Source organism: Peribacillus sp. NPDC096622 (assembly GCF_044762665.1).
Classification (GTDB): domain Bacteria; phylum Bacillota; class Bacilli; order Bacillales; family DSM-1321; genus Peribacillus; species Peribacillus frigoritolerans_B.
In genome coordinates this window covers 520125-618132 of sequence record NZ_JBIWES010000001.1, presented here as the reverse complement: position 1 = coordinate 618132, position 98008 = coordinate 520125, and the positions used below count along the sequence as shown (strand labels likewise).

The window sequence follows — 98008 nt, the reverse complement described above, 5'->3', positions numbered from 1 at the left end:
CGGAAGGTATGAGACTCCTGCGGGAAAAGCGTGGCAAGGGAGACCCCGCAGGCGTGCCGAGGAGGCTCTCGCCCGCCCGCGGAAAGCGAGTGCCTGAAGTGGAAATCAACGTTGTGATGAATGTGCTGCTATGGGTCAATTGATTCAAGAACATTTAGTCCGGCAGTTATTGATTTCCCGAAGGTGATCGCCAAAATTAGACTTGTTAAAACGTTCTTCATTCCAAATGCATTTGGCATTCACCGGCCCCCCTTTTGTCTACAAACTGAAAAACGGGAACTATACTACTGTATAGTTCCCGTTTTTTTCTTGCTTTTAAGAAAGAATCAAATGTGTGCCGGTCTCTTTAAACGAAGAGATGAAATCTTTATGCAGATGATCGTCAGTTATGATGTAATCGATTTTATCCAGTGACGATATCCCGATTGTCACATCTTTCCCGAACTTGGTGCTGTCAGCGGCAACATAGACTTCTTGGGATAAATCAATGATTTTTTTTCGTGTGTTCGCTTCTTCTAAATTATAGTCGGATATGCCTTTTTCAACGGTTATGCCACTCGCACAAATGAATGCTTTTGAAATATTCAATTCACTAAAGTTGAATAAGTAGTCAAATGCAACGATGGATTGTTCATTTCTCCTGACTTTCCCCCCTATGATCAATATCTCGATATCGCTATGAATGAGCTCATTTACAACAGGGATCGAACTGGTTATCACAGTCAGTTTCTTTTTCTGTTTTATATATTTAGCGATTTGATAGGTTGTCGAACCACTATCGATATAAATGCAATCACCATCGTCGATATACTCACTGCATTTTTGGGCGATGGTTTCCTTTTCTTCTAATTGACTGAACATCCGTTCATCTATCGTCGATTCTCCAAACTTCGATTGAACCAGCTTAACGCCGCCATAGATCTTTTCTATTTTTCCTTGTCTTGTAAGAAGGTTTATATCCCTTCTGATGGTTTCGATGGAAACTTGCATTTCTTCAGTAAGCTCGGCAATCTTCATAACTTTTCTAATCGTTAATAACTCGATGATCTTCTTTTGCCTTTCAAGAGGAAGCATAAGTTACACCCGCCTATTCTTCATATCTATCTTCCTGATATTCATTTTAAGTGTACTGTTTACCGTGAACATATTCAACATATAGATGATAAAAATATCATTAGTTGGTCAAAAGTTAGTATGAAATTAGTAATAAAGTGTTCAACATTTACAGATTATTTACAAAAATCTCAAATTCGGTTTACAAAGTGCTTTTATACTAAGGGTGTATTAAAGGAGGTGAACGGTTTGCTAAAACTACAAAATATTAGCAAGCAATTCGATGGAAAATCAGTTTTGGATAATATAAATCTTGAAATTAAAACGGGGGAGATCGTTTCACTATTAGGACCAAGTGGAAGCGGCAAAACTACTTTATTACATATAATTTTGGGCTTGACGGGTATCAATCATGGGAAAATCATTTTCAATGATACCGATTTGAGTAACGTGCCCATGAAAGACAGGGGATTTAATATCGTTTTCCAGGATTACGCTCTTTTCCCGCATTTGAATGCCTATGAAAATATCGTTTATGGATTGAGGAACAGGAAGGGATCTGTTTCCAAGGAAGAGCTTCAGGAATACATCGATTTCCTGGAATTAACACCGCATTTGAAAAAAAGGATCAGCGAATTATCCGGGGGCCAGAAACAAAGGGTTTCGATAGCAAGGACTCTTGTAATGAAACCGAAGATCCTCTTACTTGATGAGCCGCTGAGTGCTCTGGATGGTGTGATCAAGGAATCGATAAAGGAACGCATCAAATCCATTGCCCGCGAATTTAAGCTGACGACGATCATAGTGACACATGACCCGGAAGAGGCTTTGACGATGTCGGATAAGATTTTGATCATTAATCAAGGGAATATTTCTCAATTTGGATCGCCTCAAGAAATCATCAATCAGCCGGCCAATGATTTCGTAAAGGAATTCATTCTTAAACAACTGGAGATCAAGAGAGAAAATATTTATAACTTATTCGGTGAAAAGTATGCCTGAAGTAAAACCGGCAATGAGAGTCATTTATATACCTATCTTACTGCTATTTGCCGTTTTTCTTTTCTTGCCGCTTGGCATATTGTTCGTCCGTTCTTTTGAAACGGCTGATGGAATCAATCTCTCGAATTATTTAACGGTCCTTTCAAATGCAGAGTTGATGAGGTCATTCGGAAACAGCGTGAAAATATCGGGGCTCACAGCCGTCATTACGACCGTTTTAGCCTTTTTCCTGGCTTATTCCATCCATTGCACCCGATTATATAGGCCATTAAAAAGTGTAATTAAAACCGGGATCCTTGTTCCGATGCTGCTTCCGACAATCACATTCGGGTTTGCGATCATCTACTCTTTCGGCAATCAAGGAATCATAACGAAGATTTTTGGAAGGAATCTATTCGATATATACGGATTTAATGGATTATTGATAGGTTATGTGATCTATACATTGCCATCAGCTTTCCTTCTCATTAATAATTCCATCAAGTACATGGATAAAAAATTCATCATCGTTTCAAAATTAATGGGTGACGGAACGATAAGAAGTTTCATGAATACGATCATACGGCCATTGTCGGGAACTTTGGGCGGAGCTTTTGTACTTTCCTTCATCTTGAGTTTCACCGACTTCGGGATACCGGCTTCAGTCGGCGGGACCTACTCCGTCGTTGCGACGCAACTGTATCAAGTCATGCTGGGTTCAATCCCTGATTTCAATAGTGGTGCAGTGATTGCCATTTTCATGCTCATTCCGGTAGTATTCAGTGTTTTCCTATTAAACTATCTCGAAAAACTTAATTTTCATTATGACAAGTTCAGCGATATAGAATTGACACAGCACAAAGGGAGGGATATATGTTTTGGAGGTATCTCGCTGCTGGTCTTAATAGGGATGTTTTCTGTATTTGCGGTCATGTTCATTGCACCATTTTTAACTAGTTTCCCTTACGATCTTTCGTTCACCTTAAAGCATTTTATCGACACATTCCAATCGAGCGATTTAACGGCAGTTTATAAAAACTCCTTATTCGTCGCCTTGATGACGGCTGTAATGGGAACGTTCATCGCCTTTAGCTCTGCGGTTTTGAATGTCCGGACGCCCCTTAAGGGGAAATCGGCAATCGATGTCATTTCAATGTTGACGAATACAGTACCGGGAATGGTTTTGGGCTTATCGTATTTGCTGCTGTTCAACGGCAGCAGCTGGAAGGGGACCTTTGCCATCATCATTCTATGTAACATAGTCCACTTCTTTACAACACCCTATTTAATGGCGAAGAACTCTTTATCCAAAATGAACCCTGGTTGGGAAACCACCGGGAATCTATTGGGGGATAGCTGGATCAGGACAATCTATCGTGTCATTCTGCCAAACTCGGCATCTACGGTAATCGAGATGTTCAGCTACTATTTCATCAATAGTATGGTGACGATCAGCGGAATCATCTTTTTGGTCACGGCCCAAACCACATTAGTGGCCAGCAAAATTAAAGAGCTTCAGCATTTTGCCAAATTCAATGAAATATTCATCCTGTCTTTGCTTATCTTTTTTACAAATCTAGCCGTGAAGCTGCTTTGTGATCATTATCAAAAAAGACAATTCAAACATTAATGAGGGGGATATTATGTCTAAAACGATCAAGATAGCCTTACTTTCTTTAGTTGCTCTAAGTTTGGCATTTGTATTGGTGGGCCGTAACAGCGGCAAAGCGGATGAGGAAAAGGTGGTCATTTATACGAATGGCGATGAAGAAGCCACTGCAGCAATGGAGACTTCCCTGAAAGATGCCGGATACGAAGGGAAATATGTCCTTCAATCATTAGGCACATCTGAATTAGGAGGGAAACTGCTGGCAGAAGGCGATGAAATCGAGGCTGATGTCGTGACGATGAGTTCCTATTTCATTGAAAGCGCACAGGATCAGCACTCCATGTTCAAGGACCTGTCATTCAGCACCAAGGCATTGGAAAAAAATCCAGCCTATTATACGCCGATTTTGGCAAATACCGGTTCCATTTTTGTGAATACGGAAGTGCTTAAACAAAAAGGCCTGCCGATGCCTACCTCGATTAAGGATTTGACAAAGCCGGAATATAAAGGGTTCGTTTCAATTCCTAATATCCTGGACTCTTCAACAGGGTGGCTGTTAGTTCAAGCAATAATCAGTCAATACGGTGACGCAGAGGGGAAAAAGGTTCTCCATGACTTAATAGCAAATAGCGGTCCGCATCTTGAGAGCTCAGGTTCAGGCCCAATCAATAAAGTTCAAGCAGGGGAAGTGGCTGCCGGTTTTGGTTTGCGCTACCAAGCCGTGATGGCTAAAGAGTCAGGCTTACCGATCAAGTTCGTCGATCCGGTTGAGGGGAATTTCTCCTACACGGAATCCGTTGCTGTCGTGAATAAAGATGATGAAGCTAAAACAGGTTTAGCGATGAAAATGGCAGAAACGATCAGTAAAGATGCTAGAGAAGAATTGCTGAAACATTACCCGGTCGCACTTTATGAAGGTGAAAAGGTAACGGAAAAGAACAAACCGGCCCACCCTAAGAAATACAAGCAGCCCCTAACGGTTGAATTATTAAAACAGCATCAGGAATTCTTTAAATCAGCACAATGATGAATACAGTGAGGAGTGAAGGAAAATGAATACTTATAAACTATTAACGCCTGGACCGCTGACGACTACGAGTACGGTGAAACAGGAAATGCTTGTTGACCGCTGTACGTGGGAAAATGATTATAAAGAAATCACACAAAAAATCAGATCCCAGCTTCTTGAATTGGCATATGCTGCAAACGGAGAATATACGGCTGTACTTATGCAGGGAAGCGGCTCGTTTGTTGTAGAATCAGTGCTGACGACTGCACTTTCAAAATCCGATAAAGTGCTGATCATAACGAATGGCGCATATGGAAAACGAATTGTGAAAATGGCGGAGTGCATCGGATTGAATCATGTGGAATATGGCGTTGAGTACAATGAATTTCCAAAGGAAGCTGAAATCCGGAACATTTTACTGGATGATAGTGACATCACACATATAGCAATGGTTCATTGTGAAACGACGACAGGGATTTTAAATCCGATAGAGATGGTTTCGAAGATCTCAAAGGAACAAGGGAAAACCTTGATCATTGATGCGATGAGCAGCTTTGGCGGAGTTGAGCTGAATGTGCCTGAACTCGGAATCGATTATTTGATCAGCAGTGCGAATAAATGCATTCAAGGAATCCCCGGTTTTGGTTTCGTCATTGCAAAGCTTGAGAAATTGTTGGCTTGTGAAGGCAATGCCCGCAGTTTGTCCCTGGATTTATATGATCAGTGGAAAGAGATGGACAAGGATGGGAAATGGCGTTTCACATCCCCGACGCATGCAGTGGCCGCGTTTGCTAAAGCATTGGAAGAATTATCGGAAGAAGGCGGCATTCCAGCCAGATTCGCCCGCTATAAAAATAATAATGACAGGCTGAGAGAGCTGATGGGTAAATTGGGCATTCATGCATATATCTCACCTGATAAACAATCGCCAATCATTACAACTTTCCTTTTTCCAACTGAAACCTTTGATTTTGGGGACTTCTACAATTTCATCAAAGAGAGGGGCTATGTAATTTACCCCGGAAAGCTGACTGACATAGATACATTCCGAATCGGCAATATTGGCGAAATCCATGAAGAAGATATCGAGGCACTTGGCAGGATCGTAGAAAAATATATGAAAGTGGTGACAGTATGAATAAGGTAGAGGGAATCATTTTGGATTGGGCTGGAACAGCTGTGGATTTTGGATGTTTTGCACCAGTGAATGTTTTTGTGGATATTTTTAAGAATGCTGGACTTGACGTGACGATGGAGGAAGCCAGAGCTCCGATGGGCATGCTGAAAATCGACCATATTCGTGCGATGCTGACCATGCCAAGGATATCTTCGTTATGGGAAGAACAATACGGAAGGCCATTCAATGAGGAAGACGTTGAAAAACTATATGCTGAATTCGAACCGGCACTGATGATGTCATTGGCGGATTATACAGATCCCATTCCAGGGGTTATCGAGACGGTGGAAGCATTAAGGAATCGCGGCCTGAAGATTGGGTCGACAACGGGATATACGGATACAATGATGGAGGTCGTCGTGGCAAATGCTTTGAAAAAAGGCTATCGCCCGGATTTTCATGTAACCCCGGATGCAACCCATTCGATTGGAAGGCCTTATCCTTACATGATCTATCGGAATATGGAAAAATTGAAGTTAGCGGCATCATGGAAGGTAGTGAAGGTAGGCGACACCACTTCCGATATGCAAGAGGGAGTGAATGCTGGGGTATGGTCGGTCGGTGTCATTGTCGGAAGCTCCGAGATGGGATTGAGCTTGGATGAGTATACAAGATTGCCAGAAAGAGATAAACAAGATCTCATCACAAAAACGGCAGATAACTTTATGCAAAACGGCGCAGACTTCACCATCAAAACGATGGAGGAACTACCTGAACTCATAGATCGCATCAACCTTCTTATAGCAGACGGGAAAAGACCTCGTTCAAGCTAACATTCAGTGCCAAGAAAGTGCAGCATCTTTCATCCTTAAGTATGGATGAAGGATTGCTGCACTTTTTTTTCCAATCTCATACATACGTGCAGAATGAATCGTTTTTTGAATTTTAACCCGACTGCTTATTGTAAAAAATGAAAAAAGAGTGTACCATTAAATGAGAATGATAATCAATCACACTTGATTACCGGGGAGTGGACGTAGATGGAACAGCAAGATTTATTTGATGTAACGGTTATTGGGGGAGGGCCAGCAGGCCTTTACTCCACTTTTTATAGCGGACTTAGGGAAATGAAAGTTAAACTGATAGAATACCAGCCACGGCTAGGCGGGAAAATTCATGTCTATCCAGAGAAAATGATTTGGGATGTAGGAGGGCTGACACCCACTACTGGGGAAAAATTAATTGAGCAGCTAGTGGAGCAAGGTTTAACCTTCAATCCAACAGTCGTCTTGAATGAAAAAGTGGAATCAATCACACGTAATGAAGAAGGTATCTTCGTTTTACATACGGCTTCAGGTCAAATGCACTTTTCCAAGACGATCATTGTCGCGGTTGGCGGCGGAATTCTGAACCCGCAAAAGTTGGAAATAGACGGGGCAGAAAGGTTTGAAGTCTCCAATCTAAACTATACCGTTAAGTCCTTCAATCGATTCAAGGATAAGACGGTGATCATTTCAGGCGGCGGGAATTCTGCAATAGACTGGGCGAATGAATTAGAGCCCATCGCCAAAAAGGTGTACCTGACATACAGGAAAGATAGTTTGGCAGGACATGAATCACAAGCAAGGCAATTGATGGAAAGCTCTGCTGTTTGTTTCTTGAATACGACGATTACAAAATTGATTGCCTGCGATGATCATGGATCAATTGAACATGTTGAATTGACGAATCACGCAACGGGAAAGGTTTCTTACTTACCGATCGATGAAGTCATCATCAATCATGGTTATGAGCGTGATACATCGCTGCTTCGAAATAGTAAAGTGGACATTGCCATTGCCGACAACTATTATATTGAAGGCACTCCTGCAAGTGAATCCTCGATGGATGGAATATACGCAGCCGGGGATATCCTTAAGCATGAAGGTAAATTGAACCTGATAGCAGGCACTTTTCAAGATGCTGCAAATGCCGTAAACAAGGCAAAACAATATATCCAGCCTGACGCTCACGGAGTGGGAATGGTTTCTTCCCATAATGAAATCTTTAAAAAGCGCAATAGGGAATTGATCAAGGAAATGATGAAACCGGCTGGGGTACTTTAAAGGGAAACGGAAAGCTCGTTCGAAATGTCTCACCCCGAACCATGATGATTTCCTTCATGGTTTACTTTTTTATGTATGGAATCCCATTGGAGTGAAAGGGTGGCGATTTCTGAAAGCAGCTGGAACTTCTTTGGGGTTTATATAATCTGATCGTTGCTAAATTTTGCTTGAAACGGAAGGCACGAGACTCCTGCTAAGAAAAGCGTGTCCAAGGTAGACCCCGCAGGCGCAAAGACCGCCCGCGGAAAGCGAGTGCCTGGAGTGGAAATCACTTTTCTTCGAATTTTTCTACAGTTAAAAGCTCCAGGGCCTCATTGGCCCTGGAGCTTTTAGTATCTTCGAAATTATAGAGATTCTTTAATGACCTTCTTGTAATGAAATACGGATAGGATTCCGAAGAGCGAATACAGTACCGTGTATAATGCCATGACGATGATCATCGGTGTCCAAACTTCGGTCCCGAAAAAGAACCATCCTGATTGGACTGCGAAATAACTGTGAAGCAGCCCGACGACTAAAGGAATGCCGAAATTGAAAACTTGTTTTGCTTGGATTCCTCTTAGTAAGTCGCCACGCGTGAATCCGAGTTTTCTTAAAATCGTATAATTGGATTTTTCTCCTTCACTTTCATCCATTTGCTTGAAATAAAGGATACAACCGGATGTGATGAGGAAGGTTAACCCCAAGAAGCCGACGATGAACATGATAAGGCCCATATTCTTCTTCTGGGTGTTGAACATTTCCAATTGGGATTCATTCACATGTTCTTCTTTAAAATTCATTTTATTGAATAGATCATTCGCTTTTTCAAGTTCAGCTTCATCCTTCACATCAATGCCGATATTAACGGATGGTACATTTTGGATTTTCGGGTCGGCGTCCTTTTTCAAACGGTCGAATATCGTTTGGTCTACAATGGCAACGGGCAATCCGCCATTCGTGAAGTAATGGGACAGGAAAGTATCATCATTCAAACCCATATATGTTTGCGGAATCACTTCATTTTTGCCCTTTAGTTCAATCTTTCCGGAATCCTTCAAGGATATGACCTTTTCCATAATATTACTGTATCCACTGAAAAGGGTCTCATCTTCAGCGAGGTTGATTCCTTTAACGGATTCATCACTGATGACGGAAACGGTCATGATGTCCGGATCAAAGTTCACTTCATCCAGGCTGGTCTCCATAATTTCCTTTACATTGACATCCACTTGAATGACATCAATCACCTTTTCGTCATAATCAATTTTACTGTCTGATAAAGCTTCTTTGAATGTATCCGCATCTCCCTTATCCGTCATCGAAAAATCGGTAGGGATACTGCTTTGTGCCATTTTCTCCGCTGAGTAGTAGGAGATATAGCTTAATGATAATAAACCGATCGCCAAAGCGGAAACGGTCGTGATGATCGTCAATAATATCGCATTCGATTTCATCCGGAACATGATGGATGAAAGGGACAATACTTCATTGATATTCAAATAGCCATTTTTCTTTTTACGGATGATATTAAAGATGAAGCTTACTGATCCTTTATAGAATAGGTAGGTACCGATGATGACGGTTGCCAAAATGAAGACCATGGCCATAAAAAGCTCGGTCATATCTGAAAAAGCTCCATCGAATAATTTGGATGAAATGACATAGCCAGCAATGATCAGGATGATCCCGAATAACCCGATGATCATTTCGAAAATCGAAACCTTTTTCACTTTTCCTTCCGTCATGGAAGTCACTCTAAATAATGATAGAATGGTTTGCCTTTTAATGAAGGCATAATTCATCAACATGATTAAAAGATAGATGGCGCTAAAAACGAGCACGGTCTGCACAAGCGGCTGAAAAGAAAAGTTAAGAGTCGCAATTGCCTCGACACCCATTATTTTAAATAGGATCATGATGATCAATTTTGAAGCGGCAAACCCTACAAAGATTCCCAGGAATACGGAACAGAAATACAGGATCAGGTTTTCCACACTCAGGATACGGAATATCCTGTTCTTCGTCATGCCTATCAATTGGAATAAGCCGATTTCTTTACTGCGTCTTTTAATGAAAATGCTATTGGCATATAAAAGGAATATGGAAACAATCGCAACAAGCAGGATCGATGCAGCCTTGATGGAGGCGGCGCCTTTCACCGTACCCTCCGCTTCATCCAGCGATGGGTCATATTGCAAGGTGACAAAAGCAAAGTAAAGGGAGGCACTGAAGACCAGGGCGAACACATACAGGTAATAGTTCTTCAGATTCTTCTTCAGATTTCGCAAGATGAGTTGATTAATGCTCATTTTGAACCCCTCCCAATACACCTTGTGTTTTCATGATGTCCTTGAAGAAGGTCTGTCTGGATTCTTGACCTTTATTCAATTGAGTATAGATTTGTCCATCTTTAATGAAAATGACTCGGCTGCAATAACTGGCGGCCACTGGATCATGGGTTACCATGATGATGGTCGCTTTGCGCTTTTTATTCATTTCGCCCAGTTTGTTCAGTAAATCGGAAGCAGATTTGGAGTCAAGCGCCCCAGTCGGTTCATCCGCAAAAATGATGCTTGGATCATGGATGAAAGCCCGTGCTGCAGACGTACGCTGTTTTTGACCACCGGAAATTTCATTTGGGTATTTATCCTTCACTTCATATATGCCCAGTTCCTTCGCCACGCTATCAAACTTTAGTGCCGCTTCATTATTGGGCGTTTTGGTGATGGATAAGGGCAAAAGGATATTTTCTTTGACAGTCAGTGTGTCCAATAGGTTATATTCCTGGAAGATGAAGCCTAGATGGTTCTTACGGAATTCGGCCAACTTCTTTTCTTTCATCACTGAAATCTCTTTTCCATCGATCGTAATGGTGCCGTTGCTGACTTTATCGATCGAGGAAAGGACATTCAGCAAAGTCGTTTTTCCTGAACCTGAAGCACCCATGATACTTACGAATTCACCTTCTTGTATGCTTATATCGAGACCCTTTAATACCTCTTGTTTATTGAATTTATTACCATAGCTTTTATGGATTTTTTTCGCTTCTAATATATTCATTTGGATACACTCCTTTTTTTCTATATCCTCATTATAAAAGGCCATGTATTTCTTTTCCTTCGTTTGGACGAACAAAGAATAAAAGCATGTGACACTTTTGTCACATGCTTGTGATATTCACGAAATCATTTCTTTTTGGGAAGGTCAAGGTAACGGTCGTTCCGGTTTCAAGCTCTGATTTAACATCAATGGTGATGAATAGGGACTCGGCTGCATTCTTGGTTAAATATAGACCCATGCCGGTTGCCGCATTGTCACGATGATTTGTCGTGGATGTAAATCCTTTATCAAATATGCGGGATAAATCCTTTGGGTCGATGCCCCGTCCGGAATCCTGCACTTCAAGAACCGTTTGTCCGGCTTGTTCATGGCTATATATCATGATATCTGAGTTTTCACTGTACTTAATCGAGTTGGTCAAGAGCTGCCTCATGATGAAGGCCAGCCATTTGGCATCACTTAGCACTTCGCTTACGCCCAATTGTATGTCGAAGCCAATCCCTTTTTGAATGCACCATGATCGCAGCGTTTTAATCTCATCAAAGATTATTGTTTCCAAATCGGTTTTCTCTATATACAAATCATTTTCGATGAAAGGCATGCGCCTTTGATGGAGCTGCTGATCAAGAAGAAGGTGAATGCGCAGCCACTCATAAGTCAAGTGTGATTTCAGCAATTCATCATCCAAGCGGTCAATCATTAAATGCATCGCCGTCAATGGCGTCTTCACCTCATGAATCCAAGCTAATAATTCATCCTTCTCCTGCTCTAAAGTCATTTGACCGATTGCTGCGGATCGCTTCAATAATTCGGTTTGATTAATGATGCTGTTTTCTATGATTTTTTCGAAAGGGCTCTCTGGTTCGGCTATATTCGTAACATCCAGGTTGTCTTCCCGCGCTTCCAAACTTTTATAAAAGTAGGTTTCTTTTTTATAGCGGAATATCAAAAACATACTGAACATGAGCAATGATAAAAAGGCAATATACAGTATGGGCTTCAACGGAATGGCCGAATCAAGATAGGCGACAAAGATAATGAATAGATGAAGAAGTATGTAAAATGTGATCCAGCTGAACCTTTCCACGAGATATTTTCTGATCATGCATTTGCCTCTTCTACGGCGATATAGCCCTGTCCGACCTTCGTTTCGATAAAATGCCCTAAACCCAGTTCATCCAACCTCTTGCGTAAACGGTTCACATTCACTGTAAGGGTGTTATCGCTTATGAAACGTTTGTCATCCCATAAGCTGTTGATCAATTCTTCGCGGCTTACGATCTTGTTTTTCTGTTCAATGAGCTTTTTCAGGATGAAAATTTCATTTTTAGTCAATTCGATTGTGCCAGACTCGGCCGATACCGTATTCTTCTCGTAATCCACGGTGGCGCCGCACCAGGTTTTCAGTTCGATCTTTTCCGTATTGTAATTATAGACACGGCGAAGGGTGGCCTGTATCTTCGCAATGAGTACATCGAAATGAAAAGGCTTCTGGATAAAATCATCAGCTCCAAGCTGCATGGACATCACCATGTCGGTAGGATGATCACGTGATGATAAAAAGATGATGGGAACATTGGAATGGGCCCGGATCATTCTGCACCAATGAAATCCGTCAAACTTCGGCAACTGTATATCAATGATGACCAAATCAGGTTTTATGTCCGTGAATTCCTGAACCACTTTACTAAAATCGCCGATTCCGTAAATATCATAAGACCATTGCGCCAATCTATCTTTAATTTCATTGAATAACGTCGTATCATCTTCTATCAATAATAGTTTAAACAATGGGTTCACCGCACTTTCCAGCTTTTTCTTAAAAGTATATAGTAAAACCTTTATAGGTTCTAGAGGAAGGGAGGAACAGGGGGAGGTAATAGACTACTGGTTGTGTGTAAACCATTATTATATTAAAATTGACATAATGAATGGAGGAAGTGAATTTATGCCTGATTTTCCTAATTGCCCTGCATGTGATTCAGAATATACATACGAAGACGGCAGTCTTTTTGTTTGCCCGGAATGCGCCCATGAGTGGACGGTGGAAGCGGAAACGGAAAATGGTGATCAAAAGAAGGTTATCAAAGATGCTAATGGAAATGCCTTGAACGATGGTGATACCGTTACGGTAATCAAGGATCTTAAAGTGAAAGGGAGCTCATCCGTCTTAAAAATGGGCACTAAAGTCAAAAGCATCCGTCTAGTTGATGGAGATCATGATATTGATTGTAAGATTGATGGTTTTGGTGCAATGAAATTAAAATCCCAATTTGTTAAAAAAGTATAATTAAAAAAGGCCTAATCCATTGATTAGGCCTTTTTTTATGTTACTTCTTAATAAACTTTGTCACCGTTAAAGATTGAGTTCTTAACGACCACATAATCCACATTCCTGATGGCCTCCAACTTGGTACCACCTGCATATGAAATGGAAGACTGAAGATCTTGTTCCATTTCCTTCAACGTATCTTCCAAAGATCCTTTGTGCTCGACAAACATCTTTTTGCCTTCAACGTTTTTCTTTTCACCTTTTTGGAATTCAGATGCTGAACCAAAGTATTCTTTAAAGGCCTTTCCATCTTTCTCGATCGTTTGGCCTGGAGATTCTTCGTGTCCGGCAAATAGTGAACCGATCATGACCATCGAAGCTCCAAATCGAACTGATTTGGCAATATCACCGTTCGTGCGTATGCCGCCGTCAGCTATGATAGGCTTGCTTGCTGCTTTTGCACACCAGCGAAGTGCTGCTAATTGCCAGCCGCCCGTTCCAAATCCAGTCTTGATTTTAGTGATGCATACTTTCCCTGGTCCAATGCCCACCTTTGTAGCATCGGCACCGGCATGTTCCAATTCACGTACCGCTTCAGGAGTTCCAACATTTCCTGCAATGACAAAACTTTCAGGTAAATGTTTTTTAATATGCTGTATCATCTTTATCACGGCATTGGAATGTCCGTGTGCAATATCTATTGTAATGTATTCAGGTACAATGTTGTCATTCGATAACTGTTCGATGAATCCGTATTCTTCTTCTTTAACGCCGACACTGATGGAAGCGATCAATTCTCTTGAATGCATGTCTTTAATGAAAGTCAGTCGTTTTTCTGGCTCGAAACGATGCATTACATAAAAGTAACCGTTTTCAGCCAAGTAAATGGCAATCTTTTCATCAATGATCGTTTGCATATTGGCAGGTACTACAGGTAACTTGAATGTATGTTTGCCCAAAGTAACGGATGTATCACACTCAGAACGGCTATTTACTACACATTTTGCAGGAATTAATTGAATATCTTCATAATCAAACACGTTTTCCATGTTATGCACCTCTATATACGAATATTTTTGTCTTTTTCAATAGAAATTGTTCGCCCATTAGGTAATGTACATCATTTTTGACAGTAAGTCAAAATTTTTATTGGTTTTATTTGTGGGTTTGTAATATGGGAACGTTTATTTCCACTTCAGGCACTCGCTTTCCGCGGGCGGGCGGGCGCCTCCTCGGCGCGCCTGCGGGGTCTCTCATGCCACGCTTTTCCCGCAGGAGTCTCGCGCCTTCCGTTCCAATCACCTTTGTTTTATTTAGATAGAACCCTTTTGTCTACAAACTAAATAATATTTGTTTGCCAACATTTTTTTGGTGGGTTTGTAATATGAAACGTTGATTTCCACTTCAGGCACTCGCTTTCCGCGGGCGGGCGGGAGCCTCCTTGGCGCGCCTCGGGGTCTCCCATGCCACGCTTTTCCCGCAGGAGTCTCGTACCTTTCGTTCCAATCACCTTTGTTTTATTTAGATAGAACCCTTTTGTCTACAAACTAAATAATATTTGTTTGCCAACATTTTTTTTGTGGGTTTGTAAAATGGGAACGTTGATTTCCACTCCAGGCACTCACTTTCCGCGGGCGGTCCGGGAGCCTCCTCGGCGCTCGCTTGCGGGGTCTCTCTTGGCCACGCTTTTCCCGCAGGAGTCTCGTACCTTACATTCCAATCACCTGGACGTTTTTTAAAAGAAAAACTGCAGGCCGGTCTCATCTCGAACCATGTTTAAGACTAGTTTATCCTTCATGTTTTTGCCTGTACTCCTTAATGGATGGAAGAAATTTGCGACACTCCTGCCGAATAACGGGCTAGCCGAGACCCCGGAGACGTTTACGTCGAGGAGGCTTGGCAGACAGTCGGCGGAAAGGGAGCGGGTTTCTGGAATCAACTCGAACGTTTTTTTAAGGGTTAGTAATTCTGACCTTTGATTTCCACTCCAGGCACTCGCTTTCCGCGGGCGGTCCGGGAGCCTCCTCGGCGCTCGCCTGCGGGGTCTCCCTTGGCCACGCTTTTCCCGCAGGAGTCTCGTACCTTTCGTTCCAATCAACTGGACGTTTTTTAAAAGAAAAACTACAGGTTGGTCTTATTCCGAACCATATTTAAGACTAGTTTATCCTTCATGTTTTTGCCTGTACTCCTTAATGGATGGAAGAAATTTGCGACACTCCTGCCGAATAACGGGCTAGCCGAGACCCCGGAGACGTTTACGTCGAGGAGGCTTGGCAGACAGTCGGCGGAAAGGGAGCGGGTTTCTGAAATCAACTCGAACGTTTTTGTCTACAGCTTGAAATACTTAAGTATTTTCACCATTCAGGACGACTTTTACACCTTTACGTTTTTTTACATCATCTTAACGGGACCGACATGGCACTAAGTTAAAATGTTAATGGGTAACGAATAAGAATGGGGGGATTGGCATGAAGGTTGAATTACATTGTCATACGAACGTTTCAGATGGTTCCAGTTCATTTGAAGAACTATTGGAGGTTGCAAAAAGGGAGAGCATTGGCCATTTAGCGATTACGAATCACGATACAACAATGAGAATGCAGGAGATGGTGGAACGGGGTAAGGAAATGGGAATTGAAATCATCCCAGGTATCGAAGTTTCCGGTTATGACTTTGCAAGAGGAAGGCGTGTACATATTTTGGGCTATTTTGTTGAGCCTGGTCATAAGGCACTTGAGGATCTATGTAATCCACTGATTGAAAAAAGGAATGCAGCTTCTGAAAAAATGGTGGAACGGCTGATTCATGCAGGATATCGAATAACTTGGGATCAGGTATCTAAATTCAGGGGAGGAACCGGCGTTTATAAACAGCATATCATGCTAGCACTAAGGGAATCGGGGTATACGGATTCTATCTATGGAGATTTGTATAAGAAAATCTTCAGTCGCGGCCAAAATGGGGAAGAGCCGGGCATTGCCTTCATTCCTATGGAGTATGTGGATGCCATACTGGCTGTGAAGGCGATTCGTGCTGCCGGAGGCGTCCCGGTCCTTGCTCACCCTGGACAATACGGGAGCTTCGAAATTATTCCCGATCTTGTAGAAGCAGGGCTTGAAGGGATTGAAGTTCTTCACCCGCATCATGGTCATGCAGAAGAGGAAAGAGCGATTTCATATGCAGATCAATATAATCTCATTAAGACAGGAGGTTCGGATTTTCATGGGGATTATGGGGAGAAGCCGATTCGGCTTGGCAGTATGAGCCCTGGAACGGAATGTGTGAATGCTTTGAAATTAAGGAAAAAAAGCATGGCCATTAATGATGTGGTATTGAAAAATATCGATCTATGAACAGGAATTTTGCTGTGAGAGCGGCATGCTTACATGCTGGATTTGGAATTTGAAAGGCTGAACATGCAGGATGTTCTATTGAAAAAGATTCATAAAATAAGTACTTCCTTTCGTTCTGGTAATTGACCAGGACTTTTTTTTTACAAGAAAATCATGATGGCTTCATATTTTCTCATTACACTGGCAGTAACAAGGAAAAAGGGTATTAGGGAGATCGAATATTTAAAGGGGGATTTCTGTTGGCGGAAAAAAACTTTTTAGTGGATCATTTGATATCTGAAATTAAGAGTGGGACCTTTCAATTGGATAAAAAGTTACCTTCAGAGCATATACTCGCCGATCAATTTAATGTACCAAGAATGGTGGTCAGGAAAGCATATGAACAGCTTCAAGATTTAGGCTTTATCTATTCGAAGCAAGGTAAGGGAAGTTATGTCCAGGAAACCAAGAAACAAATTCCGTTAATACTATCCGGAGATGTCAGTTTCACCGAGAAAATGAAAGAATTCCAGTTTTCCTTTCAAACGAGTACTATTTTTTGCGAAGAAATTTCTTATGATCAGAAGATTTTTCAAAGCCTCGAGGTGGAAAGTGATGACAAGGTCTTTAAAATTGGCAGGCTTAGGTTAATGGACGATTTCCCGATTGCTCTTCATACATCTTTTGTAGCAAAATCAACATTTCCTGAAATAGAAAAGGACGGTCCGGATATAACCTCCATGTTTCAATATTACCGGCAGCGTGGCTTTGTAGAATTCGGATCCAGCAGGAGCACGCTGAATGTGATTTTTCCCACTCTTTTCGAACGGGATATTTTGCAGTGTTCAAGTTTAATTCCACTTTTGCAAGTGCAATCATTATGCCGGGATAAACGGAGTAATCAAGTCCTTGAGCACACGGTCATAATCTATCGGAGCGATTGTTTCACATATGTTATATAAAAACTTCCATTCAAGATATCGATCGAATTCACTAGTAAATGCCCTGAATTCACGAGTGAAAATACGAAACTCACGAGTAAATGCCCCGAATTCACGAGTAAAAGTCCGGAACTCACGAGTAAATGCTCTGAATTCACGAGTGAAGCACGAAATTTGAATAGGCAGGCCCGACTTTAACAAATTTCATACAAAGATTTACTCTTTCTTAACGTACGTTCACTTGGCAACAAGATACATTGAAGGTGTTAGCTTGAAACTAAAACATTTGGAGGCCAATGGAATGAGAAAAAGGGAAAGAACCGAAATTTTGATTCAAGGCTCTGAGGACATTGCGAAGGAATTTGCCAAGGAAATAGCAATGAAATATAAAGTTACCGTCATTCAAAAGCCAGAGAGTGCCCTTGTGTTGCTAAAGACAAGGGAAACGGCAAAAAAGAGCTTGTTTTATCTAGGGGAAATGCTGGTGACAGAATGCACGGTCCAAATCCAGGATTCAATCGGGATTGGTATCGTTAAGGGACAGCGGGAAGAACTGGCACATAGTTTAGCGATCATTGATGCCGCTTATCAGGCTGATCTTGGCGAAACAAGATTATGGTCACATGTTTTAGAAAATGAGAAGAAGAATATCCAGAAAAATCTTCAAGAGCTTAATCGATCAATCTTAAGAACCAAGGTTAATTTTGAAACAATGGATGTTCAATAAGAGGGGGGAAAGCAATGAATTTGGATGTAGTTCATGACATACAAACTGTTTATAGAAAGCTTGTAACGGCGACTTCAAGACCTGGAACTTTAGTGGTTATGGAAAGGGAAGCCAGGACGTTGGATGTTCAAATGGAATGCTTATCTTCGACCATCCTGCTTGCACGAACGGTACTCGACCCTGAAGTGTCCTTTAAGGTCATTTCAAAGGCGGAGGGGGCGGTGACAAGAATGATTAATCAGCTTACTTATTCAAAGCCTGTCGATTTGCCGGAAGCGGATTTTATCTTTATTTTACATGATGCCTCCGACGAGCAAATAAAGGAAGCATTGAATAAAGCAAAAGTAGGGAATCTATTGAACCCTCATGAATCGGCGATGATCATTCTAGAAGTACCGGATGTAACAAAAGGGGACGCAATGATCCTTTCAGGACCGGGAATTCAAGAGGAATCATTCATGAGCCTCCCGAATGTCTCCGCCTGGCTGGGTGCAAGGAACGAAAAAAACATAGAATTCCCGTTAGGAATCGATCTGTATTTTGTTGATCAACAAGATCGTTTAATAGCTTTGCCGAGAACGACTCAAATCAGAGAAAATGGGGGTGAGATTATATGGGATATGTTGCAGTAAAGGGCGGAACAAAGGCGATTGAGGAATCCATCAAACGCTTAAAGTATGAACGGGTCAAAAAAGGGACGGCCATAGAGCTGCATAAGATAGAAGCCGGGATGAGAGGATTGATTGATCAGGTTATGTCGGAAAGCAGTTTGTATGATCAATCATTGGCTGCACTTGCCATTAAACAGGCTGAAGGCAATCCGGAAGAAGCTGTTTTCCTATTGAGGGCCTATCGATCAATCATAAAGGGATCGGTTGCCCTGATTAGAGCCGTCCCTACCGTTTTATGGGTCCTCATTTTTGCAGTTGCAGCGGGGTTGGGCAGTGTAGCGGCAGTTATAGGGATGACGTTCCACTCCATAAGTTACCTTGTGAAGGCCTACTCGGAATCCTTCGAGGAAATTGATAAAGGTGCTATAGAAGCCCTGCAAGCAAGCGGTGCGAATTGGTGGCAGATCGTGTTCCAAGTCATCATTCCATCTTCAATCACTTATATCATTTCGTGGACTTTCATGCGCTTTGAAATCAATTTTGCAGTGGCGGTCGCAATGGGCGCAGCGGCAGGCGCAGGAGGAATCGGCTTCGATATGTTCATGGCAAGTGGATTTTACTTTGACTTGAGTGAAATTGGAGCAATCACTTATTTTATCCTGATAATCGCAATCTGTCTTGAAATCTTCGCAACACAAATCAAAAGGAAACTACAAGTATCATCTTGATACTACAATGCTGGCTCGGGAAATATGGGCTCTGCCAATCTATCAACTTGGTGCAGCCCCTGAAAGTCACGTTCGTTTCATAGCATGCATGAAAGAAGACCACAAAATGACGTGGTCTCTTTATTTGTTTGCAAATCGTTGTCTCGGGCTGATTCTCTAATGATGTCATTGTCATGAAAGGTTTATATAAGGGCGGACTTTATTTCTTGTATCTGTTTGATATGCCTTTGTTCATGTAAGGATAATAACTCAATCCATTGATCCAATGAGAGGTCCCCGAATAGGGGATGCTTGGCTTTCTTTCTATTTAACAAGATATCTGAATCCATATCATAAAGAACCTGTAATAATCGATCCCTTGATTCTGCCAGCAAATCCATAAGGCCCGATAATTGAAATGGGGTTGAAGAGGGTGTAATGACCTCAGGGGATGAGTATTTCCTTGTTCTATCAGTAACGAAGTAAATGTTTTTTTGAATGATATTATTAAAATCCCTTTCCCGAATGCCATTTGCTATAACTTCTGTAAAAACCTGCTCCGTGAGATATAAATGATGGCAAATTTGGGCGATGTTCCATACTTCAGGCACAGGCTTATGGTGGAGCATTTTTTCATCCAACTCCGTAATTTCCTCAATTAACTGTTTTCTTGATTCAAATAGCAAATCATACTCGATATAATTCATGAGAACTCCCCTTTTGTGACACCCCCATATGAAAGCATCACTGAATTTTTTGATATAGGAAAAAACAAAGGGATATCGACTGCATGACAAATGCAAAAAACTACGGAAAAAACACCTGATTTAAAGTGGATGCATGGTGATTGAAGGAGTGTGACACAACGTCATTTAGGTAAAATTGTTAATATGATTTCATAGGAAACTGCATTGTATTTGAAGCTTTGATACCCTAATGCCTATGCACAATAGTCAAGTTTATGCCTGTGCTCAGTATGTTAGGCTTCAAAAACAAGAATGCAATGTCTAGGGCTTCATCTTTTGCACCGAAAAATGTAAGTTTAGTGAACCAAGCTTAGTGGATCCAAAAGGGAAGGATTAGCCATTCGGAAAATTCAGAATGGAACATATTGCATTTATCATTACATTAGGACTGCTTTGTTGCAATAAAAAAACAGTAGAAATCTATGCATCTGCTGTAATTGGGTTAACAGTCGCTCGGGGATCGTCGCTATACCGGGATATGGGCATTTATCTTAGCTATACATCCGGTACTCTATGAGATTGCTATCATGTTAAAGGGGAAAAACTCTAAGAAGTTGGCAATGAAATTGGTGATATCTGAATTATAGCACAGTTAATATTTCCCTAGAAATGGTTATATGAAAAAAGATGGAAGGTTTCCGCATCGCCTTTTTGCTAATTATATTGGATAGACTGCCAATAAGAAAAGTTGCTAACGCAATGGGAAGCTTATAAACTGAAGTAGAAAAAATTAACTAGGATGGTGAATGCAATGTCTAAAACAATAGTTGAAAAACTGAATTTACATAAATATGAAAGAGTGGCAGTCCTGAATCAGCCAGCCGGGGCGGATTATTTAACAGAGCTGCCGGATTACGATACAAAGCTAACTGAAAGTGCCTATGATCTTATATTTGCCTTTGTATTGGATATGGATTCCTTAAAGAGAATCGTGGATAAGGTGATCGAGAAAAATCATTTGAGTAAAAACGGCTATATTTATTTGGCGTACCCGAAGAAGGGGAATAAAGAATATGCTACAAATATTCATCGTGATGATCTGATGCAAGGCCTTGGTGCGGATGATGAAGGTTATGTGGGTTCGAGTGACCTGAAGTTTGCCCGTATGGTTGGGTTGGATGACGTCTTTACGGTAGTCGGACTGAAAGAAGATTCGAAAAATAGAAACCGTCCATCTACCAAAGCAAGCCAATCAGTAGATGATTATATCGAAATGATTTCTGAAATTGAGAAAGATTTGCAGGATTCCCCTGATTTGCTTGCGTTCTATCAATCACTTACCCCAGGGTATCGGAAGGATTGGGCCCGTTACGTGTATAGTGCAAAACAAGAGGCGACACAAGTGAAACGGCGCCAGGAAATGAAAACGATTTTAGGAGAAGGTTACAAGAGCAGGGATTTATATCGAAGAAATAAATGAGGGTGGGGAATGTCTTCCATTCTCTTTTTTTCTTGTTCTGTTCATCCTATCAAAAGCATATACTAGACCGAATCCAAACTTAAATCGTAATAATTATGATTTGTGAGGTGGTTAAATATGCTTTTGAAACGCTACACGGGAAACGTGCTGTTATTGATGTTGCTGTTTTTGCTGCTGGCATTCTTTTTTCTAGGCGATGTGTTCATTCCCAAAGCCATTGATTTCTCGGACTACCCGATGCTTCACTCTGTGTTCGTCGTGTTTTTGGGATTGTTTTTAGAATCGATTCCTTTCCTGTTCCTGGGGGCCATTGCTTCATCGTTCATCCAGTTGTTCATCAGTGAAGAAATCATTCAGCGGATGATACCCAAAAGACCCCTGACGGCCATTTTTGCCGCGATAGCGGCGGCGCTGATCATTCCGGTTTGCGAATGTGCAATCATCCCGGTCGTCCGGAGATTGATTCAAAAAGGTGTCCCGGTCCATGCAGGTGTGGTCTTGCTCGTAACAGCCCCAATATTGAATGTCATCGTGTTCGGCTCAACTTACTATGCGTTCCAAAATAATCCGGCCATTCTTTATGGAAGAATCATTCTTTGTGTCCTGACGGCCATAATCGCAGGCTTATTCATTCATATATTCAGCACTAAAGATGTGGTGAAAGAGGACAAGCTGGAACTGGTACAAGGGCATGAACATGATATTCAGTCCAGTAAATGGACAAGTTTCATTGAACATACTTCGCAGGAATTTTTTATGGTCGGCAGATACTTTATCATCGGGGCCTTGTTTGCCAGTGTATTTCAGGTGTTCATGGATCGGTCCGTAATGGCCGATATTGGTCAGGCACCAATAAAAGGCACGGCGTTGATGATGGGAATTGCGTTTTTGCTTTCACTCTGTTCATCAGCTGATGCATTCGTTGCGGCCTCCTTTTCCCATAGTTTTCTGCCAGGCTCCATACTGGGTTTCCTTGTATTTGGTCCCATGCTGGATCTGAAAAATGTTTTGATCATGATGTCCTGTTTTAAACGGAGGTTCGTCGTTACGTATGTCTTGCTTATTTTCGCAGTCGTCTTCAGCCTATGCCTGATTGCAGGCGGATTGATCAGTAAGGGGGGCTTCTGATGAAACGCTTTTTTATCCAAAGACTTGAAGGATTACTGCTGCTTGGATTGGGTCTCATGATCTTTAAATTGTATGTTTCAGGATATTTAACGAAATTGATTGCACCCAAAATGGTTCCATATGCATTGGCGGCACTTTTTGCTTTTTTAGTGATCAGCCTTCTCCGAATGAAAAAACAAAAACAGGGTGAACAACATTGTGATTGCGGATCGAATGGAAGGTCCTCTTCGTCCGCACTGGTCCTGAAATACAGTTTGTTCTTCATTCCGATTCTTCTGGGCTTCATCCTGACCGATTTTACATTAAGCGGGGAAGTGCTGGCGAAAAGGGGGATGGCGAAGCAGCAGACACAGATGGTAAGTTCATATGAATCAGGGAAACATGCGAATGGGGAGAAAATCTCCGTAACCGATGATAATTATTTTGAAGTACTGGATGATTTACTGAACAACCTCGATACAATCGAGGGAAAGGAAATAGAGATTTCGGGGTTCATATACCGTGAGGATACATTTACGAAAAAACAAATGGCCATCTCCCGCCTCTCCATGTCCTGCTGTGTGGTCGATGCGACGTTATACGGATATATGGTAAACGGGAACGTGGAAGGAATGAAGACGAATGATTGGTATACGATTACAGGGACATTAAAAAAAGGAAGCTATAAAGGGGAACCCGTACCGGTGATCGATTTAAAAGAGTCTAAGAAAATAAAGGCACCCGAAGATGCTTATTTATATGAAAATGTACAAATCATTCAGTAGAATTGGAAAACCCGGCAAAAGGAAGTGTTGCCGGGTTTTGGTGCCGAAAGAGGTAAATTGCCAGTGCGAAGGCATCCTTTTCATGTAAAAAGGCCTTAGAGCCATATATCCCCTCATAAGATCACATTCCGCTTGTGTTTTACACCGCCGAATGGCAGAAAACGTTGGCGGCGGGAATTCTCTTCAAATTCATATTGAAGGCATACATTGATTTGATGGGCACCTGGTTCTCTGTTATTCATACTATAGGGGATAAAGAACAGGACGGAGAAGTTGATTCATTCGTAAGGAAAGTTGAAAAAAGCCAGGAAAATAGCCTGGCTTTTTTTACTTTGACAGCTCATGGTTCATCAATGTAGGACTTTTTCGTTGTCCTGGCGAAATCGTCAAAGAGATGATTCCGCATAAGAGTAATCCGACCCCGATCCATGACATGGGGGCCAAGCTCTCCCCGACAAGGAAGACACCGAGAAGAGCGGCTGTCAGCGGCTCTGCGAGTGATAGCGAAACCGCTGTTGATGAGGGAACGGATAATAGCCCTTTATTAAAAAATAAGTAGGCGGCGGCTGTAGCAAGAAGTCCAAGGTGAAGGCTGACGGCCAGCCCATTCATTGTACCGGTCCAGCTGATATCGAGTATGAATAAAGCGGGTGCCAACAGAAGGGCGCTAAAACTGAAGATGACAGCGGCAGTTGCTTCTGGAGGTTGCTTATCCAGGATTCTTTTACTGACCAGTGTGTATACCGTAAAAGAAGCTCCAGCCCCCAGCGCAAGCAGCGCACCTACTGGATCGATGGTAACTGAGCCTTGGTTGGAAAAAAGCAGTAAACATCCGGCAATCGATAAACCTGTGGCAATCCACCAGCTTGTTGATGGCCGTTTTTTACTGAACAGCCATTCAAGGAATCCGGCGATGATGGGGGCGCTACTAAGTGTAATGATGGTGCCGATGGCAATTCCGGTCATGCTGACAGCCATGAAAAATAGCGGCTGGTAACAGGCCATGCCTAACGTGGCAAAGATGGTTTCTTTCATTGGCCAGTTGTACCGCGTTAATTTTTTTTGCCAGATTGCAATGAGCAATAAAGCGGCCCCGCCAACTGCCAGGCGGACTGCACCTATTGCAATGGGATGGGCTCCATCGGGGGCGAATGACTGGGCTGTTCCGGTCGTTCCCCACAGCATTGCACCAAGGATGACGAGTAAATAGGGGGATTTTTCCTTCATGGAAGTTCTCCTGAAATAAAGATTTACTATTCAGACTATATGATTGTACCGATTAAGTCAAAGGGGCCATTTGTTCGGGAGCACGTAACATAGTATAATGGCCTTACCATGGAAGGGTGTAAGGGGGGATAATCTTGTCTTCAGGTAATCGAAACAATCAAATTGGACCGCCGCGGTTTGCTATTGCCATTCACTCTCTGGTTTGGCTCGCACAAAGCGAAAAGCTCCTGACAAGTTCGGCAATCGCCTTAAAGGTGAAGTCACACGCCACTTTTTTAAGAAGGGTGATGGCACAGCTTGCAGCTGCGGGAATTGTCGAAACAAAGGAAGGACGGGAAGGCGGTTATAGTTTGAAGGTGCCTGCATTTCAGCTTACTTTGGCGGATGTGTATCAAGCGGTACGGCCGGAATGTCTTGTTTGTATGGAAACGAGCGAATGCGGTGAGGTCGGGAAACAGCTGGATACGGCTTTGGAGGAGATCATGAACGAAGCCGAAAAGGAAACATTGCGCCTGCTAAAGGGCTATACATTGGAAGAATTCATGAAAAAAGTCGACTTCACCAATTTTGAAAATGAGTGTCTGGGGTAATATCCTTGCAAGAGGATACCCAGGATTATATAATGTGCTTAATGTGATTGCATTTGAAATAAGGAGGTATTTACATGAAGGTGGAAATTTGGTCGGATTATCAATGTCCGTTCTGTTATATAGGAAAGCGTCGATTCGAAGAGGCGTTAAAGCAGTTTGAAAATAAAGATCAGGTAGAGGTTTCATTTCGCAGTTTCGAGTTGAACCCAGAGGCTGAGCGGGATATCAACATGACGCAAAATGAAATGCTGGCCAAGAAATACGGAATGTCTCAAGCGCAGGTGGAAGCGAACAGCCAAAACCTGACTCAACAGGCTAAAGAATTGGGACTCGATTATCATTTGGACAAAGTGGTCTTAACGAATTCGTTCGATGCCCACCGCCTGATGCACTTTGCTGAATCAAAAGGTAAAGAGAAAGAAATGAATGAACGTCTATTTAAAGCTTACTTTACGGAAGGCAAACATATTGGCGATCACGCTACATTGGCTAGTTTGGCTGAAGAGGTTGGCCTTGAAAAGTCCGAGACGGAGTCCATGCTGGCAGGAACGGCATTCACGGCAGAGGTTAGGGGAAATGAGCAAGAAGGAAGCCTGCTTGGTATTACAGGTGTTCCATTCTTCGTCATTAACCGCAAGTATGGAATCTCCGGCGCCCAGCCAACAGAAGCGTTCCTCGATACGCTAAAAAAAGTATGGGCTGAGGAAAATCCGCTTACGATCGTGAATGATCCAGCAACAGGCGGCGCTTGTACGGACGGTTCTTGTAACGTGACGGAAGAATAATGAAGATATGAAGAAGGAGGCCCGAAACCGGGGTCTCCTTTTTTTACTTAAAAAGGAAATGTCATGTATGACAAAGAATATAGTGTACAGGAGGGATTTTCGAAAAAGTCCGAACTGAAAGGGAGCTAAAAGGTGTATATAATGATTGGAATACTATTCTTCGTGATTGCATGCATAGTAATTGCCAAACTAATATCCTATAAATATTGGACATGTATTTATACAGCATTCGGGAATGAAAATTATTTTAAGGTCGTTGCGAAATTGGAAAGGGAAGGGATTCAATTCAAAACGCCTATGAATTTAGGCACTGATAACTTTCATAATCGCCATGAAACCACTCAATATGATGTTTTTGTAAAAAAAGAACAGGAGCATATTGCCCAAAGGGCGATAAACAAGAATTAACAAAGTTAAATCGTGAAAATCGCTGTCCTGATGGCAGCTTTTTTTACTGACTGGAAAAGGTAAGATGAGGGAATTGAAGCAGGCCATGTTTTGCTTTTCTGGAAACTCACGAGTATTTGCTCCAAACTCACGAGTAACAGCCCAAAACTCACGAGTATTTGCTCCAAACTCACGAGTAACAGCCCAAAACTCACGAGTATTTGCTCCAAACTCACGAGTAAAAGCCCGAAACTCACGAGTATTTGCTCCAAACTCACGAGTAAAAGCCCGAAACTCACGAGTATTTGCTCCAAACTCACGAGTAACAGCCCAAAACTCACGAGTATTTGATCCAAACTCACGAGTAACGGCCCAAAACTCACGAGTATTTGCTCCACGAGGGTGGGACTTATAAAAAGCAAAGCGCTGCTAATCCATCCTTCTACTGAATTTATATAAGATAAAAGAAAGAAAAAGCATTGATTTTGATATGGAATCCGTTTTTTATAGTTTCGAAGACTGAAAATTTGTATAATGGGTGAGATGGATTTAATTGAATGTACATATAGGAGGGACATGGATGAGTAAGCTTAATGGCAGGACCGTTGCTTTATTGGGGGCGCGGAAGACGGAAGAACTTAGTAAAATCGTTCAAAATCTTGGGGGAGTCCCGGTCGTTCGCCCGGCTCAGGGGACGGTTTTCCTTGATGATTCCCATTTGGAAGAGGATGTCACCCGGTTGATGGCTGGGGAGTTTGATTGGATCATTCTCACGACGGGAGTGGGGACGGAATTATTATATAAAACGGCAGTGAAGATGGAAGCGGGAGATCGTTTCATAGAGGCCTTGCAGTCTATGAAAATTGCAGCTAGGGGCTATAAAACGGTGAATATGCTGAAAAAGCTTGGTCTGCAGCCATTAATCCGTGATGATGATGGCAGTACGGCAGGGCTTGTTCGCAATCTGGAAGGCCATCTGCCAGGAGGTGTAAAGGTCGCTTTGCAGCTTCACGGCGATCCGGCGCCTCTTTTGATGAACTGGTTGGATGAACAAAAAGTGGAACATAAAGAAATCCTGCCATATGAACATATTCCGCCTGAAAAAGAAACGATGCAGCAGCTGATCCAAGAAATCCTTGAAGGCAAAATCGATTCGGTTGTGTTCACGAGTGCACCACAGCCGCGAAATTTAATGAAATTTGTCCGTGAACAAGGTGTGGAAGATAAGATAATCGGCCTGTTTGCATCAGATGTAATCGCTCTTGCGGTCGGAAAGGTAACGGCGCAGGTGGTGATCGATGAAGGGATCGAGCGGGTCATTTATCCTGAAGATCAACGGATGGGCAGTGCAATGGTGGAGCTGGTGAAATATTATCAGGGAATAGCAAGCAGATAGGGGTGAGTGCGGCATGACCAAGGGCAAGGTCTATTTTGTTGGTGCAGGTCCGGGTGATGTAGGCCTGATTACCGTAAAAGGTCAAAAAGCGATTGAAAAAGCGGACGTCATTTTATATGATAGATTGCTAAATCCCAAGCTGTTGGAGGCTGCCACCTTCGATTGTGAATTGATATATTGTGGCAAGACACCTTATACTACTGGCATCAGCCAAGGGGAAATCAATGAGCTGCTTGTTTCCAAAGCACTGGCAGGGCATCGGGTTGTCCGTTTGAAAGGCGGTGATCCTGCCGTCTTTGGAAGAGTCGGGGAAGAAGCGGAATCGTTGAAAGATGAGGGAATCCCATTCGAAGTCATTCCGGGGGTTACTTCCAGCATTGCTGCATCCATGTACGCAGGAGTCCCCGTCACGCATCGGGATTACGGACGTTCCTTTGCAATGGTGACGGGCCATGACCAAACGAAGAAGGATATAGATTGGAACGGGCTTGTTAAAAGTATAGATACGGTTGCCTTTTATATGGGGGTGGCCAACCTTCCATATATCCGCGAAAATTTGATCAATCATGGAAAGCCGGGCAACACGCCGGCACTGGTCATTCAATGGGGCACTTATGGAAGACAGGAAAGTGTCGAGGGGACCTTGGATGATATTGTCGAACGGGTAAGTGAAAGGTCGCTAGGCAATCCTGCGATCACCTTGGTCGGGGATATCATTTCCCTAAGGGGAAAACTGCAATGGTTCGAAAAGAAGCCGCTATATGGACAACGGTTTTTAGTGGCCCGAACGGGGACGGCAAAGAGTTCCTTGGCGGAAGCCCTGCATGAACTTGGCGGCGAAGTCATCGAGTTTCCTAAATGGAATGCGGCAAAAATGAAGATAGAAGAAAGTCAGCTGCTCGCTTTTCTTTCGTATGATCGAATTCTCTTCACCTCGCCTGAAAGTGTCCATGGATTCTTGGATTCACTCACTGAACATGCAATTGATTTCCGCCGGATTTCTTCTAAACTATATGTGTTATCAAGGAAATCGAAAAAGGCTTTACAGCAACGGGGTCTGACGGCCGAGCTCAAATCCGAGATGTCGGAAGCCGGAACATTGTTGGTTGTTGGAGATCGAAACAGAGATCAAAGAGATCCGGCACATGGGGACGGAGACTATATACAATCTATCGATAAATTTGTCGATGAAAGATTCCTTGAAATCTTTCCGAGAATGCTGGACGGGAAAGCTGTCGGAACGGCACTATTTTCGAATCGGCATTCAGTTGATATGCTGATGCAATATGGGAACAGGGCAGACGTGGATGTTGAAGGGCTGCTAAATCAAGCCTCCATCGGGGTGATCGGGGAAAGTACCGGCAATAGACTTAAAGACTATGGATTTACATCTGATATGATGCCGAAAGAACCGTCTGTCGAACAATTGGTGGATTTGATCGTGAATAGGAATGTTTATTAGGCTCTGATAAAAACAGGGTCTATTTCCTTTGGGGGGGCTTTGTTATTCAACTCTTATAAATGTTGTTGGCGTTCAGTGTTATGGCCTATCGTGTTATCATTTAATTACGGGACATCGCGGAAAGTACGAAAAGCACTCAACTTACTGCTTTTATTGGCCGGAATGGATGTTTAACATTCAAAGATAGGGGGTGACTTCATGTTTAATATTGGCGATATTTTATGGCAATTATTCTACCTTGCCCTACTTGTTCTGTTATTCGTAATGGTTGTGAAGGCGGTCCGTTTCTTTATAAAGCACATGACAAAAATGAATAACCTGGAAAATAAAAGAGATGAATTAAATGAACGATTGAAAAAGAAGGATAAATGAAGGCGGGTATTAAGGCAGGGATGGATGTTAAATGGATTTGGATGACTTCACCAAATGGACAGTAAGGAATAAAAGTCTTTTATTCCTTCACAGATTGGGTATTATATATACGTGACTTTTCCAGGGAGGCGAAGCAAATGAAACGGACATGGGAATTCGTTTTAAGTATCATAGGCGTGGGTATCGCAGCGATTTTTTTAATCGTCACGATCATGACGGCCGTTTATCTCAATAGTATCGATTTGAAAGAAATGATGGACTACTCATTAATGACAGATTCTGAGTTTTCCTCGTCTGAGGTAGATATGTCAATCAAGTTGTTCATGGGCATACTATGGGCGGGGATCATATCGCTGTTCATTGCCTTGGCAGGCGGTTTGATCGCTATCTTTCTATTAAAAGGCGGCAAAGCGAAGGGAGCCGGAATCTTATTGATCATTACGGGCATTCTGACGATCTTTCATGTTTGGCCGCTTATCTTCTTCATCATACCGGGTATCATGTGCCTTGTAAGGAAGCCGAGGGAAACGGTGGAAGTGATCGTATGATCCTGCACCATACATAGCGTGATTTGAAAACAAAGGAGCTGTCCCGAAAATGCGGGTAAGCTCCTTTTGTGCTGCAAGGATATTTTAGGGGGATATACCTTTTTATACCTGCAATCACCAGTCTACCATGTTACTATTATTATAGATTTAAATATAAATAGACTGGAGTTCGATCGATGAAGATACCTTTAATGAAGGTTGGGGCACTGACCTGTTTAACGCTCGGTTTGTTCAATGGACACGCTTTTGCGGAATCTGGAATAACCAATGAGTGTTCATCATTCGGTGAGATTCAACCCAATGAAAATCCTTCCCATAAGCAGATCAACTGCTTACTGACGAATGCGGCAATAGAGGCTGAAATCCCCCCTGAAGTGGTAAAAGCGGTGGCTACGCAGGAAAACGGGGATTGGAGGCAATTCAATGATGATGGAAAACCGATTATATCCGACGATGGCGGTATCGGTCTAATGCAGCTTACAAATAAAAGCGGGTATGACCAGAAAAAGCTGGAACATGATATAGTCTACAATATCGGGGCAGGCGTCGAGGTCCTGAATGGCATGTATCCAAGAAGGGATTTGCCCAAGATCAAAGGTGCAGGACGCAGGGTCATCGAAAATTGGTATTTCCCTGTCATGGCTTACAATGGGACAAAACCGGTGAACAGTCCTCTTTACCAGGAAAACGGGAAAATAAATGCGAATGCCTACCAAGAGGAAGTTTTTGCTGAGATAGAAAACCAAAGTTATTTGAATGATACAAAACTGGCAAAATATCCATTCAAAACAACGGACTTTCAATATGATCGGGACAGCACTGAAAATATCGTCTTTAAAAACCTTGAATACACACTTACAGATCAAACCCATGACTCTGTTTATTGGTTCAAGGCAGGAGACAAAGTGGTGACGACATCCAGCGCGAATATCAGGAAGGAAATAAGCACTACGGCAGGTGCAGTGACCGTTACTCCCAATACAAGATTGATCATCACAGGGAATTTTGACTATCACGAATCTAAGGGAAATAAATTTGTCTTTTACCCGGTACAAACGGAAGACAAGAGTATAAAGGGGTATGTTTCATCAGCTTACATCTCCAATCGGCTATCGATTGTCAAGGATACGAATAAGCCTGTGATTTCAGGGGCTGCCGGTAAATCGATTCCATTCAACTCTACTTTCAATCCTAAAACCGGCGTAAAGGCGAAGGATGATAAAGATGGTGACTTAACGAGTGCCATGCGTGTGGAAGGTAAGGTGGATACCAAGAAAGTGGGCACCTATAATTTGACTTATACGGTAGCTGACAAGGCAGGGAATGTTGCCAAGGCCACAAGGAAAATAACCGTTTATGATCAAGTCAAGCCGGTGATTACAGGTGCCGGGAATAAAACCATCAAACTTAATTCTTCATTCAATCCAAAAACAAACGTGAGTGCCAAGGATAATGCCGATGGCAATTTGACTAGTAAAATCAAAGTGACGGGTATAGTCAATACGAAGAAAAAGGGGACCTATACATTGAAGTATACGGTCACAGATTCATCGAAAAATGCAGCGACAGTCACAAGAAAGATCACGATAGATGGTACCAAGCCGGTCATTTCCGGTGCCAAAAGCAAAACCATTGCCTACAACTCGACATTCAATCCTAAATCAGGTGTATCCGCAAAAGATAATCTTGATGGAACTTTAACAAGTAAGATCAAAATAACAGGGACTGTGAATACGAAGAAAAAAGGCACGTATACTTTAAAGTATACAATCGCGGATTCTTCGAAAAATACTGCGACAGTCACAAGAAAGATTACGGTAGACAGCACCAAGCCGGTCATTTCCGGTGGCAAAAGCAAAACCATTGCCTACAACTCGACATTCAATCCTAAATCAGGTGTATCCGCAAAAGATAATCTTGATGGAACTTTAACAAGTAAGATCAAAATAACAGGGACTGTAAATACGAAGAAAAAAGGCACCTATACATTGACTTACACAGTTACGGATAAATCGAAGAACAAGGCGGAAGTAAAAAGGAAAATCACAGTTAAATAGAAGGCAAGGGATTCCCTAATTAGGGAATCCTTTTTTTAATGTCTCCAATGTGTTTGGCTGAAAGATATGCATATATAATAGTAGAAAGTGCCTTACAGGGTGGAGTGGATATTGATAAAAATGTTATAATTGTAAAAACATGTAACGAAAGTGATCTGAAGGGGGATTGTTTATGAGCAAAGAACACGGGCATGTGAACTGGATGGATCAGATTTTTAAGGATTATGAAAGAGAAGGCGGGCTGAAGAATAATCCTGGCTTTGGAAAACCGCTTCCGGAGTCGGCGCTGTCGGGAAATATATATGATAACTTCTTGACGAAGGCCAAGGATGCCGGCTTCCTTCCGCTTTGGATAAAATGGCAAAAAGAAATTCGGGAAGAGCTACCCGAATTGGTTAGATTGAAAAAAATGAATGGAACTGAATCTGAATTAATGAAACGAATTGATGAAATAAATGAGAAAGTCCGTACATATAATGCGATTTGTCCAACCCAAATGCAACGCAGGGAAATAGAGTTGGAAAGCATCGATATCCAGTATGAAAAATGGAAGTAATTGATAATGTGTAAAATGTGGGTATTTGTATGACGTGATCATTAAAGGATTATGATATAATGGCATGAATAAAAAACAGAGAGAGGGACTTCGATTGGAAAAAAGAAAAGAAGTTTTTTCATGGATAAAAGCGATATTGATTGCAGTCATTCTAGCTTTTTTAATTCGAACGTATATTTTTGCACCGATTGTCGTGGACGGTGAGTCAATGATGCCGACTCTGCAAGACCACGAAAGAATTGTACTTACCAAGTTTGGAACGAATATCGATAATATAGACCGGTTTGATATTGTCGTTTTTCATGCAACGGTAGATAAAGATTATATAAAAAGGGTTATCGGTCTGCCAGGTGACCATATTGAATATAAAGACGATACGCTTTATATTAATGGGAAAGCTTATGAAGAACCATACTTGGACAAATATAAGAATCAGATGGCATCAGGAGTGCCGTTGACTGAGTCCTTCAAGCTCGAAGATATTACGGGCAGCATGACAGTGCCGGATGACCAGTTGTTCCTTATGGGCGACAATCGCCAAAATAGTTTGGATAGCCGTGAAATCGGCACGATTTCCGTCGATGAAATCGTGGGCAAGGCGAATCTAGTGTATTGGCCGATCAATGAAATAAAGATTGTGAAATAAGAAGAAGCGGACTCAGGTATCGAGTCCGCTTTATTGTTGCCATTTTTCATTTCCGTAAAGGGGGAACATTGAAACGCATTGCCAAACAGGTATTTCAACAAAAAACGTGTCCATTCTTCTTTTTTTTCTATTTTTTTTATGAAAATCAACTCATTTGGGTTAAATTAGGTTATCCTATTAAAAAGAAGTAATCACGTTACCCAGGCCCGCATAAGAAAATGGATTACTTTAATAAAGGGTGCTGAGATGGAGTACTTTAGATGGATATAGTAAAAGATTTAATATCAAACTATGGTTATTTTGCGATATATGGACTGCTGGCCATTGGGATAATTGGCTTGCCGGTACCTGATGAGTTCATGATGACTTTTGTCGGCTATTTGTCATCCATTTCCGTTTTGAATGTCCAGGGAGCATTCCTTGTCAGTTTCCTTGGATCGATATCCGGGATGCTTGTCAGTTATTTCATCGGGAAAAAGGTGGGGAAGCCTTTCTTGAGGAAGCATGGTAAGTGGATCAAAATGACCCCCGCGAGGTTGGAAAAATTGGAGAAATGGTTCAATAAATACGGTCCTTGGACCATTATCATAGCCTATTTCATCCCAGGAGTCCGTCACTTCGCCAGTTACATTTCCGGTATGAATGGAATGGGGAAACGAAAGTATTTTATCTTTGCAGGAGCAGGGGCATTCAGCTGGTGTTTGGTATTTACGACTTTTGGCTATTTCATCGGTGTGTTAACTTAACTCATTACAACTTACAAAATTTCTTTATTGAATCAGAAAATCCCGTTTCTGAATTTTAGAAACGGGATTTTCCATTCCTGCTATAATTATTGAGCTGAGTATCCGCCGTCGATGACAAGCTCGGCACCAGTTACGTATGAAGCTTCATCGGATGCTATTTGAAGCACGGCATTTGCAATATCCGCCGGCTGACCCAAACGTTGTAATGGAATTGCCTTGATCATTTGGTTCACTAACTCTTTTGATTCTTCTAATTTTTGAGTCATCGGTGTTTCGATGATACCAGGGCGATATCAATCTTTCAATCTTCAAATTTTGATACGTAAATTATCAATATCTAATTGGCTTTTACCCGTTCTATTTGAAACGTTTCACAAGTAATCTTGTAGAGGCATCTCTTGCATGTTAGGGAGCACCATAAGTACAATTCTAGTGATTGAAATAGGATACTGCAATCTTTTTGTACTTTAAATACAAAGTTTTATAACGCCATTCCAATTCTAACTTTTCAAAACTTTTATGTACATAGGAGGTCATCATTTTATGAATAACAGAGTGTATCTTTCCTTGGCCATCCCGCTTATGATTTCGACGATGAGTACGCCATTGCTCGGTGCGGTGGATACGGCTGTGGTTGGAAAGTTGAGTGATCCCGCTTATATTGGCGGGGTGGCTGTCGGGACGATAATTTTTAATACGATGTATTGGCTTTTTGGTTTTCTCCGGGTCAGTACGTCTGCCTTCGCTGCACAAGCGGAGGGGGCAAGGGATGAAAAGCAAACCCTGATGGCCTTGATTCGGCCTTTTTTCATTGCAGCGATCATCGGTCTGCTTTTTATCGTGATCCAAAAGCCCATTTTGAATGTGTCGTTAGGCGCAATCGGTCCGGAATCGGACGTTTCCGCCTTTGCCGCAGATTATTTCGGCATCCGGATATGGGGGGCACCTTTTGCTCTATTGAACTATGTCATCTTAGGCTGGTTAATAGGGAAATCGAGGATAAAAACGTCTTTGTTCATTCAAGTTTTCATGAACGTGCTCAATATAATCTTATGCCTCGTTTTTGTAAATGGCTTTTCATGGTCTGTATCAGGGGTTGCTGCCGCTTCATTGATATCAGAGATTTCCGCTTTTTTACTGGGCTTGTGGGTGATCCGGAAAGCGGTTAACGTACCGGATTCATTTTCATTCCGGGAGGGGTTCGATCGGGCTTCCCTGAAAAAAATGATGGTGGTCAACAGGGATTTATTCATCAGGACCATTTGCCTGATCACGGTTTTCAATCTTTTTACCGCCAAGGGAGCGACTTTCGGGACAGAGACCCTGGCGGCCAATGCCGTACTCATTCAAATCCATTACCTGATGGCCTATTGCTTTGATGGCTTCGCGAATGCGTCGAGTCTTCTGGTCGGGAAGGCGATTGGTTCGAGAGATATAAACCTATATAAAAAAACACTCTCACTATCGGCGCGGTGGGGCTTGTATGCTTCGTTCATGCTTGCCGCATCTTACTATCTTTTCAGCGATGAGGTCATTCTCCTATTCACGGATATTCCCGGCGTCATCGAACTGGCCCATGAATATGGACTTTGGATAGTCCTATTCCCATTCACTGCCTTTATCGGACTCATTTTTTATGGAGTGTTTACCGGTGCGACTGAAGCCGTTCCAGTAAGGAACTCGATGCTTCTGGCACTAATGGCTTTTCTATTAGTCCAATTCACAGCAGTCAGCAATCATGGCAATCATGGTTTATGGCTTGCATTCCTGGCTTTCAGTTTAGGACGTTCCCTGTTTTTAGCATTATACATCCCAAGACTAAACAGAAAAGTAACAGAGATAATGAATGACGATAGTCTAATGAAATCATCCTCTTTTTAATAAAAAGAGGGTGTTTTTTATTTATTTTAGGAATTCCATCGGTAGTTTGATGATAGCAAAAATGCGGGAATACGAAGAATAGGTAGCCACGCTTGGCGAATGGGGTAGTAAAAGTGATAAAATGAAAAATATATATAAAAGAGGAGTTGTCATATTTTGAGTGAATTGAATTGGCGAGAAGAAGTTGAAAAACGGAAAATGGACTTATTACTGGACACACAAAACTTATTGAAAATAAAAAGTGTACTTGATGAAGAACATCCGACTGAGGAGGCCCCATTCGGTAAAGGGGTGAAGGAAGCGCTTGATTTCATGCTTCAATTAGGCGAAAAAGACGGTTTTACTGTGAAAAATGTCGATAATGTCGCTGGTCACATCGAAATGGGTGAAGGCGAGGAGTTAATCGGGATATTATGCCATGTCGACGTGGTACCTGAGGGAGATGGCTGGAGTTCGGATCCGTTTGGCGCTGAAATCCGCAATGGCCGCATATATGCTCGTGGGGCAATCGATGATAAAGGGCCGACGATGGCTGCCTATCATGCGATGAAGCTGGTCCGGGAGCTGGGAGAACCTTTGAACAAACGTGTGAGGATGATCATTGGAACCGATGAAGAATCGAACTGGCGCTGCGTTGACCGGTACTTTGAAGTGGAGGAAATGCCTTCGATCGGCTTCGCACCAGATGCTGACTTCCCGATCATCAGTGCGGAAAAAGGAATCTGGGATTTCTCGGTTATCCACCCTGCCGATGCAGGAAATGGCACGAACTCAGACGTGAATGTCATCGAATTTTCTTCAGGTCGAAGGACGAATATGGTACCGGATTTTGCTACGGCTATTGTGGAAGCTGCCAATCCTGCTGAAGTGGCGGCAAACTATCAGGATTATCTGCAAAAATACTCGTTGGGGGGCAAAGCCGTTCCGCAAAAAAATCAAGTGCTGCTTGAAATGAATGGTGTCTCGGCACACGCGATGGAACCGAAAAACGGAAGAAATGCAGGCCTGCATTTAGCCGTATTTTTAGCTGATCTCACTCTTGATCCGCATGCGAAAGCCTACTTCACTTTCATTAAGGATCGTTTGTTTGAAGATTCCCGCGGAAATAATTTAGGTGTCGCTTATTCGGATGAGCAAACAGGAGAATTGACGGTCAATGCCGGCGTTTTCAATTATTCTAAACAAGGTGACAGCTCGATCGGTTTCAGTATGCGTTATCCGGTCACGTTTGAGTGGGAACAGCAAAAGGCGGCGTTGGAAGAAAGGCTTGCGGCATATAATTTGAAAGTGAAGACCAATTCGCATTCAACTCCACATTATGTGGACAGTGAAAGCTTCTTGATTAAGACGTTGCAGGAAGTTTATGAAGCGGAGACAGGTGATAAAGCCGAGCTTCTTTCGATTGGCGGCGGCACATACGCCCGGTCATTGAAAGAAGGCGTTGCATTTGGCCCGCTTTTCCCTGGCAGCGAAGACATTGCGCATCAGAAAGATGAATATATTGATATTGAAGATATGCTTAAGGCTACGTCCATTTATGCACGTGCCATTCATGAATTGGCTAAATAAGAGGCAAAGAGGGAGAAAGACATGGGAAAAATCATTTTTAACGGCGACCTTAAAAGCAGGTCCGAAGTAAAGGTAGATATTGAAGACCGGGGATACCAATTCGGTGATGGCGTCTATGAAGTCATCCGGGTTTATAATGGCAAATTATTTGCGGGGGACATGCATCTGAACCGGCTGATCGACAGTGCGAAGTTGATACAGATGAAAGTTCCCTTTACCATAGCGGATATCAAAACCCGCATGAAAGAGCTGATCGCTGAAGATCAACTGAAGGACGGTATCGTCTATATGCAGCTGACAAGGGGAGTGTCTACGCGTACACATTCTTTTCCAACTGCAGAGGTAGTGCCGGTCTTTGTTGCCTATACCAAGGAAATGCCTTATACAGGCAAAATGAAGCCAGGGGTCAATGCTGTTACCACCGAGGATATACGTTGGCTGCGCTGTAATATAAAGAGTTTAAATCTACTGGGTAATATAATGGCTAAACAGCAAGCTGTGGAATCCGGTTGTGATGAAGCGATCCAGCATCGTGATGGTACGGTGACGGAGGGAAGTTCGTCAAATGTCTCAATCGTTGTGGATGGTCAACTTAAAACGCATCCGGCCACAAACTTGATCCTGAATGGAATTACCCGTCAGGTGATGCTGAAGCTTTGCGCTGATCATGGGATTCCCTATGTCGAAGAAGCCTTCACGGTCGAGGACATGATGGCAGCCGATGAAGTCCTTTATACAAGCACTAGCGTCGAAGTGACACCAATCATTAATATCGATGGCCAATCGATTGCAGCCGGGGAACCCGGTCCGATAACTCAAAGACTGCAGAAACTGTTTTCCGAGGAAATCGAGAAGCAATGCGGTTCCATTAAATAGTAAAATGCCCCTTTGCCACTATTGGCAAGGGGTTTTTATTATCTGTATAGTCGAAAGCGAGTTGGCCTTCCCCGAATCCAATTACATCCATATGCAATCCTCCCTTTTGACATTTTCAAAAACCAGGAATATACTTGCTAATAACCTAAAAAGTTTACCTATTGCAACAATTTGAGTTGCGTGTAAAAAGGAGTAGAAATAGCCATGTCCGATGTGTTGCATCAATCTTCTTCGAGAGGAATAAAAAAACTGCTTCCCTATCTAGGGCCTGCCTTCATAGCAGCTGTGGCCTATATTGACCCGGGGAATTATGCGACCAATATTACAGCCGGATCTAAATATGGCTATACGTTATTGTGGGTTATCTTCGCCTCCAATTTAATGGCTGTGCTAATCCAATCGCTATCAGCTAAATTGGGGATAGCCACTGGAAAGAACCTTCCGGAGCTATGCAGGGAAAAGTTTTCGAAAAAAACATCTTTCTTATTATGGATTCAGGCCGAAGCCGTTATAATGGCAACCGACCTAGCTGAATTCATAGGAGCGGCACTAGGGATTTATTTACTATTTGACTTACCGTTAATCACATCGGCAATTATTGCCGCGATTGGTTCCTTTGCCATTCTGGAAATCCAGCGCAGAGGTTATCGGACATTCGAAGCCCTGATCACGGTCATGATATTTGTCGTTGTGATAGCTTTTGGCGCTCAAGTTTTTTTTGCAAAACCTGACACTTCAGCTGTTGTTTTAGGACTCTTCACTCCAAAATTCGAGGGAGTGGACAGTATTTTACTATCGGCCGGTATGCTTGGAGCCACCGTTATGCCACATGCGATATACCTTCATTCCTTTTTGACTCAAAGAAGGATAGTCGGAGTAAATGATTTAGAAAGAAAAAGGATTTATCGTTTTGAGCTAATTGACATTGTCATCGCCATGTTGATTGCAGGTGCGATCAATGCAGCCATGGTCATAGTTTCAGCTGCCCTATTTCATAAGAATGGAGCACTAGTGGAGGACTTGGATGTTGCCTATCAACAATTCGGGGCCATGCTTGGACCATCAGTCGCGATGTTCTTCGGAATAGGATTATTATTTGCCGGTTTATCCAGCTCATCCGTTGGTGTAATGACAGGTGATGTTGTCATGCAAGGATTCATTAAAAGACATATACCGATTTATTTAAGAAGGGTCATTACCACCGTCCCTCCCCTGCTCATAATATTATGGGGAGTGAATCCATCCAAAGCACTTGTGATGAGCCAAGTTGTACTTTCGTTTGGCATCGCGTTTGCCTTAGTGCCATTGATCATGTTTACAAGCAATAAAAAAATCATGGGCAGCCTGGTCAACCATAAAATCACCTCGAGCATCGCTTGGCTTATAGCTGTACTTATCATTGGACTGAACTTGTTCCTGCTTTACGAAACACTGTTCAGCTAAAGAAGAAATGGCAGGGAAGGACCGATTTTTGGTCCTTTTTTGCTGTATTTTCCGTTAATCGGCCGAGACCGAAAAAATACGCCCCGGACCTGCATATTATCCGTCAGGGGCGTCGTTCATAGCATGGTGGATTGGGAATATTCCTGTGGAGGGAATAATTATTAGGGAGCCCAAGAAAAGGTATATGCAATGGAATTTATGGTAAAATTAAAGGGAAAACAGGAAGGAATGTAAGTGACCATGAATACTCATTTTTTCTTTGCTTTAGTATTGCCTGATGATATTAAGGCATATTTAAATGCTGTTACGGAACAACTAAAGACAGACTTTCCATTTAAGAAATGGCTGCATCCAGCCGATTATCATATTACGATGGCATTTTTGGGCAATGCTCCCGATACATTGAAAGAGGATGCTTTGGGGCGTGTGGAAAGCGAGCTTTCCAATGAGGCCTCATTCGGCTTGGAACTCGGCGATATCGGGGGGTTTGGCAAGAGTGAGAGTCCAAGGATTCTATGGGCAGGCGTCAAGCAGCAAGAAAGGCTTTTTGCCATTCAAAGGAAAGTCTATAATTCTTGCATCGAAGCGGGTTTTGAACTTGATAAAAAGCCGTTTAAGCCTCATATTACGCTGGCAAGAAAATTCGAGGGGGATAGTCCCTTTTCGTTGGAGGGCGTTCGCCAGATGGGGGATTTGCAGGATAAGCATTTTGAAGCAGATCAGGTTGCGTTATATCAAACACATCTTGGAGCTTCCCCTTCATACGAGAAGATTTTCACGATAAACCTTCAAAAATAGAGAGATGGGTGGTGGTCGAATGGCACAGCTCATAAAGATGCAGGATTATATTTCCCGGTATGAGCAGGATATTTATCGTTATCCAACACAATTTGCACGGTTGAAAAAACAGCAATGGGATAAATTGAAGGCTGCTTATAATGCGGGCGAGCTAGATCGGTTGTATAGCGAACAAACTGAAAGTGAAAAACAGGTCAAATTTGATCCGCCTCAGGAAGATTCAATGGGCCTGTTTAAAAAGATGAAAGGCATATTCCGCCGGACAGGTAAACAGGAGTCAGAAGCAGAAGAACTGCAGATACCGAACCAGATTGAAGATTCTAATGTTTTTTCATTAAGATTTCCGTTCCGACCGGACAGTCTGGATGAATTAAAGCAAAATTTTTTAAATCAATTGCTTCGTTTTCAAATGAAATGGGGGAGTTCGACGCTTCGTGAAAAGTCATTTGTGGACCAATCATTCTTTTTGGATGAGAGGCTCCGCTTTTTTCTGCAGCGTTTTCCGGATACGTTTCTCGTATTATATAAACCTATCTTTCTTTTGAAAAATGCGCCTGTTGAAGCCGAAGTCATTTTATTGACCCCTGTTGATGCTTGGTGCATCACTTTTCTGGAAGCGGAAGAAGACGCTGCTTTCATCGGTTCAAGTGAACGATTCTGGGTCCGTAGGCATCATAAGCATCCTGATAAAAAAGTGCTCAACCCTTTGCTTGGTGCAAATCGGATGACGAACATCGTCTCCCAGTTATTTGAGCTATATGAAGTGAACATGCCGATTAAAAAGGTGATTTTATCCCGGAATGGATATGTCGATTATCCCGAAGCCCCTTATGATATTACGATATTGGATAAACGGACCTTCCCGGAGTGGTTTGAAAGGATGCGGGCTATATCGTCTCCTCTTAAGGCACAGCAGTTAAAAGGGGCACAGGCTTTGCTTGAATATTGCCAAACTACATCCAGCCTGCGACCTGAATGGGAAGCCGGTTATAACCAAACGGAAGGAAATCAGCATGCCGCACCTTAAAGAAACGGTGTATTTCATTGTCAATCCAATGGCTGGAAATGGAGAGAGTTTGAAGGTTTGGAAAAAAGCCGAGAAAATACTGAAATCAAAAGCTGTTCCCCATGAGGTGTTTTTTACACGGGAAAAGGGGCATGCGATAAGATTGACGAAGGAGATTCTATCAGGCACGAATCATGATACCCGATTGATCGCTGTCGGGGGGGATGGCACGATTAATGAAGTGATAAATGGCGCCATTGGTTTCCCCCACGCTATCATTGGCGCCCTTGCGGCTGGATCCGGCAATGATTATGTAAGGGGCATTCAAAAAACCGAGAGTGTGGAAGAAGCTCTTTCTTTATTTCAGGATAATGCCTTTAGTGCCATTGATATTGGACAGTTCGAGACGAATGGTAAGATGGGTTATTTCGTGAACAGCCTGGGAATGGGCATTGATGCTGAAATTTCCGATGAAGCGGACCGTTCCCCACTGAAAAAATGGTTTAATTTTGTCAGAGCGGGTAAATTAATTTATCTGTTCATTTTTATAAAAAAGATATTTACTTACAATCCCAGCTGCATGGAATTGATCATTGATGGAGACCGGCATCTTTTGAAAAAGGTTTGGTTCATCGTCATTGCGAACCAGCCCTTTTTTGGCGGTGGGATGAAAATTTCACCGATGTCGAAGCTGGATGATGGCAAGTTGAACGTGATTGCGGTCCATGATATTCCTTTGGTGAAATTATTGACCGTCTTCATCACCGTTTTATGGGGCGGTCACCTAAACATAAAAAATGTTGATTCTTTTTCTGGTAAAATGATAAAAATGAACAATGAAGGGTCAGTAAAAATCCAGTCTGATGGGGAAATTGTTGGCAGGAACGAAGTAGCTGCAGCGGTTCTGAAAGAGAATTTGCGCGTCTTGTTACAGGGAGATAACCCTTACAAAAATATGAAATGATTTATTTGTTTTTGTTTTATGCGTATAATCGTTTTATAGTACTTGACGAAGAAACCGTTTTTCAACTAAAATTTAATTTATGGCTATTGTTTAATTGCTCAATAGCTATTTTTTTATTTCTCTAAATGAGGATGTTTTTAATTGCGGGTATCATCCCGATGCAAGTATATATGCAGCTTCGCCAGCAGGCGGATTTTTTATAAAACATGGACTCAAAGTAGTGGTAATACATACACTAGGTGAACGTACCCACATTTGTATGATTAAGCGAGGAAATCGAAGGTGAACCAGTTGGAACATTTATTAGGTCAGGAGTGGGATATATCCCCTGCTGGAGGAGCTACGGGAGAAGCCTTTATTGCCGAGAAAGAGGGGCAGAAGCTCTTCCTTAAACGAAATTCATCGCCATTTTTAGCTGTTCTTTCAGCTGAGGGCATTGTTCCAAAGTTAATGTGGACAAAACGCCTGGAAAATGGGGATGTAATTACGGCCCAGCATTGGATGGAAGGCAGGGAGCTATCTCAGCAGGAAATGAACAATATAAGAGTCGCAAAGCTGCTTCAAAAAATTCATCAATCCGATCCTTTGTTAAGCATGCTCAAAAGGCTTGGGAAATCCCCTTTACGACCTGAAAGTATACTTACAGACATAGAAACCGGGTTATCTTCGGATGTTACGGACATTCCGATTATCAAACAGGCCATCCATTTTTTACAGAACAATCTCCTGTTGATTGAATGCGACGAAAAAGTCGTCTGTCATTGTGATGTGAACCACAATAATTGGCTCATGACCGAAACGGACGGTTTGTTCCTGATTGATTGGGACGGAGCGGTCATAGGCGATCCGGCCATTGACCTCGGCATACTCCTGTATTCATATGTCCCAAGGGAAGAATGGAATCAATGGCTTGCCCGTTACGGCAAGAAGCTTGACGCAGGCCTGGAGATGAGGATGAAATGGCACACGGTTTCACAACTTGTGCTTTCCATCCAATGGCATCATCGTAGAAAGCGGTACGAGGAAAGAAATGAATTACTGCAAAAACTGGAAGCGTTATTGATGGTCAGCTGATCAGAATTGATCTATATCATCCACCCACTGGGACAGGTCGTTCTGGTGGGTTGAAATATGGGCATCTAAATCGGCGGTACCGATGCCCGTCTGACTGTACTCGTAAATCTCCGTCAGTATCGTTTTCGCATTGCTGTCAATTTCCATATTGATCATTAAGGATTTGACGAGCCTTTCAACCTGTTCACATTCAGAAACGGATCCGCAGCAGTCTGTTTGGTGGTTGGTCAATATATCTTTCAATAGTGACATTTGATGTTCATGGGAAAGCGGCATATAATACCTCTCCTTTCTTAAACATGGATTCAAGGGATTCCCAGGTGGTTCTCGCCTGCCCTTCACTTATTTATGGTGTGTTTTGCTGAAAGTTTTATACATGAAAACTACGGAGACTGTCGCCTGGATGGCCGGCAGTTTTTTTATTTGAAGAGTGGTGTTTCCTGTAAAAATCAACTTGCAGGAATCCATGCACTCGTGTTATGGTTTGAACGATTATATTATAAATAGGGGTGTCATCATGCGTTTAAGAAATAAACCTTGGGCTGAAGACCGTTTGAATGATTTTCCACAATATGTAATTCAGCAGCCAGTGAGCCATAAAGGTAAATGGCATGAAGTTTTCGGAAACGATAATCCGTTATATATTGAAGTGGGTACGGGAAAAGGCCGTTTCATCACAGAAATGGCAAAAGCCCATCCTGATGTGAATTTCATTGGAATTGAAGTATATGGAAGCGTCATTGTAGCCGCATTGGACTTGCTGATTGAAGCGGATGTTCCCAATTTAAAGCTGTTGAATGTTGACGCAGCGAATTTAGGGGACTATTTTGCAAAAGGCGACGTCGATCGCGTCTACTTGAATTTCTCTGATCCATGGCCGAAATCACGTCATGCAAAACGTCGTTTAACGTATAAGACCTTCCTCGAAGTATATGAAGGCATCCTGCCAGACAAAGGCGAGATTCACTTCAAGACGGATAACCAAGGGTTATTCGAATCTTCCTTGAAAAGTATTTCCGAATACGGCATGCTCTTGAAATATGTAAGCCTTGATTTGCATAACAGCAGTTTTGAAGGCAACATCATGACTGAATATGAAGAAAAGTTCTCGAGTAAAGGCAACCGGATATACCGATTGGAAGCAATGTTCCAATAATCATCGATCGAAACCAGGTGCACAGCATCTGGTTTTTTTCTTTGGTTTATGATTCACGGGGATGCCTTGATTGTTATCAATTTCAATATATGGAAGTGAGTGTTAAACTAAAGGGAGAGGAGGGGTAAAATGGAAACGATGCAAATAGGGGAAATTAAATTAACGTGGTTGAATGGCGGTGTGACACACTTGGATGGCGGTGCGATGTTCGGTGTTGTACCGAAACCGCTTTGGTCCAAGAAGCATCCTGTTAACGAAAATAACCAAATCGAGTTACGTACGGATCCGATTTTGGTGCAGGCTAATGGATTGAACATGCTTATAGATTCCGGTATTGGCAATGGAAAGATGAATGACAAGCAGAAACGGAATTTTGGGGTGACGGAGGAATCCAATCTTGTCGAAGATCTTGGCAGACTTGGGATTCAGCCAAATGATATCGATTACATTTTAATGACCCATCTACATTTCGATCATGCCTGCGGATTGACGAAACGTGAAGGAGAAACTTGGGTACCTGTTTTCGAGCGTGCAGAAATCATCACGACCAAAACTGAATGGGCGGAAATGAAAAACCCGAATATTCGTTCAAAAAGTACATATTGGGCAGAAAACTGGGAGGCTGTCGCTTCTCTGGTACGTCCTTTTGAAGGTGAGCAGGAAATTACGGATGGCATTAAAATGATCCATACCGGGGGGCATAGTGATGGACATGCGATCATCATCATTGAAGATGGAGGGGATAGATTGATTCACATGGCAGATATCATGCCGACGCACGCGCATGCGAATGTCCTCTGGGTCCTCGCTTATGATGATTATCCCATGACTTCCATCGAGGCGAAGGAAAAGTGGATGAAATCCGGACTGGAAAATGGGTCCTGGTATAGCTTTTACCATGATGCCCAATACTGTGCCATCAAATGGGATGTAACGGGTAAGGAGATAATAGCCGAATTGAAACGGAAGCGTTAAGGAAAGCAAAAAGGAGGACGTCATCTTGACGGTCCTCCTTATTTTTGTTTCAATCATGTTGTGCATTAAGCTCCAATATCGTTCCTGTTGAGGCATCTGCAACAAATTCGAATTGCTCGCGTATACCCTCTGTATTCCTGGTGATCCCGCCTTTGTACACTTCATAGTCCAAATCGTTTTTTGTATAGTTCTCCGGCTTCATCAAGATCCATGAGCCATATATATTTCCATCCTTTTTGACTGTTTCCTTCACTTGGGCCAAGACTTTATCGGGAGAAGGTTTACTTGATTGATCCAATAGTTGTTTTGTTGCATAGCCTGCAGCGAACCCGGCTGCAGTACCTAGTAAAAACGTTTTCCAATTCATTGATTTCTCCTCCATTGCATTTTATAAAATCACTTCTTCTAGTATACAGAAGAACGCTTTATTTGACTAATAATTTGAAATTTTACCCATAAACTGATAAATTAGAACTTTCTAGTGTAACACGATGCTAAGTTTTGTAAAATAGAAAGAAACAATACATAGTTAGGGGTAGAAAAATGAATCATGAGACTTTGGAGCTTTTTAAAACATTGACGGAATTACCGGGAGCCTCGGGAAATGAACATGCAGTTCGGAGTTTCATGAAGAGTGAGTTGGAAAAGTATTCCGATGAAATCGTCCAAGATCGCCTTGGCGGAATATTTGGCCTGAAAAGAGGCAATGAGGATGGGCCGACAGTACTGGTTGCCGGGCACATGGATGAAGTGGGATTCATGGTCACCTCCGTAACGGAAAATGGAATGATTCGCTTTCAGACCCTGGGAGGCTGGTGGAGTCAAGTGCTTTTGGCCCAAAGAGTCGAGATCATAACCGATAACGGTCCGGTCATTGGTGTCATTGGTTCGATTCCGCCCCACTTGCTTGATGAATCGCAACGCTCAAAACCAATGGATATCAAAAATATGCTGATTGATATCGGGGCGGATGATAAGGAAGATGTGAAGAGAATCGGTATTAAGCCTGGTCAGCAGATTGTACCGATTTGTCCATTCACGCCGATGGCCAATGAGAAGAAAATCCTCGCAAAAGCGTGGGATAATCGTTATGGCTGCGGACTTGCGATTGAATTGTTAAAAGATTTAAAAGGTGAAACGTTACCGAATGTCTTATATTCCGGGGCAACCGTCCAGGAGGAAGTGGGATTACGGGGTGCGCAAACTGCAGCCCATATGATCAAACCGGATCTTTTCTTTGCTTTGGATGCAAGTCCGGCGAACGATATGTCCGGCAGTAAAAGTGAATTTGGCCAGCTGGGAAAAGGGGCACTGCTCCGCATTTTTGATCGTTCGATGGTTACGCATCGCGGCATGAGGGAATTCATCCTTGATACGGCAGAGTCGAATGAGATTCCGTATCAATATTTCGTTTCCCAGGGCGGTACGGATGCAGGGCAAGTCCATATTGCAAACGAAGGCATTCCAAGCGGGGTGATTGGCATTTGTTCCCGCTATATCCATACACATGCATCCATGATTCATATTGATGATTATGCCGCTGCACGTGAACTGATTGGGAAATTGGTTCGTTCCTGTGATAAAACGACATTCGAGACTTTGATAAAAAACGGTTGATGGAGGAAGCTGAAATGGAAAGGGATGCTGTCATGATCCTTTTCCATCAGCTTTTTTTACATAGAAGGAAGGTAATTATATTGAAAATAGCAGTAGGCAGTAAGAATCCGGCGAAAGTAAGTGCCGTGCTTGGTGTATATGAAGATGCTGAAATCCTTTCGCTTCAAGTGGAGAGCGGGGTCCCGGAACAGCCTTTTTCAGACGAGGAAACGATGGAGGGGGCAATTACTCGTGCCCGGAATTGCTTGATTCACAGTGATGCCGAAATGGGTATCGGACTTGAAGGCGGTGTCGTGAAAATGGGACAAGCGCTGTTTCTGTGTAATTGGGGTGCAATGGCCACGAGGGACGGTGAGGTCTTTGTAGCTGCAGGAGCGAGAATCCCTGTTCCGGGAATTGTTGCCGGGAAGCTGCTGGACGGTGAAGAGTTGGGCCCCGTGATGGACGCCTTCACAAAGCAAGAGAATATTAGCAAAAAGGAAGGGGCAATAGGCGTATTTACAAATGAGCGGATCACCAGGGGCGAAATGTTCCTTCATATCATGAGGATGCTAGCCGGTCAACACGAATATAAGCGGAAAATGAAAAAGCGGGATTTTTGAATCACTGTCATGGAAAGGCGGGCTTCGATTTGGAAACGAACACTGCCAAAACTGAGCAGAATAAGACAGGGTTTTAATGAGCGGCCTTGCTAATATAGTGATAAGGGGTGAGCGGATATGGGGTGGGTTGAATCAATCCAAAAGGCCATCGACTATATCGAAGAGCACTTATTGGAGGACCTGACAATCGAGAGCATTTCCAGGCAGGCGAATGCCTCAGCTTTTCATTTTCAACGGACTTTCACCATTTTAACGGATATATCAATTGGTGAATATATCCGGCGTCGAAGACTGACCTTAGCTGCCCAGGAGATTTCATCCACAAATGGTAAGGTCATTGATTTAGCCTACAAGTACGGCTATGACACCCCCGAGGCATTCTCAAAAGCTTTTCGAAGGCAGCATGGGGTATCTCCAAGCGAAGCTCGAAAGTATATGGGGAAGCTGAAATTTTATGAACGCCTGATGATACAGGTCATTCTGAAAGGGGCTAAACCGATGAAATACAATATCCTTGAAAGGGATTCCTTTCAATTGATTGGAATCAAGCAAGAGTTTTCCTTGGTTAATGAAGAGAATTTGATAGGGATTCCAAAGTTGTGGGAGAAAGTCAATTCGAATGGAACAGGAGATAGGTTAGCGAAGTTGAACAATGGCCAAATAGATGGCTTGCTTGGTGTATGTGTCGATAAGCGGGCTGTGGGAGAAAATGAAACGATGGATTATTGGATAGGTGCAGAGTATGCCGGGAAAGTGCCTGAAGAGTTTTCAACCCTTATGATACCGGCTTCCAAGTGGGTTGTATTTGAAGTTCACGGACCTATGCCTGATGCCATGCAACAAGCTTGGAAGCGGATTTTTTCCGAATGGTTCCCAACCAGCGGTCATGAACATGCCGGAACCCCTGAATTGGAAGTATACGCGAATGACGATGCTTCAAACCCTGACTATTACTCCGAAATTTGGATTCCGATTAAAAAGGGATAGTTTTCAACCATAAAAATTCATTCGTTTTTCGCTTGCAGGGAGTTAGGCATCTAATTTCCCCCTGCAAGCTTTTTATCATTTCCTGCCAGAAGACTCCCTCTTCAAGTGTGTGAAGGGAGAGAGCCCAACGGTAAAGAGGAAATGAATGGCAGTTGGCATAAGCCAAAATGAATCGTACGTTCGATGGTCAGTCCTTTATACTTGTGCTGGATTTACAGCCCTTCTTCAAATATATAAGAAAGCACCTTCATGGCTTGGTTCACGGATTCGACAGTGACACTCGCCTTTTCCGATAATTCCTTTAAGGCATGGTGATGGGATTCCGGGCGAATCAAAATAAGCGGTTTTCCCAAGGAAACGGCGGTGCTTGCGTCCATGGCAGTATTCCATTGCTTATATTTCTCGCCAAACAAAGCGACGACAAGATCGGCTTTTTTCATCAAAAGACCTGTCCGCAAATTATTGATTTGGGAAGCGGCTGCATCCTTCAGGATAGGATTTGGCTGTTCCCCGAGGATATCTTCACCGATATTATCGGAGCGTTCATGATTTTCCATCGGGCCGACGAATTCTAATGGAAGCTTCAGTGCAGCGGCCTTATCTCTCAACTCACTTCTCCAATTTGTATGGATTTCCCCAGCAAGATACACGGTTAACTTCATTGTTTTCCTCCTCGATATTAAAATTGCTTTCATTGTACCATGTTTTTTAGAAAATGGATGAATTCCATAAATAAGGATAATATTATCCATAAGGTAATAAAAGAGACGGCTGGAGGAATGACGATGGCTTTATCGAATAAGAATTTCCTTGTTATCTTGTTGATAAGCAGTTTGATCGTGGGCTGCTCAGGGATCGAGAGACAAACCGAAAAGGCAATGAAGGCTGCTGAAGTGGCTTTTCGTGACGATGAAAAACAGCCCAATCAAGAGGCAGGGCTAATTCAAGTCTATCTGCCAAATGATTTTAAAGTAGTGGAAGAACATGATAATAATTTGATTTTACAAAAAGGGGATAAGATTTATATATTATTTGTCAATCCAAATGAAAAAGAAGACAGCTCCGTGTTATATTTGGCGATAAAGGAACAAGAGGATCAGTTTGAAGTGCTGCATTCTTTTCAAACTGATGATAAATTCGGCTTTATTTCGATCAAAGAGATACCGAAAGAAAAGTATGAGCTTGCAGTGGGGATCGGCGGGGTGAAGCTGACAACCGAAACGGATAAAGACCAATTAAAAACCGATGCAAAACAAATGATGGAAATCGTTTCATCCGTGCCACAGAAATAAGATGACCCTGCCTTTCCACCGATCCGTATTAATGGTTGATTCGCGGAGAGTCTGGTATGATGGGATTATAAAAACTAAGGTGTCATTTAGAGCAGGAGGAATATTCAAATGGAAAATTTACAAACCGTTGAACAATATGATGCATTGAAAAATGAAGGCAAACATATCTTTCTTTTTTCAGCAACATGGTGTGGAGATTGCCGTGTAATCGAACCGATAATGCCGGAGATTGAAACGAAATTTCCTGACTTTACATTCATTTATGTGGACCGTGATGAATTCATCGATGTGTGTGCGGCAAATGATGTATTCGGTATACCAAGTTTCATCGCCTATGATAATGGTAAAGAGTTAGGCAGATTCGTGAGCAAGGATCGTAAAACGCAAGAACAAATTGAGGAATTCATTCAATCACTATAATCAAAATCCCCTTCTCGCTGGGGATTTTTCAATGAAGAGGAGGGTCAGTCATGAAAATGGACAGCACGAAGCTAAAAAATATCTTGAAGGAACGTTTAAAAGATGAGGGTCGGACATTCAAATTCGATAGCAAGCAAGATACGTTACGGGTGGAAAATGTGAAGACAGGGAAGGGAATCACCATCGAGTTGCCTCCTGTACTTGCTAACTATGAAAACGTACAGGAAAAGGCGATCGATGAAATTATTTATTACGTGGAAGAGGCCCTGAATGTGATGGGGGAAGAACACAGCATGGAAGGCAAGGAGAAATTCATTTTCCCAGTCATCCGCTCGACCTCCTTTCCAATGGAATCGGAAGAAGGAAATCCATTTTTATTCGATGAGCATACAGCTGAAACCCGGATTTTTTATGCCCTTGATTTAGGTAAAACCTACCGTCTTATAGATGAAAAGATGATTCAACGTGAAAATTGGCAGGGTGACAGGATCCGTGAAATTGCCCTTTTTAATGCCCGTTCCCTTTCCACTGAAATGAAGTCGGATATCGTTGCAGGTAATGCATTTTATTTTTTGAACACGAATGATGGATATGATGCCAGCAGGATCCTGAATGAATCATGGCTTCGGGAAATGAAGGACAAGATCGAGGGGACCATGGCTGTGGCCATTCCCCATCAGGATGTCATCATCATTGCCGATGTGAAGAATGATACGGGCTATGATATTCTGGCGCAAATGGCGATGAGCTTCTTTGCCAGCGGTCATGTTCCGATAACGGCTCTATCATTCCTTTACGAAGAAAATGAGCTGGAGCCCATCTTCATTATGGGTAAAAACAAAAAGCGTGAACAATAATATATTGAATCACAAAAGGACCGTGTCAGCATCTGGCAGCGGTCCTTTTAAAGTTTGATAGAGTATATGACTCTTGGAGTTGATATTTATTTTTTAATCGGCGATAATATAATTGAAATATTTTGAAAATATGGAATAAAACAATAGAACAAGCGGATGAACGCTGCGGAAGAGTGCAAAGCATTGAGCCACCGAAGGAGTAAGTTCCAAAAGTATTCCTTGGAAAAACACTCTGTCCGTTTTAGCGTCCAATATAATAATGGGTTGATTGCAATTTTTTTAAATTGAATAGAAGCGCCTTTTGCTTAGTAAACGTAAATGCAGTTCCGGCATTATAAAAAGATTTTCATTGGTTTTCCGGAGGTAGTTATGCCGATTATAAGAAATATTGAATTATTCTTTCCAGAGGATAGACAGGCAAATTTAATCTTTTATAGGGAAACAAGATGTATCGCTTCTTTATACAGTCGTTTGCTTTCAGAATTCAAAACGGATGAATATAAGGGAATACTGATTAATTGTGTATCAGGCTTGGACATAATAAACAAATTAGACGCTGGTTCGTTTATTATGTTTAATCATAAATCTGTTTTCGCTGAGATTAATATGAAAGAGTTTTTATCTTTGCCTACGGACCAAAGGAAAAAAGAATATACACTTGAAGTTATGCAAAAACCTTTAGAACAAGTAGCTAAGGAACTTAATCTTGATATTGGCCATTTTAAGGCCATCCATCAAAAAATAATAAACCTGGGCTTTGCGAACAAGTGGATTTATGCGAAGAAAAGCAGCCCTAACAGAAAATATTCTTGCAGTATTGTCTGTGAACAAGAAGTTTCTTATATAGATGTGTTTCTCGAAATCAAAAAGAGAAACGATGAAGTTATAGGAAGAGAACGGATCATGAGAGAAACCGATACCGATGAACAGCATCTTTTCAGTAAATTAGGAAAAATAGGCTGGACACACAATCATAAAGTTTCATTTTCAGATCCAGATTATAAAACTAAATTTGTAGTCACCTTCTTAGAAAAGAAAGAATCCGAGAACTTATATTGGAAATATGAACAGCAAATATTCCAATAGAATCCTTTTTAGTAGTGCGGTAGTTTAAGCAACTAAGTAACGACCCGTAAGCAGGGTCCTATACTATTACACTGTTTATCCACAATGATATTCAACGGGGCATGATGTATAAATGCTATACAGGGGCCACGAAAGGCATACCCGACAAAGGGGGAGAATTACCGTGAACGTGAAAAGCAAATTAATGGACATGCTGGAAGCCCGAAAAGGGGAAATGGTTCAAATCCGCCGTCACTTACACGAGAATCCGGAACTATCCTTCAAAGAAGAGAAAACGGCACAATATATCATTGATTTTTATAAAGGGAAAGATGTGTCGATACAAACGAATATAGGAAATGGATTAGGGATCATCGTAACGATCGAAGGCGGAAAACCTGGGAAAACGATAGGTCTCCGTGCGGATTTCGATGCATTGCCGATTACGGAAGAAGCGGAGGTCCCGTTCCGTTCAAAAAATGAAGGTGTCATGCATGCCTGCGGACACGATGGGCATACCGCTTATTTATTAGTACTGGCAGACTGCATCAATGAGCTGAAAGATTCCCTATCAGGTACAATCAAAATAATCCATCAACATGCAGAAGAGACACCCCCAGGAGGAGCAAAAAGCATTATGGAATCAGGGGCTTTGGATGAACTGGATGCTGTTTTTGGAATCCACTTATTTCCGTCGCATCCAGCAGGGGTCGTCGGGTATCGCGGCGGCTATTCGATGGCTGGACGGACCTATTTCAAACTGGCGATAAAGGGTGTAGGCGGCCATGGTTCCTCCCCGCATATGGCTAATGATTCCATTGTGGCAGGGGCCCATTTCGTGACAGCCGTACAAACCGTAATCAGCCGTCGCTTGAACCCATTTGATATGGGTGTAGTCACAATCGGGTCCTTCGATGGAAAAGGAAGCTTTAATGTCATTAAAGATCGTATAGAAATTGAAGGGGATGTCCGTTATATGACAGCGGAAACCCAACAGCTGATCGATAAGGAAATCCACCGGATCGTCAAAGGGGTAGAAACGGAATTCGATGTTCAGTGCGAACTTACATATGTGCCCGATTACCCTCCGTTATATAATGACCCTGAACTGACTGGATTCGTGAAAAAAAGCCTGGAAAGCATGAATGATAAAGATATTAAAAAGGTTGTGGAATTTCCGGTTTTCTCAGGTTCAGAAGATTTTTCGTATTATGCAGAAAAGATACCAGGCTGCTTCTTTTACATTGGCTGTAAACCGAAAGGGGTGGAGAAGGCATATTTCAATCACCATCCTAAATTCGACATTGATGAAGATGCCCTTTTGATCGCTTCCAAATCAGTGGCGCAGGTTGTTTGCAGTTTTTATGAATGGAAATAGTCCCTTTGGTCCTTGTTTGCAAAAAAAACGGAGAAACCCACAAAACACCGTTCGGTATTAACGAACGGTGTTTTATGGGTTGTGAAAGGTATTTGGATGCTGTCGGGGGTTTCATTGAAGGATGATGTAATGAATAGGGCAGTCTGCTTTCAAGTCAGCATGAAAACTTAATCTCTTTGTAAACGCGATTTAACAGCTGTGTTTTATTTAAATAGTAGACTAGGGGCTAATGTTATTTCGCGATGATAGGTTTAAACTCATTTCAGAAGGGGTTTAATAGGGTAGGAGTTCTGCGAAATACGTTTAGTTGGTAAGAATGCGATAAAAAAAAGATACTAATCCCAATTTAGCTTAAATTTTCTCGATATTTTTAAAATAACTGGTAGAATTAGTTCCATAACTACAGATGTAGAAAGAGTGATAGTTTTGAAATGGCTAAATAAGATGAAAAAATGGTTCCAAGCAGAGGAAATTATTGAAATCGAAGAAATTATTATAGATGAACCGCTTGATGAAGAGACATTAAGGAAAATGGATTTTTCGAAGCTTTCGAAGTCAAAGAAAGAAGAAATAAAGGTTTATAATCAAAATGTGGAAAAAATGTCACAGACGCCAGACCCGGATACGAAAATCCTGTTTCAATATCCAAAAGGCCAGTTCAAGTTTCCGCTCATTCCAGACCGGGAGCAGAATAAAAGAAAGCCTAGGGAAAGAAACAGGGAGGACAACGAACCTAAACAGGGGAAGAATGTGCCCAAAGAAACACCGAGAAGGCCTGTAAGGGATCCTGAACCAAAACGGAGAAGCTTCGACAGGGAGGAAACTTCAAAAATAGTCCCGTCAAATACTCCATTCCGCCCAACGGAAATCCCTTCACCCATTTACGGGTTCCGTCGTCCGGAAAAAAAAATAGTCCCTTCTGAAGAAATTGTCGAATATGAATTGGAAAGCAAAATGCCCATCCTAAAAAAAGAAGAACCCGATATCGAGATTCCGGTATCGATCCCTGAAATCTCAAAAGGTGCGTCACATGAGGCAATGACGGTAGAACCCGCCATTCTTATACCGGAACAAGCGGAAGAAAAAAAGGAAGATTCGGAGATACCCGCTTTCTTTCGAAGAAATCCCATTGAGTCACTGCCAGAAGAAGCAGTAAGCGAGCCTAACATTATTGAGCCTGAGGTAGAAAAAGAGGCTATTGAACAGGACCAAGTCGATTTTGGACGCGAAGTCGCTGTATCCATCATGGAACAGGCGGACTACACTCCGCCTGAAGCGATATCGGTTCCCGGGGAGGTTGCTGTACAATCAAATCAACCATCCGTAAGTCAAGAAACAATGCCTGAAAGTGACCCATCTGAAGCAATACCTGAAGTGCAGCCTAAACGTCCGAAAAAACATATCCCATTTAATGTGATGATGCTTAAGCAAGATCGGGAAAAAAATGGCTTCATGAATAGAATGATGCCGGAAAAAAAAAGCCTTGATTCGGAAAGGGCAGTAGTTTCACCTGACAAACGGCCTATGGATGACGCTGCCCAAACGGAGGCAGGACAAGCGGAACCATCCGCCATTCCCGAACGGAAACCGGAGGAAAGCAGAGTTATGCCGAAAGAGGGGACTCCGGACATTACACCTGCCTTTTTGGACACCGAAACCGCCGCAGTGCCTGAAAATACAGTTGAATCCAATATTGGTTCCGACCCTAAGCGGCTTCTTGAACAGGAATCCCCCATTTCTGGAGATGGGTATCAAGAAGCAGTTTATACAGAGACAGCGGAAAGTGGCCAAGGCGATGCCCCGGAAGTTTTTGGCTCCGTGGAAGCGGATGATAATCCATACTATGTGTTTCCGAATATCGAATTGCTGACACCTCCCACTTATGCTGTGCATGATGATGAGTGGCTCGAGGAACAGACATTATTACTTGATCAGACATTGAAAAATTTCAATGTCCGTGCAAAGGTCGTCAATGTCACTCAAGGACCGGCAGTAACTCGTTTCGAGGTGCATCCGGAGCCGGGAGTGAAGGTGAATAAAGTGACGAACCTGATGGATGACATCAAATTAAGCCTTGCTGCTCAGGATATGAGGATGGAAGCGCCCATTCCGGGTAAACATACAATCGGCATCGAGATTCCGAACAGGAAAAGCAAACCGGTATTTTTGCGTGAGGTTTTGGAAAGTACTGAGTTTCAAGAGCATGAATCACCGCTTGCCGTGGCTTTAGGACTCGATATATCCGGTCAGCCGATTATCACGGATTTGAGAAAGATGCCGCATGGATTGATAGCCGGGCAAACTGGATCGGGGAAAAGTGTCTGTATCAACACCATGCTGGTCAGCTTGCTGTATAAAGCGACGCCGCAGGAGTTGAAGTTACTATTGATCGATCCGAAAATGGTCGAGCTCGCCCCATATAACCGGATCCCGCATTTGGTCAGTCCAGTCATAACCGATGTAAAAGCCGCTACGGCTGCGTTGAAATGGGCTGTAGAGGAGATGGAACGACGTTATGAATTGTTTGTACATGCGGGTGTACGTGATATCACCCGCTTTAATGAACAAGCGGAAAAAGCCGGTCAATATTCAAGCAAGCTGCCTTATATCCTGGTGATCATCGATGAGCTTGCGGATCTAATGATGATGTCCCCGGCTGATGTAGAGGAAGCGATTTGCCGGATTGCTCAAAAGGCCCGTGCCTGCGGCATCCATTTGATTGTAGCCACTCAAAGACCTTCAGTCGATGTCATAACTGGATTGATCAAGGCAAATATCCCGACAAGGATCGCTTTTTCGGTTTCTTCACAAGTCGACTCCCGTACAATCATCGATAGCGGCGGTGCAGAAAAACTATTGGGAAGAGGGGATATGTTATTCGCTGAAAACGGCTCTTCAAAAACGGTGCGCCTGCAAGGGACTTTCGTGAGTGATGAAGAAATCGATCAAGTGGTCAACCATGTTAAACTGGAGCAGCAACCGAAATACCTGTTTGAACAGGAAGACTTGCTGAACAGGGCCCAGGTCACGGAAGAAGCGGATGAACTGTTTTTCGAGGCTTGTGAATTTGTCGTGAGCCAGCAGGCCGCATCTGCATCGAGCGTCCAAAGGCGCTTCCGTGTCGGATATAACCGTGCAGCGCGTCTAATAGAAATGATGGAGCAACATGGAGTCGTTTCCGAATCCAGGGGCTCAAGGCCAAGGGATGTATTGATTACGGAAGAAGAACTGGAATTTTTACATGTTAATTAAGAGAACCTAATAAAAGGAAATTGTATATAATGTGAAAGGGTGAAAACCCTTTTTTATCACCTTAATTGAGGGAAAAACCAATGATTTGATAAATTGGCATCTGCCTGACATGGATGAATGAATAAAAAAGTGATATAATAGATTTTTGTTGATGAATGATTGAAAATAAAAGCTTGAAAACCTATGAAGAAATTGCGTTACTAACAAGTCTCGTAATGGAAAAACAAATAAAAGATGACGTCATATACTGTCATACAGGTAGACGATTGGTGGAGGTTCGCTTTATGACTGCTTACCATTTTGTGGGAATTAAAGGGTCGGGTATGAGTGCTCTTGCACAAATACTGCATGATATGAATATTGAAGTGCAGGGTTCCGATTACGAAAAAGAATTTTTTACACAATTGGCATTAGAAAAAGCCGGGATTAAAATCCTTCCTTTCAACGAGGAAAATATTCAACCTGGAATGACCATCATTGCAGGAAATGCGTTTCCGGATAGTCATCCGGAAATCGTAAAGGCAAAAGAACTTGATTTGCCGATTATCCGTTATCACCGTTTCCTAGGTGATTTCATGAAAAACTTCATTAGCGTGGCGGTTACGGGAGCGCATGGTAAAACATCGACGACCGGCTTACTTGCCCATGTAATGGGGGGCGCTAAACCGACATCCTTCTTGATTGGGGATGGAACGGGTAAAGGGATCGTGAATTCTGATTACTTCGTATTCGAAGCATGTGAATATCGCCGTCATTTCCTTTCCTATTATCCGGATTATGCAATCATGACGAATATCGATTTTGATCATCCTGATTATTACGCCAATGTCGAAGACGTGTTCGAGGCTTTCCAAACGATGGCCCTCCAGGTCAACAAAGGCATCATAGCGTGCGGGGATGATGAGCATTTACCACATATTCAGGCGAAAGTACCGGTTATTTTTTACGGATTTGCAGAAGGAAATGATTTTCAAGCGAAAAATGTTTCCGTCACTCCGGATGGCACGACTTTTGATGTGCATGTAAGGAACAATTACTATGATACATTCACAATTCCTACTTTTGGAAAGCATAATGTGTTGAATGCACTTGGTGTCATTGCACTTTGTAAATATGAAAACTTGGATACGGAAGCTGTGAAAGCCCAATTGCGGACTTTTGGCGGAGTTAAACGCCGGTTCTCCGAAAAGGAAATCGGAAGTCAGATCATCATTGATGATTATGCACACCATCCGACCGAGATCTCTGCAACTGTTGACTCGGCTCGTCAGAAATATCCAGAGCGTGAAGTTGTTGCGGTATTCCAGCCGCATACATTCTCGAGAACGCAGGCATTCCTGGACGAATTCGCCGACAGCTTGAATTTGGCCGACAAAGTATACTTATGTGAAATTTTTGGATCTGCTCGTGAACATCAAGGAAAGTTATCGATTGAAGACCTTCAAGAAAGGATTCCAGGTGCCGAGCTGATTACGGAGAACACAACATCAATATTGCAAAACCATGATAACAGTGTCGTGTTATTCATGGGTGCGGGGGACATTCAAAAGTTCCAAGCAGCCTACGAGCATACACTGCAGGTAAAATAAAAAAACGACCGATCCGTTAGTAGCGGGTTGGTCGTTTTTTTATTGGTTTTTATGTTATTTTAAATTTTCTGGATTTAAATTTTCCAGTTCCGGTAAAACGAAGCGTCCGTCCTTGCGTATCAAGACGTCATCAAAATGGATTTCCCCGCCGCCGTATTCAGGCCGCTGGATATTGACCAGGTCCCAGTGAATGTCTGAATGGTTTCCGTTATAGGCATCATCATAGCATTGTCCGGGAGTGAAATGAAAACTTCCATCAATTTTTTCATCAAAGAGGATATCTTGCATCGGGTGTAGAATATAAGGATTTACACCAATTGCAAATTCACCGACATATCGTGCGCCTTCATCAGTATCAAAAATTTTGTTGATGCGTTCCGTATCATTCGCAACCGCTTCAACGATTTTTCCATCCTTGAATGTTAACTTCACGTTTTCAAAAGTAAAACCCTGATAAGGGGAAGGAGTATTATACGAAATCACTCCATTGATGGAATCTTTAACTGGAGCCGTATATACTTCACCGTCAGGAATGTTCAGCTCACCCGCACATTTGATGGCTTTAATGTCTTTGATGGAGAAGGTTAGGTCCGTACCGGGCCCAGTTAAGCGGACCTTATCCGTTTTATCCATCAATTCAACAAGGTTGTCCATTGCTGCGCTCATTTTGCCATAGTCGAGGTTGCAGACTTCGAAATAAAAGTCTTCGAATGCTTCTGTGCTCATTTTGGCTAATTGGGCCATGGAATTTGTCGGGTAGCGAAGTACAACCCATTTTGTTTTTGGCACGCGGATATTTCTATGTACTTTACCGATTGTCTGTCCATGAATCGCCATCTTCTCCGAAGGGACATCGGATTGTTCATTGATATTATCCCCGGCACGAAGCCCGATATAAGCATCCATCTGGTTCATTACGTTTGCTTCAAACTCACCCATCATCTTGTACTGTTCTTCTTTGGCACTCATCAGCAAGGCACGATCCACTTGGTGATCCTTTAACAGGACGAATGGGTAACCACCTGCTGCATAGGCTTCATTCACAAGTGCGTTAACAAGTTCACGCTGCAATCCAAAGTTTTCGATCAAGATTCTTTCACCTTTTTGAAGCTTCACGGAATAATTGATTAAGTTTTTGGCCAATGTACCAATTCTGGGATCTTTCATAAAAAATACCTCCATTGTTTAAATTCGACTTATCTTTTCTATCATACCCGATTTCCTGCCATAAGTGTCACCTATGAATTTCGCGGAGGAAATGGATGCAGACAACAATATTTCCAGATTAGGGTTTGATAGGGTATATTGAAAAAATAAATACGTTTATAATAATAGGGAAGGGGTAATTAATATCTAACAGCTATTAAATAAGTCGATTTTTTTCGGAGGTGTTCCAATGGAGATTATTTTATACGTAAGTGCTGCTGTTGCAGCTATAGCTTTTTTGGTACTAGTTATTTTTCTAACAAAGGTACTGACATCACTTCAAACTACCCTGGACAGTGTGGCCCGGACGCTGACAGGACTAGAGAGCCAAATGCAGGGCATAACGCTCGAAACTACTCAGTTATTACATAAAACGAATACGTTGGCTGAAGATTTGCAGCAAAAGTCAGAAAACCTGAACACGGTGGTGGATGCGGTGAAGGATGTAGGTACATCCATCTCTAGCTTTAATTCTTCCATCCAAAAGGTTTCCCATAAAGTGCAGGCTGAGATTGATAATAATCAAGAAAGAATCTCACAAATTGTACAATGGAGCAATGTAGCCATGGAGATCAGGGACAAATGGAAGGCCAGAAGCAAACAGGCAGCCCCGACCCCAAAAGAAAGGGCAGAGTTAGAAAGGGAAGCGCTGGAAACAGATAACTTACCTAAAAAAAGGTTTTTACGTTCCAGATCATAAAATCTAGTTAAAGAAAAATGAACTGAAAATTGAAAGGGGAATGTATTATGACTCAAAAAGAATTTCCGACAAAGGACTATCAGAAATCATATGAGGACGAACGCGACTCGATCAATTCTAAGGACTTTATGATTGGCGCCTTGATCGGCGGGATGATCGGAGCGGCTACAGCTTTGTTCATGGCTCCGAAAACAGGCAAGGAATTAAGGAATGACTTCAATGAACAAGCTAGAAACATTTCAGAGAAAACAGAAAGATTAAGACAAACGGCGATGGAAAAAGGTACAGTCCTTGCTGATACTGCAAAAGAAAAAACAAGCTCAGTCACGGAAATCGTTTCCAATAAATCTTCAAATATCGTCAACAAAGTGAAGAGCCTGAAAACGGGAAAAGAGAACGGCGACGCTGCTGATGATACAACGAATTCAAGCAATAAGGATATTGATGTAACCGGAACTACCGATGCTACTATCGTATCAGTCGAAACGAACTTCGCTAATGGAAATGACCCGGAAAATAATCCTGCAGATCCTACAAGCGGAAACAAGAATGCGGCAAAATTAAAACTTGATGAAGCGAAAAAGGCATTTGATGAAACGGAGAGTAAACTAAAAAATTAAACTCCTTAGATTCCTTTAATGGGAATGAAGAGGCATTAAGGAACGAAGAATAAGGCGGTGAAGTGCTTCGATGGCTTCATCGCCTTTTTGATGGTAAAATTTATATGACAAGGAAAGGAGACTGCTTTATGGTCATGAGCAAAATCGAAACAGAAGAACAATTCAATGAGCTTTTAAAAGAGGATACATTCCTGCTTTTCAAGCATAGCGTAACATGCCCTGTAAGTGCTGAAGCATTTGAACAATATGAGAGGTACATCTTAGGGAACGAACAACTTAAAACGGCCTATTTAGCCGTCCAGGAAGCTCGTCCACTATCCAATTATGTGGCAGAAACATTTGATGTCAAACATCAATCACCTCAGGCCATCCTTTTTAAAAGTGGAAAACCTGTCTGGAATGAATCTCATTGGCGGATTACATATGATTCATTGAGCAAGGCCATTACAGAATGAATTTGAAGGCCGGACCCCTTTTGTAGGGGGTCCGGCCTCTTATTATTCCAATGATTGGTGGGCCTAAGGATTTTAATCCTGGGGAAACCTTTTCTAGGGATGCCCTTCCTGTTCATTTAGCTATACAAAGACTCTTTAAACATTTCTCGATGGCTCAGACAAGTGACAGAAGATTTAAACATTTTCCCATGATCTTGAGGGAAATTATCAATTAAATGATAGCTTTCCTGTTCTATTTCCAATATAATTCCTACAACGGATCGTGTTTCAATATTCAGTTTCTTGCATGAGTGGCACCTAGTTTTATGTATTTATAACTTTAATGCTTAAAAGCGTTTAATTATTAAAGAAAAATATAGTGACATTTTTGGACACTTCATTTATAATTGATTTTATCATACATGAAATATTCTAAATTTTTCATTGATAAAACAATCGGGGTGGATGTTCGAGGATCCAGATGGGATTTTTTTAGTATGAGTCCGCTGAACCGATTTCTATTTTAAAAAACGAAGGGATGGATTTGTAATGAGCAACAAAGAGCTTGATGGACTTCGTAATCAACTGGATGATGTGAACCTTCAGTTATTACATCTTATTAATCAACGTGCTGAACTTGTACAGGAAATTGGTCGCGTTAAAGAAAAACAAGGTGTAAACCGTTACGATCCTGTCCGTGAAAGAACAATGCTGGATCTTATCGAAGCCAATAATCAAGGACCGCTTGATCTTGGTTCGATTAAACATATTTTCAAAGAAATCTTTAAATTGGGCTTGGAGCTGCAAAAAGATGATCAGAAGAAAACGCTTCTTGTATCAAGAAAACAAAAGGCTGAAGACACTATCATCGACATTAAGGGTGAATTGGTAGGTAACGGGATCCCTAGCTTCGTTTTCGGACCATGTGCCGTTGAATCTTATAAACAGACAGCTGCGGTGGCGGAAGTCATTAAAGCTAAAGGTTTGAAATTGATGCGCGGCGGTGCCTTTAAGCCACGTACATCTCCATATGACTTCCAAGGACTTGGTTTGGAAGGTTTACAAATACTTAAACGTGTTGCTGATGAATACGGCTTGGCTGTCATCAGTGAAATCGTGAGTGCCAACGATATTGAAGCGGCAATCGATCATATCGATGTCATCCAAATCGGGGCGCGCAACATGCAAAACTTCGACTTGCTAAAAGCGGCAGGTGCTGTAAATAAACCAGTACTTTTAAAACGCGGACTGGCTGCAACGATTGAAGAGTTCATTCATGCAGCGGAATACATCATGTCGCAGGGCAATGGCAACATCATCCTTTGTGAACGCGGTATCCGCACATACGAAAAAGCAACAAGAAATACACTTGATATCTCTGCTGTACCGATTTTAAAACAAGAAACCCATTTACCGGTCATGGTTGATGTAACCCATTCAACTGGACGTCGCGATCTCTTGCTTCCTACGGCTAAAGCGGCTCTTGCAATCGGTGCTGACGGTGTTATGGCTGAAGTGCATCCAGATCCTTCCGTTGCTCTATCGGATTCTGCACAGCAAATGGACTTCAAACAATTTGATGAATTCTACGATGAAATTAAACGTTTGAACTGGGTAACTGTATAAGCCAAGAAAGTCTTTAAATGATCTACTTACGGCCCTTACCAACTTGGCAAGGGCTTTTTTTAATGGTAAAATACTAGTTTTTGCAGAAAAAGCTTCGAAATAAGCACTATTGGATTGCAGGAAAGATTCGACTATCGTATGATAAATAACAAGAATGAGAACTGTTCGGAAGATTGGGTCATACATAAAGTGATATCTATGTGAATTTTATACTTGAATAGGGTATTGAATATTTGACTGAGAAGAGAGTAGGACTGCTTTTTTGTTAGGCAGATCGTTCCTAAAATAATCTTCCTTATAGAGAAAAACGCATAAAAGATTTTTTTTCGAAATAATTCGGGTCTTTTATGGGGAAAATGAAAGAAATGGAGGAATGGATGAATGAATAATATAACCATTTATGATGTGGCGCGTGAGGCGAATGTTTCCATGGCCACCGTTTCCCGCGTAGTTAACGGGAATCCAAATGTAAAGCCTGCAACAAGGAAGAAAGTTTCCGATGTTATTGAAAAGTTAGGGTACCGTCCCAATGCAGTGGCAAGGGGACTTGCTTCAAAGAAAACGACTACAGTCGGGGTCATCATCCCGGATATCTCGAGCATCTTTTTTGCCGAATTGGCACGGGGCATAGAAGATATAGCCACCATGTATAAATACAATATCATTCTAAGCAGTTCTGATGAGAATATAGATAAGGAATTCCATTTGCTGAATACGATGCTTGGAAAACAAGTGGATGGTATCGTATTCATGGGCGGCAACATTTCCGATGAGCATGTCAAAGAGTTTAAGAATTCACCGGTTCCAATCGTTCTCGCAGGTTCGGTGGATGAAAGCGGGCAAGTTCCATCGGTTAATATTGATTATGAGGCGGCGGCATTCGACGCAGTGACCTTCTTTGCTGATAAAGGCCACAAGCATATCGCTTTTGTAAGCGGAAACCCTTCCGCGCTGATTAATGAAATGAAATTGACTGGATATAAACGGGGATTGAAGGAAGCTGGTCTTTCATTTGATGAAAGGTATATTGTTGAAGGTGATTATACATATGATTCAGGAATTGAATCTTTTGAAAAGTACCTGGAAGTTGAAGACAGACCGACGGCATTCATCGCCGGTGCTGATGAAATGGCGCTTGGAATTGTCCATGCCGCACAGGACAAAGGGTATAATGTGCCGGAAGACTTTGAAGTGATCAGCTTCGATAACACAAGATTGACATTGATGGTGCGTCCGCAAATCACGACGATCGTTCAACCTTTATATGACATTGGTGCGGTTGCGATGAGGCTTCTTACAAAGTTGATGAACAAAGAACAAGTGGAGGAAGGTCTTGAAAAAGTGATCCTGCCGCATCGGATTGAAAACCGTCAATCAACGAAATGAACTGGTTTGGAGAGTGTCCCGAGGGCACTCTCTTTTTGTTCCCCCAATGTATTACCAAACCAAAAAAGATCGTTTTTCAACGATCTTTTGGTCAACTATGTTCATTGCTTTTCGCTGTTTGCTTGGAAGACCGGATGGGATAAAGGACCTTTTCAAGCGTCAGGGCATTCTTCTCGGTAATTTCAGGCTTCCTCGGAATGGGTTCGTATATATCCTCCATGTCATCCCATTCATTCGGTAGGGGAACAGGGGACTCAGGCTGCCAGCAATCGAGCCATTCCTTTGATAGGGGACCTGAAATATCATTATTCGTCATTTCAAGCCAGACCCTCGCCCAAGCCCTCGGAACGACGCGCCATATATCATATCCGCCGCCGCCTACTGCAATCCACCGTCCTTCGCAATACTTATGGGCCATTTCGTGGGCCAACTTTGGTATTTCCTTATAAATCTTCATGGTGGCAGATAAATGTGTGAGCGGATCATAATAATGGGAATCGGCTCCGTTTTGCGTTAATATGACATCCGGTTTGAAGAATTCAATGACCTCTTTAAAGGAAGTCCTATAGCATTCGAGCCAGGATTCATCTTCAGTGAACGCATCGACCGGGATGTTGAATGAATAGCCGTAGCCTTTTCCCTGGCCCCGCTCGTTAATATTTCCGGTGCCGGGAAATAAGTAGCGCCCCGTTTCATGAATGGATAAGGTGCATACATCGGGATCATCATAAAATGACCATTGGACTCCGTCACCGTGATGTGCATCGGTATCGACATACAGGACACGCGCCCCATATTTCTTTTGCAGGTATTTAATCGCGACCGAACTATCATTGTAAATGCAAAAGCCTGAGGCTTTCCCACGGAAACCGTGATGCAGGCCACCGCCAAGATTAAGTGCGTGCAGGGATTGACCGGTCATGACGGCATCCACAGCCGTCAAAGTTCCGCCTACAAGCAAGGCGCTTGCTTCGTGCATGTTGGGGAAGATAGGGGTATCCTCTGTTCCTAGTCCATAATTTACTGCCTTTTCAGGGGGGAGCTTTCCCTGGCCCGCCAATCTGACAGCGTTTAAATAATGGTGATCATGGATCAGTTCCAATTCTGCATCGGTAGCCATTCTGGGCTTGATAATTTGGTCATCATTGATGGCATGGTGTTTTTTTAATAAATCAAGCGTGAGTTTAAGCCGTTTTTGATTGAATGGATGCTCATCGTTGAATTTGTAGGTAAGAAGTTCATCCGAATAGACGAAAAGGGATGTATCATTCATGTGAAATCCCCGGTAGACTAGGCCATAAAACGGTATAGCCTTCTTTCTTCAAATCCTCCACCACCATAAATGGATTCATCGTCTGTACACGAATTACAAGAATTTTATAATCGGTTCCATTTTTTTCAGGATAAACAAGGGTGCTCAGGATATTCGTATTGCGCCTTTTGAAAATATGGGCAATATCATGAAGGGAACCTGCCTTATCCGGGATTCTGATTTCGATTTGGGAACCGGGCTGATTGACTCCAGTCAACTCAACGTATGAATGAAGTAAATCAGAGCCCGTTATGATGCCCACTAACTTCCTTCCCTTTACGATTGGAAGGCAGCTGATATTGTTATCGCAAAAAACAGCCCCGATTTCTTCCACGAAATCCAGCGGGTGCCCCGTGATTATTTCCGTTTTCATGATGCTTGATAGTGGTTTTTGTAAATCATTTTTGTATTCTTCGGTATGGAAAATAGAAGGGGCAGCATCCCGAATATCACGGTCGCTGACTAATCCCACAAGTTGAAAGCTGTCATCGACAATGGGTATATGGCGAATTCGTTTCTCCTTAATGATCAAGACAGCGCTATGGATGGTATCCGTTGGAGTGAGGGTGATGATATCCTCATTCATTATTGTTTCAACAATCATTTTCCTTCCTCCTCTTCCTCGCCTCTTTAATACATAAACCGATTCATAAAACGCAATTGGTCGAACTTCTGGATGGACTCCGGCGGGACTCTTTTGCCAATTCGGGCCATCAGGCAGTTGGCTGGATGGGAACTGATTTCTGGATCATCTGTTGCAAAGTAAACCAAGCCACCCGCACTCATCATTTTTTCCATGACCTTGCGATAGTCCCAAATATTCAGCCCTGTCCCTTTCAAATCCCAATGCCAATAGTATTCAGTGGTGATGATGATGAAGTCTTCGACCGAATCGTCTTCCATTGAAAGGCGGATTAGGTTCTTTCCGACGGAGGCACCCCGGTATTTAGGGATGACTTCGATTGCACCAAGCTCAATCAGGTCATCCATCTTGATTTCCGACCAGCGCTCCAAGGGATCGGGATATAAGTAAGTCACATAACCCACGATTGTTTCATTTTCACGGGCGATGAAGATCCTGCCCTCAGGCAAGTCTGCAATCTCTATTAACGCTTTATGCTGCAAAGCAGGAGGGCGAAAGGCGACCAAGTCTTCGTGAAACTCATAAGCGGACATTCTTTCGCCGCTTAACGGCCCCTCGATGATGAGCGTTCCGCTTAATGTCTGCAGTTCCTTAGTGTAAAAGGTCTTACTATATTCCATTCTTTCACCACCCTTGTTATGTAGTAATCTTACAATCTCGCATTCATTGCTTTTAAAAACTTACCGAATGGAAAGCTTACATAAATTATACATGAAAACAAGGGGCATAATTCAGAAAGTTCAAGACGCTTTTGTTACAGTGCTTCTTCTTTCCCGGCCATCATATGGATTCACCTTGACCATAACAATATTCCAGTAACTTTCAAAATTCACCAAGAAGGGATTTCCCTAATATGGAAGTGTTTAATATTTTAAAAATTGAGATAATTCGTTTCTTATACTATAATAAAAATATAGAGCCGAATGAAGGGGGAGTTTGTCGTATGAATGTGAAAGCGTTGCCAGTAGTGGAAGGTAATTTCAATTTAAAGAATTATGATGAAAAATACAATAAGTTTGACTGGTCTGAGACGGAAAAGGAATTTTCCTGGTCTGAAACCGGTAAAGTGAATCTTGCATATGAAGCCATTGACCGCCATGTCGAAACATACAAAAGGAATAAAGTGGCCCTTTATTACAAAGACGATCAAAGAAATGAAAAGTATACATTCAAGGAAATGAAAGATTATACGAACCAAGCGGCCAATGTGTTCAGGAACATTGCCAATGTGGAAAAAGGTGATCGTGTTTTCATCTTCATGCCTCGCTCCCCGGAGCTTTATTTTGCATTGTTGGGTGCGATTAAAACGGGAGCGGTCGTAGGGCCGTTGTTCGAAGCCTTCATGGAAGGCGCCATAAGGGATCGTCTTGAGGATAGTGAGGCAAGTGTGATTGTGACGACACCTGAACTTTTGCCGCGCGTCCCAGTGGATGAATTACCCCATTTAAAGCATATTTTCTTGGTGGGGGAAAATATAAAAGAAGAAGGAAAGTACCATCACTTCAATAAGAAGTTAAAAGAAGCCGACAAAAAATTCGACATTGAATGGGTGGATCGGAATGACGGTCTGATCCTTCACTATACCTCCGGTTCCACAGGCAAACCAAAAGGGGTGCTTCATGTTCATAATGCGATGATCCAGCATTATCAAACGGCAAGATGGGTCCTTGATTTGCAGGATGAGGATGTGTATTGGTGCACAGCGGACCCTGGATGGGTGACAGGGACGTCTTACGGGATTTTTGGACCTTGGCTTACAGGGACCTCGAATGTCATTGTAGGCGGGCGGTTCAAGCCTGAATCCTGGTACAAGACCTTGGAGGACTTTGGTGTCACGGTATGGTATAGTGCCCCGACTGCCTTCAGGATGCTGATGGGCGCAGGGGATGAAATCGTTAAGCGGTTCGATTTAAGCAATCTCCGCCATATTTTAAGTGTCGGTGAACCGTTGAACCCGGAGGTGGTGCGCTGGGGAATGAAGGTATTCAATCACCGGATCCATGATACATGGTGGATGACGGAGACCGGGGCTCAGGTCATCTGCAATTATCCTTGCCTGGAAATCAAACCGGGTTCGATGGGTAAACCGATTCCTGGCGTGAAAGCGGCAATAGTGGATGATCAAGGGAACGAGCTTCCGCCGCATAGGATGGGGAACCTTGCCATCAAGAAAGGCTGGCCTTCGATGATGAAGACAGTCTGGAAGAATGAAGCGAAATATGAATCTTACTTTATGCCAGGTGATTGGTATGTTTCCGGAGATTCAGCATATATGGATGAAGATGGTTATTTCTGGTTCCAAGGCCGTGTTGATGATGTCATCATGACGGCAGGGGAGAGAGTCGGGCCTTTCGAAGTGGAAAGCAAGTTGGTCGAGCATCCAGCCGTAGCTGAAGCGGGGGTCATCGGTAAGCCGGATCCGGTTCGGGGGGAAATTATCAAAGCGTTCATCGCTCTTCGTGACGGATACGATGCGAACGATGAGTTGATTGAGGAAATTCGTACATTTGTAAAGCATGGTCTAGCAGCACATGCGGCACCTCGTGAAATTGAATTCAGGGATAAACTTCCTAAAACAAGAAGCGGTAAAATCATGCGCCGTGTCTTGAAAGCTTGGGAACTTGATTTGCCAACCGGTGATTTATCATCGATGGAAGATTGAGAAACTGAGTCATCCTGATTATTGAGAATGAAAAAGGCATCCATTCACTTATGGATGCCTTTTTGGGAGATTATAAGGAAACAGGCTGTCGGGGTTACGCGACAGCCTGTTTTAGTTCAAGAAAGAGTGTCATTCTTCCTCTTCTTCAGCTTTATCCGTGTCTTGCTCTCGATCATTGACTGTGCCTTGATCTTTGTCGGCCTCTTGATTTTCTTTATCTGTATTCTCTTTGTTTTGATCTTTGTCTTGAGCTGGCTCTTTATCTTCATCCGTTCCTGTTTCTTTATCTTTTTCTGTTTCTGTTTCTTTATCTTTCTCTGGTTGTTTTACTTTATCTGTATCTGTATCTGTATCTGTATCTGTATTTTTATCTGAACCGTTCTCTTCTTTTGAGTCTGTTTCTTTAACTTCGTTAACTATTTTATCTTTTCCGCGATCAACTTTATTTTTTGTGGAATCTTCTTTTGAACCTGTCTTTTTAGCGCCGCTTTCAACATGTCGGGAAGGAGCTGATTCTTTACCGACAATGTCGACGGCAGTTACGTAATAAGATCCGCCAGAGCCGACTTTGTAAACAAGATTCTCCCCAGCGTTGATGCTCGCCACTTTTTTGCCGTCTTTATAGACACGATAACCGACGACATCTCCTTCATGATGCAAGCCCCATGTAATCTTATCGTTACTGACCGTTATGGATAGGGGATCTGGTGCTTTGCCATTATCATTCAATTTCGCTGTCGCCCCGACGACATTTCCTGATTTTTCGGCTCCGGGAATCACGGATCCCGGGTCATCGACATATTTCAAACCGATATCTGCAAAGGAATCGGGATTCAACATGAACCCGCCGCTTGTGAATTCACCAGGCGTTTGCGGAAGGGCTGCGTAGCGTTTGCTGCCGACTGATACATATTGTCCATCTATGAAACTATCATCCGCTCTGGATGGAGCATATTTGGCGATGAATAAATCCGATTTGACAAGCCCGGCCTTTTGGCATGAACTTGAAGGCAGCAGTCCTGAAACGCCACAGAAGGAACGGCTGACAATTCCGCCCGGCATTTCAAATCGCTTATCGGGGTCGATGAGTTTAGGGTCTACTTTATATGCGGCATTGATCAGGTCTGCCCAATAATACATATTACGTTTATTATATTCAAGACCATTATAGGTCCCTTGCAAGGATTTCGGTGTGTCATATCCGAGCCATGTACCGAATGAAACATTGGGATTGGTTGCGACGAACCATGCGTCCCAATAGTTTTGTGAAGTTCCGGTCTTGCCTGCCCAATCACTTGAGAAAGCGAGTCGGTTCCTGACCGAAGCGGCCGTCCCGCTGTTTACGACATCACGCATCATATCAAGTGTCAGGTAAGCGGCTTGTGGTGAGAAAACATCCACTGGTTTCACTTTATGTTCATAGATGACATCGCCATCTTTCGATACGATTTTATCGATCATATAAGCATCGACGAATTCTCCTGAATTGGCAAAAGTGCCATATGCATTGACGTTTTCTTCAACGGTTACACCTTTTTCCATCGCACCTAATGACATGGCAAGATTGGAGTAATCCCCTTTCGTCACGGTGGAGAAGCCCATTTTTTCCAAATAGGAAGCTGGACCTTGGTTGATTATTTTCATGTAAAAGAGCGCTGCCGGGATATTATAGGAATTCTTCAGTGCCTCACGGGCTGTCGTTACCCCAGTATAGCTACCGCCGCCATAGTTTCCTGGACGCCACGGTTTGCCGCCTGTTGGAATGGAGATCGGCACGTTGGCCGATACGCTGCCAGGTGAGATCTTTCCTAGCTCGATGCCTGGACCATATATGAGCAAAGGCTTCATCGTTGATCCGTTTGATCGAAGTGATGATGCGGTTGCATGGTTCGTCTGTTTCCGCTTGAAATCACGGCCACCTACGAAACTGATGATTTTTCCTGTTTTATTTTCGATGAGAATGGCCCCGGCTTCAACGGGCTCGCCCGCTTTATCGTACCCGAAATTTGGATAGTTTTTCGTTACTTCCTGCATCTTGTCATAAATCTTTTTGTTGACGGTCGTATATACCTTATAGCCATTTTGCCGCAGCTTACGGTCGGCAAGTGCTAGATATTGAGCTTTTAAATCAGCATTCTTTAAATCTTTCTCTTCATATCCATCTTCTTTTGCTAGACTGACAGAGAGGATTTTGATGGAGCGTTTTTCGATTTCATTGGTGAGCCATGGATATTTCTCGGATGGCATCTCCGTTTTACCGATAAAGTCTTTAGTAATGTCGTATGCGTTTGCTTTAGCATATTCTTCTTTTGTTATGTACCCGTTACTATACATCCGCTTTAAAACGGTTTTCATCCGGTTGATGCCGGGCTCTTGATTTTCCTTCAATTTTCCTTTCTGGGTATATGGTGTATATCCGAAAGGGCTTTGCGGCAATCCAGCGATAAAGGCTGATTGGGGCAATGTCAGATCTTTGGCCTCCACGCCAAAAATACCTTCAGCGGCGGACTCGACCCCAGCGATGTTACGGCCTGAAGAGTTTCGTCCCAAAGTGGAGACGTTTAAGTACGTTTCCAAAATCTCTTCTTTTTCAAAGAACTTTTCGACCCGGAGCGCAAGAAGGATTTCTTTTGCTTTCCGTTCAAACGATACTTCGTTGGTCAGGACCTGGTTTTTAATGAGCTGCTGTGTTAATGTACTACCCCCCGATTGGACGGTTGCATTCGAAAATTCCTGGTAAATCGCACGCAGGATGGCTTTTGGGACAACCCCGTCATGCTCATAAAAATACTCATCTTCTGTAGCGATGACTGCATTTTTAAGATGCTCGGAAACTTTATCGATGGACACTTCTTCACGCTCAAGGTCACTCTTAAGCTTGCCCAAGTATACTTCATCTGCAAAGTATACTTCAGAGGTCTCTTCATAATTGTAAATGTCTTTTTTCAAATCTTCTTTTGAGCGCACTGGCTCATCATTGACGAGGGCAGCGAAATAGCCGGCTCCGACGCCGCCGGCGAATGAGAATCCTAGGATCCCGACAATAATGAGGATCAGTGTTAAATTCCAAATGACTTGGTATGTAACCCGTGCGTTCTTATGTGTTTTTTCACTTTGGAAAAAACGGGTCAGCTGCTTCCAGACTGTTTGAAATCTATCTTTTTGATTATTATTCATCGTATCATACCCCCTGAAATCACATATATTATAGCATATAACAGGTAGGGGAAAGGGCATCTTTCTTATTTTTCTATAATCTGTAAGGGTGATGTTGACAAGGATTCTTATGTATGATAAAAGTTTATTAACAACTATAAAATGATTAAATGATCGCGATGATAGGACCCAGTAGTCAGACTATCCCTGTTTCAGAGAGCCGGTGGTTAGTGGAAATCGGTACAAATGGTATGATGAATTACTTCCTGGAGCATTTGCTGTGAAATGATTAGTAGCAGGAAACGGCTGACGACCGTTATTCGTCTTGAGCGGAGGGCATGTCATGTCCTCAAGTTGGGTGGTACCGCGAATTCATTCGTCCCTTCATATTTATGAAGGGGCGTTTTTGTGTGCTTTTTGCGGGTTTTTTCTAAGATGGAGGAGGAATATTTAATGGAATTGCTTAAAGACCTCGAGTGGAGAGGGATTATTTATCAACAAACGGATGAAGAGGGTTTTAAGAGCCTTTTGGAAAAAGAGAAAATTTCTTTATACTGTGGTGTCGATCCAACTGCGGATAGTATGCATATCGGACATCTATTGCCATTCTTGACATTGCGCCGTTTCCAGCAGCACGGTCATCGTCCCCTTGTGCTTGTAGGCGGTGCGACAGGACTTATCGGTGATCCAAGCGGTAAAAAAGAGGAACGTCAGCTGCAAACGCTGGAAAAAGTGCTTTATAATGCAGACTGCATAAAAGGGCAGCTATCCCACATCTTTGAATTCGACGGTGAAAATGGTGCAGTCATGGTCAATAACTATGACTGGATAGGTAAAATCGATATGGTTACGTTCTTGCGTGATTACGGGAAATACATCGGCATTAACTACATGCTGGCAAAAGATACGGTTGCTTCCCGCTTGGATACAGGGATTTCCTTTACTGAATTTGCGTACACGATTTTACAAGGAATTGATTTCGGTCATTTATACAGCAATTACGACTGTAAATTGCAAATTGGCGGCAGTGATCAATGGGGCAACATTACGACAGGCCTTGAAATGATCAGGAAATCCAATGATGAGAATGCCAAAGCATTCGGTATGACGATCCCGCTCGTAACGAAAGCGGATGGAACGAAATTCGGTAAAACGGAAGGCGGAGCGATTTGGCTTGACCCGGAAAAAACGACTCCGTATGAATTTTACCAATTCTGGATCAATACAGCTGATGCAGATGTCGTGAAATACCTGAAATTCTTCACTTTCCTATCTCGTGAGGTGATTGAAGAGTTAGAGCAATCCGTACAAAACGAACCGCATTTGCGTAAAGCGCAAAAAGCTTTAGGGGAAGAAATGACCCGTTTGATTCATGGTCAGGAAGCTCTTGACCAAGCAATCAAAATCTCTGCCGCCCTATTCAGCGGTGAGGTGAAGAATTTGAGTGCAGCGGAAATCAAATTGGGCTTTAAAGATGTCCCTAGCTTCGAACGTGAAAGCAAGGAAGATATCAGTTTGGTCGATTTAATCGTTGAAGCGAAAATTTCGCCATCAAAGCGTCAAGCCCGTGAAGATATTCAGAACGGGGCAATCTCCATAAATGGGGAGAAAGTGACCGATCTGCAATATGTAGTGACGGAAGCTGCCAAGATTGAAGGGGAGTTCATCCTCGTTCGTCGCGGCAAGAAGAAATACACATTAGTGAAATGATTGTTCAAGGCCCGGCTGAAACTCAGCCGGGCTTTGTCATGCAAAGGTGTTTAGGTGCAAAAAAACCCCCATCCAAGGATGGGGGTTTTGAAGTTATTAACGAGAGTAGAACTCAACGATAAGAGCTTCGTTAATTTCAGCAGGCAATTCAGAACGTTCTGGTAAACGAGTGAAAGTACCTTCTAATTTCTCAGCATCGAAAGTAAGGAAATCAGGAACGAAGTTAGTTGCTTCAACTGATTCTTTGATGATTGAGAAGTTGCGTGATTTTTCACGAACTGCGATTGTTTGTCCAAGAGACACTTTGTAAGATGGAATGTCTACGCGGCTTCCGTCTACAGTGATGTGACCGTGGTTAACAAGTTGACGTGCTTGACGGCGCGTACGAGCTAAACCAAGACGGTAAACTAGGTTGTCAAGACGTGATTCAAGAAGAATCATGAAGTTTTCACCATGTACACCTTTAAGTTTGCCAGCGCGGTCGAACATTGTGCGGAATTGACGTTCAGTGATTCCGTACATGTGACGAAGTTTTTGTTTCTCTTGTAGTTGCATTCCGTATTCAGAAATTTTTCTACGTTGGTTAGGACCATGTTGTCCTGGAGCATAAGGGCGTTTTTCTAATTCTTTACCAGTACCTGTTAGGGAAATTCCTAAACGACGGGATAGTTTCCAGCTTGGGCCAGTATAACGAGCCATAGGATGACTCCTCCTTTAAATGTTTTTATTTTGGTAAAATAAAAACCGTGTGAATGTACGATCATGACCATTTTGTTTTCATGTACCTTCGCCCTAGCAGCAGAGGGTTACGAGATACACCTCCGTATTGAGGAACAAAATGAGAACATAAAGGCTGTCACATAGGCTGCAATATTTTACACAAAGAGTATTGTATAATATTCTGCTCAATGAGTCAAGGACAGTTGTGATTAATTAAGGAATAGAGAATGGCGGCAGGAAAAATGCAATTTTATAATGAGATAATGAATCCAAAAATTACGGATGGTTTCTGGCATTATTTGGGAGCCTTTGCATTTCACGGTTAAATGATGCTAAGGAAACAGGGCTGATGAAGCGTTATATATTGAGAAGAATTCAGGAAAGGGCAGGGGACATGGACATGGAGTCCTGTAATAAAGGGAGCAGGCAAGGAATGCCGCTCCCTTTAACTTTTATAGGTGATTGGAAAGGATTTCAGCGAATTTCTCCAGTCCTTGCTGATCCATTTCGTCAAAACGGTCCGTTATCGGGCTGTCGATATCGAGGACACCGAGCAAATTTCCATCCTTCATGAGCGGTATGACAATTTCAGATCTTGATGCCGCATCGCAGGCGATATGTCCAGGGAATTGGTGGACATCCGCAATGCGCAGGGTTTTTTCAGTTGCTGCTGAAGTCCCGCATACGCCCTTGCCCATTGGAATGCGGACACAGGCTGGTAGCCCCTGGAAGGGTCCTAGTATTAATTGGTCTTCTTCATATAAATAAAAACCAACCCAGTTAATCTCATCGAGAAACTGATTAAGTAAAGCTGCCGCATTGCTTAAATTGGCTATCCGGTTCGTTTCATCTTCGATTAAGGCAAGTAGTTGTTTTTGGACCAGTTCATAGTTCTTTTCTTTTTTTCCTTGATACATTTCGACATTAAACAAAAGCGTTCACCCGTCTTCCTCAAATTTTTACAGCACTTTCTAATCATGATGCTCCTTTGTTGGGAAATTGTCGAGAACTTACTAAAGGATTCAGGCTCTTCCGTGAAGAAGTAGTCCACAAGACTTGTCTCAAAGAAAGCGAGGGATTGCCTGAATGAATCGCCAGACGCCAACGAAACAAGCCATTGTGGAAGCTGCATTGCATTTATTTCATTTAAAAGGCTATCATGCTACATCCATACGGGATATTGCGAATAAAGCGAAAGTGAACGCTGCCAATATTGCCTACTATTTCAAGAATAAGCAGGGGTTGCTGGAATTCTGTTTCACTTCCTATTTAGAAGAATATATCCTGGTCCTTGAGACGAACATGACACTGCTTGAACATAAAGGCCCGCAGCATTGCTTGATGAACCTTGTAAAGGATATCCTCTCTTTCCAGAGGGAAAACTTCCTTGCTGCACGGTTCATATATGGGGAATCTTCACTCGATTCCAATTTAAACCGCGAAATTCATTCGACTTATTTTACAAAGGAAAAATCTTATTTTCAATATATTTTGGAACAAGGAATCAAGAGCAGGAGTTTCCAACAGGTTTCCGTTCCCATGTATATGCTGCAGTTGAAGGGATTATTGACGGCCCCTGTCCTGCATACCCATTATGCGATGGATGTGCTTCATGTATTCCCGCAGGAAGCCTATTACACGAATATGTATGCCAATGAAGTCGGACGTTTTCTGCAAGATACCCTTTTCATTGCCGAAGACCTGCAGCCATTGTTAGCTGGCCGGGGCTGAAGTGTATACAAGTTACCCATTAAACCCTGCAATCAGTGCCTGATGGCCCTGACCCAAATCTTTAGCCTGATGGGCATCGGAACCGTAAATGAGCGGAATGCCGAGATCTATCGCACGCTTTGCAAATCGTTCAGGAGGGTAGGGTTCACCGCATAGCGGCTTTACAAGCCCAGCTCCATTATAATCCAGTTCATATCTTTGATCCTTGATCATTTCGAGAACCTTGTAAACACGCTCGTCAAAACTCGATGCCGGCGGATATCGATGCTGGAATTTGTGGACAAGCGTAATGTGCCCGATCCGTTTTGGTTTATAAATGCCTAAATCAGATTCTATTGATTTTTCCAGTGTATCGTAATATTTGGCATAAACCGAGTCCACTGAACCTAGTTCATTGGCAATCTCACTAAACCCACTTTCGCTGAAATCGATGCAATGCCAACTGTTTTGATGCTTGATGAAGTGGACGGAAAGTATACTATCGTCAAGGAATTCTCCGATTTCGTCGAGGAATTCTTTTGTTTCTTTTTCATACCCCTCTATAAAGTCAACCTCCAGACCTGTTTTGATCAGGATTTTGTCTTTATGGCGTTCTTTCAGTACGCGGAGCTCTTGAAAGTAATCCAGGAGCAGGGCAGCGTCCATGCCGCTGTCTTTTTCAGGCGTAGGATCTTGAAAATTTCGTGGCAATGGAGCATGTTCCGTAAATGTGATTTCCTTTAATCCTAGCTCGATTCCCCGCGTAATATATTCATCGAATTTATCCGTTGAGCCGTGAGGGCAAAACGGAGTGTGCACATGACCGTCAGCTTTCATGGTCCTTCCCTCCCAAAAAACAGGTATTTGTAGCAATTTTCTACAAAAAAATCATTTTTCTCGTCAAAAATTATTGCTAACATGGTATCATAAAAACATTAAATTTAACATTTTTACAATTTATATATAAACGTGCAAGACTGTAAGGACTAGAACAGGGGGCTTACCATGGATTACATAATTGGGGTAATTGTATTAATTTTGATTTTCATCATTTGGGGTTATTTTTTCAAAAAGAGATATTTTAAAGAAATCGATCGGCTGGAATCCTGGAAAATAAGCATCATGCACCGCCCCGTGCTGGAAGAGCTTTCTAAAGTCAAACAATTGAACATGACAGGTGAAACAGAGGAAATGTTCGAAAACTGGCGCATTGAATGGGACGCCATCATTACGGATCATATGCCCGAAGTCGAAGAGCTATTATTCGATGCCGAGGAATTCGTCGATAAATACCGTTTCAGCAAATCAAAAGAGGTACAGCGCAAAATTACAGTCAAGCTGAATGAAATCGAGGAAATGATCAAAAAGATCTTATACGAACTGAATGAACTCGTAGGCAGTGAGGAAAAGAATCGATTGGAAATTGAGGATATTAAAGAATCCTACCGTCAACTGAAGAAATCCCTGCTTGCACACAGGCATAATTACGGGAAAGCGGCTGATAAGCTGGAAAGCTCCTTGGATGAAGTATTGCAGATTCTTCAGAAATATGAAGAAGAGACCGTGAACGGCAATTATTTGAATGCGAGGGAGCTTGTTCTCTCCATTAAGGATAAATTGGCGGCTCTGTCAGTTAAAATGGAAATGCTCCCAAAATTATTGGTTGATAGCCAATCCGAGCTGCATTCCCAGCTTAATGAATTGAAGGATGGTTATGAGGAGATGTCAGGACAGGGGTACCTGTTGAGCCATATCCAATTCGAGCAGGAGATATCACGGCTTGAGGAAGAACTGGATCTTTATAAAACACAATTGGAAAATGCCGAAACGGAAGCAGTGGAAAAAGGCATTAAAGAAATGCGGGAAAGCATTGAGGTGCTTTATGACCTTTTGGAAAAAGAAGTACTTTCAAAACAGTATATCTTGAAAAATGATGAAGTTCTCAGGAAAACGATTAGTGACCTTGAATATGAAAACGATAAACTTAAAGTTGAAACCATACATGTTCAACACACGTATCATCTGACGGAAAATGAACTTGATGCGCAACGGAAAATGGAAAAGCAGATTGCCCAGATTGCTAAACGCCATCAATTGCTCGTCTTGAAAATGGAGGATAATGTGATGGCAAGCTCGCTTATCAGCGAAGAGATGCAGGGGCTTGCAGTACAGTTGAAGGAATTACAGGAAAATCAGAAAGACTTTACCGTTAAATTACAGGCTTTACGAAAAGATGAAATGGATGCCAGGGATTCACTGGCTGAATTGAAGCGCAAAATGGTCGATACTGGACGTTTGATTTCAAAAAGCAATATTCCAGGCCTTCCAGAAGAGTATAAAGTGGTGCTTCAGGATGCCAAAGAAAGCATGGATGACGTTCAGGGTAAACTTGAAGAAAAGCCGCTGGACATGGCCGCTGTTTATATTTATTTGGAAAAAGCGGTTCAACAGGTGAATAAGGTCCACGAAAAAGCCCAGGAATTGATCGAGCATATGTATTTGGCCGAAAAGGTGATCCAATTCGGAAATCGTTATCGAAGCAGTCACGATATGGTAGCCGAGAGCCTAAGGGAAGCCGAAGCGAAATTCCGAAGCTATGAATATCAAGCCGCATTGGAAACGGCAGCCACTGCCATAGAAAAGGTCGACCCAGGCAGTTTACGAAAAATCGGGGCGAACATAGAAGAAGTCCTTTCCTGAAAACCCGCCATGGCGGGTTTTTTTCTTTTTATAGATAGGTGGAAAGTTAAATCATTCCCGGGATTAAAAAGAAGCAGGAATCTATCATCCCTGGACCAGTGTTTTACATTCTCTTTCAAATTCAATTATGTTAATATTAGAAGTTGCAACAGCAACATTGAAACTTATATTCAGTAGAGTGACCATCATAGATAAAAAAACATGGAAGGTGAACCCATGATTTATTTTGACAATAGTGCAACAACAAAACCATATCCCGAAGTAATCGAATCATTCATGAAGGTTACTTCGGACTATTTCGGGAACCCCTCTTCGCTTCATGGACTTGGGGTGCAATCCGAAAAACTGCTTTCCGCTGGAAGAAAGCAGATTGCTGATTTATTAAGGGTGAAGAGTTCGGAAATATATTTCACTTCCGGGGGAACGGAAGGAAATAATCTTGCCATTAAAGGGGCAGCCCACTCTCAGGGAAATCGCGGCAAACACATAATCACGACAGCGATTGAACACCCTTCTGTAGAAGATGCATGCCAATCATTGACGAGAATGGGTTATGAGATCACATATCTTCCCGTTAACGAATTTGGACAAATTGATGTAACGGATCTTAAGGATGCAATGAGGGAAGATACCATTTTGGTTTCCGTCATGCATGTTAATAATGAAGTTGGCTCGATTCAGCCGATTGCTGAAGTGGGCAAATTGTTAAAACAATACCCAAACGTTCTCTTTCATGTCGATAATGTACAGGGAGCAGGCAAAGTTTCGTTATCATTGCGTGAAGCCAATGTGGATTTATGTACAATTTCCGGCCACAAGGTTCACGGTTTGAAGGGGACGGGCATCCTTTATGTTCGTGAAGGCGTTCGGGTCGATCCGCTTTTCCATGGTGGCAATCAGGAAACGAAAATCAGGAGCGGCACCGAAAATGTTGCGGGAATCGTCGCCCTTTCGAAGGCTTTGCGTATTAGTATGAACAATCAATTGCTGTATCATGATAAGCTTCAGCAAATCAAAACTTATTTATATAAAGGTTTGAAGGAAATGGACGGGGTGTTGGTTAACAGTCCCGAAGAGGGTGCACCCCATATTGTGAATTTTTCCGTTCCGGGACTTAAATCCGAGGTATTGCTGCATGCACTTGAATCGGAAGGAATATATGTTTCGACAACTAGTGCCTGTTCTTCGAAAAAAAGGACGATAAGCAAAACGGTGGATGCGATGTTCCATAATTCAGCTCGTTCCGAAAGCGTCATCCGAATCAGTACTACCTATGGCAATGAAATGGAAGAAGCAAAGCGAGTTCTGGCGGCGATTCAGAAAATAGTCGCTAATTTAGAAAAAATAATGAGGGTTGCTAAATGAAATTCGATCATATAATTATCCGTTATGGAGAAATCTCCACTAAAAAAAGAAACCGTAAAGGCTTTGTAGACAAAATGAAAGCACATATCCGCTGGAGTTTAAAAGATATAGAAGGCGTAGTGCTTACAGCCAATCGGGAACGGATGTACGTTCTCCTGAACGGTGCGGACCATAGGCCGGTCATTGACCGATTGAAAGGCATTTTTGGAATCCAGTCATTAAGCCCTGCAATAAAAATAGAGCGTGATCTGGAAGTGATGAAAACGGCAGCATTGTATTACCTTAATCATACTCTTGAAGAGGTAAACACGTTCAAAATCACGACAAAACGCGCCGATAAGGATTTTCCATATAATACCGATGAAATTAACAGGGCAATCGGCGGGCATTTGCTCCGAAATACAGAAGATTTAAAAGTGGATGTAAAGAACCCTGATTTGAACCTGTTAGTAGAAGTGAGACGCGAAGCCGTGTATTTGACAGGTGAAATCATCCAGGGGGCAGGCGGTCTTCCATTCGGTTCAAGCGGGAAGGCGATGCTGATGCTTTCAGGCGGGATTGATAGCCCTGTTGCAGGATTCCTTTCGATGAAACGGGGATTGGACGTGGAAGCGATCCATTTTTACAGCCCACCGTTCACAAGCGAACGTTCACGTCAAAAGGTCATTGATTTGGCGGCCAAGCTGGCAGAAATAAATGGAAGCATGAAAGTGCATATCGTTCCTTTTACGGAAATCCAATTATTGATTCAAAAACAAATTCCGGAAAACTACTCAATGACTACAACCCGTCGTTTAATGATGCGGGTCGCCGATCGAATCCGTGAAAAGGAAGAAGCCATGGCACTGATCACCGGTGAAAGCCTTGGACAGGTTGCGAGCCAGACGATGAGCAGCATGTTTGCCATCAATGAGGTGACGAATACACCGATCCTGCGTCCGCTGATTACCATGGATAAGACAGAAATCATCAAAATAGCAAGAGAGCTCGATACTTTTGAAATATCCAATCTGCCGTACGAGGATTGCTGTACGGTCTTTACGCCGGCAAGCCCAAAAACGAAACCGAAACGTGAAAAAGTCAATTATTATGAAAGCTTTGTCGACTTTGAATCCTTGATTGAAAAAGCGGTCTCCGAAACAGAAATAATAACGGTTAAACCTGGCCAGACTTTCGATAAGGAAGAAGCGCTGGAAGACTTATTCTAATATCCTGTAATTACCAATAGAAATGTGCGAATGAAGCCATGTGTTTTAACACACTCTATAATCACAAGGAGGTGAAACACACATGGCAAACAACAACAGCTCAAACGAATTATTGGTACCAGGAGTAGAACAAGCTCTACAACAAATGAAATATGAAATCGCTACAGAATTCGGCGTACAACTTGGTGCCGACACAACATCTCGCGCTAACGGTTCAGTTGGTGGAGAAATCACAAAACGCCTTGTTCAAATGGCTGAACAACAATTAGGCGGAGGTTTCAACAGATAATTTAATAAATATGGCTACAGAGAGCGGGTTCCAACACCCGCTCTCTTTTAGTTTGCGGACTTAATTCGTGGACGGCCAATAAAATGCGGTGTATCTCAAAAAACGGCCTGACGATCTAATGAATTTTGGACCAATATTACTACATAATCTTTTCCTGTTTTATAAAATATGAATCCTCATAGGCTGGAACTTTTTTTGAGGGTTTGTAAAATTGAACGTTGATTTCCTCTCCAGGCACTCGCTTTCCGCGGGCGAATGACCCTCGGCGCTCTTTGCGCCTGTAGGGTCTCCCTTGGACACGTTTCCCCGCAGGAGTCTCATGCTTTCCGTTCCAATCTACTGGAATGTTTTTTTTAGGAAAAACGCAGGCAAATTCGCTTTCTTAAAATTTATCTACTATCGGAGGTTCGGAATGCTCTAATGCCGAGCCATACTTTTAAAACAAGACTAGATTATCCTTCCTGTTTTTTACTGTAATCTTTATTGGATTGAAGAGATTTGCGACACTCCTGCCGAAAAACTGGTTAGCCGAGACCCCACAGACGCTTGCTTTGATGAGGTTTGGCACGCAGTCGGCGGAAAGGGAGCGGATTTCAGAAATCAGCTGGAATTTTTTAAAAAGAAAAACTGCAGGCAAACTCACTTTTGAGTTGTCTACAGGCTAAAGAGGGCGGATTCCTACATCTGCTCTCTTTATTTATTTGTAAAAATAAATAGAAATTTTAGAGAATTCTCTTGTATAATGAGTAGGTACTAAGAGTTCATAATTGGAGGGGAAGAATATGAAGCGTGAAGACTTATTGGCTCCGGAACATTACAACTTAGTGAGTGAAATGGAACGTTATGCAAAAGATCCAGGTAAAGTTGCCGTACTTTGGGAGAACGAAACCGGAGATAAAAAACAACTTACATATGAGAATTTATTAAAAAGTGCAAATAAAATTGGAAATGCTTTCAAGAAAAAAGGACTGGGTAAAGGTGATACGGTCCTTATCATAATCCCTCGTTTGGTGGAAGCTTATCAAGTGTATTTAGCCGCATTGAAAATTGGCATGATTGTCATACCTTGTTCTGAAATGCTTCGTGCGAAGGACTTGCAGTATCGGGTCAACCATGGTGATGTCAAAGGAATCATCAGTTATCATGAATATACTGATGAATTGAATGAAATAGAAGGAGCGGAAAGCCTCCTGAAATTTTCAATCGGAAAACGAATCGAAAATTGGCTGGATTTAAATGAGCTCGCAGATGAGGAATCCGATCAGCTGACCATGGCCGACACGAAGAGTGAGGATATGGCATTCTTATCGTATACTTCCGGAACGACAGGGAATCCAAAAGGGGTCGTCCATACACATGGATGGGCTTATGCCCATTTGAAAACGTCTGCTGCAAACTGGCTCGGCATCAGTGAAACGGATGTCGTTTGGGCAACTGCAGGCCCAGGGTGGCAAAAGTGGATCTGGAGTCCTTTCCTGGCGGTTCTGGGAACAGGAGCGACAGGCCTTGCCTATCATGGGAAGTTCGAGGCGAAAAAATATCTTCAGCTGCTTCAGGACTACAAAGTGAATGCATTATGCTGCACACCAACCGAGTATCGATTGATTGCAAAGGTGGATAACCTTGATGACTATGATTTATCCCATCTTCATAGTGCTGTATCAGCGGGAGAGCCTTTAAATCAAAAAGTGTACGAGGTCTTTAAAAACCATTTCCAGATTGAAGTGCGTGATGGATATGGGCAGACCGAAAATACCCTGTTGGTGGGTGTAACGAAAGGCATGGATATTAAATTGGGCTCCATGGGCAAACCGACTCCGGGCAACCATGTCGAAATCATCGATGATTCCGGTAAACCCTGTTCTCCAGGCGTAGTGGGGGATATTGCCGTACATGTCGATACACCTGCTCTCTTTAAAGAATATTTTAAAGATCCCGAGCGGACATCGCAGCAATTCCGTGGGGACTATTATATCACCGGCGATCAAGCGAAAAAGGATGAGGATGGTTATTTCTGGTTTGAGGGCCGTTCTGATGATATCATCATCAGCTCGGGATATACGATCGGACCGTTTGAAGTGGAAGATGCACTCGTTAAGCATCCATATGTTAAAGAGTGTGCGGTTATAGCAAGTCCTGATGAAATAAGGGGAAATGTGGTCAAGGCGTATGTCGTCTTGATGGATGATATCGATCCGAACAGCCAGGACTTGATCAAGACGCTTCAATCGCACGTGAAGGAATTGACTGCCCCATATAAATATCCAAGGAAAATCGAATTTTTAGAAGAGCTGCCCAAAACGACATCAGGTAAAATCAAACGGGTGGATTTACGGAAAAGGGAAGAAGCACTCCTCAACAATTGATCGAAATGCATGACCGTCAGCCTCCAAGGCTGGCTTTTTTTATTGGCAAGGGCTTGGGTAAAAGCATAAATATGGGAATTCGTGATATGAGATGGTACACTTACTGCATATCTGCACAGTAACAATCATTTAATAAGGAGTGTAAAGCCGGAATGGGAACGTTATGGTTCAATGGGTCGATTTATACGATGATTAAAGAAAATGATCAAGTGGAGGCAGTATACACCGAAAAGGGGGTAATTGTTGATACCGGCAGCCTGGACCATTTGAAAAATGAATATGCCGGCAATATTTCCAGGGAAATCGACTTAAAAGGACAAACGATGCTTCCGGGGTTAGTGGATAGTCACCTTCATTTGGTCGGGCATGGTGAAAGGCTACTTCGTTTAGACCTCTCTTTGATGGATAGCAGGGAGTCGATCATGAAATCCTTGAAGGAAAAGTGCTCAAAGACCCCGGCCGGAAAGTGGATCGTTGCCGAAGGGTGGAATGAAAATGAATGGCCGAGCCCTGAATTGATATTACGGGATGAGCTTGACGCGATTTCGGCAGATCATCCCATCGTATTGAAAAGGATCTGCCGGCATGCCTTGGTGGTCAATTCGCGCGCCCTTTTGGAAGCGGATATTAAAGAAGATATAAAAGAACCTCCAGGCGGGGTGATCTGCCGTTATCCTGACGGACGTTTAAATGGTCTATTTAAAGAAAGTCAGGCGCAGAACCTTATTTTAGAAAGCCTTCCCGGCATTGATCAAGAGTATATCGAAAACGCGCTCACAGAGGCCATAGAAGACGCATATAAGCTAGGTTTGACTGGCGGACATACTGAGGACCTCCATTACTACAATGGCTTCATGCCGACATATCAGGCGTTTAAATCGGTAATCGAGGACCGGGAAATGGCCTTTCGCGCCAACTTACTCGTCCATCACGAAGCGTTTGAAGAAATGCTGGCAGCAGGCGGCGGCTATCAGAAAGGTACGCGATACATCAAATTCGATAGTATGAAGATATTTACCGACGGCTCCTTAGGCGGACGCACAGCCTTGTTGAGCGAACCTTATGTAGATCAAAAGAATACGAATGGAGTTGCGATATTCACTGAAAACGAGCTTCAGGAATGGGTGAAAAAAGCAAGGGCTGCCGGAATGCCGATTGCTGTCCATGCGATTGGCGATCTCGCTTTTGAATATGTCTTGAATGCAATTGAAGCCCTCCCCCCGAAAAAGGGACAGAGGGACCGGCTCATCCATGCGCAGATTGTCCGGCCGGAGCTGTTGGAGCGGGCGGCAAAGCTGCCGGTGATCTTTGATATCCAACCGGGTTTCGTCCCATCCGATTTTCCGTGGGTGGAAGAAAAGGTTCCTGCCGATCTGTTGGAATTCTCCTATGCCTGGAAAACCTATTTGAATTTGGGCATCATTTGTGCGGGGGGATCGGATGCACCCATTGAACCCTTAAATCCGATTTTGGGCATTCATGCTGCTGTCACAAGGATGAAAATCAACAGTGAGGACCGTACTGTATATGGCTTGGGTGAAAGGCTTTCCGTTTACGAGGCTTTCGCACTGTATACCAAGGGGAGTGCTGCAGCAATCAGGCAGGAAAAACGCCGCGGTGTGATCAATAAAGGGTACGATGCCGATTTTACCGTGTTTAATCTGGATGTCTTTGCTGTTGCGCCGGATGATCTCCTGAAAGCTGAGGCGGTCATGACGGTCATTGATGACAAAATCATGTATGATAAAAATTAACAGTTGCAAAAAAAGAAATGGAAATACAAAATTGTTAGATGGAATTAATGGAAAGAAGGCTTGTTATGAAAGTGGATGAACAAAAAGAAGGGGCGATTTATGCAGCCCTTTCTTACATGATGTGGGGAGTTGTGCCGATTTACTGGAAGTTCCTTCAGGGAGTCGGTGCAATAGAAATTTTAGCTCAGAGGGTATTATGGTCTTTCGTGTTCATGCTGGTTTTATTGATGTTCATGAAAAAATGGCAAGCGTTTCTTGATTATGTCAAAAACATAATGGGAAATCCGAAACTCTTTACGGCATTACTAACGGCGTCACTGCTTGTTACAGCTAATTGGGGAGTGTTCATATGGGCCGTTAACTCTGGCCGCATCCTCGACACGAGCCTTGGATATTATATCAATCCGCTAGTCAGTGTACTATTGGGAGTGATAGTCTTAAAAGAAAAATTGAGCGGGGCCCAAATCATTTCATTCCTGCTTGCAGGAATCGGAGTCTTGATCCTTGGCATTCATTTCGGTACGATCCCGTGGATCTCTCTTGTTTTGGCCATGACCTTTGGATTATACGGTCTGGCAAAAAAAATGATCAAGGCCGAATCGGCGATCGGGCTGACGCTCGAAACGATGATGGTAACGCCCCTGGCCCTGGGTTACCTGATATACTTGATGAACCGGTCAGAAATGCAATTCTTTACAGATGGGAGCACAAGCTTGCTGTTGGTGGGCGGCGGTATTGCCACGGCATTGCCTCTTTTATATTTTGCAAAAGGGGCGGAGAAGATCCCGTTATCGATGCTTGGCATTTTTCAGTATATCGCTCCGACCTTATCTTTATTGATCGGGGTATTCGTCTATCATGAAAGTTTCACCAAAGCACATCTTTTAGCCTTTTTGTTCATATGGTCAGCCTTGGCTGTTTATACACTATCCATAACGAAATGGGGTCAGGCAAGTGCACGCAGGTTCAAAGGCAAAGGGAATATTGGGGCGTGAAAAGAAAAAATGCTTGGGAGATCTCTCCCCAAGCATTTTTTTTATGCCGGTGGTTTTACGGCGTGGGAACTAAAGGGTCATGAGAGGTATATCTTCGAACCTATTTCAGAGACAATACAATCGGAAAGGCTGGCAGGACTGTTACCGGGCTTTGCACGGGGGAAATTTTGTTGGAATTGTCTATAGAAGGAACTATCCAGGAAAATGATATGCGTTGTCAGGAATGCTGATATGGTGGCGTACGGCTTTCTATTGCTATTCAATTCATTGATGATTCCCTGTGCAGTGGTAATCCCGATCCCGTGGCCATAAAAGAGGCCATTTCCTAATAATATCGCATTTTCACCTTGCCATTCAGGAGTTGCCTCGTCGTGATCAGGGTTTTTGAAGTAAACGCAATCACCTGGTAAATAATCCCGTCCTTGGTGAACGATAAGAGCCATATTCCTTGGAGGGCGCCAATCATATAAAAATAGATCTGAAAAAAGATAGTCGAAATTCCTAGGGCCGATTAAATCCAAAATCGCCTTTAAAAAAGTGACGACTATCGCTGTCCCGCATTCGAAGGCATAAAGCCTTCCATTCATGAAAATGTCAACGAGTGCAGCATGGGGGAGGATCCCTGGCTGAAGGGTAAAGGTGCCATCCTTTGAAAGGTGCCAATATTGTTGATTGGATTGAGATTCCTCAAGTGTGGAAAATTCCGGACCGCTTTTATCCAACGCAATAGCTGCCTGTATGACTCGGTTCCTCAGCTGTATCTCGAAATTGAAATCCCCAAAGTTCCGATATTCAAAAACGTTAGAATCTTCCGCCAAGCATTGAAGAGTTTCAAGCGATTTAGCAGATGCTGTACCTGGTTGGATTTGACTGACATCTAACCATTTTTGATTAATCTTTATCATGATCATATCCACCTTTTGCTTATGAAATTAAGGGTTTAATAAAACCAGTAAACAAAAATGTCTACAGGTAATGCACATTATATGAATGCTTGCAAAGAAATGACTATTTGGAACGTGTCCGCCACCGTTGCAGCCAAGAATGATTGGAATGAAAAGAGGCAGACTTAGTTTGCTTCCAATGATTTTCGTTCGAAAAGCTGTTTTGCTAGATATCCTAAAGTGCCAGGAATACCTTTCCAATTAGTGAGAAGAAGCAAATTAGTATTCCTTTTTCCCTATGAATTGATATAATGAGAGAGAAAAGTTCATATGTGCGAGAAATGTAGGGGGGCCAGTACTGCTGGCTGAGATTGCATCCTTTAGATGCTGACTCTTTGAACCTGATCTGGATGATGCCAGCGGAGGGAACATATTATTACTGATTTTCTGTTTTGTATGTTAACGTCCGAATTCATCTTCGGGCGTTTTTTGCTTTTTTATCCAGTATTTGAATAGACCCTGAAGCCCCATTATGTTCCGGCATATGGAACTTATAAGATGTGTAGGAGGATAATGACTTGAATAAATTCTTACCACTGTTAACTTCGTTGTTCCTTTTGGCTGGATGCGGAGCAGGCGGAACTAATGAAAAAGAAGAAGCATCTAAAAATGAAGAATTAAAAAAGGTATCGGTCGTGCTCGATTGGACACCGAATACAAACCATACTGGATTGTATGTAGCCAAGGAAAAAGGTTATTTTAAAGATCAAGGTCTTGATGTGGAAATTATCATGCCAGGTGAAGCTGGAGCCGATAAGCTTGTCGCTTCAGGGAAATCTGAATTTGGCGTGAGCTACCAGGAGGGCATAACGCAGGCCCGCGTGCAGGGCGTGCCGATTGTTTCGGTAGCTGCCGTCATCCAGCATAATACCTCGGGATTCGCTTCCCCTGAGGCAAAGGACATTAAAACTCCCAAGGATTTTGAAGGGAAAACGTATGGTGGCTGGGGATCTCCGGTTGAAAAGGCCATAATTGATTCACTCATGAAAAAAGAAAATGCGGATGTAAATGAAGTGGACATAGTCAATACAGGAGATATGGATTTTTTCACTTCGGTTAAAAGGGATATAGATTTTGCCTGGATTTATTATGGTTGGACAGGCATTGAGGCTGAGTTGCGAAATGAAAAGCTTAATATGGTTTACTTAACCGAATACTCTGATAAGCTTGATTACTATACACCTGTTTTGACTACAAATGAAAAGATGATAAAAGAAAATCCCGAGACTGTTAAAGCATTCGTTCATGCAGCTTCGAAAGGGTACCAGTATGCGATTAAGAATCCTGATGATGCAGCAGGCATGTTAATTAAGTCTGCACCGGATCTTGATGCAAAACTAGTAAAGAAAAGCCAGGAGTGGCTTGCAGCCAAGTATCAGGATGATGCTCCGCGATGGGGTGAACAAAAGCTTGAAATTTGGAAGAATTACAGTGAGTGGATGACTGAAAATAAGCTTCTTGAAGGTGATTTCGATCCTGAAAAGGCATTTACCAATGAATTTTTACCAAAATAGGAGGAAATACAATGGCCAATTCATTAATTAGTATACAAATTATTCCTAAAGGGGAAAATGTCATCCCTATGGTCGATGAAGCAATCAAGATCATTGAAGAATCAGGTGTCAAGTATGAGGTTCACCCGCTTGAAACGACAATGGAGGGGGAGCTTTCCGAACTTTTTGCCGTGATAGAAAAAATGAATGTAAGAATGATTGAAATAGGATCGCCGAACGTCATTTCCCAAGTGAAAATATTATATCAGCCAAGCGGGATTACGATGGATACGTTAACGGAGAAATATCGGGCATGATCGGAAGGGGAATTTGGAAGAAGGGGGCTCCCTTCTTTCTTTTATTATTGTTGCTGATAGTATGGGAGTCAGTGACAGTCTTATTGAAAGTTGAAGAATGGCTGCTTCCCGCTCCATCGGCCATTTTCATTGAAGGAATTGAGTCGTCCCGCAATCTTTACGGACACCTTATATCCACAACGGAGCTTGCGTTGTCGGGTTTTTTTATTGGAAGCTGCATCGGCTTATTGATCGCGGCAATTCTGCACCTTTTTCCAGGTGTAAAGGACGCGGTTTATCCTCTGCTCATACTATCACAAAATATACCTATCATTGTTTTGGCGCCGCTATTGGTGATCTGGTTTGGCTTTGGCATGCTGCCTAAGTTAATCGTGATTTCGCTGGTATGTTTTTTTCCGGTTGCGGTTGCATCATTGGACGGTTTTCGCCAGACACCATACGAGCTTAAGCATTATTTCAAGATGATGGGAGCGGGGAAAAGCCAGTTATTTTGGAAGCTGGAACTTCCTCACTCGATCCCGTTCATTTTCTCCGGCCTGAAAATTTCGGCTACTTATAGTGTAATGGGTGCGGTTATTTCGGAATGGCTTGGGGCAAAATCGGGGATTGGTGTTTATATGACTCTCGCTTCTTCAGCGTTCAGGACAGATCGGGTGTTTGTAGCCATTTTCATCATTATGGGAATGAGCCTGATCTTTTTTGGAATCATCACCTTCCTGGAGAAATACTTAGTTTCTTGGAAGAGAAAGGAGGGCGAAAAGGATGAAGCTCGAAATTAAAGACGTCTCCTATTCTTTCGATGGTAAACAGAATATATTAGAGAATATGAATTTCCATGTGAATGATGGGGAATTTGTTACGATCCTCGGGCCATCGGGCAGCGGTAAAAGTACATTGTTCCACTTGATCGGCGGCATTTTGAAGCCTGATCATGGCATCATTTCACTGGATGGTAAAAAGATAAATGGCTTAAAGGGCCATATCAGCTATATGCCTCAGCAGCCTTCCCTTTTACCTTGGAGAACGGTATTGGAAAATGTTTTGCTTGGAAGTGAAATTGCTGGGATCAGAGATAAAGAAAAGGCAAAATCCCTTTTGATGAAAGCTGGTTTAGAAGAGTACGAGAAAGCATATCCGCGTGAATTATCTGGAGGCATGAAGCAAAGGGCCGCATTCATTCGGAGTATCTTAAGTCCACAGGACTTGATGTGCCTGGACGAACCCTTTTCTGCCTTGGATGAACTGACAAGATTGCAAATGCAAAAATGGCTGTTGTCGGTTTGGGAAGAAAATCGGAGGTCGGTGCTTTTTGTTACTCACAGCATAGATGAAGCGGTTTTCCTATCAGATAGAATTTATGTGTTATCAGCAAAACCGGCTGCTGTCATCAAAGAAGTGAAAGTTCCATTTTCAAGGCCAAGAAGAGAAGAACAGCTTCTTAGTGATGAGTTCTTTCATTTGAAGAGAGAATTATATGCAGCACTCAAGCCAACTTTCACTACTTAAGTAGGAGGCGATTACATTTGAGAATCATCGACAGCCATATCCATTTGGATAAGTATGATGTTGTTAAGCGGAAGCAGATCCTGAATGACATGGAAAAGGTTCAGTTGGAATCCTTGCTGACTGTTTCCATGAATTTGGCTTCTTCGATTAACAATTATCAGCTTTCACTCAAAGATTCACGAATTAAGCCTGCCTTTGGTTTTCATCCAGAGCAGCCCCTCCCGAGTGATGAAGAAGTGTACGAATTATTGAGCTGGATGCGGGAACATAGTCAAGCTATGGTTGCCATAGGTGAGGTTGGGCTGCCCTATTACTTAAGGCAGGAAAATCCCGATATTGATAACTCAGCATATATAGTGATACTGGAGAGGTTCCTGGCCTTAGCTAAAGAGGTTGAAAAGCCGGTTATCCTTCATGCCGTCCATGACGATGCACCCATCGTTTGCGACCTTTTGGATAAGCATCAAATCACGAAGGCACACTTTCATTGGTTTAAAGGCGATATCCGGACAGTTGAAAGAATGGCCGAAAAGGGCTACCGCATTTCGATTACACCAGATGTTTGCTATGAGAGGGAAGTACAGGAATTAGTTTCGGCATACCCACTTAAGCTGATGATGATAGAAACGGATGGACCATGGCCGTTTGAAGGGGTTTTCAATGGGAAATGGACCCATCCCGGCATGATGCATGACAGTGTACGTCAAATTGCTTCAATTAAAGGATTGCCGATTGAGGATGTCTATGAAATCCTTTATCAAAATACGAAAGATTTTTATCATATATAAAGGTACCGGTTATCATATCCGGTACCTTTATTTCGTTTAGAGAAAGGTCCTTTTAACCTTTTCCCAAAAGGAATTGTCTTTTAGCTTAACGGTCTTGATGACTTTACCGCTTAACCGGACCTTTACCTTTTCGACATGATTGATGCTTAACGCTTCATTGTCCATTCCGATGATCGGATAGCTTGGTCCGTTTTGTTCAAGGTGGACGGTCAACGTCTTGGCGCCGCTAAGGATGAATGAGGAACCTAGGGTCCGATAGGTATTGTTATTGATGGAAGCAAGCTCGCTCACTTGGAAGCAAGGGAGGAGGGGATCGACAACAGCCCCATTGACCGATTTATTATAGGCGGTGCTTCCGGTCGGAGTCGCAATGATGATCCCGTCCCCGCGAAAAGTTTCAAAATGGAGTTGATCAATGAAGATATCCATGATGAACGTTTTGGTGATCGAAGACCGGATACTGAGCTCATTAAGGGCATAAAAGGAGGGCTGATCGTCCAATTGGATAGCGATGGTTGGATATTTACGCACCTCGATTTGCTCCCTTGTCATGGCATCAATCATTTTATCCGTATCTTCCAAGTGGAAATCGCAATACATATTCAAGTTACCTGTGGTGGAAATGCCCGCATATAAACAATCATCCCTGAACCCGGTTTTACGGGCTGCCTGCAGGAATGTGCCGTCATCACCGATGCTTACGATGATGTTTGCTTTTGTGAAATCCTGGATGACTTCATACGAATGTTGCTTCGCCAAGTCTGACAAGTATTCAACCTTGCTTAGCATCTCTGCATTAGGAGCATGGAAAAAATAAATATTCCTTCGAGTGTTCATCATGTTCCCCCCTAGTATGTATGGTGATGAAAGGGCTTTCTTTATCCTGTTTACGATACATGCAAATTGTGCAAAATGGACCAATGCATTTCCAATTAGAGGATTCTTTGCTACAATTTTATATGTCTTAGTTTATCATGGAATGAAACATTTTTGTTATTAGTTCGTATGGTAAGAAGGATACATATATTTAAGGGGGAAAACAGATGAATGGAAAGCGTTGGGCGGCACTTGGAATCGCAGCCGTTTTATTTTTTGTTTCTATTGCTGTAGGGGCGGCCACTACTCTATTTACAGCGGATACGGAAAATATCATTGATGAATTATTTGCTTCCGAAAGTGCATTTTACGAGGAAGTCATAGAAGGCGATGATTTCACTAATGTTATTGCCGTATTTGATGTAGAGGGCACGATTCAAGATACAGGGGAAGCCTCATTACTTAGTTCAACAACATACAATCACCGTGCCTTCATGGATAAGCTGAAGATGGCAGAGGAAAATGATGATATCAAAGGAATCATCCTTCGGGTGAATTCTCCAGGCGGCGGTGTCGTCGAAAGTGCAGAGATTCATGAAAAGATCCTTGATATCAAGAAAGTGAAAAAACCTGTCTATGTTTCAATGGGGTCTATGGCGGCTTCAGGCGGATATTATATTTCTGCACCAGCCGATAAGATTTATGCAAGCCCAGAGACGATGACGGGTTCACTTGGAGTCATCATGCAGGGGTATAATTACGAGAAATTGGCCAAGAAGTATGGTGTTGAGTTCCAAACCATCAAAAGCGGACCACACAAAGATATTATGAGTCCAACCCGGGAAATGACAGGCGAAGAACGTGAAATACTCCAAGACATGATCGATAATTCCTATGATCAATTTGTAAAAATCATTGCAGACGGACGCGGTATGACAGAGAAGGAAGTAAGGGAAATTGCCGATGGACGCATTTATGATGGACGCCAGGCTAAAGAAAACCATCTTATCGATGATTTCGGCCATTTGGATGATGTAATTGCCGCTATGAAAACTGATATCGGTAAAAAGGATGCTCAAGTTATCCGTTATACAGATGAGGTAGGCTTCAGTTCATTATTCAGTATGGGTGCGCAAAAAATGTTGGGAAATGATGTGGAAACGGCAGTCTTGACAAAAATCCTTTCCTCTTCAAATTCTCCACGCCTAATGTATTTGTATGCGGAATAGGGGGGCTGAATTGATGACGGAACGAAATGAAAATAATGAACAAATCGCTTCATCCAATCTAATGGCAGATCAAGAGGTTCCCGTTCAGCAGGAATTTACAACAGCCAAAAAGGCAGTGGATGATGACGAAGTCAAGAAAGTGCATTTTGCTGGTTTTTGGATGAGGTTTTGGGCCTATTTAGCCGATTTACTGGTTATCGGAAGCTTGAACCGGATTTTGATTCATCCCATCTTTAAATTTTATGAAGGGACAGATGACCTCTGGTTCTCCGCAGAGGGCTTCTTAACGGGGGTCGTATTCTTCTTATACTTTGTTTTGATGACCAAATTCTTGAACCAAACCCTTGGCAAGATGATTTTTGGACTGAAAGTCGTTGCATTGAAGGAAGAGAAAAAAACCATTTCATGGGGTACGATATTGTTCAGGGAGCTGATTGGCCGCTATATTTCAAAGGTCACTTGGATTGGCTATCTCTTGGCAGGCCTATTACCGAAGAAACAGGCTTTGCATGATGTCTTTGCAGACACGGGCGTTGTGTTGATCAGAAGATGATTTCTTCCATTCATAAATCTGTAAGAGCGTGATTTTCGCTTTTGCAGGTTTATTTTTTTTGCAGATGCCGATAATGATAGGCTGAAGGGGTGTGGGTGCATGAAGTGGCTTTTGTTGATTATAGGTATCCTCATTTTGGTGCTGCTTATTGTTGTTTTCACTAAAGTAAGAGTGTCCATCGATTACAAACGTATCCAAACGAATGACCTAATACATATTAAATTATCGGCTTGGTATGGGCTTTTTCACTATACATTCAAGGTTCCGGTCATCAAAATGGAAGATGACTCGACCACTGTAGTAGTAAAGGAAGAGCAAGAAATGAACGGAAAAACAAAAAAGGAAGAAAAGAAAAAGATTACAGCCGAAGATTTGCGTGACGGATTCGCAGACATTCTGGAGATGCTTCAGCATATAATCGGATTTCATAAGATCGTCCGTCAATTCGCCGGGAAAGTCCAAGTCAAAAAATTCACCTGGCATAGTAAGGTCGGTACTAAAAACGCTGCACACACCGGTGTTTTAACTGGTGCATGCTGGGCGCTTAAAGGTTCCATCATCGGTTTGCTGACAACCTATTTCAACTTTCGGATCATGCCCTCCTATTCCATTACACCAGACTTTCAGAGATGGCAGGCAAACACGTCGATTTCCTGCATATTACAATTCAGAATCGGGCAGGCTATGGTGACTGGAATAAAACTGCTTCGTTATTGGAAAGGCGGAAAGCCGCATTTCAAGTCGAGGAAATTAGCGAAGCTATCAGGTGATTCCAATAAACAATCGTTCTGAGTGGAGGGAATTTAAATGTCAGATCATCCAATCCAAGGTTTAATGAAAGAAGCGATGGAAAATCTTAAAGAAATGGTCGATGTGAACACGATCATCGGGGATCCGGTGGAAACTCCGGATGGAAGTGTCATTTTAACCGTATCCAAAGTGGGATTTGGTTTTGCAGCCGGTGGCAGCGAATTTGTGATGGATGGAAACCATCAAGGACAGCAAGGTGGTTCCAAGCAGCCTTTTGGCGGCGGTAGCGGCGGTGGGGTTTCCATAACACCAATTGCCTTTTTGATTGTCGGTTCCCATGGAGTGAAAATGATTCATCTCGATGAAGGGACGCACCTTCTCGAAAAAATGATGGATTTAGCTCCTCAAGTCGTCGATAAGATACAGTCCATGCTATCCAAGAAAGACAGTAATCAAAAGCAAGGCAGTAATCAAAACCAAGGCGGCAGTCAGCCAGCTGTAAAGAGGTACCAACAACCTAAACAGGATATAGATTTCTAATTGCGACTCGGCATCCGCCGAGTTTTTCTTTTTCCTGAAGTCTTCCATTACACCAAAAAAAGCTTGGATGTCGGACATGTGCAAGCAACATTCACATTTCCTAATTCAATTATTTGCAAAATTCCGGCAAAACAAATATTATTATGCTTGTACATATAGCAGAAAAGGGAGGAATTATTAATGGCTTCAGTTACATTTAAAAACAACCCGATCACTTTAGTGGGACAAGAACTAAAAGTTGGGGACAAAGCACCTGATTTTACAGTATTGGCTAATGACTTATCACCGGTTACTTTAAGCGACTCCAAAGGTTCTGTCCGGATTATCAGCGTAGTTCCATCCGTGGATACAGGCGTATGTGATGCACAGACACGTAAATTCAATGAAGAAGCGGCAAAATTGGATAATGTGAAAGTACTGACGATCAGTAACGACCTTCCTTTCGCGCAAAAACGCTGGTGTGCTGCCAGCGGCTTGGACAATGTTCAAGTCCTTTCCGATCACCGTGACCTTTCATTCGGTGAAGCATATGGTGTCGTCATGCAGGAACTTCGTCTATTGGCCCGTTCTGTATTCGTTGTGAACAGCTCTGATGAAATCACATATGTGGAATATGTGAGCGAAGGTACCAACCATCCAAATTACGAAGGTGCCATCGAAGCGGCGAAAGCGGCAAAATAAGATGTGAATTCAAAGAAACCGGGCGCAATGTGCCCGGTTTTTTGTTTTAATGTTGATTTTGATGTTTGTTGTTTTAGGCTCTAATTTTCAATTGAGTTGTGGTTATATTAATTTCTGAGTGTCGGCCGATTCAGTTCTTTCCTGTTGACGAGTTATATGCTGGCCTCAGTCAAGGCTCGAAAGTCGGACCATTTTGTGGTAAAACAACCTTGCCAGACCACTCTTGACCATTAGGTGTTCCAACTTTTATGTCAATTTCATTAGGCCACGACGGCATTTGTCTTGGTCCTGGGAAAAACCCAGCTTGTTGCCCTGCTCGAAATCCTTCTCGATACCCTTGTCGATACCCTTGTCGAAATCCTTGTCGAAAACCTTGTTGAAACCCCTGTTGTTGCCTGTTAAATTCATCTGCTGACTGAATATCATGTTGCTGATTTATCGGATTAACCTGCCCATGATAGTTTTGATATTGATTATCCATATATAATCACCACCTCATGCATGGTATTCCGTTTGGGCATTCATTGAGCCTATCCAAGTAATAAAAAACTGCAGACAAAATCATTTTCATCGAGTTTGTCATAGTTTTTTTCTTGGCTTGTACAATTTGGACGTTGATTTCCGCTCCCAGGCACTCGCTTTCCGAGGGAGGTCCGCCGAAGCCTCCTCGGCGCCTATGCACCTGCGGGGTC

95 protein-coding genes, 1 pseudogene, 1 riboswitch and 1 other annotated feature are annotated in these 98008 nt (G+C 42.6%); of the genes and pseudogenes, 72 read left to right on the top strand and 24 right to left on the bottom strand.

The genetic code is table 11. The features are described from left to right. Positions 1–315: 315 nt before the first annotated feature. The gene (locus ACIQYG_RS02925) at positions 316–1074 is read right to left on the bottom strand and encodes a DeoR/GlpR family DNA-binding transcription regulator (RefSeq protein WP_402835392.1); all 759 of its coding nucleotides are present in this window, start codon (positions 1072–1074) and stop codon (positions 316–318) included. A gap of 228 nt (positions 1075–1302) precedes the next feature. Here ACIQYG_RS02925 and ACIQYG_RS02920 point away from each other — a divergent pair, with 228 nt between their 5' ends. The 6 genes from ACIQYG_RS02920 (at position 1303) to ACIQYG_RS02895 (ending at position 7874) form a co-directional block, all read left to right on the top strand. Beyond that, positions 1303–2055 (top strand): ABC transporter ATP-binding protein, encoded by a 753-nt coding sequence (locus ACIQYG_RS02920; RefSeq protein WP_101223028.1) that lies wholly within the window; start codon positions 1303–1305, stop codon positions 2053–2055. Beyond that, positions 2048–3664, top strand: coding sequence for an ABC transporter permease subunit (locus tag ACIQYG_RS02915; RefSeq protein WP_402835391.1), 1617 nt, complete (start codon positions 2048–2050; stop codon positions 3662–3664). The genes ACIQYG_RS02920 and ACIQYG_RS02915 overlap by 8 nt, the downstream gene beginning before the upstream one ends. 13 nt (positions 3665–3677) lie before the next feature. Then, on the top strand, positions 3678–4670 hold the full coding sequence (locus ACIQYG_RS02910) for an extracellular solute-binding protein (protein WP_402835390.1): 993 nt from the start codon (positions 3678–3680) through the stop codon (positions 4668–4670). Positions 4671–4695: 25 nt separating this feature from the next. Next, positions 4696–5790, top strand: a complete 1095-nt coding sequence (gene phnW / locus ACIQYG_RS02905; protein ID WP_402835389.1) for a 2-aminoethylphosphonate--pyruvate transaminase — start codon at positions 4696–4698, stop codon at positions 5788–5790. Next, complete coding sequence (gene phnX, locus ACIQYG_RS02900; protein ID WP_402835388.1) at positions 5787–6602, top strand: phosphonoacetaldehyde hydrolase; 816 nt, start codon at positions 5787–5789, stop codon at positions 6600–6602. The genes phnW and phnX overlap by 4 nt, the downstream gene beginning before the upstream one ends. 207 nt (positions 6603–6809) lie before the next feature. Then, the gene (locus ACIQYG_RS02895) at positions 6810–7874 is read left to right on the top strand and encodes an NAD(P)/FAD-dependent oxidoreductase (protein ID WP_402835387.1); all 1065 of its coding nucleotides are present in this window, start codon (positions 6810–6812) and stop codon (positions 7872–7874) included. Positions 7875–8218: 344 nt separating this feature from the next. On the opposite strand, the gene ACIQYG_RS02890 is transcribed toward ACIQYG_RS02895, so the two are convergent. The 4 genes from ACIQYG_RS02890 to ACIQYG_RS02875 all read right to left on the bottom strand — a co-directional run bounded on the left by ACIQYG_RS02890 (position 8219) and on the right by ACIQYG_RS02875 (position 12707). Then, complete coding sequence (locus ACIQYG_RS02890; protein ID WP_402835386.1) at positions 8219–10165, bottom strand: FtsX-like permease family protein; 1947 nt, start codon at positions 10163–10165, stop codon at positions 8219–8221. Further along, positions 10155–10916, bottom strand: a complete 762-nt coding sequence (locus tag ACIQYG_RS02885) for an ABC transporter ATP-binding protein (RefSeq protein WP_402835385.1) — start codon at positions 10914–10916, stop codon at positions 10155–10157. Before ACIQYG_RS02885 ends, ACIQYG_RS02890 begins: the two co-directional genes overlap by 11 nt. A gap of 100 nt (positions 10917–11016) precedes the next feature. Beyond that, positions 11017–12021: a sensor histidine kinase gene (locus tag ACIQYG_RS02880; protein WP_402835384.1), complete on the bottom strand. Its 1005-nt coding sequence runs from the start codon at positions 12019–12021 to the stop codon at positions 11017–11019. Next, positions 12018–12707, bottom strand: a complete 690-nt coding sequence (locus tag ACIQYG_RS02875) for a response regulator transcription factor (protein WP_402835383.1) — start codon at positions 12705–12707, stop codon at positions 12018–12020. Before ACIQYG_RS02875 ends, ACIQYG_RS02880 begins: the two co-directional genes overlap by 4 nt. Before the next feature lie 157 nt (positions 12708–12864). Here ACIQYG_RS02875 and ACIQYG_RS02870 point away from each other — a divergent pair, with 157 nt between their 5' ends. Next, entirely contained in the window at positions 12865–13206 is a 342-nt protein-coding gene (locus ACIQYG_RS02870; RefSeq protein ID WP_230176704.1) for a zinc ribbon domain-containing protein YjdM, read from the top strand. Between the two features lie 47 nt (positions 13207–13253). On the opposite strand, the gene guaC is transcribed toward ACIQYG_RS02870, so the two are convergent. Beyond that, on the bottom strand, positions 13254–14237 hold the full coding sequence (gene guaC, locus ACIQYG_RS02865; protein ID WP_034309334.1) for a GMP reductase: 984 nt from the start codon (positions 14235–14237) through the stop codon (positions 13254–13256). 1419 nt (positions 14238–15656) lie between these two features. Here guaC and ACIQYG_RS02860 point away from each other — a divergent pair. From ACIQYG_RS02860 to ACIQYG_RS02840, 5 genes are all read left to right on the top strand, one after another. Beyond that, positions 15657–16541 carry a PHP domain-containing protein gene (locus ACIQYG_RS02860; RefSeq protein WP_402835382.1) on the top strand — a complete coding sequence of 295 codons (885 nt, stop codon included), beginning with the start codon at positions 15657–15659 and terminating at the stop codon, positions 16539–16541. Between the two features lie 239 nt (positions 16542–16780). Beyond that, the gene (locus ACIQYG_RS02855) at positions 16781–17482 is read left to right on the top strand and encodes a GntR family transcriptional regulator (protein ID WP_402835381.1); all 702 of its coding nucleotides are present in this window, start codon (positions 16781–16783) and stop codon (positions 17480–17482) included. Between the two features lie 280 nt (positions 17483–17762). Beyond that, positions 17763–18188 carry a phosphonate C-P lyase system protein PhnG gene (gene phnG, locus ACIQYG_RS02850; RefSeq protein ID WP_402835380.1) on the top strand — a complete coding sequence of 142 codons (426 nt, stop codon included), beginning with the start codon at positions 17763–17765 and terminating at the stop codon, positions 18186–18188. Positions 18189–18202: 14 nt separating this feature from the next. Continuing rightward, entirely contained in the window at positions 18203–18820 is a 618-nt protein-coding gene (gene phnH, locus ACIQYG_RS02845) for a phosphonate C-P lyase system protein PhnH (RefSeq protein WP_402835379.1), read from the top strand. Further along, complete coding sequence (locus tag ACIQYG_RS02840) at positions 18802–19527, top strand: carbon-phosphorus lyase complex subunit PhnI (RefSeq protein ID WP_402835378.1); 726 nt, start codon at positions 18802–18804, stop codon at positions 19525–19527. Before phnH ends, ACIQYG_RS02840 begins: the two co-directional genes overlap by 19 nt. A gap of 182 nt (positions 19528–19709) precedes the next feature. Here the strand turns inward: ACIQYG_RS02840 and ACIQYG_RS02835 are convergent, their stop codons facing one another. Next, on the bottom strand, positions 19710–20213 hold the full coding sequence (locus ACIQYG_RS02835) for a DinB family protein (protein ID WP_402835377.1): 504 nt from the start codon (positions 20211–20213) through the stop codon (positions 19710–19712). A gap of 394 nt (positions 20214–20607) precedes the next feature. Here ACIQYG_RS02835 and ACIQYG_RS02830 point away from each other — a divergent pair, with 394 nt between their 5' ends. The 4 genes from ACIQYG_RS02830 (at position 20608) to ACIQYG_RS02815 (ending at position 23564) form a co-directional block, all read left to right on the top strand. Beyond that, on the top strand, positions 20608–20769 hold the full coding sequence (locus ACIQYG_RS02830; RefSeq protein WP_402835376.1) for a hypothetical protein: 162 nt from the start codon (positions 20608–20610) through the stop codon (positions 20767–20769). A gap of 234 nt (positions 20770–21003) precedes the next feature. Continuing rightward, complete coding sequence (locus tag ACIQYG_RS02825; protein ID WP_402835375.1) at positions 21004–21672, top strand: YdeI/OmpD-associated family protein; 669 nt, start codon at positions 21004–21006, stop codon at positions 21670–21672. A 117-nt stretch (positions 21673–21789) separates the two neighbouring features. Continuing rightward, positions 21790–22800 carry a permease gene (locus ACIQYG_RS02820; RefSeq protein WP_402835374.1) on the top strand — a complete coding sequence of 337 codons (1011 nt, stop codon included), beginning with the start codon at positions 21790–21792 and terminating at the stop codon, positions 22798–22800. Further along, positions 22800–23564: a TIGR03943 family putative permease subunit gene (locus tag ACIQYG_RS02815; RefSeq protein WP_402835373.1), complete on the top strand. Its 765-nt coding sequence runs from the start codon at positions 22800–22802 to the stop codon at positions 23562–23564. Before ACIQYG_RS02820 ends, ACIQYG_RS02815 begins: the two co-directional genes overlap by 1 nt. A 327-nt stretch (positions 23565–23891) precedes the next feature. On the opposite strand, the gene ACIQYG_RS02810 is transcribed toward ACIQYG_RS02815, so the two are convergent. After that, positions 23892–24791: a DMT family transporter gene (locus ACIQYG_RS02810; protein ID WP_402835372.1), complete on the bottom strand. Its 900-nt coding sequence runs from the start codon at positions 24789–24791 to the stop codon at positions 23892–23894. A 134-nt stretch (positions 24792–24925) separates the two neighbouring features. Between ACIQYG_RS02810 and ACIQYG_RS02805 the strand changes: the two genes are divergently transcribed. From ACIQYG_RS02805 to ACIQYG_RS02795, 3 genes are all read left to right on the top strand, one after another. Beyond that, complete coding sequence (locus ACIQYG_RS02805; RefSeq protein WP_402835371.1) at positions 24926–25381, top strand: RrF2 family transcriptional regulator; 456 nt, start codon at positions 24926–24928, stop codon at positions 25379–25381. A gap of 74 nt (positions 25382–25455) precedes the next feature. Further along, positions 25456–26166: a DsbA family oxidoreductase gene (locus ACIQYG_RS02800; RefSeq protein WP_402835370.1), complete on the top strand. Its 711-nt coding sequence runs from the start codon at positions 25456–25458 to the stop codon at positions 26164–26166. Positions 26167–26307: 141 nt separating this feature from the next. Next, complete coding sequence (locus ACIQYG_RS02795; RefSeq protein ID WP_402835369.1) at positions 26308–26574, top strand: hypothetical protein; 267 nt, start codon at positions 26308–26310, stop codon at positions 26572–26574. Positions 26575–26579: 5 nt separating this feature from the next. On the opposite strand, the gene ACIQYG_RS02790 is transcribed toward ACIQYG_RS02795, so the two are convergent. Beyond that, on the bottom strand, positions 26580–26936 hold the full coding sequence (locus tag ACIQYG_RS02790) for a hypothetical protein (RefSeq protein ID WP_402835368.1): 357 nt from the start codon (positions 26934–26936) through the stop codon (positions 26580–26582). A 197-nt stretch (positions 26937–27133) separates the two neighbouring features. Between ACIQYG_RS02790 and ACIQYG_RS02785 the strand changes: the two genes are divergently transcribed. The 8 genes from ACIQYG_RS02785 to ACIQYG_RS02750 all read left to right on the top strand — a co-directional run bounded on the left by ACIQYG_RS02785 (position 27134) and on the right by ACIQYG_RS02750 (position 34336). Next, positions 27134–27949 carry a uroporphyrinogen-III synthase gene (locus ACIQYG_RS02785; RefSeq protein ID WP_402835367.1) on the top strand — a complete coding sequence of 272 codons (816 nt, stop codon included), beginning with the start codon at positions 27134–27136 and terminating at the stop codon, positions 27947–27949. 13 nt (positions 27950–27962) lie between these two features. Then, the gene (cobA, locus tag ACIQYG_RS02780; protein ID WP_402835366.1) at positions 27963–29411 is read left to right on the top strand and encodes a uroporphyrinogen-III C-methyltransferase; all 1449 of its coding nucleotides are present in this window, start codon (positions 27963–27965) and stop codon (positions 29409–29411) included. Between the two features lie 198 nt (positions 29412–29609). After that, positions 29610–29783, top strand: a complete 174-nt coding sequence (locus ACIQYG_RS02775) for a DUF4083 domain-containing protein (RefSeq protein ID WP_402835365.1) — start codon at positions 29610–29612, stop codon at positions 29781–29783. A 137-nt stretch (positions 29784–29920) separates the two neighbouring features. Continuing rightward, a complete protein-coding gene (locus ACIQYG_RS02770; RefSeq protein WP_402835364.1) occupies positions 29921–30331 on the top strand; it encodes a DUF4064 domain-containing protein in 411 nt (136 codons plus the stop codon). 176 nt (positions 30332–30507) lie between these two features. Then, positions 30508–32388, top strand: coding sequence for an immunoglobulin-like domain-containing protein (locus tag ACIQYG_RS02765; RefSeq protein WP_402835363.1), 1881 nt, complete (start codon positions 30508–30510; stop codon positions 32386–32388). A gap of 172 nt (positions 32389–32560) precedes the next feature. Then, positions 32561–32944 (top strand): DnaJ family domain-containing protein, encoded by a 384-nt coding sequence (locus ACIQYG_RS02760; RefSeq protein ID WP_402835362.1) that lies wholly within the window; start codon positions 32561–32563, stop codon positions 32942–32944. Between the two features lie 94 nt (positions 32945–33038). Continuing rightward, positions 33039–33590, top strand: coding sequence for a signal peptidase I (gene lepB, locus ACIQYG_RS02755; RefSeq protein ID WP_202311459.1), 552 nt, complete (start codon positions 33039–33041; stop codon positions 33588–33590). Between the two features lie 260 nt (positions 33591–33850). Continuing rightward, on the top strand, positions 33851–34336 hold the full coding sequence (locus ACIQYG_RS02750) for a DedA family protein (RefSeq protein ID WP_034309313.1): 486 nt from the start codon (positions 33851–33853) through the stop codon (positions 34334–34336). Positions 34337–34422: 86 nt separating this feature from the next. On the opposite strand, the pseudogene ACIQYG_RS02745 reads toward ACIQYG_RS02750, so the two are convergent. Beyond that, positions 34423–34623, bottom strand: a pseudogene (locus ACIQYG_RS02745) (SDR family NAD(P)-dependent oxidoreductase); the annotation flags it as partial. A gap of 256 nt (positions 34624–34879) precedes the next feature. On the opposite strand from ACIQYG_RS02745, the gene ACIQYG_RS02740 reads away from it, so the two are divergent. The 8 genes from ACIQYG_RS02740 to ACIQYG_RS02705 all read left to right on the top strand — a co-directional run bounded on the left by ACIQYG_RS02740 (position 34880) and on the right by ACIQYG_RS02705 (position 43947). Then, positions 34880–36217, top strand: coding sequence for an MATE family efflux transporter (locus ACIQYG_RS02740; protein ID WP_402835361.1), 1338 nt, complete (start codon positions 34880–34882; stop codon positions 36215–36217). 156 nt (positions 36218–36373) lie between these two features. Further along, complete coding sequence (pepV, locus tag ACIQYG_RS02735) at positions 36374–37786, top strand: dipeptidase PepV (protein ID WP_402835360.1); 1413 nt, start codon at positions 36374–36376, stop codon at positions 37784–37786. A gap of 21 nt (positions 37787–37807) precedes the next feature. Further along, the gene (gene dat, locus ACIQYG_RS02730) at positions 37808–38662 is read left to right on the top strand and encodes a D-amino-acid transaminase (RefSeq protein WP_402835359.1); all 855 of its coding nucleotides are present in this window, start codon (positions 37808–37810) and stop codon (positions 38660–38662) included. A gap of 204 nt (positions 38663–38866) precedes the next feature. After that, positions 38867–40105 carry an Nramp family divalent metal transporter gene (locus ACIQYG_RS02725; RefSeq protein ID WP_402835358.1) on the top strand — a complete coding sequence of 413 codons (1239 nt, stop codon included), beginning with the start codon at positions 38867–38869 and terminating at the stop codon, positions 40103–40105. A 240-nt stretch (positions 40106–40345) separates the two neighbouring features. Further along, positions 40346–40903, top strand: a complete 558-nt coding sequence (gene thpR / locus ACIQYG_RS02720; protein WP_402835494.1) for an RNA 2',3'-cyclic phosphodiesterase — start codon at positions 40346–40348, stop codon at positions 40901–40903. A gap of 19 nt (positions 40904–40922) precedes the next feature. Next, positions 40923–41930, top strand: coding sequence for an NERD domain-containing protein (locus ACIQYG_RS02715; protein ID WP_402835357.1), 1008 nt, complete (start codon positions 40923–40925; stop codon positions 41928–41930). Then, positions 41842–42873, top strand: a complete 1032-nt coding sequence (locus ACIQYG_RS02710) for a diacylglycerol/lipid kinase family protein (protein WP_402835356.1) — start codon at positions 41842–41844, stop codon at positions 42871–42873. Before ACIQYG_RS02715 ends, ACIQYG_RS02710 begins: the two co-directional genes overlap by 89 nt. Before the next feature lie 291 nt (positions 42874–43164). Further along, positions 43165–43947, top strand: coding sequence for a phosphotransferase family protein (locus ACIQYG_RS02705; protein ID WP_034311469.1), 783 nt, complete (start codon positions 43165–43167; stop codon positions 43945–43947). Here the strand turns inward: ACIQYG_RS02705 and ACIQYG_RS02700 are convergent, their stop codons facing one another. Then, positions 43948–44223: a YtzH-like family protein gene (locus tag ACIQYG_RS02700; protein ID WP_402835355.1), complete on the bottom strand. Its 276-nt coding sequence runs from the start codon at positions 44221–44223 to the stop codon at positions 43948–43950. It lies immediately after the preceding gene. Positions 44224–44464: 241 nt separating this feature from the next. On the opposite strand from ACIQYG_RS02700, the gene trmB reads away from it, so the two are divergent. Both trmB and ACIQYG_RS02690 read left to right on the top strand, forming a co-directional pair. Continuing rightward, complete coding sequence (trmB, locus tag ACIQYG_RS02695; RefSeq protein ID WP_251539812.1) at positions 44465–45103, top strand: tRNA (guanosine(46)-N7)-methyltransferase TrmB; 639 nt, start codon at positions 44465–44467, stop codon at positions 45101–45103. Positions 45104–45232: 129 nt separating this feature from the next. Then, a complete protein-coding gene (locus ACIQYG_RS02690; protein ID WP_402835354.1) occupies positions 45233–46078 on the top strand; it encodes a YtnP family quorum-quenching lactonase in 846 nt (281 codons plus the stop codon). A 49-nt stretch (positions 46079–46127) separates the two neighbouring features. On the opposite strand, the gene ACIQYG_RS02685 is transcribed toward ACIQYG_RS02690, so the two are convergent. Continuing rightward, positions 46128–46445, bottom strand: a complete 318-nt coding sequence (locus tag ACIQYG_RS02685) for a hypothetical protein (RefSeq protein WP_402835353.1) — start codon at positions 46443–46445, stop codon at positions 46128–46130. A gap of 176 nt (positions 46446–46621) precedes the next feature. On the opposite strand from ACIQYG_RS02685, the gene ACIQYG_RS02680 reads away from it, so the two are divergent. The 3 genes from ACIQYG_RS02680 to ACIQYG_RS02670 all read left to right on the top strand — a co-directional run bounded on the left by ACIQYG_RS02680 (position 46622) and on the right by ACIQYG_RS02670 (position 49284). After that, the gene (locus ACIQYG_RS02680; RefSeq protein ID WP_402835352.1) at positions 46622–47695 is read left to right on the top strand and encodes a M42 family metallopeptidase; all 1074 of its coding nucleotides are present in this window, start codon (positions 46622–46624) and stop codon (positions 47693–47695) included. 80 nt (positions 47696–47775) lie between these two features. Then, entirely contained in the window at positions 47776–48297 is a 522-nt protein-coding gene (locus tag ACIQYG_RS02675) for a DUF84 family protein (protein WP_402835493.1), read from the top strand. 117 nt (positions 48298–48414) lie between these two features. Next, the gene (locus ACIQYG_RS02670; RefSeq protein ID WP_402835351.1) at positions 48415–49284 is read left to right on the top strand and encodes an AraC family transcriptional regulator; all 870 of its coding nucleotides are present in this window, start codon (positions 48415–48417) and stop codon (positions 49282–49284) included. A 212-nt stretch (positions 49285–49496) separates the two neighbouring features. Here the strand turns inward: ACIQYG_RS02670 and ACIQYG_RS02665 are convergent, their stop codons facing one another. Beyond that, on the bottom strand, positions 49497–49946 hold the full coding sequence (locus tag ACIQYG_RS02665) for a YtoQ family protein (RefSeq protein WP_402835350.1): 450 nt from the start codon (positions 49944–49946) through the stop codon (positions 49497–49499). 123 nt (positions 49947–50069) lie between these two features. Here ACIQYG_RS02665 and ACIQYG_RS02660 point away from each other — a divergent pair, with 123 nt between their 5' ends. From ACIQYG_RS02660 to murC, 7 genes are all read left to right on the top strand, one after another. Further along, entirely contained in the window at positions 50070–50576 is a 507-nt protein-coding gene (locus ACIQYG_RS02660) for a hypothetical protein (RefSeq protein WP_402835349.1), read from the top strand. 108 nt (positions 50577–50684) lie between these two features. Then, positions 50685–50996, top strand: a complete 312-nt coding sequence (locus tag ACIQYG_RS02655) for a thioredoxin family protein (protein ID WP_207436825.1) — start codon at positions 50685–50687, stop codon at positions 50994–50996. Positions 50997–51046: 50 nt separating this feature from the next. Continuing rightward, positions 51047–51853 (top strand): DUF1444 domain-containing protein, encoded by an 807-nt coding sequence (locus tag ACIQYG_RS02650; RefSeq protein WP_133349728.1) that lies wholly within the window; start codon positions 51047–51049, stop codon positions 51851–51853. 369 nt (positions 51854–52222) lie between these two features. After that, on the top strand, positions 52223–52939 hold the full coding sequence (locus ACIQYG_RS02645; RefSeq protein ID WP_402835348.1) for a hypothetical protein: 717 nt from the start codon (positions 52223–52225) through the stop codon (positions 52937–52939). A gap of 169 nt (positions 52940–53108) precedes the next feature. Next, positions 53109–54296 carry an amidohydrolase gene (locus tag ACIQYG_RS02640; RefSeq protein ID WP_402835492.1) on the top strand — a complete coding sequence of 396 codons (1188 nt, stop codon included), beginning with the start codon at positions 53109–53111 and terminating at the stop codon, positions 54294–54296. A gap of 426 nt (positions 54297–54722) precedes the next feature. Beyond that, entirely contained in the window at positions 54723–57548 is a 2826-nt protein-coding gene (locus ACIQYG_RS02635; RefSeq protein WP_483878381.1) for a DNA translocase FtsK, read from the top strand. Positions 57549–57832: 284 nt separating this feature from the next. Continuing rightward, a complete protein-coding gene (murC, locus tag ACIQYG_RS02630; RefSeq protein WP_402835347.1) occupies positions 57833–59137 on the top strand; it encodes a UDP-N-acetylmuramate--L-alanine ligase in 1305 nt (434 codons plus the stop codon). Positions 59138–59191: 54 nt separating this feature from the next. Here murC and ACIQYG_RS02625 read toward each other — a convergent pair whose 3' ends face one another. After that, complete coding sequence (locus ACIQYG_RS02625) at positions 59192–60304, bottom strand: aminopeptidase (RefSeq protein WP_402835346.1); 1113 nt, start codon at positions 60302–60304, stop codon at positions 59192–59194. Positions 60305–60533: 229 nt separating this feature from the next. Here ACIQYG_RS02625 and ACIQYG_RS02620 point away from each other — a divergent pair, with 229 nt between their 5' ends. The 5 genes from ACIQYG_RS02620 to ccpA all read left to right on the top strand — a co-directional run bounded on the left by ACIQYG_RS02620 (position 60534) and on the right by ccpA (position 65109). Then, entirely contained in the window at positions 60534–61043 is a 510-nt protein-coding gene (locus tag ACIQYG_RS02620; RefSeq protein WP_402835345.1) for a DUF948 domain-containing protein, read from the top strand. Between the two features lie 47 nt (positions 61044–61090). Continuing rightward, a complete protein-coding gene (locus tag ACIQYG_RS02615) occupies positions 61091–61663 on the top strand; it encodes a YtxH domain-containing protein (RefSeq protein WP_402835344.1) in 573 nt (190 codons plus the stop codon). A 128-nt stretch (positions 61664–61791) separates the two neighbouring features. Then, positions 61792–62118 carry a bacillithiol system redox-active protein YtxJ gene (gene ytxJ, locus ACIQYG_RS02610; RefSeq protein ID WP_063594411.1) on the top strand — a complete coding sequence of 109 codons (327 nt, stop codon included), beginning with the start codon at positions 61792–61794 and terminating at the stop codon, positions 62116–62118. 528 nt (positions 62119–62646) lie between these two features. Further along, a complete protein-coding gene (locus ACIQYG_RS02605; protein WP_402835343.1) occupies positions 62647–63723 on the top strand; it encodes a bifunctional 3-deoxy-7-phosphoheptulonate synthase/chorismate mutase in 1077 nt (358 codons plus the stop codon). Between the two features lie 381 nt (positions 63724–64104). Beyond that, on the top strand, positions 64105–65109 hold the full coding sequence (gene ccpA / locus ACIQYG_RS02600; protein WP_402835342.1) for a catabolite control protein A: 1005 nt from the start codon (positions 64105–64107) through the stop codon (positions 65107–65109). A gap of 91 nt (positions 65110–65200) precedes the next feature. Here ccpA and ACIQYG_RS02595 read toward each other — a convergent pair whose 3' ends face one another. From ACIQYG_RS02595 to ACIQYG_RS02585, 3 genes are read right to left on the bottom strand one after another with little or no spacing between them, the layout of a single operon-like run. Then, entirely contained in the window at positions 65201–66382 is a 1182-nt protein-coding gene (locus ACIQYG_RS02595) for an acetoin utilization protein AcuC (RefSeq protein WP_402835341.1), read from the bottom strand. Beyond that, the gene (locus tag ACIQYG_RS02590; RefSeq protein ID WP_402835340.1) at positions 66375–67025 is read right to left on the bottom strand and encodes an acetoin utilization AcuB family protein; all 651 of its coding nucleotides are present in this window, start codon (positions 67023–67025) and stop codon (positions 66375–66377) included. The genes ACIQYG_RS02595 and ACIQYG_RS02590 overlap by 8 nt, the downstream gene beginning before the upstream one ends. 26 nt (positions 67026–67051) lie before the next feature. Next, the gene (locus ACIQYG_RS02585; protein ID WP_402835339.1) at positions 67052–67684 is read right to left on the bottom strand and encodes a GNAT family N-acetyltransferase; all 633 of its coding nucleotides are present in this window, start codon (positions 67682–67684) and stop codon (positions 67052–67054) included. A gap of 323 nt (positions 67685–68007) precedes the next feature. Here ACIQYG_RS02585 and acsA point away from each other — a divergent pair, with 323 nt between their 5' ends. Continuing rightward, positions 68008–69726 (top strand): acetate--CoA ligase, encoded by a 1719-nt coding sequence (gene acsA, locus ACIQYG_RS02580; RefSeq protein WP_402835338.1) that lies wholly within the window; start codon positions 68008–68010, stop codon positions 69724–69726. Positions 69727–69855: 129 nt separating this feature from the next. Here acsA and ACIQYG_RS02575 read toward each other — a convergent pair whose 3' ends face one another. After that, the gene (locus ACIQYG_RS02575; protein ID WP_402835337.1) at positions 69856–72903 is read right to left on the bottom strand and encodes a transglycosylase domain-containing protein; all 3048 of its coding nucleotides are present in this window, start codon (positions 72901–72903) and stop codon (positions 69856–69858) included. Positions 72904–73052: 149 nt separating this feature from the next. Further along, positions 73053–73269 (top strand) — a binding site (T-box leader). A 66-nt stretch (positions 73270–73335) separates the two neighbouring features. On the opposite strand from ACIQYG_RS02575, the gene tyrS reads away from it, so the two are divergent. Beyond that, entirely contained in the window at positions 73336–74592 is a 1257-nt protein-coding gene (gene tyrS / locus ACIQYG_RS02570; RefSeq protein WP_402835336.1) for a tyrosine--tRNA ligase, read from the top strand. A 96-nt stretch (positions 74593–74688) separates the two neighbouring features. Here tyrS and rpsD read toward each other — a convergent pair whose 3' ends face one another. After that, the gene (gene rpsD / locus ACIQYG_RS02565; RefSeq protein ID WP_137018135.1) at positions 74689–75291 is read right to left on the bottom strand and encodes a 30S ribosomal protein S4; all 603 of its coding nucleotides are present in this window, start codon (positions 75289–75291) and stop codon (positions 74689–74691) included. 473 nt (positions 75292–75764) lie between these two features. Beyond that, the gene (locus ACIQYG_RS02560; RefSeq protein WP_402835335.1) at positions 75765–76244 is read right to left on the bottom strand and encodes a GAF domain-containing protein; all 480 of its coding nucleotides are present in this window, start codon (positions 76242–76244) and stop codon (positions 75765–75767) included. A 154-nt stretch (positions 76245–76398) separates the two neighbouring features. Here ACIQYG_RS02560 and refZ point away from each other — a divergent pair, with 154 nt between their 5' ends. Further along, positions 76399–77043 (top strand): forespore capture DNA-binding protein RefZ, encoded by a 645-nt coding sequence (refZ, locus tag ACIQYG_RS02555; RefSeq protein ID WP_402835334.1) that lies wholly within the window; start codon positions 76399–76401, stop codon positions 77041–77043. 12 nt (positions 77044–77055) lie between these two features. Here the strand turns inward: refZ and hisJ are convergent, their stop codons facing one another. Beyond that, a complete protein-coding gene (gene hisJ / locus ACIQYG_RS02550; protein ID WP_402835333.1) occupies positions 77056–77859 on the bottom strand; it encodes a histidinol-phosphatase HisJ in 804 nt (267 codons plus the stop codon). Between the two features lie 168 nt (positions 77860–78027). Here hisJ and ezrA point away from each other — a divergent pair, with 168 nt between their 5' ends. The 7 genes from ezrA (at position 78028) to rarD (ending at position 87699) form a co-directional block, all read left to right on the top strand. After that, positions 78028–79722, top strand: a complete 1695-nt coding sequence (gene ezrA, locus ACIQYG_RS02545) for a septation ring formation regulator EzrA (protein ID WP_402835332.1) — start codon at positions 78028–78030, stop codon at positions 79720–79722. Between the two features lie 216 nt (positions 79723–79938). Beyond that, the gene (locus ACIQYG_RS02540; protein ID WP_402835331.1) at positions 79939–81087 is read left to right on the top strand and encodes a cysteine desulfurase family protein; all 1149 of its coding nucleotides are present in this window, start codon (positions 79939–79941) and stop codon (positions 81085–81087) included. After that, positions 81084–82295 carry a tRNA uracil 4-sulfurtransferase ThiI gene (thiI, locus tag ACIQYG_RS02535; protein ID WP_402835330.1) on the top strand — a complete coding sequence of 404 codons (1212 nt, stop codon included), beginning with the start codon at positions 81084–81086 and terminating at the stop codon, positions 82293–82295. Before ACIQYG_RS02540 ends, thiI begins: the two co-directional genes overlap by 4 nt. 82 nt (positions 82296–82377) lie before the next feature. Continuing rightward, positions 82378–82584 carry an alpha/beta-type small acid-soluble spore protein gene (locus tag ACIQYG_RS02530; protein WP_034309203.1) on the top strand — a complete coding sequence of 69 codons (207 nt, stop codon included), beginning with the start codon at positions 82378–82380 and terminating at the stop codon, positions 82582–82584. A 782-nt stretch (positions 82585–83366) separates the two neighbouring features. Further along, positions 83367–84950: an acyl-CoA synthetase MbcS gene (gene mbcS / locus ACIQYG_RS02525; RefSeq protein WP_402835329.1), complete on the top strand. Its 1584-nt coding sequence runs from the start codon at positions 83367–83369 to the stop codon at positions 84948–84950. A gap of 152 nt (positions 84951–85102) precedes the next feature. Continuing rightward, complete coding sequence (locus tag ACIQYG_RS02520) at positions 85103–86704, top strand: amidohydrolase (RefSeq protein ID WP_402835328.1); 1602 nt, start codon at positions 85103–85105, stop codon at positions 86702–86704. 65 nt (positions 86705–86769) lie between these two features. Next, complete coding sequence (gene rarD, locus ACIQYG_RS02515; RefSeq protein ID WP_350299719.1) at positions 86770–87699, top strand: EamA family transporter RarD; 930 nt, start codon at positions 86770–86772, stop codon at positions 87697–87699. A gap of 77 nt (positions 87700–87776) precedes the next feature. Here the strand turns inward: rarD and ACIQYG_RS02510 are convergent, their stop codons facing one another. After that, positions 87777–88604, bottom strand: a complete 828-nt coding sequence (locus tag ACIQYG_RS02510) for a protein-glutamine gamma-glutamyltransferase (RefSeq protein WP_402835327.1) — start codon at positions 88602–88604, stop codon at positions 87777–87779. Positions 88605–88918: 314 nt separating this feature from the next. Beyond that, positions 88919–89028: riboswitch (TPP riboswitch) on the top strand. A 133-nt stretch (positions 89029–89161) separates the two neighbouring features. Here ACIQYG_RS02510 and ACIQYG_RS02505 point away from each other — a divergent pair. From ACIQYG_RS02505 to ACIQYG_RS02485, 5 genes are read left to right on the top strand one after another with little or no spacing between them, the layout of a single operon-like run. Next, positions 89162–90157 carry an ABC transporter substrate-binding protein gene (locus ACIQYG_RS02505; protein WP_402835326.1) on the top strand — a complete coding sequence of 332 codons (996 nt, stop codon included), beginning with the start codon at positions 89162–89164 and terminating at the stop codon, positions 90155–90157. 11 nt (positions 90158–90168) lie between these two features. Beyond that, a complete protein-coding gene (locus ACIQYG_RS02500; RefSeq protein ID WP_034309193.1) occupies positions 90169–90453 on the top strand; it encodes a thiamine-binding protein in 285 nt (94 codons plus the stop codon). Further along, positions 90450–91232, top strand: a complete 783-nt coding sequence (locus tag ACIQYG_RS02495; RefSeq protein ID WP_402835325.1) for an ABC transporter permease — start codon at positions 90450–90452, stop codon at positions 91230–91232. Before ACIQYG_RS02500 ends, ACIQYG_RS02495 begins: the two co-directional genes overlap by 4 nt. Further along, positions 91216–91959 (top strand): ABC transporter ATP-binding protein, encoded by a 744-nt coding sequence (locus ACIQYG_RS02490; RefSeq protein ID WP_402835324.1) that lies wholly within the window; start codon positions 91216–91218, stop codon positions 91957–91959. The genes ACIQYG_RS02495 and ACIQYG_RS02490 overlap by 17 nt, the downstream gene beginning before the upstream one ends. Positions 91960–91976: 17 nt before the next feature. Beyond that, entirely contained in the window at positions 91977–92747 is a 771-nt protein-coding gene (locus ACIQYG_RS02485) for a TatD family hydrolase (RefSeq protein WP_402835323.1), read from the top strand. Positions 92748–92783: 36 nt separating this feature from the next. Here the strand turns inward: ACIQYG_RS02485 and ACIQYG_RS02480 are convergent, their stop codons facing one another. Continuing rightward, the gene (locus ACIQYG_RS02480; RefSeq protein WP_402835490.1) at positions 92784–93584 is read right to left on the bottom strand and encodes an NAD kinase; all 801 of its coding nucleotides are present in this window, start codon (positions 93582–93584) and stop codon (positions 92784–92786) included. Positions 93585–93790: 206 nt separating this feature from the next. Here ACIQYG_RS02480 and sppA point away from each other — a divergent pair, with 206 nt between their 5' ends. The 5 genes from sppA to tpx all read left to right on the top strand — a co-directional run bounded on the left by sppA (position 93791) and on the right by tpx (position 97316). Further along, positions 93791–94792: a signal peptide peptidase SppA gene (sppA, locus tag ACIQYG_RS02475; RefSeq protein ID WP_402835322.1), complete on the top strand. Its 1002-nt coding sequence runs from the start codon at positions 93791–93793 to the stop codon at positions 94790–94792. Positions 94793–94805: 13 nt separating this feature from the next. Beyond that, positions 94806–95345 carry an RDD family protein gene (locus tag ACIQYG_RS02470; protein WP_402835321.1) on the top strand — a complete coding sequence of 180 codons (540 nt, stop codon included), beginning with the start codon at positions 94806–94808 and terminating at the stop codon, positions 95343–95345. Between the two features lie 99 nt (positions 95346–95444). Then, positions 95445–96137 (top strand): DUF2953 domain-containing protein, encoded by a 693-nt coding sequence (locus ACIQYG_RS02465; protein ID WP_402835320.1) that lies wholly within the window; start codon positions 95445–95447, stop codon positions 96135–96137. A 15-nt stretch (positions 96138–96152) separates the two neighbouring features. Then, positions 96153–96635, top strand: coding sequence for a GerW family sporulation protein (gene ytfJ / locus ACIQYG_RS02460; protein ID WP_402835319.1), 483 nt, complete (start codon positions 96153–96155; stop codon positions 96633–96635). A 180-nt stretch (positions 96636–96815) separates the two neighbouring features. Continuing rightward, complete coding sequence (gene tpx, locus ACIQYG_RS02455) at positions 96816–97316, top strand: thiol peroxidase (protein WP_034309176.1); 501 nt, start codon at positions 96816–96818, stop codon at positions 97314–97316. A 169-nt stretch (positions 97317–97485) separates the two neighbouring features. Here the strand turns inward: tpx and ACIQYG_RS02450 are convergent, their stop codons facing one another. Further along, a complete protein-coding gene (locus tag ACIQYG_RS02450; protein ID WP_095390785.1) occupies positions 97486–97797 on the bottom strand; it encodes a hypothetical protein in 312 nt (103 codons plus the stop codon). Positions 97798–98008 lie beyond the last annotated feature (211 nt).

Coding starts and splice junctions, on each gene's coding strand:
- rpsD (WP_137018135.1), bottom strand. CDS start 75,291: ATGGCTCGTTATACTGGCCCAAGCTGGAAACTATCCCGTCGTTTAGGA.
- ACIQYG_RS02915 (WP_402835391.1), top strand. CDS start 2,048: ATGCCTGAAGTAAAACCGGCAATGAGAGTCATTTATATACCTATCTTA.
- ACIQYG_RS02690 (WP_402835354.1), top strand. CDS start 45,233: ATGGAAACGATGCAAATAGGGGAAATTAAATTAACGTGGTTGAATGGC.
- murC (WP_402835347.1), top strand. CDS start 57,833: ATGACTGCTTACCATTTTGTGGGAATTAAAGGGTCGGGTATGAGTGCT.
- trmB (WP_251539812.1), top strand. CDS start 44,465: ATGCGTTTAAGAAATAAACCTTGGGCTGAAGACCGTTTGAATGATTTT.
- ACIQYG_RS02815 (WP_402835373.1), top strand. CDS start 22,800: ATGAAACGCTTTTTTATCCAAAGACTTGAAGGATTACTGCTGCTTGGA.
- ACIQYG_RS02620 (WP_402835345.1), top strand. CDS start 60,534: ATGGAGATTATTTTATACGTAAGTGCTGCTGTTGCAGCTATAGCTTTT.
- guaC (WP_034309334.1), bottom strand. CDS start 14,237: ATGGAAAACGTGTTTGATTATGAAGATATTCAATTAATTCCTGCAAAA.
- dat (WP_402835359.1), top strand. CDS start 37,808: ATGGGAAAAATCATTTTTAACGGCGACCTTAAAAGCAGGTCCGAAGTA.
- ACIQYG_RS02895 (WP_402835387.1), top strand. CDS start 6,810: ATGGAACAGCAAGATTTATTTGATGTAACGGTTATTGGGGGAGGGCCA.
- ACIQYG_RS02470 (WP_402835321.1), top strand. CDS start 94,806: ATGACGGAACGAAATGAAAATAATGAACAAATCGCTTCATCCAATCTA.
- ACIQYG_RS02625 (WP_402835346.1), bottom strand. CDS start 60,304: ATGAAAGATCCCAGAATTGGTACATTGGCCAAAAACTTAATCAATTAT.
- refZ (WP_402835334.1), top strand. CDS start 76,399: ATGAATCGCCAGACGCCAACGAAACAAGCCATTGTGGAAGCTGCATTG.
- ACIQYG_RS02520 (WP_402835328.1), top strand. CDS start 85,103: ATGGGAACGTTATGGTTCAATGGGTCGATTTATACGATGATTAAAGAA.
- ACIQYG_RS02725 (WP_402835358.1), top strand. CDS start 38,867: ATGTCCGATGTGTTGCATCAATCTTCTTCGAGAGGAATAAAAAAACTG.
- hisJ (WP_402835333.1), bottom strand. CDS start 77,859: ATGAAAGCTGACGGTCATGTGCACACTCCGTTTTGCCCTCACGGCTCA.
- ACIQYG_RS02760 (WP_402835362.1), top strand. CDS start 32,561: ATGAGCAAAGAACACGGGCATGTGAACTGGATGGATCAGATTTTTAAG.
- ACIQYG_RS02530 (WP_034309203.1), top strand. CDS start 82,378: ATGGCAAACAACAACAGCTCAAACGAATTATTGGTACCAGGAGTAGAA.
- mbcS (WP_402835329.1), top strand. CDS start 83,367: ATGAAGCGTGAAGACTTATTGGCTCCGGAACATTACAACTTAGTGAGT.
- ACIQYG_RS02770 (WP_402835364.1), top strand. CDS start 29,921: ATGAAACGGACATGGGAATTCGTTTTAAGTATCATAGGCGTGGGTATC.
- ACIQYG_RS02795 (WP_402835369.1), top strand. CDS start 26,308: ATGATTGGAATACTATTCTTCGTGATTGCATGCATAGTAATTGCCAAA.
- ACIQYG_RS02750 (WP_034309313.1), top strand. CDS start 33,851: ATGGATATAGTAAAAGATTTAATATCAAACTATGGTTATTTTGCGATA.
- thpR (WP_402835494.1), top strand. CDS start 40,346: ATGAATACTCATTTTTTCTTTGCTTTAGTATTGCCTGATGATATTAAG.
- ACIQYG_RS02775 (WP_402835365.1), top strand. CDS start 29,610: ATGTTTAATATTGGCGATATTTTATGGCAATTATTCTACCTTGCCCTA.
- ACIQYG_RS02655 (WP_207436825.1), top strand. CDS start 50,685: ATGGAAAATTTACAAACCGTTGAACAATATGATGCATTGAAAAATGAA.
- ACIQYG_RS02615 (WP_402835344.1), top strand. CDS start 61,091: ATGACTCAAAAAGAATTTCCGACAAAGGACTATCAGAAATCATATGAG.
- ACIQYG_RS02680 (WP_402835352.1), top strand. CDS start 46,622: ATGAATCATGAGACTTTGGAGCTTTTTAAAACATTGACGGAATTACCG.
- tpx (WP_034309176.1), top strand. CDS start 96,816: ATGGCTTCAGTTACATTTAAAAACAACCCGATCACTTTAGTGGGACAA.
- cobA (WP_402835366.1), top strand. CDS start 27,963: ATGACCAAGGGCAAGGTCTATTTTGTTGGTGCAGGTCCGGGTGATGTA.
- ytxJ (WP_063594411.1), top strand. CDS start 61,792: ATGGTCATGAGCAAAATCGAAACAGAAGAACAATTCAATGAGCTTTTA.
- ACIQYG_RS02575 (WP_402835337.1), bottom strand. CDS start 72,903: ATGAATAATAATCAAAAAGATAGATTTCAAACAGTCTGGAAGCAGCTG.
- phnG (WP_402835380.1), top strand. CDS start 17,763: ATGAGAAAAAGGGAAAGAACCGAAATTTTGATTCAAGGCTCTGAGGAC.
- ACIQYG_RS02685 (WP_402835353.1), bottom strand. CDS start 46,445: ATGAATTGGAAAACGTTTTTACTAGGTACTGCAGCCGGGTTCGCTGCA.
- ACIQYG_RS02800 (WP_402835370.1), top strand. CDS start 25,456: ATGAAGGTGGAAATTTGGTCGGATTATCAATGTCCGTTCTGTTATATA.
- ACIQYG_RS02540 (WP_402835331.1), top strand. CDS start 79,939: ATGATTTATTTTGACAATAGTGCAACAACAAAACCATATCCCGAAGTA.
- ACIQYG_RS02785 (WP_402835367.1), top strand. CDS start 27,134: ATGAGTAAGCTTAATGGCAGGACCGTTGCTTTATTGGGGGCGCGGAAG.
- ccpA (WP_402835342.1), top strand. CDS start 64,105: ATGAATAATATAACCATTTATGATGTGGCGCGTGAGGCGAATGTTTCC.
- ACIQYG_RS02890 (WP_402835386.1), bottom strand. CDS start 10,165: ATGAGCATTAATCAACTCATCTTGCGAAATCTGAAGAAGAATCTGAAG.
- ACIQYG_RS02590 (WP_402835340.1), bottom strand. CDS start 67,025: ATGATTGTTGAAACAATAATGAATGAGGATATCATCACCCTCACTCCA.
- ACIQYG_RS02490 (WP_402835324.1), top strand. CDS start 91,216: ATGAAGCTCGAAATTAAAGACGTCTCCTATTCTTTCGATGGTAAACAG.
- ACIQYG_RS02480 (WP_402835490.1), bottom strand. CDS start 93,584: ATGAACACTCGAAGGAATATTTATTTTTTCCATGCTCCTAATGCAGAG.
- ACIQYG_RS02650 (WP_133349728.1), top strand. CDS start 51,047: ATGAAAATGGACAGCACGAAGCTAAAAAATATCTTGAAGGAACGTTTA.
- ACIQYG_RS02740 (WP_402835361.1), top strand. CDS start 34,880: ATGAATAACAGAGTGTATCTTTCCTTGGCCATCCCGCTTATGATTTCG.
- thiI (WP_402835330.1), top strand. CDS start 81,084: ATGAAATTCGATCATATAATTATCCGTTATGGAGAAATCTCCACTAAA.
- ACIQYG_RS02820 (WP_402835374.1), top strand. CDS start 21,790: ATGCTTTTGAAACGCTACACGGGAAACGTGCTGTTATTGATGTTGCTG.
- ACIQYG_RS02495 (WP_402835325.1), top strand. CDS start 90,450: ATGATCGGAAGGGGAATTTGGAAGAAGGGGGCTCCCTTCTTTCTTTTA.
- ACIQYG_RS02465 (WP_402835320.1), top strand. CDS start 95,445: ATGAAGTGGCTTTTGTTGATTATAGGTATCCTCATTTTGGTGCTGCTT.
- ACIQYG_RS02880 (WP_402835384.1), bottom strand. CDS start 12,021: ATGATCAGAAAATATCTCGTGGAAAGGTTCAGCTGGATCACATTTTAC.
- ACIQYG_RS02910 (WP_402835390.1), top strand. CDS start 3,678: ATGTCTAAAACGATCAAGATAGCCTTACTTTCTTTAGTTGCTCTAAGT.
- ACIQYG_RS02510 (WP_402835327.1), bottom strand. CDS start 88,604: ATGATAAAGATTAATCAAAAATGGTTAGATGTCAGTCAAATCCAACCA.
- ACIQYG_RS02810 (WP_402835372.1), bottom strand. CDS start 24,791: ATGAAGGAAAAATCCCCCTATTTACTCGTCATCCTTGGTGCAATGCTG.
- ACIQYG_RS02765 (WP_402835363.1), top strand. CDS start 30,508: ATGAAGATACCTTTAATGAAGGTTGGGGCACTGACCTGTTTAACGCTC.
- ACIQYG_RS02715 (WP_402835357.1), top strand. CDS start 40,923: ATGGCACAGCTCATAAAGATGCAGGATTATATTTCCCGGTATGAGCAG.
- ACIQYG_RS02500 (WP_034309193.1), top strand. CDS start 90,169: ATGGCCAATTCATTAATTAGTATACAAATTATTCCTAAAGGGGAAAAT.
- phnX (WP_402835388.1), top strand. CDS start 5,787: ATGAATAAGGTAGAGGGAATCATTTTGGATTGGGCTGGAACAGCTGTG.
- ACIQYG_RS02585 (WP_402835339.1), bottom strand. CDS start 67,684: ATGGAATATAGTAAGACCTTTTACACTAAGGAACTGCAGACATTAAGC.
- ACIQYG_RS02925 (WP_402835392.1), bottom strand. CDS start 1,074: ATGCTTCCTCTTGAAAGGCAAAAGAAGATCATCGAGTTATTAACGATT.
- rarD (WP_350299719.1), top strand. CDS start 86,770: ATGAAAGTGGATGAACAAAAAGAAGGGGCGATTTATGCAGCCCTTTCT.
- phnH (WP_402835379.1), top strand. CDS start 18,203: ATGAATTTGGATGTAGTTCATGACATACAAACTGTTTATAGAAAGCTT.
- ACIQYG_RS02830 (WP_402835376.1), top strand. CDS start 20,608: ATGGAACATATTGCATTTATCATTACATTAGGACTGCTTTGTTGCAAT.
- ACIQYG_RS02665 (WP_402835350.1), bottom strand. CDS start 49,946: ATGAAGTTAACCGTGTATCTTGCTGGGGAAATCCATACAAATTGGAGA.
- ACIQYG_RS02700 (WP_402835355.1), bottom strand. CDS start 44,223: ATGCCGCTTTCCCATGAACATCAAATGTCACTATTGAAAGATATATTG.
- ytfJ (WP_402835319.1), top strand. CDS start 96,153: ATGTCAGATCATCCAATCCAAGGTTTAATGAAAGAAGCGATGGAAAAT.
- ACIQYG_RS02670 (WP_402835351.1), top strand. CDS start 48,415: ATGGGGTGGGTTGAATCAATCCAAAAGGCCATCGACTATATCGAAGAG.
- acsA (WP_402835338.1), top strand. CDS start 68,008: ATGAATGTGAAAGCGTTGCCAGTAGTGGAAGGTAATTTCAATTTAAAG.
- ACIQYG_RS02825 (WP_402835375.1), top strand. CDS start 21,004: ATGTCTAAAACAATAGTTGAAAAACTGAATTTACATAAATATGAAAGA.
- ACIQYG_RS02660 (WP_402835349.1), top strand. CDS start 50,070: ATGGCTTTATCGAATAAGAATTTCCTTGTTATCTTGTTGATAAGCAGT.
- ACIQYG_RS02450 (WP_095390785.1), bottom strand. CDS start 97,797: ATGGATAATCAATATCAAAACTATCATGGGCAGGTTAATCCGATAAAT.
- ezrA (WP_402835332.1), top strand. CDS start 78,028: ATGGATTACATAATTGGGGTAATTGTATTAATTTTGATTTTCATCATT.
- ACIQYG_RS02870 (WP_230176704.1), top strand. CDS start 12,865: ATGCCTGATTTTCCTAATTGCCCTGCATGTGATTCAGAATATACATAC.
- ACIQYG_RS02835 (WP_402835377.1), bottom strand. CDS start 20,213: ATGAATTATATCGAGTATGATTTGCTATTTGAATCAAGAAAACAGTTA.
- ACIQYG_RS02860 (WP_402835382.1), top strand. CDS start 15,657: ATGAAGGTTGAATTACATTGTCATACGAACGTTTCAGATGGTTCCAGT.
- ACIQYG_RS02885 (WP_402835385.1), bottom strand. CDS start 10,916: ATGAATATATTAGAAGCGAAAAAAATCCATAAAAGCTATGGTAATAAA.
- ACIQYG_RS02595 (WP_402835341.1), bottom strand. CDS start 66,382: ATGAATGATACATCCCTTTTCGTCTATTCGGATGAACTTCTTACCTAC.
- phnW (WP_402835389.1), top strand. CDS start 4,696: ATGAATACTTATAAACTATTAACGCCTGGACCGCTGACGACTACGAGT.
- tyrS (WP_402835336.1), top strand. CDS start 73,336: ATGGAATTGCTTAAAGACCTCGAGTGGAGAGGGATTATTTATCAACAA.
- sppA (WP_402835322.1), top strand. CDS start 93,791: ATGAATGGAAAGCGTTGGGCGGCACTTGGAATCGCAGCCGTTTTATTT.
- ACIQYG_RS02605 (WP_402835343.1), top strand. CDS start 62,647: ATGAGCAACAAAGAGCTTGATGGACTTCGTAATCAACTGGATGATGTG.
- ACIQYG_RS02840 (WP_402835378.1), top strand. CDS start 18,802: ATGGGATATGTTGCAGTAAAGGGCGGAACAAAGGCGATTGAGGAATCC.
- ACIQYG_RS02645 (WP_402835348.1), top strand. CDS start 52,223: ATGCCGATTATAAGAAATATTGAATTATTCTTTCCAGAGGATAGACAG.